General features: G+C 51.9%; 113 protein-coding genes (2 of these 113 only partly in view). 45 read left to right on the forward strand and 68 right to left on the reverse strand.

Translation table 11 applies throughout. The features are described 5' to 3' along the window. The 4 genes from ACR9FF_RS29645 to ACR9FF_RS29660 all read right to left on the reverse strand — a co-directional run. On the reverse strand, window positions 1–106 hold the start of the coding sequence (locus tag ACR9FF_RS29645) for a glycosyltransferase family 4 protein (protein WP_435167755.1). Its footprint begins 1133 nt before the window's first position; the window shows 106 of its 1239 coding nt (coding positions 1–106); the start codon lies at window positions 104–106; its stop codon lies off the left edge, out of view. A 161-nt stretch (window positions 107–267) separates the two neighbouring features. Then, complete coding sequence (locus ACR9FF_RS29650; protein ID WP_435167758.1) at window positions 268–2100, reverse strand: carbohydrate-binding domain-containing protein; 1833 nt, start codon at window positions 2098–2100, stop codon at window positions 268–270. A 33-nt stretch (window positions 2101–2133) separates the two neighbouring features. After that, on the reverse strand, window positions 2134–2814 hold the full coding sequence (locus tag ACR9FF_RS29655) for a DUF4956 domain-containing protein (protein ID WP_201002874.1): 681 nt from the start codon (window positions 2812–2814) through the stop codon (window positions 2134–2136). Next, window positions 2811–3551: a polyphosphate polymerase domain-containing protein gene (locus ACR9FF_RS29660; RefSeq protein WP_435167761.1), complete on the reverse strand. Its 741-nt coding sequence runs from the start codon at window positions 3549–3551 to the stop codon at window positions 2811–2813. Before ACR9FF_RS29660 ends, ACR9FF_RS29655 begins: the two co-directional genes overlap by 4 nt. A 196-nt stretch (window positions 3552–3747) precedes the next feature. Between ACR9FF_RS29660 and ACR9FF_RS29665 the strand changes: the two genes are divergently transcribed. The 4 genes from ACR9FF_RS29665 to ACR9FF_RS29680 all read left to right on the forward strand — a co-directional run bounded on the left by ACR9FF_RS29665 (window position 3748) and on the right by ACR9FF_RS29680 (window position 8874). Beyond that, window positions 3748–4425, forward strand: a complete 678-nt coding sequence (locus ACR9FF_RS29665; RefSeq protein ID WP_201002878.1) for a response regulator transcription factor — start codon at window positions 3748–3750, stop codon at window positions 4423–4425. Further along, window positions 4425–5723, forward strand: coding sequence for a sensor histidine kinase (locus ACR9FF_RS29670; protein WP_201002880.1), 1299 nt, complete (start codon window positions 4425–4427; stop codon window positions 5721–5723). Before ACR9FF_RS29665 ends, ACR9FF_RS29670 begins: the two co-directional genes overlap by 1 nt. 1090 nt (window positions 5724–6813) lie before the next feature. Further along, window positions 6814–7842 (forward strand): phosphodiester glycosidase family protein, encoded by a 1029-nt coding sequence (locus ACR9FF_RS29675; RefSeq protein ID WP_435167765.1) that lies wholly within the window; start codon window positions 6814–6816, stop codon window positions 7840–7842. A gap of 18 nt (window positions 7843–7860) precedes the next feature. Beyond that, entirely contained in the window at window positions 7861–8874 is a 1014-nt protein-coding gene (locus ACR9FF_RS29680) for a bifunctional glycosyltransferase family 2/GtrA family protein (protein WP_248756516.1), read from the forward strand. A gap of 389 nt (window positions 8875–9263) precedes the next feature. Here the strand turns inward: ACR9FF_RS29680 and ACR9FF_RS29685 are convergent, their stop codons facing one another. The 5 genes from ACR9FF_RS29685 to ACR9FF_RS29705 all read right to left on the reverse strand — a co-directional run bounded on the left by ACR9FF_RS29685 (window position 9264) and on the right by ACR9FF_RS29705 (window position 13973). Continuing rightward, the gene (locus ACR9FF_RS29685; RefSeq protein WP_435167769.1) at window positions 9264–9845 is read right to left on the reverse strand and encodes a TIGR00730 family Rossman fold protein; all 582 of its coding nucleotides are present in this window, start codon (window positions 9843–9845) and stop codon (window positions 9264–9266) included. A 13-nt stretch (window positions 9846–9858) separates the two neighbouring features. Beyond that, on the reverse strand, window positions 9859–10179 hold the full coding sequence (locus ACR9FF_RS29690) for a MazG nucleotide pyrophosphohydrolase domain-containing protein (RefSeq protein ID WP_127494906.1): 321 nt from the start codon (window positions 10177–10179) through the stop codon (window positions 9859–9861). 91 nt (window positions 10180–10270) lie between these two features. Next, window positions 10271–11068, reverse strand: coding sequence for a lipase family protein (locus tag ACR9FF_RS29695; protein ID WP_435167772.1), 798 nt, complete (start codon window positions 11066–11068; stop codon window positions 10271–10273). A 122-nt stretch (window positions 11069–11190) separates the two neighbouring features. Beyond that, window positions 11191–12693, reverse strand: coding sequence for a lytic polysaccharide monooxygenase (locus ACR9FF_RS29700; protein WP_435167775.1), 1503 nt, complete (start codon window positions 12691–12693; stop codon window positions 11191–11193). Window positions 12694–13028: 335 nt separating this feature from the next. After that, the gene (locus tag ACR9FF_RS29705; protein ID WP_435167778.1) at window positions 13029–13973 is read right to left on the reverse strand and encodes a helix-turn-helix transcriptional regulator; all 945 of its coding nucleotides are present in this window, start codon (window positions 13971–13973) and stop codon (window positions 13029–13031) included. 99 nt (window positions 13974–14072) lie between these two features. Between ACR9FF_RS29705 and ACR9FF_RS29710 the strand changes: the two genes are divergently transcribed. Both ACR9FF_RS29710 and ACR9FF_RS29715 read left to right on the forward strand, forming a co-directional pair. Beyond that, entirely contained in the window at window positions 14073–15251 is a 1179-nt protein-coding gene (locus ACR9FF_RS29710) for an MFS transporter (protein WP_435167781.1), read from the forward strand. A 78-nt stretch (window positions 15252–15329) separates the two neighbouring features. Continuing rightward, window positions 15330–16370: a serine hydrolase domain-containing protein gene (locus ACR9FF_RS29715; RefSeq protein ID WP_435167784.1), complete on the forward strand. Its 1041-nt coding sequence runs from the start codon at window positions 15330–15332 to the stop codon at window positions 16368–16370. Between the two features lie 5 nt (window positions 16371–16375). On the opposite strand, the gene ACR9FF_RS29720 is transcribed toward ACR9FF_RS29715, so the two are convergent. Beyond that, window positions 16376–16690, reverse strand: a complete 315-nt coding sequence (locus tag ACR9FF_RS29720; RefSeq protein ID WP_435167787.1) for a hypothetical protein — start codon at window positions 16688–16690, stop codon at window positions 16376–16378. A gap of 176 nt (window positions 16691–16866) precedes the next feature. Here ACR9FF_RS29720 and ACR9FF_RS29725 point away from each other — a divergent pair, with 176 nt between their 5' ends. The 3 genes from ACR9FF_RS29725 (at window position 16867) to ACR9FF_RS29735 (ending at window position 19581) form a co-directional block, all read left to right on the forward strand. After that, window positions 16867–17757 carry a hypothetical protein gene (locus tag ACR9FF_RS29725; RefSeq protein ID WP_435167790.1) on the forward strand — a complete coding sequence of 297 codons (891 nt, stop codon included), beginning with the start codon at window positions 16867–16869 and terminating at the stop codon, window positions 17755–17757. 127 nt (window positions 17758–17884) lie between these two features. Next, complete coding sequence (locus ACR9FF_RS29730) at window positions 17885–18523, forward strand: DUF2306 domain-containing protein (protein WP_435167793.1); 639 nt, start codon at window positions 17885–17887, stop codon at window positions 18521–18523. 71 nt (window positions 18524–18594) lie between these two features. Further along, on the forward strand, window positions 18595–19581 hold the full coding sequence (locus ACR9FF_RS29735; RefSeq protein ID WP_435167796.1) for a GNAT family N-acetyltransferase: 987 nt from the start codon (window positions 18595–18597) through the stop codon (window positions 19579–19581). Window positions 19582–19639: 58 nt separating this feature from the next. Here ACR9FF_RS29735 and ACR9FF_RS29740 read toward each other — a convergent pair whose 3' ends face one another. Then, window positions 19640–20566, reverse strand: a complete 927-nt coding sequence (locus ACR9FF_RS29740; RefSeq protein WP_435167799.1) for a methyl-accepting chemotaxis protein — start codon at window positions 20564–20566, stop codon at window positions 19640–19642. Window positions 20567–20726: 160 nt separating this feature from the next. On the opposite strand from ACR9FF_RS29740, the gene ACR9FF_RS29745 reads away from it, so the two are divergent. After that, window positions 20727–21608: a MerR family transcriptional regulator gene (locus tag ACR9FF_RS29745; protein WP_435167802.1), complete on the forward strand. Its 882-nt coding sequence runs from the start codon at window positions 20727–20729 to the stop codon at window positions 21606–21608. A gap of 35 nt (window positions 21609–21643) precedes the next feature. On the opposite strand, the gene ACR9FF_RS29750 is transcribed toward ACR9FF_RS29745, so the two are convergent. From ACR9FF_RS29750 to ACR9FF_RS29760, 3 genes are all read right to left on the reverse strand, one after another. Next, window positions 21644–22594: an SDR family NAD(P)-dependent oxidoreductase gene (locus tag ACR9FF_RS29750; protein ID WP_435167805.1), complete on the reverse strand. Its 951-nt coding sequence runs from the start codon at window positions 22592–22594 to the stop codon at window positions 21644–21646. A gap of 113 nt (window positions 22595–22707) precedes the next feature. Further along, window positions 22708–23229, reverse strand: coding sequence for a TetR/AcrR family transcriptional regulator (locus tag ACR9FF_RS29755; protein WP_127494887.1), 522 nt, complete (start codon window positions 23227–23229; stop codon window positions 22708–22710). Between the two features lie 160 nt (window positions 23230–23389). Next, the gene (locus tag ACR9FF_RS29760) at window positions 23390–24220 is read right to left on the reverse strand and encodes an SDR family oxidoreductase (protein WP_435167808.1); all 831 of its coding nucleotides are present in this window, start codon (window positions 24218–24220) and stop codon (window positions 23390–23392) included. A 120-nt stretch (window positions 24221–24340) separates the two neighbouring features. On the opposite strand from ACR9FF_RS29760, the gene ACR9FF_RS29765 reads away from it, so the two are divergent. Further along, window positions 24341–24754, forward strand: coding sequence for a MerR family transcriptional regulator (locus ACR9FF_RS29765; RefSeq protein WP_317978906.1), 414 nt, complete (start codon window positions 24341–24343; stop codon window positions 24752–24754). 44 nt (window positions 24755–24798) lie between these two features. Here the strand turns inward: ACR9FF_RS29765 and ACR9FF_RS29770 are convergent, their stop codons facing one another. From ACR9FF_RS29770 to ACR9FF_RS29820, 11 genes are all read right to left on the reverse strand, one after another. Further along, on the reverse strand, window positions 24799–26754 hold the full coding sequence (locus tag ACR9FF_RS29770) for a GTP-binding protein (RefSeq protein ID WP_435167811.1): 1956 nt from the start codon (window positions 26752–26754) through the stop codon (window positions 24799–24801). 35 nt (window positions 26755–26789) lie between these two features. Then, window positions 26790–28085 carry an MFS transporter gene (locus ACR9FF_RS29775; RefSeq protein WP_435167814.1) on the reverse strand — a complete coding sequence of 432 codons (1296 nt, stop codon included), beginning with the start codon at window positions 28083–28085 and terminating at the stop codon, window positions 26790–26792. Between the two features lie 123 nt (window positions 28086–28208). Continuing rightward, window positions 28209–29201: a hypothetical protein gene (locus ACR9FF_RS29780; protein WP_435167817.1), complete on the reverse strand. Its 993-nt coding sequence runs from the start codon at window positions 29199–29201 to the stop codon at window positions 28209–28211. Window positions 29202–29293: 92 nt separating this feature from the next. Then, the gene (locus ACR9FF_RS29785; RefSeq protein ID WP_244935571.1) at window positions 29294–30607 is read right to left on the reverse strand and encodes an amidohydrolase family protein; all 1314 of its coding nucleotides are present in this window, start codon (window positions 30605–30607) and stop codon (window positions 29294–29296) included. Window positions 30608–30621: 14 nt separating this feature from the next. Next, window positions 30622–31317, reverse strand: coding sequence for an NAD(P)H-dependent oxidoreductase (locus tag ACR9FF_RS29790; RefSeq protein ID WP_435167821.1), 696 nt, complete (start codon window positions 31315–31317; stop codon window positions 30622–30624). 69 nt (window positions 31318–31386) lie between these two features. Beyond that, window positions 31387–32391 (reverse strand): ABC transporter substrate-binding protein, encoded by a 1005-nt coding sequence (locus ACR9FF_RS29795; RefSeq protein ID WP_435167824.1) that lies wholly within the window; start codon window positions 32389–32391, stop codon window positions 31387–31389. A gap of 121 nt (window positions 32392–32512) precedes the next feature. Next, window positions 32513–33838 (reverse strand): amidohydrolase family protein, encoded by a 1326-nt coding sequence (locus ACR9FF_RS29800; RefSeq protein ID WP_435167827.1) that lies wholly within the window; start codon window positions 33836–33838, stop codon window positions 32513–32515. Window positions 33839–33850: 12 nt separating this feature from the next. Next, window positions 33851–34723 (reverse strand): ABC transporter permease, encoded by an 873-nt coding sequence (locus ACR9FF_RS29805; protein ID WP_201002933.1) that lies wholly within the window; start codon window positions 34721–34723, stop codon window positions 33851–33853. Window positions 34724–34726: 3 nt separating this feature from the next. Continuing rightward, window positions 34727–36079, reverse strand: coding sequence for an FAD-binding oxidoreductase (locus tag ACR9FF_RS29810; protein ID WP_435167831.1), 1353 nt, complete (start codon window positions 36077–36079; stop codon window positions 34727–34729). A 15-nt stretch (window positions 36080–36094) separates the two neighbouring features. Further along, window positions 36095–36868, reverse strand: a complete 774-nt coding sequence (locus ACR9FF_RS29815; RefSeq protein WP_015847676.1) for an ABC transporter ATP-binding protein — start codon at window positions 36866–36868, stop codon at window positions 36095–36097. 12 nt (window positions 36869–36880) lie between these two features. Then, the gene (locus ACR9FF_RS29820; RefSeq protein WP_435167835.1) at window positions 36881–37687 is read right to left on the reverse strand and encodes a creatininase family protein; all 807 of its coding nucleotides are present in this window, start codon (window positions 37685–37687) and stop codon (window positions 36881–36883) included. A 255-nt stretch (window positions 37688–37942) separates the two neighbouring features. Here ACR9FF_RS29820 and ACR9FF_RS29825 point away from each other — a divergent pair, with 255 nt between their 5' ends. Continuing rightward, on the forward strand, window positions 37943–38728 hold the full coding sequence (locus tag ACR9FF_RS29825; protein WP_435167838.1) for a DeoR/GlpR family DNA-binding transcription regulator: 786 nt from the start codon (window positions 37943–37945) through the stop codon (window positions 38726–38728). Between the two features lie 50 nt (window positions 38729–38778). Here ACR9FF_RS29825 and ACR9FF_RS29830 read toward each other — a convergent pair whose 3' ends face one another. From ACR9FF_RS29830 to ACR9FF_RS29855, 6 genes are all read right to left on the reverse strand, one after another. After that, on the reverse strand, window positions 38779–39261 hold the full coding sequence (locus tag ACR9FF_RS29830; RefSeq protein ID WP_201002941.1) for a GyrI-like domain-containing protein: 483 nt from the start codon (window positions 39259–39261) through the stop codon (window positions 38779–38781). A gap of 114 nt (window positions 39262–39375) precedes the next feature. Then, window positions 39376–40035, reverse strand: coding sequence for a hypothetical protein (locus ACR9FF_RS29835; RefSeq protein ID WP_435167842.1), 660 nt, complete (start codon window positions 40033–40035; stop codon window positions 39376–39378). Window positions 40036–40056: 21 nt separating this feature from the next. After that, window positions 40057–40863, reverse strand: coding sequence for an aminoglycoside N(3)-acetyltransferase (locus ACR9FF_RS29840; protein WP_435167844.1), 807 nt, complete (start codon window positions 40861–40863; stop codon window positions 40057–40059). After that, window positions 40863–41705 carry a TIGR02452 family protein gene (locus ACR9FF_RS29845; RefSeq protein ID WP_435167847.1) on the reverse strand — a complete coding sequence of 281 codons (843 nt, stop codon included), beginning with the start codon at window positions 41703–41705 and terminating at the stop codon, window positions 40863–40865. Before ACR9FF_RS29845 ends, ACR9FF_RS29840 begins: the two co-directional genes overlap by 1 nt. Continuing rightward, window positions 41695–42267, reverse strand: coding sequence for an NADAR family protein (locus ACR9FF_RS29850; protein ID WP_435167850.1), 573 nt, complete (start codon window positions 42265–42267; stop codon window positions 41695–41697). Before ACR9FF_RS29850 ends, ACR9FF_RS29845 begins: the two co-directional genes overlap by 11 nt. After that, the gene (locus tag ACR9FF_RS29855) at window positions 42264–43157 is read right to left on the reverse strand and encodes an NUDIX hydrolase (RefSeq protein WP_435167853.1); all 894 of its coding nucleotides are present in this window, start codon (window positions 43155–43157) and stop codon (window positions 42264–42266) included. The genes ACR9FF_RS29850 and ACR9FF_RS29855 overlap by 4 nt, the downstream gene beginning before the upstream one ends. A 184-nt stretch (window positions 43158–43341) precedes the next feature. Here ACR9FF_RS29855 and ACR9FF_RS29860 point away from each other — a divergent pair, with 184 nt between their 5' ends. Together ACR9FF_RS29860 and serS are read left to right on the forward strand one after the other, a co-directional pair. Continuing rightward, window positions 43342–43836 (forward strand): 8-oxo-dGTP diphosphatase, encoded by a 495-nt coding sequence (locus tag ACR9FF_RS29860; protein ID WP_127494854.1) that lies wholly within the window; start codon window positions 43342–43344, stop codon window positions 43834–43836. Window positions 43837–44132: 296 nt separating this feature from the next. Next, window positions 44133–45410, forward strand: a complete 1278-nt coding sequence (gene serS / locus ACR9FF_RS29865; protein ID WP_201002954.1) for a serine--tRNA ligase — start codon at window positions 44133–44135, stop codon at window positions 45408–45410. 368 nt (window positions 45411–45778) lie between these two features. Here the strand turns inward: serS and ACR9FF_RS29870 are convergent, their stop codons facing one another. From ACR9FF_RS29870 to ACR9FF_RS29885, 4 genes are read right to left on the reverse strand one after another with little or no spacing between them, the layout of a single operon-like run. Next, window positions 45779–46435 (reverse strand): ATP-binding protein, encoded by a 657-nt coding sequence (locus ACR9FF_RS29870; protein WP_435167858.1) that lies wholly within the window; start codon window positions 46433–46435, stop codon window positions 45779–45781. Continuing rightward, window positions 46348–47550 carry a PAS domain S-box protein gene (locus ACR9FF_RS29875; protein ID WP_435167861.1) on the reverse strand — a complete coding sequence of 401 codons (1203 nt, stop codon included), beginning with the start codon at window positions 47548–47550 and terminating at the stop codon, window positions 46348–46350. Before ACR9FF_RS29875 ends, ACR9FF_RS29870 begins: the two co-directional genes overlap by 88 nt. Then, window positions 47522–48364: a CheR family methyltransferase gene (locus tag ACR9FF_RS29880; protein WP_201002958.1), complete on the reverse strand. Its 843-nt coding sequence runs from the start codon at window positions 48362–48364 to the stop codon at window positions 47522–47524. The genes ACR9FF_RS29875 and ACR9FF_RS29880 overlap by 29 nt, the downstream gene beginning before the upstream one ends. A 13-nt stretch (window positions 48365–48377) precedes the next feature. Then, window positions 48378–51053 (reverse strand): ATP-binding protein, encoded by a 2676-nt coding sequence (locus tag ACR9FF_RS29885; RefSeq protein ID WP_435167864.1) that lies wholly within the window; start codon window positions 51051–51053, stop codon window positions 48378–48380. Between the two features lie 238 nt (window positions 51054–51291). Here ACR9FF_RS29885 and ACR9FF_RS29890 point away from each other — a divergent pair, with 238 nt between their 5' ends. Together ACR9FF_RS29890 and ACR9FF_RS29895 are read left to right on the forward strand one after the other, a co-directional pair. Continuing rightward, a complete protein-coding gene (locus ACR9FF_RS29890) occupies window positions 51292–52767 on the forward strand; it encodes a circularly permuted type 2 ATP-grasp protein (RefSeq protein WP_127494844.1) in 1476 nt (491 codons plus the stop codon). Window positions 52768–52797: 30 nt separating this feature from the next. Next, window positions 52798–53760, forward strand: a complete 963-nt coding sequence (locus tag ACR9FF_RS29895; RefSeq protein ID WP_317978921.1) for an alpha-E domain-containing protein — start codon at window positions 52798–52800, stop codon at window positions 53758–53760. 62 nt (window positions 53761–53822) lie between these two features. Here ACR9FF_RS29895 and ACR9FF_RS29900 read toward each other — a convergent pair whose 3' ends face one another. After that, window positions 53823–55145, reverse strand: coding sequence for an alpha-L-fucosidase (locus ACR9FF_RS29900; RefSeq protein ID WP_435167869.1), 1323 nt, complete (start codon window positions 55143–55145; stop codon window positions 53823–53825). Window positions 55146–55266: 121 nt separating this feature from the next. Between ACR9FF_RS29900 and ACR9FF_RS29905 the strand changes: the two genes are divergently transcribed. The 3 genes from ACR9FF_RS29905 to ACR9FF_RS29915 all read left to right on the forward strand — a co-directional run bounded on the left by ACR9FF_RS29905 (window position 55267) and on the right by ACR9FF_RS29915 (window position 57785). Beyond that, window positions 55267–56112: an AraC family transcriptional regulator gene (locus ACR9FF_RS29905; RefSeq protein WP_435167872.1), complete on the forward strand. Its 846-nt coding sequence runs from the start codon at window positions 55267–55269 to the stop codon at window positions 56110–56112. A gap of 47 nt (window positions 56113–56159) precedes the next feature. Continuing rightward, window positions 56160–56702 (forward strand): SgcJ/EcaC family oxidoreductase, encoded by a 543-nt coding sequence (locus ACR9FF_RS29910; RefSeq protein WP_435167875.1) that lies wholly within the window; start codon window positions 56160–56162, stop codon window positions 56700–56702. Window positions 56703–56879: 177 nt separating this feature from the next. Next, window positions 56880–57785 (forward strand): phosphotransferase, encoded by a 906-nt coding sequence (locus tag ACR9FF_RS29915; RefSeq protein WP_435167878.1) that lies wholly within the window; start codon window positions 56880–56882, stop codon window positions 57783–57785. Window positions 57786–57843: 58 nt separating this feature from the next. Here the strand turns inward: ACR9FF_RS29915 and ACR9FF_RS29920 are convergent, their stop codons facing one another. From ACR9FF_RS29920 to ACR9FF_RS29930, 3 genes are all read right to left on the reverse strand, one after another. Then, a complete protein-coding gene (locus ACR9FF_RS29920; RefSeq protein WP_435167880.1) occupies window positions 57844–59418 on the reverse strand; it encodes a malate:quinone oxidoreductase in 1575 nt (524 codons plus the stop codon). 209 nt (window positions 59419–59627) lie between these two features. Continuing rightward, window positions 59628–60023, reverse strand: coding sequence for a hypothetical protein (locus ACR9FF_RS29925; RefSeq protein WP_435167883.1), 396 nt, complete (start codon window positions 60021–60023; stop codon window positions 59628–59630). Between the two features lie 60 nt (window positions 60024–60083). Further along, on the reverse strand, window positions 60084–60434 hold the full coding sequence (locus ACR9FF_RS29930) for a winged helix-turn-helix transcriptional regulator (RefSeq protein WP_127494822.1): 351 nt from the start codon (window positions 60432–60434) through the stop codon (window positions 60084–60086). A 142-nt stretch (window positions 60435–60576) separates the two neighbouring features. Between ACR9FF_RS29930 and ACR9FF_RS29935 the strand changes: the two genes are divergently transcribed. Together ACR9FF_RS29935 and ACR9FF_RS29940 are read left to right on the forward strand one after the other, a co-directional pair. Then, complete coding sequence (locus ACR9FF_RS29935; protein ID WP_435172247.1) at window positions 60577–61218, forward strand: NAD(P)-dependent oxidoreductase; 642 nt, start codon at window positions 60577–60579, stop codon at window positions 61216–61218. A 294-nt stretch (window positions 61219–61512) separates the two neighbouring features. After that, complete coding sequence (locus ACR9FF_RS29940) at window positions 61513–61878, forward strand: hypothetical protein (RefSeq protein ID WP_435167886.1); 366 nt, start codon at window positions 61513–61515, stop codon at window positions 61876–61878. Here the strand turns inward: ACR9FF_RS29940 and ACR9FF_RS29945 are convergent. The 4 genes from ACR9FF_RS29945 to ACR9FF_RS29960 form a co-directional block, all read right to left on the reverse strand. Further along, window positions 61860–62663: a GNAT family N-acetyltransferase gene (locus ACR9FF_RS29945; protein ID WP_435167889.1), complete on the reverse strand. Its 804-nt coding sequence runs from the start codon at window positions 62661–62663 to the stop codon at window positions 61860–61862. The two genes, ACR9FF_RS29940 and ACR9FF_RS29945, sit on opposite strands and share 19 nt — an antisense overlap. 4 nt (window positions 62664–62667) lie before the next feature. Next, entirely contained in the window at window positions 62668–63042 is a 375-nt protein-coding gene (locus tag ACR9FF_RS29950) for a YciI family protein (protein WP_435167892.1), read from the reverse strand. A gap of 227 nt (window positions 63043–63269) precedes the next feature. Beyond that, window positions 63270–64571: a polysaccharide deacetylase family protein gene (locus ACR9FF_RS29955; protein ID WP_435167895.1), complete on the reverse strand. Its 1302-nt coding sequence runs from the start codon at window positions 64569–64571 to the stop codon at window positions 63270–63272. 29 nt (window positions 64572–64600) lie between these two features. After that, window positions 64601–65317 (reverse strand): hypothetical protein, encoded by a 717-nt coding sequence (locus ACR9FF_RS29960; RefSeq protein WP_127494812.1) that lies wholly within the window; start codon window positions 65315–65317, stop codon window positions 64601–64603. 253 nt (window positions 65318–65570) lie between these two features. Between ACR9FF_RS29960 and ACR9FF_RS29965 the strand changes: the two genes are divergently transcribed. Next, window positions 65571–68012 (forward strand): DUF7507 domain-containing protein, encoded by a 2442-nt coding sequence (locus ACR9FF_RS29965; RefSeq protein ID WP_435167899.1) that lies wholly within the window; start codon window positions 65571–65573, stop codon window positions 68010–68012. A gap of 87 nt (window positions 68013–68099) precedes the next feature. On the opposite strand, the gene ACR9FF_RS29970 is transcribed toward ACR9FF_RS29965, so the two are convergent. From ACR9FF_RS29970 to ACR9FF_RS29990, 5 genes are all read right to left on the reverse strand, one after another. Continuing rightward, a complete protein-coding gene (locus ACR9FF_RS29970; protein ID WP_435167902.1) occupies window positions 68100–69671 on the reverse strand; it encodes a helix-turn-helix domain-containing protein in 1572 nt (523 codons plus the stop codon). A 76-nt stretch (window positions 69672–69747) separates the two neighbouring features. Then, window positions 69748–70776, reverse strand: a complete 1029-nt coding sequence (locus ACR9FF_RS29975; RefSeq protein WP_435167905.1) for an ABC transporter substrate-binding protein — start codon at window positions 70774–70776, stop codon at window positions 69748–69750. 193 nt (window positions 70777–70969) lie between these two features. After that, window positions 70970–71824 (reverse strand): hypothetical protein, encoded by an 855-nt coding sequence (locus ACR9FF_RS29980; protein ID WP_435167908.1) that lies wholly within the window; start codon window positions 71822–71824, stop codon window positions 70970–70972. Beyond that, the gene (locus ACR9FF_RS29985; protein ID WP_127494802.1) at window positions 71805–72302 is read right to left on the reverse strand and encodes an RNA polymerase sigma factor; all 498 of its coding nucleotides are present in this window, start codon (window positions 72300–72302) and stop codon (window positions 71805–71807) included. Before ACR9FF_RS29985 ends, ACR9FF_RS29980 begins: the two co-directional genes overlap by 20 nt. A gap of 194 nt (window positions 72303–72496) precedes the next feature. Then, entirely contained in the window at window positions 72497–73363 is an 867-nt protein-coding gene (locus tag ACR9FF_RS29990; protein ID WP_435167911.1) for an SDR family oxidoreductase, read from the reverse strand. A 193-nt stretch (window positions 73364–73556) separates the two neighbouring features. Between ACR9FF_RS29990 and ACR9FF_RS29995 the strand changes: the two genes are divergently transcribed. Next, window positions 73557–74135 (forward strand): TetR family transcriptional regulator, encoded by a 579-nt coding sequence (locus ACR9FF_RS29995; protein ID WP_435167914.1) that lies wholly within the window; start codon window positions 73557–73559, stop codon window positions 74133–74135. 43 nt (window positions 74136–74178) lie between these two features. Here the strand turns inward: ACR9FF_RS29995 and ACR9FF_RS30000 are convergent, their stop codons facing one another. The 4 genes from ACR9FF_RS30000 to ACR9FF_RS30015 form a co-directional block, all read right to left on the reverse strand. Further along, window positions 74179–75009 carry a sugar phosphate isomerase/epimerase family protein gene (locus ACR9FF_RS30000; RefSeq protein ID WP_435167917.1) on the reverse strand — a complete coding sequence of 277 codons (831 nt, stop codon included), beginning with the start codon at window positions 75007–75009 and terminating at the stop codon, window positions 74179–74181. Between the two features lie 126 nt (window positions 75010–75135). After that, on the reverse strand, window positions 75136–75576 hold the full coding sequence (locus tag ACR9FF_RS30005) for an SRPBCC family protein (protein WP_435167920.1): 441 nt from the start codon (window positions 75574–75576) through the stop codon (window positions 75136–75138). Window positions 75577–75684: 108 nt separating this feature from the next. After that, on the reverse strand, window positions 75685–77241 hold the full coding sequence (locus ACR9FF_RS30010; protein ID WP_435167923.1) for an SAM-dependent methyltransferase: 1557 nt from the start codon (window positions 77239–77241) through the stop codon (window positions 75685–75687). 91 nt (window positions 77242–77332) lie between these two features. Then, window positions 77333–78103 carry a TerC family protein gene (locus ACR9FF_RS30015; protein ID WP_435167926.1) on the reverse strand — a complete coding sequence of 257 codons (771 nt, stop codon included), beginning with the start codon at window positions 78101–78103 and terminating at the stop codon, window positions 77333–77335. Between the two features lie 178 nt (window positions 78104–78281). On the opposite strand from ACR9FF_RS30015, the gene ACR9FF_RS30020 reads away from it, so the two are divergent. Further along, the gene (locus tag ACR9FF_RS30020; RefSeq protein WP_435167929.1) at window positions 78282–78800 is read left to right on the forward strand and encodes a cupin domain-containing protein; all 519 of its coding nucleotides are present in this window, start codon (window positions 78282–78284) and stop codon (window positions 78798–78800) included. Here ACR9FF_RS30020 and ACR9FF_RS30025 read toward each other — a convergent pair. Beyond that, window positions 78797–79411 carry a histidine phosphatase family protein gene (locus ACR9FF_RS30025; protein ID WP_435167932.1) on the reverse strand — a complete coding sequence of 205 codons (615 nt, stop codon included), beginning with the start codon at window positions 79409–79411 and terminating at the stop codon, window positions 78797–78799. The genes ACR9FF_RS30020 and ACR9FF_RS30025 overlap by 4 nt on opposite strands. Before the next feature lie 106 nt (window positions 79412–79517). Beyond that, on the reverse strand, window positions 79518–80225 hold the full coding sequence (locus ACR9FF_RS30030) for a DNA alkylation repair protein (protein WP_317978943.1): 708 nt from the start codon (window positions 80223–80225) through the stop codon (window positions 79518–79520). Between the two features lie 219 nt (window positions 80226–80444). On the opposite strand from ACR9FF_RS30030, the gene ACR9FF_RS30035 reads away from it, so the two are divergent. Beyond that, the gene (locus tag ACR9FF_RS30035; RefSeq protein WP_435167937.1) at window positions 80445–81509 is read left to right on the forward strand and encodes an SDR family oxidoreductase; all 1065 of its coding nucleotides are present in this window, start codon (window positions 80445–80447) and stop codon (window positions 81507–81509) included. Here the strand turns inward: ACR9FF_RS30035 and ACR9FF_RS30040 are convergent. The 3 genes from ACR9FF_RS30040 to ACR9FF_RS30050 form a co-directional block, all read right to left on the reverse strand. Then, window positions 81499–81882, reverse strand: a complete 384-nt coding sequence (locus tag ACR9FF_RS30040) for a winged helix-turn-helix transcriptional regulator (RefSeq protein WP_201003011.1) — start codon at window positions 81880–81882, stop codon at window positions 81499–81501. The two genes, ACR9FF_RS30035 and ACR9FF_RS30040, sit on opposite strands and share 11 nt — an antisense overlap. A gap of 108 nt (window positions 81883–81990) precedes the next feature. After that, window positions 81991–82617: a nitroreductase family protein gene (locus ACR9FF_RS30045; RefSeq protein ID WP_317978947.1), complete on the reverse strand. Its 627-nt coding sequence runs from the start codon at window positions 82615–82617 to the stop codon at window positions 81991–81993. 98 nt (window positions 82618–82715) lie between these two features. Continuing rightward, window positions 82716–83063, reverse strand: a complete 348-nt coding sequence (locus tag ACR9FF_RS30050; RefSeq protein WP_127494760.1) for a winged helix-turn-helix transcriptional regulator — start codon at window positions 83061–83063, stop codon at window positions 82716–82718. Window positions 83064–83204: 141 nt separating this feature from the next. On the opposite strand from ACR9FF_RS30050, the gene ACR9FF_RS30055 reads away from it, so the two are divergent. Both ACR9FF_RS30055 and ACR9FF_RS30060 read left to right on the forward strand, forming a co-directional pair. Next, a complete protein-coding gene (locus ACR9FF_RS30055; protein ID WP_201003015.1) occupies window positions 83205–84095 on the forward strand; it encodes an alpha/beta fold hydrolase in 891 nt (296 codons plus the stop codon). Beyond that, window positions 84092–84601 (forward strand): dihydrofolate reductase family protein, encoded by a 510-nt coding sequence (locus ACR9FF_RS30060; protein WP_201003017.1) that lies wholly within the window; start codon window positions 84092–84094, stop codon window positions 84599–84601. The genes ACR9FF_RS30055 and ACR9FF_RS30060 overlap by 4 nt, the downstream gene beginning before the upstream one ends. Before the next feature lie 18 nt (window positions 84602–84619). Here ACR9FF_RS30060 and ACR9FF_RS30065 read toward each other — a convergent pair whose 3' ends face one another. After that, window positions 84620–84973 (reverse strand): winged helix-turn-helix transcriptional regulator, encoded by a 354-nt coding sequence (locus tag ACR9FF_RS30065; protein WP_435167944.1) that lies wholly within the window; start codon window positions 84971–84973, stop codon window positions 84620–84622. Between the two features lie 141 nt (window positions 84974–85114). On the opposite strand from ACR9FF_RS30065, the gene ACR9FF_RS30070 reads away from it, so the two are divergent. Next, a complete protein-coding gene (locus tag ACR9FF_RS30070) occupies window positions 85115–85468 on the forward strand; it encodes a DoxX family protein (protein WP_435172249.1) in 354 nt (117 codons plus the stop codon). 90 nt (window positions 85469–85558) lie between these two features. On the opposite strand, the gene ACR9FF_RS30075 is transcribed toward ACR9FF_RS30070, so the two are convergent. Beyond that, complete coding sequence (locus tag ACR9FF_RS30075; protein WP_435167947.1) at window positions 85559–86401, reverse strand: SDR family oxidoreductase; 843 nt, start codon at window positions 86399–86401, stop codon at window positions 85559–85561. Window positions 86402–86538: 137 nt separating this feature from the next. Between ACR9FF_RS30075 and ACR9FF_RS30080 the strand changes: the two genes are divergently transcribed. The 3 genes from ACR9FF_RS30080 to ACR9FF_RS30090 all read left to right on the forward strand — a co-directional run bounded on the left by ACR9FF_RS30080 (window position 86539) and on the right by ACR9FF_RS30090 (window position 89901). Beyond that, window positions 86539–87108, forward strand: a complete 570-nt coding sequence (locus ACR9FF_RS30080) for a TetR family transcriptional regulator (protein ID WP_435167950.1) — start codon at window positions 86539–86541, stop codon at window positions 87106–87108. A 151-nt stretch (window positions 87109–87259) separates the two neighbouring features. Next, window positions 87260–88135: an aminoglycoside phosphotransferase family protein gene (locus ACR9FF_RS30085; RefSeq protein WP_435172251.1), complete on the forward strand. Its 876-nt coding sequence runs from the start codon at window positions 87260–87262 to the stop codon at window positions 88133–88135. Window positions 88136–88266: 131 nt separating this feature from the next. Beyond that, window positions 88267–89901 (forward strand): response regulator transcription factor, encoded by a 1635-nt coding sequence (locus tag ACR9FF_RS30090; protein ID WP_435167953.1) that lies wholly within the window; start codon window positions 88267–88269, stop codon window positions 89899–89901. A 41-nt stretch (window positions 89902–89942) separates the two neighbouring features. Here ACR9FF_RS30090 and ACR9FF_RS30095 read toward each other — a convergent pair whose 3' ends face one another. From ACR9FF_RS30095 to ACR9FF_RS30105, 3 genes are all read right to left on the reverse strand, one after another. Next, the gene (locus ACR9FF_RS30095) at window positions 89943–90779 is read right to left on the reverse strand and encodes a carbohydrate ABC transporter permease (protein ID WP_201003029.1); all 837 of its coding nucleotides are present in this window, start codon (window positions 90777–90779) and stop codon (window positions 89943–89945) included. Between the two features lie 11 nt (window positions 90780–90790). Next, a complete protein-coding gene (locus ACR9FF_RS30100; protein ID WP_435167957.1) occupies window positions 90791–91687 on the reverse strand; it encodes a carbohydrate ABC transporter permease in 897 nt (298 codons plus the stop codon). Between the two features lie 115 nt (window positions 91688–91802). Further along, window positions 91803–93194 (reverse strand): ABC transporter substrate-binding protein, encoded by a 1392-nt coding sequence (locus tag ACR9FF_RS30105; RefSeq protein ID WP_435167960.1) that lies wholly within the window; start codon window positions 93192–93194, stop codon window positions 91803–91805. 207 nt (window positions 93195–93401) lie between these two features. Between ACR9FF_RS30105 and ACR9FF_RS30110 the strand changes: the two genes are divergently transcribed. The 9 genes from ACR9FF_RS30110 (at window position 93402) to ACR9FF_RS30150 (ending at window position 102633) form a co-directional block, all read left to right on the forward strand. After that, entirely contained in the window at window positions 93402–95210 is a 1809-nt protein-coding gene (locus ACR9FF_RS30110) for a cache domain-containing sensor histidine kinase (RefSeq protein WP_435167963.1), read from the forward strand. 307 nt (window positions 95211–95517) lie between these two features. Further along, window positions 95518–96429 carry a dihydrodipicolinate synthase family protein gene (locus tag ACR9FF_RS30115; protein WP_435167966.1) on the forward strand — a complete coding sequence of 304 codons (912 nt, stop codon included), beginning with the start codon at window positions 95518–95520 and terminating at the stop codon, window positions 96427–96429. A gap of 50 nt (window positions 96430–96479) precedes the next feature. Further along, the gene (locus ACR9FF_RS30120; RefSeq protein ID WP_435167969.1) at window positions 96480–97880 is read left to right on the forward strand and encodes an ABC transporter substrate-binding protein; all 1401 of its coding nucleotides are present in this window, start codon (window positions 96480–96482) and stop codon (window positions 97878–97880) included. An 82-nt stretch (window positions 97881–97962) separates the two neighbouring features. Next, window positions 97963–98838, forward strand: a complete 876-nt coding sequence (locus ACR9FF_RS30125; RefSeq protein WP_435167971.1) for a carbohydrate ABC transporter permease — start codon at window positions 97963–97965, stop codon at window positions 98836–98838. A 21-nt stretch (window positions 98839–98859) separates the two neighbouring features. Then, window positions 98860–99702: a carbohydrate ABC transporter permease gene (locus ACR9FF_RS30130; RefSeq protein ID WP_116394582.1), complete on the forward strand. Its 843-nt coding sequence runs from the start codon at window positions 98860–98862 to the stop codon at window positions 99700–99702. A 32-nt stretch (window positions 99703–99734) separates the two neighbouring features. Further along, entirely contained in the window at window positions 99735–100415 is a 681-nt protein-coding gene (locus tag ACR9FF_RS30135) for an N-acetylmannosamine-6-phosphate 2-epimerase (protein WP_435167974.1), read from the forward strand. Window positions 100416–100420: 5 nt separating this feature from the next. Further along, entirely contained in the window at window positions 100421–101272 is an 852-nt protein-coding gene (locus ACR9FF_RS30140) for an ROK family protein (RefSeq protein WP_435167977.1), read from the forward strand. Window positions 101273–101282: 10 nt separating this feature from the next. Next, a complete protein-coding gene (locus ACR9FF_RS30145) occupies window positions 101283–102137 on the forward strand; it encodes a MurR/RpiR family transcriptional regulator (protein ID WP_116394579.1) in 855 nt (284 codons plus the stop codon). Between the two features lie 25 nt (window positions 102138–102162). Further along, window positions 102163–102633, forward strand: coding sequence for a YhcH/YjgK/YiaL family protein (locus ACR9FF_RS30150; protein ID WP_435167980.1), 471 nt, complete (start codon window positions 102163–102165; stop codon window positions 102631–102633). A gap of 14 nt (window positions 102634–102647) precedes the next feature. On the opposite strand, the gene ACR9FF_RS30155 is transcribed toward ACR9FF_RS30150, so the two are convergent. Both ACR9FF_RS30155 and ACR9FF_RS30160 read right to left on the reverse strand, forming a co-directional pair. After that, window positions 102648–103178: an SRPBCC family protein gene (locus tag ACR9FF_RS30155; protein WP_435167983.1), complete on the reverse strand. Its 531-nt coding sequence runs from the start codon at window positions 103176–103178 to the stop codon at window positions 102648–102650. Then, window positions 103175–103507, reverse strand: coding sequence for an ArsR/SmtB family transcription factor (locus ACR9FF_RS30160; protein WP_116394576.1), 333 nt, complete (start codon window positions 103505–103507; stop codon window positions 103175–103177). The genes ACR9FF_RS30155 and ACR9FF_RS30160 overlap by 4 nt, the downstream gene beginning before the upstream one ends. 205 nt (window positions 103508–103712) lie before the next feature. Between ACR9FF_RS30160 and ACR9FF_RS30165 the strand changes: the two genes are divergently transcribed. From ACR9FF_RS30165 to ACR9FF_RS30175, 3 genes are read left to right on the forward strand one after another with little or no spacing between them, the layout of a single operon-like run. Further along, window positions 103713–105227: an MDR family MFS transporter gene (locus ACR9FF_RS30165; RefSeq protein ID WP_201003053.1), complete on the forward strand. Its 1515-nt coding sequence runs from the start codon at window positions 103713–103715 to the stop codon at window positions 105225–105227. A gap of 45 nt (window positions 105228–105272) precedes the next feature. Continuing rightward, the gene (locus ACR9FF_RS30170; protein ID WP_435167988.1) at window positions 105273–106235 is read left to right on the forward strand and encodes a helix-turn-helix transcriptional regulator; all 963 of its coding nucleotides are present in this window, start codon (window positions 105273–105275) and stop codon (window positions 106233–106235) included. 26 nt (window positions 106236–106261) lie between these two features. After that, window positions 106262–107005: an SDR family NAD(P)-dependent oxidoreductase gene (locus tag ACR9FF_RS30175; protein WP_435167991.1), complete on the forward strand. Its 744-nt coding sequence runs from the start codon at window positions 106262–106264 to the stop codon at window positions 107003–107005. A 97-nt stretch (window positions 107006–107102) separates the two neighbouring features. Here ACR9FF_RS30175 and ACR9FF_RS30180 read toward each other — a convergent pair whose 3' ends face one another. Together ACR9FF_RS30180 and ACR9FF_RS30185 are read right to left on the reverse strand one after the other, a co-directional pair. Continuing rightward, the gene (locus ACR9FF_RS30180) at window positions 107103–107444 is read right to left on the reverse strand and encodes a zinc ribbon domain-containing protein YjdM (protein WP_201003195.1); all 342 of its coding nucleotides are present in this window, start codon (window positions 107442–107444) and stop codon (window positions 107103–107105) included. Further along, window positions 107444–108049: a hypothetical protein gene (locus tag ACR9FF_RS30185; RefSeq protein WP_435167994.1), complete on the reverse strand. Its 606-nt coding sequence runs from the start codon at window positions 108047–108049 to the stop codon at window positions 107444–107446. Before ACR9FF_RS30185 ends, ACR9FF_RS30180 begins: the two co-directional genes overlap by 1 nt. Before the next feature lie 174 nt (window positions 108050–108223). Here ACR9FF_RS30185 and ACR9FF_RS30190 point away from each other — a divergent pair, with 174 nt between their 5' ends. Both ACR9FF_RS30190 and ACR9FF_RS30195 read left to right on the forward strand, forming a co-directional pair. Further along, window positions 108224–108559, forward strand: coding sequence for an ArsR/SmtB family transcription factor (locus ACR9FF_RS30190; protein WP_127494716.1), 336 nt, complete (start codon window positions 108224–108226; stop codon window positions 108557–108559). Window positions 108560–108732: 173 nt separating this feature from the next. Then, a complete protein-coding gene (locus ACR9FF_RS30195) occupies window positions 108733–110487 on the forward strand; it encodes a SulP family inorganic anion transporter (protein WP_435167998.1) in 1755 nt (584 codons plus the stop codon). Window positions 110488–110538: 51 nt separating this feature from the next. Here ACR9FF_RS30195 and ACR9FF_RS30200 read toward each other — a convergent pair whose 3' ends face one another. Continuing rightward, on the reverse strand, window positions 110539–110802 hold the full coding sequence (locus ACR9FF_RS30200) for an HPr family phosphocarrier protein (protein ID WP_435168001.1): 264 nt from the start codon (window positions 110800–110802) through the stop codon (window positions 110539–110541). After that, window positions 110802–112268: the 3' portion of a phosphoenolpyruvate--protein phosphotransferase gene (gene ptsP, locus ACR9FF_RS30205; RefSeq protein WP_201003065.1), read on the reverse strand. Its footprint extends 252 nt past the window's final position; 1467 of the gene's 1719 nt are visible here — the last part of the coding sequence; its start codon lies beyond the right edge, outside the window; it ends in the stop codon at window positions 110802–110804. Before ptsP ends, ACR9FF_RS30200 begins: the two co-directional genes overlap by 1 nt.

A 112268-nucleotide genomic window follows, 5' to 3' on the forward strand; every position in this document is an offset into this window, starting at 1 on the left:
AGCCTCTGTATTTCTGCATCAGGTAAGGAAGGATGCCGATATCCTTCGTAAGCAGCGAATCCGTCAGGCATGGCGCCAGCAAATAAAAGCTTTTCCGTTCTTGCATATTTGCACCCCGATATTCCCGTCTTATAATCGGTTAAATATATGTTAATAATTCCGCCTCTAAAACCTGGTCCGAAGCATATGAACAGGCCGAAATCAAAGGAAACACGGCAGATTTCGGTCAAAAACGAAGAGGCGCCCGGTGGGCGCCCCTTATAATCGTTATTGTGCGGTTGTTGTTGCTGCGGGAGCATCCTGAGGGGCTGTGCCGTCCGGTGCTGTGCCGTCCGGTGGAGCGGCGCCGTCCTGAGGCATTTGACCGCCCATGCCCCGGGCTCCGCCGCCGCCCATGCCTCCATGACCGCCGCGTCCGCCGCCCATACCGCCGCCAAATCCGCTTTGAGCCTCCGTAACGCCTGATTCATTGACCCACGTGATGAGGGAGGAAGCCGTGAAGGATACCACTTTGGTTCCGCCGCTGTATTCACCGTCCGCGTAAAGACCATTGGTTGGCGTCCCCGTCGACTTGCCGCCCGAGTAGATGGTGTAGGAAGCGTCTTTAACCAGATCCGGCGTACTGATGTAGACCGCCTGATAGTTTTTCGTCGGTGCATAAGTAGCAATCGTTTTGCCCGACTCGTCTTCCAGGTGAACTAGCGTACCCGCTTGCTGAGTCTGAGGGAACAGCATCAGAATGCCGGCTTGCGTCGAGCTGTCCGATGCGGCCTGCACCATGCCGGAGCTGCCGGCCGCAACAAGCGTGCCGCCTGTCATGTTGAAGATGCCGTCATAGTCCAGCGCGCCGTTGTTGTTCTCGGTCGGCCCGTTCACCATAACGGTGCCGCCCGTCATGACAATCGAACCATTTGCGTCAAGACCATCGCCGTTCGCGTCCACATACAGGCTGCCGCCGCTGATGGTGAGAAGGCCTTCCGAAGCCCCGCTTGCCTGTTGACCGCCGCCTGGAGCTGCGCCTTCGCCGCCGGAGCTGTCCGCGCCCGTTGCCGCATTCACGCCATCGTCGCTCGCCGCCAGCTTGATGTCGCCGCCTGCAATGGTAATATCGGTTGCTTCGAGACCCTCGTAGCTCTTCGTAATATCGATATTGCCGCCCGCAATCTCTAAAGCCGTCTCGGCATGGATGCCGTCATCGCCGGCTGCTATGGTCAAATCTCCTTCGGAGATGGACAATCCGCCCGTGCTGTGCAAGCCATCCTTGCCGGACTGGATGTTATACGTGCCTCCCTGCAGCACAATGATTCCTTCTTCGCCTTCCGTATCATTCGTTGTCTTGATACCGTGGCCGGCAGCATTCAGCGTGAAGTTTCCATCCTTCACCGCCACAAGGTCGCGTCCCATTACGGCATCGTCCGCCGCTTGAATGTCAAACGTTCCTCCGGTAATTTTCAGCTTATCCTTGCTCGCAATCCCGTTGTTGTAGTTGCCTTGCACGGTCAGCTTGCCCGTGCCGTTAATCGTCATATCGTCCTTGCTGAAGATAGCCGCATTAGGCTCATCCGTTTCCGAATCCGGGAAGACATAGTCCGTTCCGTCGGATACGATATTATTGGTGCCTTCCGGCAGGGACAGGATCAGCTTGCCCGCTTCCTCCACATAAATCGGGGCGCTCTTGCTGTAATGGATCTCCGCCCCGTTCAGGACCAGACGAACTACGCCTTTATCCGCTACATTCACGACAATCTGGCCTTCGTCCAGCTTGCCGCTGGCTACATAGGTTCCTGCAGCCGTAATCGTAATGATGCCATCCTTCGCTTCCGCGCCGGAGCCATCAATGGTAGCGCTTGTTCCGCTCAAAGTGATGTTTGTAGCATCCGTCGCGCTCCAATCGGTATACGCATCATCCTCGTCATATTCAACGGTGTCATCTAATTGATAGGTTGCCGTCTGGACGGCTGCCGCCGCTTCGCCAGTATTGGCTGAACCCGTGCTGCCCGTCGTATTGGTTCCCGCGTTCGTCTGGCTATTGCATGCCGACAAAGCCGCCGCGCATAATAAAATAAAAGCCAATTTGCTTAATCTCTTTTTATTGTTCATCGTTTCTCTTCCTCTCTAAGTAAATGGATGGATTTAAGCTTCTGCTCCGGTTGGAGCCATCGTTAAGGAAATATCGAGGTTGCCGTTCCGGCAGCGGATGGCGTCCAGCAGCTCCTTCTGATTCAGGGAAGGCTCCAGCGTGACGGCATAGACAAGCTCGTACAAGCTGCCAAGCTCGGTTGTTCTTACTTTTTTCAGCTCGTATTGCACGTTGTAGATGTTGAAGACTTCGGCAAAAGCTTCTTCATAGCTCAGATTTTCCGGAATCGTTACCTTAAGCAGCTTCTGCGCGGAAGACTTCGAGCCGAACTTCACGGCTTTCAGCAGGAACATCAGGAGACACAGCACAATCGTAAACAGCACCGCGTAGCCGTAAGCCCCAACGCCGCAGGCAAGGCCGGAAGCCATCGTGAACAGGACAAAAGCGATATCCTTCGGATCGCCGGGCGCGCTTCGGAACCGGATAATGGAGAATGCGCCGGCCAAGCTGAACGCGCGGGCGATATTGCTGCCAATCAGCAGGATAATAATCGCGACAATCGTCGGCAGGACGATCATCGTTAGGGCAAAGTTCTGGGTATAGACGGACTGTGTTTTCATATAGGTAAAGCTGATCATCGCGCCAAGCGCAAAGGATAATAACAGCGTCAGCATCGCTTGGCCGAAGGTTAGCTCGGTCACGGATGCCGTTGTGGAGAACAGGGAATCGATCATAATAAAAGGCGCTCCTTTATTCGTTCTTCGTGTCGGATATTCATGCGGTATTCGTTGCCGTATTTCGAAAAGCCCGTCCGGAACATGCCAAGCTCGGACAGCAGCTGGGCGAGCCAGACCGGCACGGTCTTCTCGGCTTTTACTTCCATCAGCCATTGGCCCTTCGCCATCAGCAATTCCCCGTGATCGCCGGCTTCCAGCTTCAGATCGTAACGTCTAGAGCGGATATTCGTATCGAAGGTGATTCGCAGATCCCGGTTGTTTTTGCAAAACATCGCAATCCGATCGTAAGCCAGATACACCTTGGGCTGCAGCTCATACCTCCCGAGAAAATATTTGATCTCCTGAATCACCTGCTTGTTCATATAAGGCTTTGGTTCAGGCTCAATTCCCGTGCGTACGAATTCATACGCCTCATCCAGCGTTAATCCCGTTCTACGCTTGTTCACCAGGCCGCATACTTTTTTCTTCAGCTCTAAGTACACCTTGGCATCCGGCTTCGGAACCCCGTAAGCCCTCAGTCTGAGCTTTTCCCTGTATTTCGGCTTCGCCAGACTGTTGCGGATAATGGAATGCTGGTCGGTATCGAAATACAGATTGCTTATGGAGTAGAATTGATCGTTCTTGTTGTATTCGTCGAGCTCCATATAATCAAGCAGCCGGCTATAAATCTCGTCAAAGGACAGGCTGTCCATTAAATACTTGCTTTCGTAACGGTTAAACACCTCAATAGCCATAGGTTCAGGCTCCTTTCCGTTTTGGCATGCCGCGTGTTCATGTCTGTATCTTAGAAGGGCAACCTTTAATGAATCTTAAATGTTTGTAAATGTAAATTCAGCTGGAATCGGGGCTTGCGCAAAGTTAAGATTGATTAAAGGTTGCCTACTTATAATAAGTTTACAAAGATAGCGCTAACGAAAAGAGGAATGCTTCATGCGAATACTGATTGTGGAAGACGAGGTCAACCTAGCCGACGCTTTATCTCAGATTTTGAAAAAGAATAATTACTCCGTGGACGTCGCGCATGACGGTCAATCGGGATTGGATAACGCTTTATGCGGCATCTATGATCTGCTGCTCCTGGATATCATGCTTCCGGAAATGGACGGAATTACGGTGCTGAAGAAGCTTCGGGAGGAAGGAATCGCAGCCCCGGTGATCATGCTTACCGCCAAGGGAGAAATAAACGATAAGATTACCGGGCTGGATTACGGAGCGGACGATTACGTAGCCAAGCCATTCTCGACCGGCGAGCTGCTGGCGCGAATCAGGGCCGCACTGCGAAGAAGGGGCGAGGTTGTTCCGGAGGACGGCTTGAAGTACGGAGATATCGAGCTCAATACCTCCAACCTGAAGCTGATGTGCAAAGGGAAGGAGCTGAAGCTGATTCTGAAGGAAAGCGAATTGATGGAGCTTCTTATCGTAAGGAAGTCCGCGGTTACTTCCAAAGAGCAGATTATCGAGAAGCTATGGGGATTCGATTCGGACGTGGAGCACAACAACGTGGAGGTCTATATTTCTTTCTTAAGGAAGAAGCTTGTGTTCCTGCAATCCGCCGTGAAAATTAACACGATACGGGGCGTTGGTTACGTACTGGAGGCGACCTCCTGATGTTTAATCGGCTGCGCAACCGGTTTCTAATCGTTAATATGGTGATCATCAGCTTTATTATGATTCTGGCCTTTTCTTCCATTTATACGATTACCTATCAGAATAACCGCAAGACGATGAACGAGGATCTTATTCAAATATCGGAGTTTTACCGCAAGCAGGAAGGTCCCGAGGGCGGCAAGTACAGCGGCGGCGGTGGCCGTGACGGCCATGGACGCGGGGATATGATGGTTCCCGATGGCAAAATGAAGGCCGGTCCGCCGCCGGAGCGTTCGGTATCTTTTGCGCTAACGACGGATGCCGACTGGAATATAACGAATACGGATTCCCGCTTCGATATGGACAGCGATTTCTACACGCTTGCCATTAAAGCCGCCTCATCGGGCGATTCGGACCGCGGCGAGTTTAATCTCGACGGCAACCGCTGGGCTTATGACGTGCAGCAGGTTATGGACGGTTATTCGGTCGTCTTCCTGGATGTCACGAATCAGCATCAGTTCTTGATGACGCTTCTGTACACGTTCCTTGCCGTAGGCTTCATTATGCTTATCGTCATCTATTTCACGAGCCGTTACTTCGCGAACCGTTCGATTGCTCCCGTCAAAGAAGCCTTCGATAAGCAGAAGCGCTTCATCGCGGACGCTTCCCATGAGCTGCGGACGCCGCTCGCCGTTATTAATACGAATGCGGATGTGCTGCTGTCCAACAACGATGACCTCATCCGCAATCAGGAGAAGTGGCTGCATCATATCAAGTCGGAGACGGAGCGCATGCGGACGCTGACAAGCGATCTGCTGTACCTGACCCAGATGGACGATGCGCGCGAAAATGTGATTTTCGCTCCGTTCAACTTAAGCGAGGCGGTGGAAAGCGTTATTCTAACGCTCGAAGCGGTCATCTTCGAGAAGGACATTGCGCTCAGCTACGATATCTCGCCGGAGCTGTCCATCAACGGCAACGTGGAGCAAATGAAGCAGGTAACGCTGATTCTGCTGGATAACGCCATCAAGTATACCAATGCAAAGGGCAAGATCGACCTTACGCTGAAAAAACACGGCAGCGAAGTGGTCCTGAACGTCACCAACTCCGGTGAAGGGATCCCGCCCGAGCATCTGGGCAAAATCTTCGACCGCTTTTACCGTGCCGACGCCTCCCGCTCCCGCAAACACGGGGGCTACGGCCTTGGCCTCGCCATCGCCAAAGCGATCGTCGAGCAGCACAAAGGAAAAATTCACGCGAGAAGCGTGCCGGGCGAGACCACCTCGTTCTCCGTTCAGCTCCCGGTTGAACGTCACTAGATTGAAGCGGCCGTGCAGAGTTCAACTGCGCGGCTGTTTTTTGGCGTTTGGAGGCCTGACAAGCGGACACTCACCATCACTCGAGTTACCCTTGGCAGGCACCCTTACCAACCTCTCTCCATTAACCTAGTCCTCCACCAGTTCCCCTTAACCATTCTTTCACCGGCTCCACCAGTCTGTCTTCTCTCCGCAGACCATCCCGCCAGTAACCTCGGCTGCCCGCCAGTGACGTCACCATGGATTCGCTCCCCCTTAGATCTACTTAGAAACTCCGCATCAGCATGATCGTTCTGCCACCAATATACACGCAGCCCCTCTTCAGTCACTCCAAAATGCAAAAGTACATGACAACTCCCTGCTAGTCCGGCCTAACAATCAACGTACTGCAAAAGTACAGGTAAATCCGCTGTGTCCCCACCTATGAGGCCTATACGAGACTATTTACCTGCACTTTTGCATCAGAATGATCAAACTGCGCCACTTCCCCCTCAATAACCTGCACATTTGCAGCTTATTTTTTAACTAACCTCTACTTCCCGTCCCTGCCCTCATTATCGCCGTACTCCGCAACTACTCCGAGCAGGTCCGTGCCGCTAACGAAACTACATATTCTTATTTGCCCCAAATGGGCTACCCAGAATTTCTAATGAAACTACGTATCGCTATTCCCTGCTTCGACCCACTTCTGTGCCCCTAATCTGTCAAATAGAGATATGACGTTTCGTTAGATCCGCAAAACTCTCGTTTTTGATCAAATAGCGATACGACGTTTCGTTAGAATATGTCCTGTCACTCCTGTCCCCCCTCCCTAATATGAGGGAGGATCTTTGAGCAGCAGGCGGAGTAAAGGGGCTGGGGTATTCCCTGAGGAGCGCAGCGTTCGCCTTTGCCGGCGGGAAATATCAGCTAAAGCGGATTCCAATCCAAATTTCCTGCCGGCAACAGCGACCGAAGGGGATACCCCTGCTCCCTCTCCGCCTTGCAAAGAAGTAATCCTCCCTCATATCCCCCTCCTCCTTATTTAAGTTTGACTAAAGGTTGCCGCTCTAAGATAACTCCATAACGTTCAGGCAAGATGCCTGCTAAGGAGTTGGTTACTATTTTCCGCACGCGCAAATCCAAAATTCTTACCACTATAGCGGTTATTCTGCTTATCGTAGCAGCCATTCTGTACAAGCTTGCCGACCGTTATCTGATCGAGCATGTCGAGGTGAAGGTGACGTCTAACACATCCATCACGCAGGGGACCGACACCGGCATCAGCTCTGGCTCTGGCTCTGGCTCCGGAACCAGCTCTAACTCGACCCCGGACTCCGGCACAAGCAGCGGCACCACTGCCTCCGCAACGACGTCCTCGGATGCCGAATACGACGACTGGAATTACAAGGATGACAACGAGACGATCAGCATCAAGAAGGTGGAGACCGGCTCCGGTTCGGACATGATCACTTACTATGTCGCCGACGTCACGTTTAACAGCAAAACGAACCTGCTTGCCGCTTTTGCCAAGGATTCCTTCGGCACCAACATCACACAGAACACCTCGACCATTGCTGCCAACAACAATGCGGTGTTCGCCATTAACGGCGATTACTACGGCTTCCGCAGCGACGGGGTTGTTATCCGCAACGGCACCGTTTACCGGGACGAACCGGCTCGTATTGGCCTGGCCATGTTTAACGACGGCACGATGAAGTCTTACGACGAAGAAGAAACCTCAACCGACGACCTGCTCGCGCAAGGAGTGACAAACGCCTTTTCCTTTGGCCCGGCCCTCGTTACAGACGGCGAAATCGCCGGCGACTTCAGCCATGTGGAGATCGATAAAAACTTCGGCAACCGCTCGATTCAGAACTCGAACCCGCGGACCGGCATCGGAATGATCTCCGCGAACCATTACGTATTTGTTGTCGTTGACGGACGAAGCACCGGCTACAGCCGCGGCATGACGCTGACGGAATTCGCAGACCTGTTCAAGGAGCTTGGGGCGACGGAAGCCTACAACCTCGACGGCGGCGGCTCGTCCACGATATATTTCATGGGACGCGTCGTGAACAACCCGCTTGGCAAAGGCAATGAACGCGGCGTAAGCGACATTATCTATATTCCGCAATCTTAAGAATGGAGGCCATAACCAATGACTATACTGATCCCCTCATACGAGCCGGACGAAAGACTGCTCACGCTTATTCATCATCTGAAAGAAGAGACCGAAGGCGCCTCCATCCTGATTGTCGATGACGGGAGCGGCGAGCAATACAAGCCGATCTTTGATTCAGCCGCCGAGGCAGGCTGCACGGTACTCCGGCATCCCGTTAACCAGGGCAAGGGCTGCGCGCTCAAGACCGGCTTCGATTATGTTCGGCAGCATGGCGGCACGGACGGTGTAATCTGCGCCGACAGCGACGGGCAGCATCTTCCGGAGGATATCCTTAGAATTACCGATGCCGTGCGCAAAAACCGGAATCACATCGTACTCGGAAGCCGGCAGTTTACCGGCAAAGTGCCGCTGCGCAGCCGCTTTGGCAATTCGGCGACCCGGATGGTCTATGCTCTAGCAACGGGGAAGCCGATTCAAGATACGCAGACCGGCCTGCGCGGCTACTCCTCCGAGATGCTCGACTGGCTGTGCCAAGTGCCGGGCGAACGGTTCGAGTACGAGATGAATATGCTGCTGGAGGCGCCTAAAGCCGGCTATGATTTTGTAGAGGTGCCCATCGAGACGGTTTATCTGGAGAACAACAAATCCTCCCACTTCCGACCGCTTGCGGATTCGGCCAAAATCTATTTCCCGTTCCTGAAGTTCGTCACCTCATCGGGCTTCTCAGCGGTTGTCGATTTCGTGCTGCTGTTCCTCCTGCAGTGGATGACGGGAAGCCTGCTCGCATCGGTTATCGGAGCAAGGGTTATCAGTTCAATCTTCAACTTTACGATGAACCGCCGCTATGTGTTTAACGATGGACAAGGGATATCGGTGCAAAAGTCGCTTCCCCGGTATTTCTCTCTTGTGGTCGTCATACTGGTAGCCAACTACGCCCTCCTGTATCTGTTCCACGAGAGCATCGGAATCCCGCTGTTTATTGCCAAGCTGATGACGGAGGTCTTCTTGTTCGCCTTCAGCTATCTCGTCCAAAGGAAGTTCGTATATTGAGCTACATTGGATTCCGTACAGCGTAACGGAGCATTATTACCGACATCTCAATCTACATTGGATTATCTGCAGCATAATTAATGCAATTGGTGTAATAGCGGCTTATTCTAGACCTTTTTACTGGAATGAATCCAACATAGATCAGGAATCCTTTACTTTTATCCGGATTTTACTGTAGGCAATCCAACGTACGGTAAAAAATAATAAGGCTGTCCCAAAGTCTCCATCAAAGTGGACTTGGGACAGCCTTATTCTAGTTCTTCGCCTTGCGCTGCGACAAAATCGATATCCAATGTAGCTCTACTTTGATAGGAATAGAAGCTCCTCGCCCCTTCGGGGTACCGGCTCCTTGCTGGGTCCGAGGCCTGTCTACAAACGGCAAATCTCGTTTATTTCGGAAGCTCCGCCCATTTATTCGCCTGTTCCGGAGCCGTGTATGCGGCCATGCGGTCCAGCAGAACGGACGGACTTTCTTCAAAGAGCATAAGCTCCAGATTCGTATCCCGCATAAAGCCCGCCGAGACCGTCTGCTTCAGCATTTCGGCGATCGGCTGGTAGAAGCCCTTCACGTTCAGAATGCCAACCGGCTTCTTATGGATGCCAAGCTGCGCCCAGCTTGCCACCTCGAACAATTCCTCGAAGGTTCCAAGCCCGCCAGGCAGCGCAATATAGCCGTCGGACAGCTCGGACATCAGGGCTTTCCGCTCATGCATGTTCCCTACTTCAATAAACTCCGTCAGACCTTTATGCGCCATCTCGCCGATGAACAAGCCGCGCGGCATCACTCCGGTTACATGGCCACCGTTAGCCAGCACCGCATCGGCTACAAGCCCCATCAGGCCGATTCGGGAGCCGCCATAGACCAATTCCATTCCTTTGGCAGCCATCAGTTGCCCCAATTGAGTTGCCGCTTGTCCGTACTCCGGACTTACTCCGGCATTGGAGCCGGCAAATACACAAATTTTGTTCATGATAATCCCCCTGCTATTCTTTGCTGTAGCGCTTGCTTAGCTTGTCTTTATGTGCTCTCAGAACTTCCTCTATGGAAAGATCGTAGATCCCCGCAAGAATATAGACATTCGCCAATACGTCCCCAAGCTCCTCGATCAATTCCTGCTTCAGCACTTCGGCGGGCTGGGCAGCTTCATCCGGGCGGTCCCGTCCAATCTCGATCGTCCTTACCACTCTGGCCGTCTCGCCAACTTCCTCCGTCAGGAAAGCCATCCGCTCAAACGGACCGTAACCCGACCAGCCGCGCTCTTTGTAAAAGTCTTGAATCCACTGTTGAAATTCCTGTTCCTTCATGACGACTATTCTCCCCTGCTCCTGTTGTTCAATCTATTATAAACAAAAAAGGGACACCTCTTAAAGTAAGGTGTTCCTTCTTTTCTGCTCCTTACGGAGTGGTTTTGCATTTCGAAATATTAGCTTCCGTATCTCCCATTACGTACAGGTAGGTGCTTAACGCATGATAACAAGGGATGGAATGCTTAATTGGGTATAAGGCGGAGTTAATCTCGAGTCCCGGCTCGAGATGACGGTAACCGGCGATCTCCACCGGTACCTGCGGCACGATATCCGGCTTATTGAAAATGCGGGTATTCGGAATGTTCATCCGTTGGAAGGCTTCGACAAAGCTCTTGTCGCCAACGCGAGGGGAAGCGAAGGTTATGAGCTCGACATCCACGTTTTTGCTTCCGGCGAGAAAGGCATGGAGCGTAGCTAGCGAGCTGCCTAGACTATGTCCGGTTACAAGAAGCCTTGTACCTTGCGGCAGCGCATCGATGGACGCCATCAGCGTCTCGGAAGGAATACTCGCGTCCGCGTATTCCACCATCATGCTGCGGTATAGATTCGTAAATCCTTGCTCCGTCTTGCCGCCATCCGTCACTTCATGGAACGTCTCGAGTATGAACTCGAAATCCGACAGCCAGTCGAGCGGACTTTCCGTTCCGCGAATTACCACCGCCTGCTGCAGCGGATTGTCCGCGGATCTCGCAATAAAGCCTCCGAATTCCCTTTCCTGCATCTTTTCGAGATGCGGCGTCATCGTCAGATTGGCCACCAGCTCCCAGCCCGCCGGAAAGTCCGCAGGCTTTACCGGCGACAGATGATTCTGCGCGTACATCTCGTAAGCAACCTTAACAAAATGCCCCCAGTCTATCAGCTTCTCCATACTAATCGTATTGCTCATTCGGTCAGCTCCCTATACCTGCGAATATGGTCATTTCGTCCTTTAATTCGACAAATAATGGGAAAAACCTCTAGCGATGGTTCTCTAATGAAAAAGGCTGTCCTCGCGGACAGCCCCTTCTGCTATTTAACCAATACCCATACCCCGGCCTGACCGGGAATTTCGCCTTTAGTCCACCATTTTGCCTTGTACGTATGTCCTTCGTAGACCACCTGTTCGCCGCCGTTATAAGCCTTAGCGTTATTCCAAGCCTGCACGGCAGCCGCCGATACCGGCTTCCATACATCCGAGCTGTCCGGCAGCTCGCCTTGCGTCCACCAGCCCGCTTTATATTCAATGCCGTTGTAGGTCACGATATCGCCGGCCACATAAACTTTCGCGCTGTCCCATGTGCCGGTTCCCGTCGGCGGCGTAACGACGGCCACCTTGGTCGCAATCGTCAAGGCCGCGCTTGCTGCCGAGCGGTTACCTGCCGCATCCACTGCAATAACCGTATACGCGTATGCGGTGGAAGGCTTTAATCCGCTGTCCGAATAGGAGGTGGATGCCGTCGTGCCGATCAACAGATCACCTCTATACACCTCGTATTTCACAACACCGGTATTGTCGGTGGCCGCCGTCCAGCTGAAGGCCGCTGTAGTGTCCGTTACATTGCCGGCTGTAAGTCCCGCCGGTCTTGTTGGAGCCTGCGTATCCGGCGCCGGCGTTGCGGCAGGCAGCGTACTTGCCGATACCGGCACGCTGGCCGCCGAGCGGTTACCCTTGTTGTCTACTGCCGCAATCGTATACGAATAAGACGAATCCGCCGGCAATCCGCTATCCGTATAGCTGGTTCCTGCGGAGGTGCCTACCACTTTGCCGTCACGGCTTATTTCGTAATTTTTAATTCCCGCAGAAGCCGTCGATGCCGACCAGGACATCGTAATGCTGCTGTCCGTATGGCCGGAACACCATACGCTGTCCGGGAAGTTAGGCAGCACAACCGGGTCCGGATCCGGTGTCGTTGCTCCGCCGCCTTGCGTCAGATTGACGTCAATCGCCTGATAGAAGGCATTAACGGTGTCGCCGATTTCCCATACGCCAAGAATAATGTAGTAGCCTGTCCGGTCCGTCGGTACCTTGCATTTATGCGTAACCGTCATCTCCGGCTTCTTCATTCCGCCGTCTACCGTACAGAAGGGCTTTGCTTCCAACTGGTCGCGCGTGAGCGGCTTGTTCGGATCCCAGCCGATCTTCGTAATGTAATAGTCCCATTTCTCCGTCATATGATTGGCCGTGAAATTCCAGGTAAACGTATTATCGCCACCCTTCATGTCGACCTTCTTCCAGCGGTCGGCCGACTGGGCATCCAGCTCGGTATATTTGCCCGCTCCGGCAATCTTGCCGTCAGCCGGGCCTTCTGCGGGGAATCCGCCAATGCCCTCTACGCTTTGCGGCTCATACTGAATCGCTCCGCAATCCTTGTTAGTGCCTTGGCTGCAGAGCAGTGTCCGGCTGGCAGGCGAAGAAATGTAGCCGTGGGCCGATGCTTTGTCCGCGATGGCCAGCATGCAGAGCAGCCCGAGCAGTACAAAGCTGAACAGAATGGCCAGCCTGCCCCCTACCGATTGTCTCGTTATCGTCATGTCGATTTTCCTCGTTTCATGGAATGAAATAACCGGTTCCAATAATAAACAATTGTCTAATTATCAGCCAGATTCCAAAGACCCGGAGGATTATTCTTTGCGATCCGCAGGTTGGAATGCTCCTGACAGAGAGTGAATACGCCAAGAGTCTCACCTTTCGAATCGATTTCGCGATAGCCAACCATTAATGGATATTTAAGGAAAATAAAATGCGACTATACAATAGTCCCAGCTCATCTGTTGGCTCCGCTCTTCATGCGTCAGTCATCCCATTTTGATTCGCGTACCCATGTCAAAGATCCCTCCTGCCGGCAGGCAGAGGGACCTTGTTCGAGTTACCGGTAGTGGTCCAGCAGCCCGGCTAACCGGTCCCGGACCGCTTCCCGCAATTCTTCGGGGCCTTTCAGTGCTGCTTCATATCCTAGTCCAATCAGAAATTCGGTATAGAAAGGCATGTCCCCGCGGGATACATCCGCATCAATGCTGCCGCTCCCGTCTTCCCGAACCTGCAGCATCGGGGCTAGCCATAGCTCCGCTTCGCAGCGCTGGACTCCAGCCCGGCTTAGCTCTACTTGCAGACGGACCGGGTCCTCGGGCATAGCGGCCTCTTTGCGGCTTAGCGGAATGTCGCCAAGGTCGCGCTTTTCCGTACCGGATGTATCCTCCGAAGCGGTGCGGATCCGATCGCAGCGGAAGACGCGGAAGCCCTCGCGCAGGTAGCAATACGCCGTGCAGTACCATAGGCCGTTATGAGCGTAGATGCATACCGGCTGGATTTTGCGGCAGCCCGCCTCGCTGTCCTTCGTCTCGTATTCGATATCGAGCACCTTCTGGTGTACCGCCGCATCCAGCAGCATGGACAAGCAAGGCGCATCGCCGCGCCTGGTTGGCGTAATGAAATCCACACGGTGCTTCATGCTGTCGATCCGGTCCCGAACGTCGCCGGGCATATGAAGATAAAATTTGTTCAGCGCCGAGACGGATTCCGCCTCAAACGGCAGCGAGGAGTAATGCCTAAGCGCATGCACGGCGAAGAACATGGCCACGGCTTCCTCTTCCGTAAAGGCGATGGGCGGCAGCACCCGCTCCCTTAATACCTGGTAACCTCCATGCGGCCCAACCTCCGAATATAAAGGCACGCCCAGCTCGCTGAGTTCCTGCAGATCCCTTAGAATCGTCCGCTTCGAGACGCCAAATTCATCGGCGAGCTCCTGTACCTTGAACCGGCGCTTGCGGTTGACCGTCATCATCAGCTCCATGAGCCGTTTGGATTTGGGCATCCTTTTTGCCTCCTCATTTCATATCCATGACAGAATGTGTCACTATTATCCGTTACGATAAGGGCATCAGGCAATACCACCGCTAAAGGAGCGAAAAAAATGCTTAAATACTCCATTCTGTTTTTCCTTGTTATGTTTATGATCGGCACCGACACGTTTCTTATTTCTCCGCTGCTCCCGACGCTACAGGCGGAATACGGCGTATCAACCGGCATTGCCGGCTGGATGATTGGCGCCTACACCTTGGGCTCGGCTTTGTTCGCGCTAATCTCCGGCCCTTTGTCAGACGGCTGGAACCGCAGAACGGTCATGATCTGCGGGCTGGCCGCCTTTTCCGTTTCAACCGCCTTATGCGGTTTCGCGGACAGCTACTGGATGATGCTTCTGTTCCGTTTCCTCGCCGGAGTCAGCGCTGCCTTCACCGCTCCGCAGGTATGGGCCTCCATTCCCGCCGTTATGCCCCCGCAGCGGATTGCGAAGACGATGGGCATCGCCTTTGGCGGACTGGCTGCGGCCCAAGCGCTTGGCGTTCCGATCGGCAGCTGGCTGGCCGCGGCCGATTGGCCCGTCCCGTTCTGGAGCATCGGCGCATTTTCCTTGCTTCTAGCGGTTGCCGCCTTCCTGCTCCTCCCCGATATGAAGCCTAGCGGCCAGTCGCGCGCTTCCATCTTCAGCCGATATATGCCGTTAATAACGAACGGAAGAGCAAGAGGCGGCTTCCTCGCTTACCTGCTGCTCCATTTGGGAAGCGGTACGGCGATGGCTTTTATCGGCAAATGGATGGCTGATCATTTCGAGCTGTCCATAGGCGGAATCGGCAACGTCATGATGGGACTTGGATGCGGCACCTTGCTCGGAAGCATCATCAGCTCCGCGGTTATTCGCAAGCTTGGCAGCACGCGGACCGTAACCGCCGGTATGCTCTTGCTAGCCCTGCTGTATATTGTTGGCCCGCATGCCGACCTATCGCCTGCGGTGATGATCTATTTCGTTATCTTTACCGTTCTCGGCGTTATTTTCCCTCTTGTTATGGGCCTGCTAACTGCCCTGAACGCTTCCATCCGGGGAACCATTTCCAGCCTCGCCAACTCGACCATGAACGGTGCGAATACGCTTGGCGCCTGGCTGGCCGGACTATTGTACGTTCATTTTGCCGGTTATGCGTCCATCGGTATTTTTTCCGCGGCATGCATCGTTCTCTCTCTTGTCACGTTCCGGCTCGGCGGTCTTGTAACGGGCGCAGGCTCGGAGGCAAAACAGCAATCGAAGCCTGCCTGAGAACAGGAAAAAACATTGTTTATTTCCATTTTTATACTTAATATGGAGTGGTGATGAAGATCAGAGGGAGAGATGATCGTGGCTAATGTAAAAGAGCAGATTCATGCATTGCTGGAACCCCTTGTCCCCGAGCGAAGGTTTAACGGAGCCGTACTCGTCTCGCAACGCGGCAGTATCCTGTATTCGGAAGCATGGGGACAAGCAAATATGGAGCTTGCGGTGGATAATACGACTAAAACCAAGTTCCGGATCGGTTCGATAACCAAAACCTTTACGGGGGTATCCATCCTCCAGCTGGTGGAAAAAGGCATGCTCCGGCTGGAGGATCCGGTCAGCCGTTTCTTTCCGCAGCAGACGGGCAGCAACTCCATAACCATCCAACATCTACTGACGCATACATCTGGAATTCCCAATTATACGGATGATCCTTCTATGTTCGACTGGGCTGCGAACACTTCGACACCGGAAATTCTTATTGGGCGATTCGCCCATAAAGAGCTAGAGGCCGCTCCAGGCGAGCAGTACAAATACTCCAACTCCGGTTATGTCCTGCTTGGAGCCATCCTAGAGCAAATAACCGGACAATCTTACGCGGACTATTTGCAGGAGCACATCTTCCTTCCGCTTGGCATGAACCAAACGCAGATGGATCAGCCAAGCCAGATTCTGCTCAACCGTGCTGCGGGTTATCATTCGGACGAAGAGGGGCAATTAACTAATGCACCCACCTTCGATCCTTCCAATGCTTATGCAGCGGGAGCTATTATTTCAACAATCGGGGACTTGCATTTATGGGATCAGGCGCTCTATACGGAGCAGCTTCTGACCAAGCCTTCTCTCGATCTCATGTTTACTCCGTTCAAGGGAGAACGGGATTTTCAATACGGCTACGGCTGGATCATTCAAGATACGCCTTTTGGAAAGCTTGTTTGCCATAGCGGCGGCATTCCCGGCTTCTCCTCCGTTCTGCTCCGTTTCATTGAACAGCAGACCTCGGTCATCGTGCTCAGCAATATCCTGCAGGATGTCAGCACACTTGGCAAACAGCTGGCCGAGCTTGCCATTGCAGCCCGCCAACAGCATCGGTTAAAAATAAATGGAGAGTCAGCCCGCAGCTGACTCTCCTAATCTTTTAAAGGAGTTATCGCGGAGAAAGAGTAAGTTCCGTCTTCCTGCCTGATATAACGAACGGTGTATTTGTGATCGATTTGAACGGTATCCCACACGCTCTCCTCCAAAATAATTTTATCCACGCTTTTCAACCTTTTCTTGTCGGGGTAAGCGATCATAATCCAGTACTGCCCGTCATCCCCCTCGCCTTTATCGATGACCTTTACGTTTACGGCGAACGTACCCCTTCCTTGCTCCTTAGAAGAACAAGCTCCCAGCATCAAACCGGCCAGAAGAAGAATTGCGGCGCATAAACCTGCCTTTCTCATGCTCCACCTCATCCCTATTCTCCTTTATGCATACGAATAGACGTATACTCTAAGACCTCCGCCCGAGAAAAGAACCTTCTTCAGGCCTCGCGAAATCTAGCCGCGGGTCCATTAATGCCTGTAAGTCCTTTCCAGTAAATTAAAGGTATACATTTACGGGAAGGGACGAGGATAAAATGCAAAGCTATGTAAATCAAGCAACGACGCAGAAGCCGAGGCTGTTCGAGGGGGAAAAATGGCTTGTTCTGACTGGTCTTCTCGGATTTCTTCTAGCGGCAATTTGCGAGGTATGGGTGCTTGCGAACGGAGGGGAGGTCTCGCCCGGAGGCGATGTTTCAAAAGCTTTTTCCTTTGATGCGGCCCTTGGCGCTTTTATTCTATCCACCGCGGCAATTGCGCCATTATCGGGATTGAAGGCGCGAAGCCGGGCGCTGTTCCGGAGGGTGTACATCGGGCTTGCTCTTTACTCCTATGGGGCGGAGACGATTCAAAACTTCCGCGGCGTTAATCCGAGATTTGTTGACAGCAATTCGTTTTTCGACCAAACGGTCGGCAATGTCTTCACGTTTGTTGCCCTGTTTCTCGTTTTGTTTTATTTGTACCTTGGCGTTCAATTCTTCCGTTCGAAGGCTTATAAGCTTCGGCCCGGGATGACGCTGGGCGTGCGTTACGCCATGATCGCCGTCACCGTATCGTTTGCCGCCGGCATTTGGATCTCCATGAACCAGGGCAGGTTTATCGGCGCGGACGGCAATATTATATGGCTGCACGGGCTTGGCTTCCATGCGCTTCAGGCCGTGCCGATTGTCGCTTGGCTAGTCGAGCGTTCCCGCGCCAAAGCCTCTAACCTGATTCATATTACCGGCATTACTTATCTGCTTGGCCTAATCGCGATCGGATGGCAGACGTTAAACGGTCACGCTCTAATGGAGTGGTCTACCCTACCGATCGTTGCGGGCATCTGCTTTATTCTTTCGCTCGCGGCCGGCGTGGCTGCGCTGCGCAAGATGCTTCTTTCCGGTTCGCGTCCAAACAGCGGCAACCGGAACAGAGCTGCACGCTTTTGAACAAATGAGGGAGATGCCCGGCGGGCAGCTCCCTCTTCTTATGTTTTATCGTTTTTTTAGAAAGTTTTTAGAGCCCCTAAACATCCTCCGGCTATACTGGGGTCATCAACCCCTAAGGAGAGTTCCGATGAAAAAAAGCTGCTGGGTTCTGCTGTTGCTGTCTGTCGCCATAATGCTGCCGTTTGTTATCCCGTACCTTACTTTAAATCCCGCAAGCAGCCGTATTGAAGTTTCCTCAAGGACAATTCAATATCCTGCTCTGGTTAGCCATATCATTCTAGCCTTTATAGCCATGCTAGCGGGATTTCTGCAATTCCACCGCACGCTGCGGCGGAACAAGCCGTCCCTGCATATCCTTCTTGGCAAAGTATACGCAGGCTCGGTATTCCTAAGCGGCGGGCTTGCCCTTATCGTGTCCTGCTACGAACCCGACTTCGGCCGTACGTTATCCTTCCTCTTCCTCGATCTGCTGTGGCTGATCACGACGGCAATGGGTTACCGTTCTGCAAGGAAAAGGGACTGGCAGTCGCATAAGCAATGGATGATCCGCAGCTTTGCCATGACTTTAACGGCCGTCAGCGCTAGAGCCTTGGTGCCTCTATTAATTCTTCTGTACCTGCTTCTGCACCGGTTCGCTCTGCCGGGCGGCCGTACGGGAATGATTGAAGAGGTGCTGGACAATAACATCTGGGCTGCCCTTATTCTAAACTTCGTTATCGTAGAGTGGTTCATCCGCCGGCCGAAGCGCGAGCAAGTTTCATTATAATCAATTATTTCCAACCACTGGAATAAAAGGTATGCCATACTGGGATTATCCCAATAACGGTGGTGGTCAATATGAACTTTACAATCCGCAAATTAAAACAGCCGGAAGACTTTCAGGCCGTAGCGCCTCTCGTCAATCTGGTGTGGTCGGAACCAACAACGGCAGAACGGCTGCAGGAGGACGAGGACAAAATCCCTCCTGGCCAGCTGCATTATAACGAGCAAGGCGAGCTGATGGGCTGGGACCGTCCCAAGTGGGTAGCCGAAGACGAGAACGGACATATCATCGCTTACGCCATAGCCTGGCGTGCGCCTTGGACGGAGCCCGGCGCACTCATCCATACGTTAATCGTCCACCCGGAATTCCGCGGCAAAGGCGTTGGCACTGCCATATACGGCGCCCTTCATGCCTGGGCGCAGGAGGTTAAAGCTTCACGCCTGATAAACTACAACATGAAGGAGACGGACGAGAGGTCTCTTGCTTTCGCGGAAAAGCATGGTTATTTCAAGGAACGGCTGTCCTTTGAGTCCGTGCTGGATTTACGAGAGTATACCGCGGGTGAACAGCTGGTTGCTTCCATTGGCGATGCGGAGCGAGCCGGCATACGCTTCGTTACGTTGGCGGAGGAACCGGGAGAGGACAATGAACGCAAACTGCATGAGCTTTATAAAATAACGCACCACGATATTCCCGGCTATACGGGTGATTACCCTTGGTTTGAGGAATGGAAAAAATGGACCCTCGAACTGCCCGGCGTTCGTCCGGAATGGGTTCATATCGCCAAGGACGGCGAACGCTACGTTGGCGTGGTAAGCCTGCAGCATAACGAACAGACCGGGGCCATGTACCACGAATACACGGGGGTGCTGCCGCAATACCGCGGCCGCCGGATAGCGCTTGCCCTGAAGCTGCTTGGCCTGCAATCCGCCAGGGCAGCCGGCGCTCCTTATCTCCGGACGCATAACGACTCGGCCAATATTCCCATGCTGCGCATAAACCGGGATCTGATGGGCTTCCGCGCGGAGCCGGGCAGCTACAAGATCGTTTGTACGCTGTGACAATGACAAAAAAGCGGTTGTGACCGGGGTTTCACCCCTGCACAACCGCTTTTCCATCCTAAATCGTATTTTTATAGTCCTGAGCCTTTTCCTCCAGCTGATAAGCGGATTCTCCAATCCGGGCAAACTCGCCCACCGCCCTCCGGGCGCGCTGCTGGCTTTCCAGGATCATCGACTGCGACCGGTGCATTCCCTTCGCGATATTTCCAACCTCGGCCGCAATCCCGGCCAGATTAGCCTGGACGGCCTTGGCCGCTTCATCCGCTTGCTTAGCCAGCTTGCGAACCTCTGCAGCAACCACGCTGAAGCCCCGGCCATGCTCGCCGGCATGCGCGGCTTCAATCGCCGCATTCAAGGCCAGCAGATTCGTATGCTTGGCCACTTCCCGGATAATATGAATCGTGCTTCGCACGGACTCGGTCTCATGCTCCAGCGCGCCAAGCACCTTCATGTTCCCGCTTGATTCCAAGGCCACGCTTTCTATGGTCTGCTCGATCTGTCTGCTTCCGGCAATCCCTTCCTCCGTCCGTTCCAGCAAATCCTGCGCCATCCGCTGCAGTTCATCCGTAAGCTTTGCCGCAGCGTTTTCCCTCTCGGTAATATCCGTCGCAACCTTAAGAATTCCTTCTACGCGTCCTTCGGCGTTAAACACCGGCATATAAGTAGCCTCGAACCATAATAACCGGCCGTCCTTGGATACACGCGAGATTTTTTCCTGGAAAATCCGTCCGCTCCGGAGATTGTTCCAGAGCTCCCGGTAACCGGGACTGTTCGCGAACTCGGGCGTACAAAACTGCCTGTGCATGAGGCCCTGCATTTCGTCCGCTTCGTACCCCATCGCCCGGGCGAAATTATCGTTCGCCCACAAAACTTTCCCGTCCGTACTTAGTTCAATCATAGCCAGCGACTTCTCCATTGCCGCCAGAACGAAATGCATATCCAATACTTGAGAACTGGAATGCCGATCTTGGGATACCGTAAGCATCGGATCACCTTCTACTTCCAATGTATAGTTTATGTATAGTATTTTCGTTAAAATTATACATAATTCATATTTCCATCGCAAGGAAGATCATAGGGAATGGAATGGAGTCCTCTATTTTTTTTGTACAACTTATGTATAATAAAACCTGAGGTGTAAGCGTATGTATAGTATTCGTAAAGTATCCCAGTTAGTTGGGATTCCCGCTGTAACCATTCGGGCATGGGAGAACCGATATCAGCTTACCGCGCCCGTCCGAAGCACTGGCGGTCACCGTCTATACCGGGACGCCGATATCGAAACCCTGCGCTGGATCAAGCAGCAGATGGAGACCTTCCACTTGAAGATCAGCGAAGCCGTCACCCTTTACCGGGACAAGCAGGCGAATAAGCCGTCCGAGGCGTTGTTAGACGAGCCAAGCCGGTTTAACCGTCTGACGGAGCAGCTCTACACGGAGCTCATTGACCTGAATACCGTTCAGTCGAATGAGGTCATTGATTTGAGCTTTTCCTTATTCCATCACGAAGAGGTATTCCACCATATTCTTACGCCTGTCATGAGACAAATCGGTACGGCGTGGGAAAATGGTGTTATTTCGGTTGCCCAGGAGCATTTCGCTTCTCAAATCATTACTCAGAGATGCACCCAGTTCATGCGAATTTTGCCGATGAATCCGCAGCTGCCAAGGGTTGTCGCGTTATGTCCGGAGGGAGAGCATCATCAGATGGGCCTTATGCTTTTCAGCTTGTTTCTGCGCAACAAAGGCCATGATGTCATCTATCTGGGTCCGGATACTCCGCTTAACGATATTACGGGTTTAATCCGGGCTAAAAATATAGGGATTATTGCCGTCTCGTTGAATAATCCCCTGCTTGCGGCTTCCGTAGAGAAATGGATAACCGATTGCCGCCAAGCCAATCCTCAGCTTACCGTTGTTGCCGGCGGGGCGGGCTTTCAAGGCTGCGGCGCCTCCCTGGCCCCGCTTGTATGTCCACCCGTTCCTTCGGAATGGGACAACTGGTACAGCCTTCTTTTATACCGATAACGAGCTCAGCGGTGACTCCCGTCACCGCTGCCTTGTTACTTCTTCAACTGGCTGATAGTCTCATAAATCCCTTGCTTGAAGCCGGTTGCCGGGATTGGCCCGATAAAGCGTTCATACTTCTCTCCGCTAAGGCGGAGCGGTTCCGTTGTCAGATACAGCATCTCCACGACCTCCTTCATAACGGGAACGAATAACCCGAGCAAGGACAAGCCGGCTTTTCCGAGCGGCAGAACAGCCTTCTTGCTGCCGCTCGCTTCGCGGGCGAGACGGACAATCTCATGGCCGGATATCGTATCGCCTCCGGGAATGTTCCATTCCTGGCCGTAAGCTTGATCGCGCAGCGAAATTTCAACAATCATTTTCGCCGCATCCGGCAAATAGACATATTCGCGCGGTACATTCATGTTCCCGATGAAGAAGGCCATCTTGCCGGCCGCAATAGCCTCCAGCGTGGAACCGAGATAAGAAGCTTCATTGGCGGTTGGTCCGTAATAGTCCGGCAGCCGGACAATAAGAGGACGGGCCTGGCGCCACCTGGCGTCAAACACCATTTCGGCAAATTTTAGACGCGTCCGCCCTTTGCGGGTATGCGGCTGCTTCGGATGCTCCTCGGTCACCCGCTCCATCTGCCTTTTTCCGTACGGATAAATACCGTCGATGACAACGACCTTGAGGCCAAGCCGGTCTGCCGCCTCCATAACCGCTTCCCCAAGGGGAATAAGCCGCTCCTTCATCTCGTGGTAAGGAACATTCGCGCAATGAAACATCACTTCGGCGCCGCGCGATGCCTTCTCGACATCATCTGCTTTGAAAGCATCTCCCACGGCCAGCGCCAGATTTGCCGGATGCCCTAATCTTGCCGCGAAACTCTCCAGCTTCGACCGCGATCGTCCAAACGCCACAACCGGAATTCCCCGGCTCACCAATTCCTCCGTAATCGCAGCACCCGTGCCGCCCGTCGCTCCAATAACAACCGCTTTTTTCATTTCAGCCACTCCTTTTTATTTAGTGATTGATCAATCACTATTTATCGATGAATTCACTATATCATTTAGTTAGTGATTGATCAATCACTATTTTTCAAGGCTTGGCAGCCCCTTTATTTATCCATTAACTCCGGAACGCCAAGTGCCATCGATATATTGCACAGCATGCCGCGCGCGAGGAACAGCATCGTTCTTTCCTCCGGATTCGCAAGCTTGCTGGCAGTAAACGCCTCCAGCACAATGCGGCGCACTTCCCTCAATCCCGTCTGCATAGCGGCGCGAATAGGCTCCTCCTGCATCGTCTGGGCCTGCATCTGCAGCAGCGTCTCCTGCCGGTGGGCGGCCAAAATTTCTTCGTATGTTTCAATAAGCTCCCGCTCCAGCTGATCCGGTGCCGCCGTATCTACCACCCGGTTGAACGCTTCCGCGATTCTTTCCCAGGACACCTCAAGCGCTGCCAGCATTAATGCCTCCTTCGTTGCAAAAAACTTGAATACGTAGGGCTGCGAAATTCCCGCCCGCTGTGCCACCTGCGCTGTAGTTGTCCGGTAATAGCCGCACTCCGCGAATACGTCGATTGCCGCCGAAATAATTTCCGTCCTCCGGTTTACCGACGCTGTATCCTTTTTCGCCATCGTCTTAAGCTCCTGTTAATTGTATTTTATTTATTGATGAATCACTTATTAGTGTATCAAGCTTCGTATATGCCAAGCAATATACAAGCGTTTATGGGTACAAGACCCATAAAAAAGACCCCTCCTGCTCAAAAACAGGAAAGGTCCTCGATAGCGCCGATCATTTGCTGAAATAGTGCCCCTGCTCCAGATCCTCAATCAGTCCCGGATGAACGGGCTTCCAGCCGAGCAGCTTCTGCGTCTCTGCGCTGGATCTAGGAAAATCAAGACCTGCGAGCATGCCCAGGAAACCGAAGTGGCCGGCAGCCTCCTCGCGGGAAATGCTGCGTACCGGCACGTTCAGATGCCGTCCGATAACAGCGGCAATGTCGCGGAACGCGATCCCTTCGTCGCCAACGCCATCCAGCCTTGAGCCCGCCGGCGCCGCTTCCACGGCGAGCCGGAACAAGGATGCCGCATCGATGCGATGCACGGCCGGCCAGCGGTTTGCCCCGTCGCCAATGTAAGCGGAGAACCCTTTCTCACGGGCCGTCTGAATGAGCTGCGGTACAAAGCCTTTATCCCGCTCCCCATGCACCGAAGGCGCAAGCGACACAATAGAGGTCCGCACCCCGCGCTCGGCTAGTCCCAATACCGCCTCCTCCGATGCCATACCGTTCGCGTGAGCCGTAATGACAAAAGGTTTGCCGGAGCCTTCAAGCACGGCCCCCATCGCCTCAACGGCGCGAAGATCCATAGCAAGCGAGCCGTCAAAATCCGAAAAATCATGACGGAATGCCAAATGAATGACGCCGTCCGCGGCAGCCGCGCCGCGCTGAAGGCTGTCGAGATCTTCAAGGGTGCCAAGATGCGCCTCCGCACCGGCCGCTTCCAATAAGGCAACGCCTTTATCGGAACGGGTAAGCCCCACAACCTCATGACCGCCTTCGATCAGCTCTCGAACAACTTCCGTACCAATATAGCCGGTTGCCCCTGTTACGAAAATACGCATAGTGGATCACTCCTTATAGATAGAAAAGTAGTTGATGAATCGAACAACTACAGCATAAACTATAGAGTGAACTCTAAGGCAAGACCCCGATAATGGTATTTCTTTTTAGGAGAGAGAAGCATGAAAATTCAAGAGTTAGCGGAGAGAATGGGCTTATCCGTCCACGCGATCCGATTTTACGAAAAGGAAGGCCTGCTCGACAACCGCCACGTCCAGCGGGAGAAAAACAACTATCGCAGCTATACCGGAGAGGCGATCGAGCGTCTGCGGATGATCAAAAAATTTCAAGGCCTTGGCTGTTCGCTCGCCGAATTAAAGGAGGTCTTTCAGGATCAGGATACGAATACGAAGACGCATCAGCAGATCATCGAATGGATGGAACAAAAGAAAGACGAGATTGAGCGCAAAAAAGCCGAATACGATCAGATCCTCGAAACGCTCGACTGGATGATCGAATACAGGAAGGCGTTAATGCACAATCCCGAGAAGGCAGCAGCGATGCTCGAAGCTATAAAAGCCGTTTACCCTCACTAAGGGAAAACGGCTTTTCCTTTTATTTAACCATTCAATTGCAGCAGCTAGAGCAAATGCATTTTTGCCTCCGCCTCATCCCAAGGCACCGCATAACCGGCCCCTTTCGCACAAAAGATAGACGAAGACGTATATAAAGGATCCGCGTCCTTCCGGTAGCCTTTCCGCTCAATGACCTCCTGCTCGTTATGGCAGCGGTCGTATCCGGCGAAGACCAACTGAATGCTGCCCCGGCCATGCGTGAAAGCGGCCAGCTCCGTGCTGTAATCCATAAAAGTCGCGACTGGCACAAGGCCCGCAACCACCGCATGGGATTGCGTGGTCTGAGGCGGATCGAACTGGCCGGAAGCGCGCTGCAAATCCGACAACACCTTGCCCAGATGGTCCAGCTCAACCTTGATTTTATACTCGTAAAACGGTTCAAGCAGCAGATTATCCGCTTTCTCGAGCCCCTGCCGGAGTGCCCGGAAGGTTGCCTCGCGAAAATCGCCGCCATGCGTATGCTCGTTATGGGCGGCGCCCGTAAGTAAAGTAATCCGCACATCCGTTAGCGGACTGCCCGTCAATAGCCCATGATGCTCGCGTTCGAACAGATGCGTCTCGATCAGATTCTGATTGCCTATGCTCAGGTCATGCACATGGGCCGCATTGTTGAACGTGATGCCGCTCCCCCGTTCGCCCGGCTCCAAGAGCAGATGCACTTCGGCGTAATGCCGGAGCGGCTCGAAATGACCGTAACCTTTTACCGGACTCGAGATGGTCTCCTTGTACAGAATTTCCGGGCTGCCAAACACCACGTCAAAGCCGAAACGTTCCTTCACCAGCTGCTGCAGCACTTCGAGCTGAATAACGCCCATCACGTGAATATGAATCTCTTGCAGGCTCTCCTCCCAGACGACGTTCAAAGACGGATCCTCCGCATTCAGAATGCGGAACGCCTTCAGCACATCCTTCACGGGGAGGCCTTCGGAGAAAATGACTTTCGATGTCAGCGCCGGCACCAGATCATAGGACAGCTTGTCCGAATAAAGGCCTACGCCTTGTCCCGCATCCGCTTCGGACAGCCCGATAACGGCAAACAGATCCCCGGCCGATACCTGATCAACCGCCTGCATTTTACTGCCGTTCACAAGCATCAGCCTGGTTGCCTTCTCGCAGATTTGCCCGGCCCCGCCGCTGTAGCAGAGCTCCTCTCGCACCTTAAGGGTACCGCTTAATGCCTTGATATAAGTTAACCGGGTACCGCTCTTGTCATGACGGATTTTATAGACTCTTCCTCCAAAAGGAGCTTGTCCGTTATAATCGACCGTCGTAAGCAGATGAAGCTGCTCCAGAAACTCCTTTACGCCGGTATCCTGCAGGGCCGAACCGCTAACGCAGGGGTACAGCCTGCCGCTCTTTACCATGTCCCGCAAAGCTTGCAGCCAGAAGGCTTGATCGCCTTCGCCCGCGAGGAACGCATCGAGCAGCCGCTCATCCCTCTCTGCCAGGCTCTCCACTAACGACTCTCCCGCAACGCCGCCGGCAAAGCTGTCCGTGATCAGACAAGCATCCGGCGTTAGATGCTGCTGAATGTCCTCCATTACGCGGTTAACGTCAGCCCCGGTCCGGTCGATCTTGTTGATAAAAAAGAACGTCGGCACGCGGTGCTTCGAAAGCAGCTGCCAGACCGTTTCCGTATGTCCCTGCACGCCCTCCACGGCGCTCACGACCAGGACGGCATAATCCATCACCTGGACCGCGCGCTCCATCTCCGGCGAGAAATCGACGTGTCCCGGCGTATCGATCAAGTAATAAGTCGCGCCGTTATAGGTCATAACGGCCTGATCCGCAAACACCGTTATCCCTCTCGCCCGTTCAATATCGTGGCTGTCGAGGTAGGCATCCTTATGATCGACCCAGCCCCGCTCCCGTATGCTGTTCGTATGATAAAGAAGCTGTTCCGCCAGCGTGGTCTTGCCCGCATCCACATGCGCGAACATGCCAATCGTTACTTGCTTCATGCGATTCCCCTTGGTTTGATTTTGCCATTATCATATCACACCGGACGTTTCGATTGACCCGGCTCCTCTAAATTCTTCATGAACAAGGAAATGACAAAGGATACCGCAAGCAAAATAAGGGGAACCACGCAGATTAGCACCCGGAATACCGTCTCCGGCTGCGACCCCGGCTCGTCGCCGCTCTGGTAGCCGTACATAAGGCCAACAATCCAGAAGGCCACCGCCGCGATCAAGCCGCTGGACCGCGTAATAAACCCGGCTACCGCCGTATAAATTCCTTCTCTGCGCCTGCCGGTCCGCTCCGCGTCGAGATCGATAATCCGGCCGCTTAGCATTGCCGGCGTAACAAGGAACCCCGCCATCCCGAAGCCGACCAGAATGCCGGCGAGAATACCGCTGCCAAGATTGCCCGCGAACCATAGAGGAATGACGGAAAGCCCGTAAACGGCGAGCGCCAGCCGCCAGCTGAGTAGGCCGCCAAGCCTGCGGGAGATCAGATACCAGACCGCGACAAGCGGGATAATGGAGACAAAGACGGCGCCCATCAGGATGGACACCTCGCCCTCCGAGATATGCAGGTTGTATTTCGCATAGAAAGGAAGCAGGGCGGCAAGCAGGCCGTTCACCGTCTGGGCGAAGGAGCCCGCTATATTAAAGATCCAGAACGGCTTATTCGTCAGCGTCTCCCGGAAGGCGGCTATCAGCGGCAGAGGCGCTTCCTGATGAGTGCTCTCCTTCTCCCGGACGGACAAAGCGAACCAGGTCATGAAGATACCGAATACAAGCGAATAAACAACCGACATCCATCCAAAGCCGATCCATCCGTATAGAATCGGCGTCACTGCCGTTCCGATCAGAATAGCCACAATCTGAAAGCCTTGCTGGACGGCGGACGCCTTCGCCCGAAGCCGGTCTCCTTCGAACAGCTCCGGAAATAGCGCTCCGTAGTTCACCCACAGCAGTGTGGCAATTCCTTCAAACAGAATCAGCGACGTAAGCAGCCACGCGAACAGCTCCGTATTGCCAAGTCCCTTCGGGACGGAGAAGACCATGATGAAGACAAGCATAAACGCAGGCGTGGAGAAAAAGATCCAAGGCCTGCGCCTGCCGTATTTCGTGCGGGTCCGGTCGGAGAGATAGCCCGCCATCGGGTTATTGACCGCATCCCAGATCAGATAGATCGTGCGTGCTATCGTAGCCAGCCCAAGGCTAAGCCCTAGCTTTTCCACATAGTAGTAGTTGAAAAAAGACGCAAAGGCCTGGCTTGGGACCATCATCGCAAACATCCCAAGCGCATAGGCGGTCGGAGAATTCAGGAACCTTTTGCTCACCGCTTGTTCCCTCCCTATTGCCGAAGTAAAGCTACCTTACGTCTTATGCGGCGTGTCCTCCAGTTATGCAAACAGGGCCGCCACCGCAGCAGATTGCTTGCGGGGCAGCCCTGTTTGTATAACTTAATTAAATTTGCTTTCCGGCACGTAATACACCTTCTGCGTGTTTTTCTTGTTTTTTGGGTCCGTTACGATCGTGAAGTAAACCCTGCCGTTTTTCGTTTGCACGCCTTCAATCTCATGTTTCCCCACATTCGTGATCTTAACGAGGGACTTGTATGCGCCTGTTTGCGACATCAAGGCGATGCTCGGCGTCTGCCCTTCCGCCCCGCCCGACGTAAAGATCTTCGTGCTTCCTAGCATATCCATGCCCTGGAACGATCCGTTTGGCCTGACGATACGGCTTCCCGATTGGGTGAAGCTGGCTACGCAGGCTTTTTTAGCTGCAGCGCTGTCCATCCGAACTTGTTCGCTGCCGTCCAACAGCTTGTTTAAGGCTGCCGTATTATAGATGGACCATGTAACCGAGCCTTGGGACGTCTGTACGCGGAAAATCGTATAGTCGCTGTTCCCGCCGCCGTCCACGCGATAGGTATCGCCTAAACGCTTGCCGGTCTTATTCGCATAATTCAAGTAGGTGAACCGGCGAAGACCCGTATAATCGTACTTCTTGCCCGCCGAGTATTTCAGCCGCGCAACCTGAAGCGACCAGTCGTACGAGGTGGACGGGTCCGCTTTTGAACTAAAGTAGAAGTAATCGACATCCTTGTAGGTGTACATATCCAGCGTCTGGCCATGACCGGAATTGGTAATGGTCATTTCGTCCACGTAGGTGGCGGTGCTGCCCTTCATGAGCAGTCTCGACAGATACACTGTCCCTCCCGAGCGCTGGGTGACGTAAAGATACTTGGATGCGATGTAGGCCTTCTGGACGGCCAGGTTGTGCCTAAGCCCTTTCAGGCTATAGGCCAGAGTAGCGGACGCGTTGACGGTTTTCCCCGGACTGGCTGCAAAGGCCGGCACAACGGTTGTGCCGAACAGAAGCAAGGCAAGAAAAACGGAAATAACCATTTTAAATGGCCTGTTTACAAGACTAAGCCTCTGATTGCGAATCATTTGAATCCCTCCTCAATAACGATTACACCCGATTATCAAGGAGATAAACATCGTTTTGAATAGTCGCGTTGACCTAAAATTTGGTTAAAATTTTATAATCTTACTCCCGTTTCAATTCTTGAGTATGCCATTTCGCCACTCGCCGCGTGCAGCAGCTTTGTAATAGCAGGCGCCGTTTCCGCAACCAGAAGGCCTTGATGAAATACATATCGCGGAGCAGACCGGGTACGGATTAACTCAGCGGAATCGGGGGCATCAAACAGCAGGAAGGAAGCCGGATCGCCAACCTTCGGTCCCCCCTGCTCAAAGCCGTAGCCTGCGATCCCCATTGCTTTTGCCCCGCCGTACGTAATCATGCCGGCTATATCGTTAAGATCCCGACGGCCGCACATATGGGCAAGATGAGCTGCCATATGCGCCGCATCGAGCGGATTTCCCGTTCCAAGCGGATAAAAGGGGGTGCGGATATCGTCATGCGCCAAAGCGACATTAACTCCGGCCCGGTGAAAATCTTGAATCCGCGTAATGCCGCGCCCCTTCGGAGACGTATCATAGCGGCCTTGCATAACGCTGTTAATCAGCGGGCAGGCCACAATGGAAAGTCCGGACTGCTTCACCAGCCCAAGCAGCTTCTGAAAATACGGCTCATTGTAATAAGCCGCGGCATTGGCATGGGCTGCCGTCACCTTGCTGCCGAGACCGGTCTCTATTGCAAGCGCGGCGCATACTTCAAGGTACCGCGAGGCTTCATCGTCCGTCTCGTCGCAGAAGACGTGTACCAAGGCACCGTACCGCTCGGCAAGGGAAAAAGCCTTGCGGAGGCTTAATATCCCGTCCTCGCGGGTCCGTTCCAGATGAGGAACCGCCGAAACGCCGTCGGCCCCAAGCCGCAGCGCTTCCTCCAGCCTAGCTACATTTTCCGGGCAGGCCACAAGGCCGTCCTGCGGAAAAGCGATCACTTGCATATGCATGCGATCCCTGTATTTGTCCTTCAGCTCCAGCACCGCTCGCAGCGCCGTCAGCTTGGGATCGCCTATATCAACCATCGCGCGAAGATACAGCACGCCGTAGCCGATAAACAACTCTAACGTACGCTCCGCCCTCGCAAGGACATCTTCGCGGGTCAGCTGCTTTTTGCGGGAAGCCCATACCGAGATGCCTTCCGCCAGCGTTCCGCTCTCATTCCATACCGGATCGCCTGCCGTTAAGGTCGTATCCAGATGCACATGCGGTTCAACAAAGGGAGGCAGCAGCAGTCTGCCCCGCGCCTGAAAGACATTCCTGGCGGCTGCCCCGGCCAGCTTGCCGACCGCCGTTATTTTACCGCCTTTGATGCCCAGATCCGTTAATTCTCCGCTGCCGGGCAGCCTAACCTCGGAAACAAGCAAATCCAATGGTATTGTCATCGTATCCCCGCCATTCATTTTATGCCTTTGGTTGCTGCTGCGAATCTAGCCACTCTCGCGCCAAGCCTCCCGGCCATCCGGAGCTCGCGCTCGTCCGGCGTTCTCGAGCTGTCCGGGCCTGCCAGCGTCGAGGGGCCGTAAGGGGAACCGCCAATGGCGTCCGCGGTCAAATATTCCGGATTTTGCGAATACGGCAATCCGACGTATACCATCCCGAAATGCAGCAGCGGAATGATAGAAGTCAAGATTGTCGCTTCGTGGCCGGTATGGATGGATCCGGCGCTTGTCATCACGCCGGTCGGCTTCCCTTCCAGCTCCCCGCTTGCGCACAGGCTGCCCGACAGATCAAGGAAGGATTTGACCTGTGCCGGCATGGAGCCGTAATAGGTTGGGAAGCCCCAGACAATGCCGTCCGCCCAGCGAAGATCGTCAGCCGCCGCTTCGCGTACCGACTGCTGAAGAGCTTGGGCGGCTTCGTATTTCTCCCAGCGGGCTCCAACCCGGAAGGTACCGGATAGCCGGCTGTCTGCCGCTGGCCGTCTTCGGTCCGGATGATCGAGCAGCGCAGTTACATTGTCCGGATGGCGGAACTCCGGGATACGGACCAGCCTTGCCGTATGCCCTTCGCTTTCAGCGCCTTGCGCGGCGGCTTCCGCCATCCGGTGAATATGCCCGTATGCGCTGAAATAAATGACAAGCACGTTAGCCATGGCGATCTCTCCCTAGAAAAGCCGGAGCCGCGCATGCCCGCATGCAGCGGCTCCGTTGCCTGATTTTCATTACTTGCCCGTGCCCGGCAAATATTCGTTCGTAAACACGTCTTCAATCGGCTCCGCATCCTTGAGGAGTCCCATCTCCACCAGCTGCGCCTGCAAGCCGGACCAGATGTCCTTGCTCATGTAGCCAACGCCGTGGGTCTCCGCATCGCCGCCGTACACAAGCGGCTCCTGTGCTTTAGCGCCATATGCCATCGCTTCAAGCTTCAGATCCGGGTTCTTCTCCTGCATCACCTTGTTGATCTCTTCGGAATGATCCTTGTAGTAGTCCCAGCCTTTAATGGATGCTTCTACGTAAGCTTTTACCGTATCCGGATGCTTCTTCAGGAAATCCTCGGTTGTATAAAGAACGTTGCCGTACTGCTTATAGCCAAGGTCGTAGTTCAGGAAGTAGTCGACGTCGACGCCCTCCTGCTGCATGGAGAAAGGCTCGGAGGTAATATAAATTTGCGTGGCCGCCTTCGGATCCGCTACAAAGTTAGCCAGCGAGCCGGTATACTTCATCTCCGTCACCTTATCGAGATTATAGGCTTTTTTTAAGTACTCCCAGAACACCACGCCGCTGCCGACGAAAATTTTGTTGCCGTTCAGCTCCTTAATGTCCTTGAACTGGCCCTTATGGAACATGATGCCCTGCGGATTCTTCTGGAAGGTCGCCGCGATCGCCACAAGCGGAATGCCGTTCTGACGCGCCAGCAGGATTTCGTCCGCCTGACCCATGCCGAACTCCGCTTTGCCGCCGGCTACGATCTGGGTGGAAGAGATGCCGGGGCCGCCGGATTGAATGGTCATGTCAAGACCCGCATCCTTGTAAAAGTTTTTGTCCAGAGCGGCATACTGCCCGCCATGCTCCGGCTCCGCGAACCAGTTGGTCACCTGGCTGACCTTGGTCAGCTCCTTCGAATCCCCCGATGATTTGCTGTCCCCGCAAGCGGACAACGTAAGCGCCGCGGCAAGAAGCACCGTCATTCCGCCCAATGTTTTCTTTGATCCCGTCTTTGTCAGCATGTTTCTCTTCCCCCTAAAATAAATTGATTTTTACTTCGAAAGCTAAGCCTATCCTCTTCTTCTCTATATGTGCATCCCTCTGGCAGCGGACAAACACCGGACTTTATGGAAAAATCAAGAGTTAAACGAGTGAGCCGGAGACACTAGGCTCCAGGCCGAACCGGGTCAGCATGGAAGCAAACGTCCACTTCGACTTGTTGTACACCCACCGCGATGACGGAAGCTCTTGGAACAGCTCTTCCTCCGAGCAGGCGTCCAGCACGACAAAGCTGGCCGGATTGCCCGGGGCAATTCCGTATTGGGTAAGGCCGGCAAGCTTGGCGGGATTGGTCGTCAGCAGGCGGAGCACGGTGACGATATCTTCCTCCTTGGCCAAATGGGCCGCATAGGCGGTCATTAAGCCAATCTGCAGCAGATCCCCTCTGCCAAACGGATGGAACGGGTCCTGAATATTGTCCGAGGCTGCGGCAATGGTCACTCCCGCTTCCTCAAGCTCCCTGACGCGGGTGACGCCGCGCCGCACGTTGCCCCGGTCGCCGCGTCCCTGCAGGTAGAGATTAACCGCGGGCAAGGTAACCGCCGCTATGCCCGCATCCGCCATTTTCGCAATCAGCCGTTCCGCTTCGTTATGCTCCATCGCCGACAAGGAGCAGAGATGGCCTGCTGTTGCCCGGCCGCCGTAACCGCCTGCTTTCACGTAATCGCAGTAAATATCGATCGTTTTCATGTCGGGATTATCCGATTCATCGGTATGAAGGTCGATTGGCTTATCGAACAGCTGAGCCAGCCGGAATGCCCAGCCCACATTGGTCTCCGGATTAGGCGACAGATGCGGGGCGCCGCCGATTCCGTCTATGCCCATGCGGAGCGTTTCGGAAGCAAACTCCGTCAGCTCCCGTTCATAGGCAGGGTCATAGAAGAACATCGGAAAATACTGAATGTCAACGATTCCGCTAACCTTTTCCCGGGCCTCCAGCGCCGCTTCAATCGTCCGCATCGCCATCTCGCGGCCCATATGCACAGGCACGTCGAGATGGCTGCGGAGCACCGCCGAGCCGAAGGAAGCCGAGCTCAGCGCGGCTTTCACAATGCGGTCGCGGATCATCTCTTTCGTGAAGGCCGGCGCAGCCGCCCGGTAATTCTCGATGGCCTCGAGCAGCGTGCCGGACCGGTTGCGCACCCACGGCAGGGAGTACGCTTTGTCGAGATGCATATGGGCATCTACAAAGCCCGGCAGCATCACTTTTCCCTCCAGATCGAGCAATGCCGTTGTCTTCAATTCGTCGAAGGAGAGCCCTTGGATCGGCAAATGCTCCGAGGAGACGACAACTCCCTCCTGTCGCTCGACCGCCGTCCACCGGCCTCCCCGCGCTTTAACCGTGTACAGTTCTTCGCTTTGCTGCAGCGGCAGCTTGACGTTAATGGCTTCCAGTGTTTCTGTGTGCAAGAGAATTCACCCCTAACCTTCGGAAGATTTCATCTCGGATTCATGCCAGGAGCTCAGCATCCACTTGGAGAAGGCGTTCACGAGCAGGAAGAACGCAATGCCGAGTAAGGATGCGGATAAGCCGCAGGCGAACAGATAAGCCGTCTGCAGGCGGGATGACGCAACGGTAATGGCGTAACCAAGTCCGCCATTACCCCCGCCGATGCCGGCAATGTATTCGCCGACAATCGCGCCGATTACGGCAAGCGTACAAGAGATTTTGAGGCCCGCCACGATATAGGGAAGCGCCGCGGGAATGCGAAGCCGGATCATGGTCTGCAAGGGAGAAGCGTTATAGAGATAGAAGAGGTTCTTCATGTTGTGGTCGGTTGAGTTCAGACCGATAAGGGTGTTGGACAGCATCGGGAAAAATCCGATGAGAAAAGCGATAATAATGATGGCGTTCATGCCGGCTCCAAACCAGATGACGATAATAGGGGCAATAGCGACGATCGGAATCGTCTGCATAATGATGGCGTAAGGGTAGATGCTTCGTTCAATCAGCTTGGAGCTGGCGAGCAGAATGGCAAAACCAACGCCCAGAAGAATACTGAGCAAGAATCCGAGCACCGCTTCGGTAATGGTTGTATATACGGATACCCACAAATTCGAGGCGTTCTCGGAGGCGGCCAGTACAATATCCGAAGGCTTGGGAAGCAAATACGGCTTCAGGCCGGATAACCGGCAGAACAGCTCCCATGCGCCGATAAACAGAATAAAGGCGATCGACGGCGGGCCTATTCTTTTCCATACTTTTTTTAGTGACGAGGTACGCAGCTTTGTTGTATTCGTGCCTGCCGACGTCCCGAACGATAATTCAGGGGTAGTCATTGTCTCCTCTCGCATCGCTTATCCCTCCTGATTCGAAATACTCTCAACCGGCGTTTGCAGCTTGCCCGGATTCAACAGTCCGCGGGGGTCGTTGGCACGCTTGGCGTTTACCATCGCATCCCACTCCCCGCGTCCTCCCATCTCCAGAATCCAGGTATGGGGGTCATTAATCCGGACGCCAATGGACCGGAAGAAGGCAATAATCTCATACAGACGTTCATGCGTCGTATAGCGGACAATCGGCAGCGCCGCGGGGACAACAACGCCAGCCGTTCGGATAAATTCGAGATGCATCAGCACTTCGTCGCCGAACTGCTCTTTAATAAGCGTTATCTGGTCAATGAACCGCTCCTTATCGAAGCCTGCCTGTAAATAAGTCAGCTTCGGGTCCGTTTTAAGCGCCCATAACGTCGTATGGTTCCATGTAAAATCGGACAGCCCGATCACCTTGCGGTACTGCTCCGGCGGAATGGTGTAGCCGATTCGGCCTCCAAACTCTCCGGCATGCGCCGCAAGCCGCTCTTCGCTGCCATGCGCGGTCTCCAGCAGACAAGCGCTGCAGCCGGCTTCCAGCTTCGAGGCGATTGGCTTGAAAAAGGTTGGGATCGGCCATTCGACCGGAGCAACCAGCCGTTTGCGAATGGAATCATCCAGCGCAACCGCATGAGAGAACCGTGCCGCCGATTCGAAATCTTCGAACTGGACAACCGTTTGCGTCCATTCCACCTTTGCCGCAATCGGAATAACGACCTCGACAAGCACGCCCGTCGTTCCGTAATTATGGATATAAGCGATCAGATCGTCTCCCTTGACGGTCAGCCTGCGTGGCGTTTCTTCCACCGTCAGGATGACTGCCTCCAGCACGTTGCCGTCCCACAGGTTGCCCCAGGTTATCGATCCAATCCCGCCCGAGCCGCCGCTTACGAAGCCGCCAACCGTTGCTTTCACGTAGGTGCTCGGGTAAATCCGGAGCTCTTTCCCCTCGGAACGGAGAAGCTTCTCGAGTCCGCCAAGCCGAACTCCGGCCTGCACGCGCGCATAAGTATCGGTTACTTCAATGACCTTGTCGAGCTTGCTCAGATCAAGAACAATGCCGCCTTCGAGCGGAACCGCCTGACCGTAGTTGCCGGTACCCGCGCCGCGGGTTGTCACCGGAACCCGGTGCTTCCAGGCGTAAGCGAGCACGCTCGCCGTCTCCTCCACGGAATGCGGGACGGCAATCGCCTCCGCCCTTTTATCCTGAAGCAGCGGGATCAGTACCGGGGAATACCAGTAATAATCCTTGGATAATTTCTCCACCTGCCCCGGTTCCGACAGCAGCCTCTCCTCCCCGACCGCTTCCCGCATTTCTACCATCCAATCCTTCAACATGGTTTCTCCTCCTCTCTAATGCTTAAGGGCTTGTGACACGGAACGGACAATCTGCCCAAATTCCGGCGTTGTACGGAATGACTCGTCGCGCGGGAACGGTACCGGCACGTCAATTAGATCAGATACCTTACCCGGACGAGGGGTCATAACCGCGATGCGAGTCGACAGAAATACAGCTTCAAATACGTTATGGGTAACAAAGAGTACGGTCATTTCCGGATCCTGCCGCCATAGCTCGAGCAGCTCGATCTGCAGCGTCTGGCGCGTAATTTCATCAAGCGCGCCAAAAGGTTCATCCATCAGCAGCAGCTTAGGTCTCGCCACCAAGGCACGAGCAATCGAAGCCCGCATCTTCATCCCGCCGGACAGCTCGCGCGGCATGGAGCGCATATGGTCCTTCAGGCCAACCATCTCGAGCACGCGTTCCGCCTCACGCTGTCTTTCCTTGCGCGGTACTCCGCGAAGCGCCAGCGGCAGCGTCACGTTATCAATAACCGAGTTCCAGGGCAGAAGCGTATGATCCTGAAAAACAAAAGCCGTATCGGACCGCTTGCGGGCAACGCTTGCCGATGCTCCCATGACCTGCAGGGTTCCGCTGCTTGGATTGGACAACCCGGTAATCATCTTGAAGATCGTCGATTTCCCGCAGCCGGACGGACCGACGAAACAAAGGAATTCTCCCTCGTGGATCGTCAGATCAACCTCTTTGACCGCTACCGTTCCGTTCGGATATACCTTGGACAACCGCTCCATCCTTACCCATTCCTTGGCTCCCGTCATTGTTGTCATGGTAATCCCCCCCTATTCGCTCTTCAGTGATGCCATACCAAACGATGCAATATGCAGCAGTGCCTCCGCCAGGAGCGGCCCGGCCGTCTCCAGCATCGCTGCCCCTCTATCCGGCGTAGCTTTGGTGGCGTCTCCCGCTACTCCGCTGCCCGAAATATCGTCCATTACCCAAGCAAAGGACCGCGACCGGAACGAAAAATAGCGGGAATCCGGGAACCACGGCATCTCGCGGGGCGCAAGCTCCGCGTGAACCCAGCCCGGGCATGTCGCCATAACAAGAGACGTTTCCACGTCGCCGGCATGAATGCCGCATGCTTTTTCCGCTTCATCCGTAAAGGAATCGCTGTAACCGACTGCGCCGGGATCCAGCCGGTAGACCTCAAGCCCCGTCGCTATCCGGATTTCCCTCGCCATCATTCCAAGCAGATCCGCATTGCCGCCATGCGTATTAAAGAGCAGCAGCTTGCGGAAGCCGCTTCGGGCGAGTGAAGAAGAGATATCCTCCAGTACCGCCATTAATGTCTTGGCCGACAGGGTAATGGTCCCCGGATGGCCGGCATGCTCGGTGCTTTTTCCGTAACTCACTGATGGCAGCAGCCAGATGGACGAATCTTCGGGCAAATGCTCGAAAGCCTTAGCCAGCATCGCTTCGCCAAGCAGCGTATCCGTAAACACCGGCATATGCGGACCATGCTGCTCCACCGCGCCAACGGGCAACACAAGCAGTACATCGTCTTTGTTCATGGCCGCAATCTCTTTGGTCGTCAATCTTGGCAGGAAACGGCGGTCATAAGCTTCTCCCTGATAACGAAAGAACATGAAACGCTCACCTCTTCATAAAATATAATGTGAAGTTAAATGACACATAAACGACGGACGGCAACGATTTTCATGAGGGTCTAGCAAATTTTCTGAATTTTAAGTAAACTAAAGTCACACTTAAGTAACACGAAATAACCTCATATTCACCTTATATCACACAAACGAAAGTTTGTATACAGAATTTTCACACAATTGAACAAATACATAACATGTTGAGTTAGAATTGAGGCAGCTAATAGGAGGAGATCATTTATGCTCATCGGAACACGTCGTCACGAAATTATGATACTACTGGATTCAAAGCCGCAGTTAACGATCCTCGAGCTTGCCGAGCAGTTTAACGTCTCCAAGATGACGATTCGCCGCGACCTCGATCTTCTGCAATCGGAAGGTAAAATTCAGCGCTTCCATGGAGGCGCCGTCAAGGTAAAACGGTTCATGGGCGCCAAATACGAGCAGCGGGCAAACGAGCATAAGGCGGAGAAGCTGGCTATTGCCAAGGAAGCCGCCAAGCATATTCAGGATGGCATGAGCATTATTCTGGATGCAGGGACAACCGTGGCTTCCATGGTGGATGAACTGGAGAGGTTCAAAGGGCTTAAGATCATAACCCGTGATCTGCATACGGCTCTGATGCTGTCCAATGAGGAGAGATTCGGCAGCTTCGACGTGTATTGCACGGGAGGAAGAATAAGCAAATGGGCGTATAGCCTGGACGGCTTTTATGCGGAGAAAATGCTGCAGTCGCTGACTGTCGATGCCGCATTCCTGACTTGCGAGGCCGTCTCTTTGACGAAAGGCGCCATGGCTTGGTCTCCGAACCTTGTCGGCGTCCGGCAGACCACCATGGAGACTGCGGGCAAAACGATTCTGCTGGCCGATTCCACCAAGTTCAGCTACAATTCGCTTGCGATTTTCGCATCCCTGGATGAGTTTGACGAGATTATTACCGACAGCCGTCTGGATGAGTATGAAGTAGCATCGTATCGCAAATCCGGCCTGCCGTTAACGATAGTATCCGCCATTGCCAGGGGATAAAATTAAAAGCCTCCGCAGACAAGATCTGCGGAGGCTCCGTAACCATAGCGTTATGCTTTTGGATCAACCGGTATCATAATCGTGAACTCCGGGTTTTTGGCGTAAGGATCCTGTGCCATCGGGTATTTCTCAAAATGAGTAACATCCCCTTTATGCAACGGATAACCCTGCTTCTCAATCCAGGCGAAAATGTTCGTATAAGAGGAGTCGATATTGTCTTCCTTCTTGTGCTCGGTCATGGCATAAGTCAGAGCCGGAACGGTTACGCTGTCCATACCTTCAGGAACATCCTCCACCCGTTCGACTTCGAGAGCCGCATAATGAATAAAGCTGTCGCCTTCATGATGATAGGATAAGCCGAGTAAAATGTCCGGGTGAACAACATGCCTGATTTCCGCTAACCTTCGAATCACTTCCGTCTGAACGGCACGGATGCCTCCCTCTCCCGCTTCCTCAAACGTTCCTTCCCACCTGATTCCGACCGCTTGGAAAGAGGGCTTGCTAACCAGGATGGCTTCAAAGACCTGATCCATTCCATCAACCTCCACAATAGAGTTACCCTTTTATTTTACAGGATATGGATTATAAAATCTGTATATTTAAAAAAGGCCGATCAACAGGGCTGAACGGCTTTTTTACATTATTTTCTATACGGTAATATCGCCTATGTAATACGCATAAATCCGTTCAATCGGTTTGAAATACAGATGCCCGTCTTCCCACGGTTGGAAATGCAGGTCCATTCTCGAGTCGCTCCAATTCTCCGGCGTTCCCTTTGTCTGGAGACGGCCGGGCACAACAGGCACCTCCGTCACATTCGGGAATTCCTGATAGCCGAACAGGAGATTCTCGTGGATTCCGATAATCTCGTACTTGGGACCAAAGAACGCCCGCTCCTCCTGAAGCTGGTAATGGTAATACACGTAGCTGCCAATCATCTCCGGCTTCAGATGGGCAACGCGCCCCACTCTCTTCTCCACCGGATTCTTGCGAAACCAATGCTCCCGATCGGCAGGTTCGTTAAAGTGAAAGACATCCATCATCCGAATCCATTTGCGGGGCTCAACCAGTCCCGGCCAATCCTTCAAATAAGGCTCCGCCGCACCGGCAACTTCCTCTGGGGCCAGCTTGCCGTCCATGCATTCATAGTAAAGAAAGAGATTATGATTCCAATAAAAAGCCGATGCCGTCATCAAACGCCCCTGCTTCACGAGGCGGATAACCTGCTCATCCTGCTGCAGGGCCGCTATGCCTTCCTCCTGAAGTCCGTCCTTCCATGCTGCCCTGAACATCAATCTTTCGATCATATCGCCAGCCCCGTTCTCCCTTTAAGTGATTTGCCGATGCTTAGGCAGCCACTGAACCGCGGCATCAACCGCTGTCGTCATCTCAAACAGCTTGCAGTCGGCTTGGCCTACCTTGCCATGCTGAACTTCGCTATGGAATTGCGCGCCAAACTCGTCGAAATCACCCGAGTCATACGCGTAATCCGTGAACCACTGCCAAGAACGTTCCCCATCGACCAGCATGGCCGTTCCCATCTTTTTCGTTGGCATGCGGTCAATCCTTGTCTCGGCAAGATGCAGGCTTGTACAGGAGTCGAAGCCTGCCCCAAGCAGCAGCACCTTTGCCCCTGCCGCATACAGCTTGCCAAGCGGGGACGCCTCCCCGAACTGGGGCGTTAGCGGATGGCCGGACACGATATATTCGGCATACTTGCCGTTCGCGCAAAAGGATACCTGAGGGTGCTCCGACCTTAACGTGCCCGGATAAGTCCGGAACAGCTCGGCAATACGCCCCATCCCCCGGGTTGGCGTTACAGCCGGATCAAAAGCAGGCATTTCGTTGTAAATCATCTCTAGCCATTCCTGCGGAACAGGGGGATTCCCCCACTCGGCAGGATCGCTCCAGTCTCCGCACTGCGCCGGCATGACCAGCGTGCCTTCAGCCCCAACGGCTTGCAGCAGAGCCTGCACAACCGCCTGCGGGCCGCCGCATACCCAGCCTAAGCTGGACATGGAGGAATGAACGAGAAGATGGTCCCCCTCCCGTATGCCTAGCTTACGCAGATTACGCACCATGCCGCTTACCGTTACCGGCAGCCGCGTTTGTTTTATAATGTCGTGTTCGCTCATTATGATCTTTGCTCCTTTACTCGAAACACCCGCTCAAAGGTGTTATAGCATTTACGGTCCTTTGACGTATCAAGTACGGCAAAGGTAATCGTCGAGAACCATGTGCCGTAACCTTCGGCTTCCAAAAGATCATGCCACCAATTTGCTACTTTTACCGGATCATTCCCGAATACGCCGCATCCATAAGCACCCAGAATGAGATTGGTATCCCCCTGATGGGCAAAAACAGCTAACGCCAGCCGCATGCGGTCTTTCATAACGCGTTCCGCTTGCAGCTTATTCTCGCCTTTCTGCACAACCTGCCCGTAGTTTACTGCCGGAAGAGTCAACACCGAGGCCCGTATAGGCTGACGAATAAGGTTAAATCGGGTATCCCTGAAAAATACAACATCAGGGGAATAAATCGCATGATCGGTGTACATCATGGATCGGCAAGCCCGGTTGGCAGAATAAAAGCGCTCATGACGCAGTTGCGTCCCGTATAATCCGCTTGATGCAGCCAAACTCTCCTCTTGTGCCATTGCACCGTTCAAAAATCCGCCGCCGGGATTCTTGGCGCTTGCAAAGTTAAGCACCCCGACCCGTTCGGCACCTGTTTCGGCATAGCGGATTATTGCTTGAACAGTAGCCTCATTCGTGACGTAAACAGATGGTTGGGACGCCCCCTTTACCGGCACCCGCAAATTACCGATTATGCTTACGCCCTCTTCCGGCGTAAAAAGCCGGCTTTTGTCCTCCGATAACTTCTGCGCTTCCCCTATGTTAACTCGAATGCCATTATAGTTGTAATAGCCTTGCTGCTGGATAAGTAGGGTCTCCTGTGCAATTTCTCTACGGTTCATGATTATCCCTTCTTTCGTTAAACAGTTCATCTCTGACTTCCATTAATGCAAATCCAAGCCAATTCTTTCCGCGCCATTCTAACGGATTTGCTGCATTGGAATCCGACTGCCCCATACCTATACCCCAAATCCTGTCGTGCGGGCTAGCTTCAACCAGGATGGAGTTATCCGTTGACTTTAGAAATAGTCCAAGCAAAGCATTTTGCGAGAATTTAGCAAGGTTCCCTTTCTTCACAATCGCGAAGCAGCGGCTTTCCCACACGGATTTATCAAAGTTTTTCACTGCCCGGCCAAAAGCCTTCATCTCTTTCGGGCCACTTGCTTGCAGGATTGCGGCCAACATCTCCCCATCCTGAAACAGCCGCGCTTTTTCCGCCATCATATATTGCTCGGAGCATGAATACGGAACCCCATCGATAACGAATGGGCTTATCCACCATTGGCTTAAGCAGCTTTTGTCAATCTTTCCGGGTTCGCAAGGCGTGTGCCCCCAGAAGAACAGAAACGTGCCCCTTTTGCCAGCAGCATGTTCCTTCTGCAATTGTTCCACGCTGTATTTCATTGGAATCCCTCCATCTTTCTTCGATAGAGGCGGGATGGGCGATGACCGGAGTTTTCCGTATAGTGATCGGTTTCCGTCACGATATCCGCAATCTTGCGCCGAAACGCCGCCTTTAGAAGCTCTTTATCCAAAATAACCTCATACACCTGCTGCAGCTCCGTTAGCGTAAACAGCTTAGGCATGAGATGAAGGGCTATATCGGTATAATTCACCTTGCCTCTCAAACGTTCGATGGCATAGGCAATGATCTTGGCATGATCGAAAGCTAATCCGTCGTTGCTCACTATGCTGTAAGCGGTTTTTGTTGCTGCCTCCGTAACGGTATCCGTACGCTCCACCATTGCCGTCAGCTCTGCATAATCGGAACTCAGAAGGAGTTCATACTGCAGCGTCCTTGCATATCCGCCCTCAAAAAACTCCTTTTGCTCCCTGATCAGCCGGTACGATACTTTAAACCATGCAGCGTTCGCCGCATCGTCTCCTGCCTTCAGCTCTAACTTTTCGCTATTCACCAGTGCCATGTAAGAGCAGCTCATGACCCAAGTTCGTGGATCCCGGCCGATATCGCTAAACGTATATAATTGCTCCAAATAAACGTTATCGACTCCCGTCTCCTCGCGGAGCTCCCTGACCGCAGCCTCTTCCGTTGATTCGTGTGGCCGTACAAAACCGCCAGGCAATGCCCATTGCCCCAGAAACGGATGACCGCCCCGCTGAATAAGCAGCAACCTAAGCTCCTTCTCGGGCAGTTTGCGGTAATTGCCTTCCTCCGTTTGGGTTACCGTAAAAATAACCATGTCCGCAGCAACCGAAGGGCGCTCATAATCCCCCGGCTTATACTGCTCCATAAATTCGCGCTCGGTTAATCCATTTGAATCGAGCCTTTCCAAGCTGCTCACACCCTTATTTATTCTTATGTATATTTTGATAATAACAATTTGTTACTAACAAATATAGCAGAGCGGATTCCTGTCCGGCAAGGGTAAACTTATTTATAACTAAAATAGGAGTACCGCATAGGCACTGTGGTACAATAAATCTATCAATCCTAGATAGAATAGGCGGCGGCACAGCATGTCCATTACCTATAAAATGTATACGATGTGTATGGTTCAAGATAAGGATAAGGTACTTTTAATCAATAGGCCAGACCAAAAGGGTTTTCCCGGTTATATCGCCCCCGGCGGCAAGGTGGATTTCCCGGAAAGCCTCGTGAATGGCGCCATCCGCGAAGTACGGGAAGAAACCGGCTTAATCGTAAAGGACATCATCTATAAAGGCCTCGAGGAATTTTGCGATCCCACCACGAACCTGAGATATATGGTCTTCAACTACCTGGCGACTTCGTTTGAAGGCACGCTGCTCGAGAGCCCTCCCGAAGGCGAGCTGCTCTGGGTGAACAAGGATGAAGCCTTAAAGCTTCCGATGCAAAGCTGGTTTGCCCGCCGGTTCCCGCTTTTCTTCCAGGAGGGGACGTTTGAACTGAGTTACGTGTGGGATGAGAAGGTAAGAGAAACGTTGGATAAAACCGAGCGCTTCTACTCTCTTGCCCCTGTTCAGCAGCATTAACCCGCAGGTTTTTAAATTCGCACTTGAATAAAAATAGCAGCATAAGCTATACTAGTAAAAATTCAAACGAAATTAGGCCGATGAAGAGAATCCAACTCGGAGGCGTTCTCGTCAAGGGGAATTACCGTTCTCCCTAAGTAAACCGGACCCGCCCGTTACCGCGGAACTAAGTGGATTAAACCGTGGTAAAGCGGTTTAATCAATTTGGGTGGCACCGCGAGAATACAAGCGCTCTTCGTCCCAATCGGATGATTAGAGCGCTTTTTTGTATTCTTATTGAAGAGGAGCGAGTTGCCATGCTAGACATCAAGTGGATCAGAAACAACCGGGAAGAGGTTCAAACGGTCGCAGACCGGAAAGGGATCGCAATCTCCATTTCGCAGCTTGTGGAGGTGGACGATGCGCGGCGGAGACTGCAGCAGGACATTGAGGAGCTGCGTCAGGAACGGAATCAGACCATTCAAGAGATTAACCTATCCATTTATAGCAGCGAAGAGAAGGATGTGGAGCAGAAAAAGCTTCACATGAAAGAAATTAACCAACGCATCGCCAGCCTGGAGACAGAGCAGAGAGCCGTTCAAGCCGAGTACGCGGACCTTATGCAGGTTGTTCCGAACATCGTATCGCCGGACACGCCGATCGGAAAGTCGGATCAGGATAATGTCGAGGTAAGAAGAGTTGGCGAGCCGCCGGGCTTTGGCTTTGAAATCAAGGATCACGTAAAGCTTGGCGAGCTTCACCAAATGATTAACATCCCCCGCGGGGTCAAAACGGCCGGGAGCCGCAACTATTATTTGACCGGAGCCGGAGCTGCCCTGCACCGTGCCGTACAGCAGCTTGCGCTCGATTTGCTTATGGCCAGAGGCTTCACCCTGCTGGAGGTACCGCTGATGGTGCGCAAGGAAGCCCTGTTTAATACCGGCTTCTTCCCGCTTGGAGAGGAGCAGACCTACCGGATCGATGGCGGCGACAAATACCTGGTTGGCACGTCGGAGGTTCCCCTTATCTCGTTCTACGATAATGAAATCGTGGATGTCAGCAAGCCGATTCGACTGGCAGCCGCCTCGACCTGCTTCCGCAGCGAGGTGGGCTCGGCGGGCAAGGATGTGCATGGTTTATACCGGGTTCATCAGTTCTCGAAGGTCGAGCAAGTCATTATTTGCGAGGATAGCATAGAGGCATCGGAGCGGATGCTGCAAGAGATTACGCAAAATGCGGAGGATCTTCTGCAGCAGCTTGAGCTTCCTTATCGCGTTATGGCGGTATGCACGGGAGATATGTCGCAAAAAACCTATAAGCAATTCGACATCGAGACCTGGATGCCAAGCCGCCAAGCTTACGGCGAGACCCATTCGTCGTCGAACCTGCTCGACTTCCAGGCGCGCCGCTCGAACATCCGCTACCGGGATGCCCACGGCAAGCTAAGATTTTGCCATACTCTTAATAACACGGCTGTTGCTTCGCCGCGGATCCTCATCCCTCTGCTGGAAACTCATCAGGAGGAGGATGGATCGATCCGTATTCCGGAGGCCTTGCGCAAGTACATGAACGGGATGAAGAAGCTTCAGCTGTAGGGGAGGTCAAGCAGGCTGCAGGCTAGCTGGGGGACGTTGCACGAAATACAATATATTTGCCTGTTTTGCTTTGAGCGACTAAATTATGCTGTACGGAATGCATGATATTTCGCCGATTTGAGCCTAGCCAGGCTAACTTTCTCTAATATCCTGCAGTCCGAGCAGGATATTTCCTTTTACCAGACTAATTCGCCCCATTATGCTGCACTTTGTACAACGTTGGCGAATTGCTTCACTTCAAGCAACTAGTCATATAGCGTTCCCCGAGGATAACCGTTGACGATAACGCAGGCGGCGTGCTGCCGCACAAGCGCAAAAAAGACCATACCTCCCTGCCACGCAGGAGGTATGGTCTTTTCCCCATAAGATTACAAACTAAAATGCACAAAAAACGTCGTGCCCTGCTCGCCGGTCTGCACCTTAATGACGGCGTCATGCCGGGCGGCAATGCCGTAGCAGACAGATAAGCCAAGGCCAGTGCCGCTAGCCTTGGTGCTGAAGAACGGCGTTCCCAGCTTCGCAAGAAACTCTTCCTTAATGCCGCCGCCTTGATCCTTGACCTCCATAACGACCTGCTTGCTGTCCGAGTAAGTCCTGATTTTCAAACGACCGCCCAAAGGCATCGCATCCAGACCGTTTAATACCAGATTAAGCACCAGCTGGCGAATCTCCTTCTCATCGAGCTGAATCGGCGGGCATTCTCCCAGATCGAGGGAAATATCATGATTGCCGGTTAACGCTTTCGACTGAATGAGCGGGTACAGCGTCTCGATTACCGTATTAATGTGCTTCGAGCTGCGTCTGGTTGGAGCCTGTGCGCCCACGGATAGAAACTCCGTCACAATATTATGTACCCGGTCCAGCTCTTCAATCATAATGTCGGTGTATTCCTTCGACGGATTGTTTCTCGACAGCTGAAGGAAGCCCCGGACGGTCGTCATCGGGTTGCGGATTTCATGCACGATACCCGCAGCCATCTCCCCTGTAATATTAAGCCGGTCGAGACGGGTAATCTCCTTTTCCAAAACACGCGTTCCGAAATATCCGTTACCACGCTGAGCAGGCAGTCCTCGCCATGAACCTGCATAACTTCGCTCGAAAGTAATCCATCCCGCAGGTCCCCCGTCTTCGTCATGTACCGAATCCGAATATTACGCGCCGGCTGCCATGGATCATGACGTTCAGCCCCCTTATCGTCCGAGTCTACAATATATTGAAGCATGTCCGCCGATTGATTAATGACTTCATTCCCTTCATAGCCCATCGCTTGCAGCAGGCTCTCGTTCACATTGATATAACGCTTATCCTTTAATGATCTCAAGGCGATTAAGCAAGGAGTCGTGTCAAAAATTTTGCGAAACCGCTCCTCCTCCATCATCTTGCGGTCGGTCACATCGCGGATCGAGCAGACGAAAAGCTGCTTCCCCACAATACTTGTCTTTCCGATCTGAACATCCACGGGGAAAGGGATCGTATCTTTGCGCAGCGCCGTTGTCTCGATTAATCTTGCGCCATGGTTCGTCTCGGCATGAAGGAAGGAGGACAGAGCCGGGACGATATCGTCGATTGGACGGCCCGTCAGCTTGTCCGGAGCATAACCAAACATTCTGGCTGCCGTGGGATTCAAGGTTTGCATAATGCCGGCTTCATCAACGGTGACAATGGTATCGTTCGAGGTTTCGCCAATGACCTTCAACAGTTCATTCTGCAGCTTGATATGCTCCTGGTATTGATACAGCTGAACGAAGGCTTCGATTTTCATTTTTAACGTTTCGGCATGGTAAGGCTTGAAAATATAATCGATCGCCCCCACCGAATAGCCATGCTTAACATGCTCGGCCGCCTGACTAATCGCCGTAATAAAGATAATGGGCACATGCTTCGAGCGTTCTCTCATCTTGATCAGGCTGGCGGTTTCGAAGCCGTTCATCCCTGGCATCTGGACATCAAGCAAAATAACGGCGAAGTCGGTCGTCAGCACATGCCGCAGCGCTTCCTCGCCGGAATGTGCGGAGTACAGACTATAGTTGGGGGAAGCCAGAATCGCTTCAAGAGCAATCAAATTTTCCGGACGGTCGTCGACCATCAGAATATTCACCTTGGATACGGCGCTATTTAACTTTGCGGTAAAGTTTCTCATTTGCTTCCATCTCCTTGTAACAGTCTGTGAAGCTGGTAAAGGTTATGCTCTCCTTATGCCCCAGACCAAGGAAACCGGAAGGGGACAAGCTCTCGTAAAACAATTCATGCACGCGGTTCTGCAAATAAGAGTTAAAGTAAATCATGACATTGCGGCAAATAATGACATGGAATTCGTTAAAGGACTCGTCTACCGCCAGATTATGCTGGGCGAACGTAATCTTCTCCCCTAGAAAAGGACGGAATTCCGCGCGGCCGCTCGTAACCGATACGTATTCCTTGATCGATTTCCTGCCGCCTGACTGCGCGTAATTATGGGAATACGAGGCCAAGCGGTCGAGAGGAAAGGACCCCAGCTTGGCTTCCTCAATAACCGCTTCGTTCATATCGGTCGCGTAAATTCTTGTCTTCTCCAGCAGTCCTTCCTCATGCAGCAGCATCGCCATGGAGTAGGCTTCTTCTCCGGTCGAACAACCCGCATGCCAGATGCGGATGCGGGGATAATCCTTCAGCTGCGGAACTACCTTGTCCCGGAATGTCTTGAAGAAGCTGGGGTCGCGGAACATCTCGGTAACATTGATGGAAAAGTCATTAGCTAGCCGATTGAACGCCTGCCGGTCATGCAGCACCTTTTCCTGCAGGCCGGAAATCGTCCTCAGACGTTCCGTCCGAATCCGATTCCATACTCTTCGGCGGATCGTCGGCATTACATAGTTCCGGAAATCAACCCCGTAATACCGATACAACGCCTCCAGCAGCAGTTCAATCTCGAGCTGCTCAAGTTCATCCATTGGTTCCTTCTCATTCGTACACATGACGCCTTACCACCTATCTGCTCAGCCAAGAATGGATGCGGGCAAACAGCTGCTCCAGCTTGACGGGCTTGCTCATGTAATCGGATGCGCCTGCTTCCAGGCATTTGTCCTTATCGTCCTTCATCGCTTTGGCCGTTAAGGCAATAATCGGAAGATCGCCAAAGCCCGGCATTTGCCGCAGCGTGCGCATAGTCTCGTAGCCATCCATTTCAGGCAGCATAATATCCATCAGGATAAGATCCACGTCCGGATGTTCCTTCAACACTTTTAAGCACGAAAGTCCATTCTCGGCAAAAAGCACTTCTACTTGCTTGCTCTCAAGGGCGATGGTAGTGGCATAAATGTTCCTCATATCGTCGTCCACAATCAATACTTTTTTGCCTATCCAGACCGCATCGTCCAAGCCGGCGTCAGCGCTTTCCGGCCCTCTAGCTCTTTCCGGCTCCATGAGCTCGGCGATGGCCGCGGCGGATTCCTGCTGAACGATGGATGAGCCGCCCACGCTCTCGGACGCCTCTTCACTCGGAAGAGTCAGCGTGAATACACTTCCTTTACCCGGCACGCTGGTTACATGAATGGTGCCGCCCAGCAGCTGCGCCATATTGATGCTGATCGAGAGACCAAGCCCCGTGCCGCCGTACTTCCGGTTGGTCGTTCCGTCCGCCTGCTGGAAAGCCTGAAAGATCAGCTCTTGCTTCTCCCTCGGGATGCCGATACCGGTATCGATGATTGAGAAGCCGATGCTTCCTTTTGCACGCGATCCCGACTGCGCATAGTGAATATGCAGCTTTACCTCGCCCCGTTCGGTAAATTTAAAAGCGTTCGAGAGCAGGTTTTTAATAATTTGCATTAACCGCTGCTCATCCGTGTATAGCGACTGCGGCAGATCGGCATCGACTACCGTCTTAAACGAAAGTCCCTTCTGATGGGCTACGGGAAGGAATTGCTGCTCGGCGAACTCACTAATCTCATGAAGACAAACTTTGCCGTGCACGAGATCGATTTTGCCCGCTTCCACCTTCGCCAAATCGAGAATGTCGTTAATCAGCTGCAGCAGGTCATTGCCTGATTGATGAATGGTATGGGCGTACTTCACTTGATGATCGTTTAGGTTGCCTTCGGTATTGGTCGCCAGAATGTTGGACAAGATCAACAAACTGTTCAGCGGAGTCCGAAGCTCATGAGACATATTCGCCAGAAACTCAGATTTGTACTGCGAGCTGAGCGACAGCTGCCTGGCCTTCTCCTCCAGCTGGGTCTTCGTCTTCTCCAGCTCTTTTGTCTTCTGCTCGGAATTCTTGTTCTGTTCCTCCAGCTTCTCGTTAATGCCTCTCAGCTCTTCCGACTGGGTCTGCAGTTCTTCCGTCAGCACCTGCGATTCCGCCAGCAGCTGCTCGACCTGCATGCGTCCCTGCAGACTGCTAAGCACGCTTCCCAAGTGAGTGGATACCTGCTGCAGCAGCGATTGCTGGATTGGAGTAAAGGTGCCGAACGACGCCAGTTCCATGACGGCGATAACCTGCCCTTCGAACTGAACCGGCATAATGAGCAGGCTTGCAGGCGACGCCTTCCCTAATCCGGATGTGATTTGAATGTAATTGTCGGGTACATTGGTCAGCAGAATGGTGCGGCTCTCCAAGGCAGCTTGTCCGACAAGCCCTTCTCCGTTCCGGAAGAAGTCTACACCGATAGCCGAATGCTGGTACGCATAAGATGCCAATCTATTCAGCTGGTGGCGCCGGCCCGTGCCGTCTTTCAGATAAAACACGCCATAGCTGGCATCAACCAGCGGGGTAATCGCCGTAATAAACAGCTGAGCCAGAGACTCCAGGTTATTAACGCCTTGGAACCGGGTCGCCATATCGGCAACATTCGTCTCAAGCCAGCGCTGCTCCTGCTCCAGAATGGAGTACTTATTCAGCGTAATCGCCATTTCATTAAAGGACCGGGCGATATCTCCGATCTCGTCTTGGGATCGAACTTCAATATGCGGGATATTTGAGGATGTTTTGGAATCATGATTAAATCCGGTAATAACGCTCGTAATTCTGAAGAGATTGCTCGTGATGCGGTGTGATAGCAGGAGTCCGATAAGCAGGGTTAACAGAAAGGTAATAACCGTAAGAATAGCCGTCAAGGTGTTAACGAAATTAACCATGGAGGCGTTCTTTTTCCGGTCCTCTTCCAGCAGCTGCTGCTGGTATTTCACAAACTTTTGGGAGAGCGGCCCTAACTGCTCGCCTAACGGGAGTGTCGTTGTTTTGAAATAAGCCAAAGCGGCCGCCTCATCATGATTCTTCTCCAGGTTGGCCAGCAGCTCTTCAGAGCTTCTTACAAAAGAAGCATCGTTATTCGCCAGCTCCTGAAAGGATTCCTTCCCCTCCGGCCGGACGATTAGATCCTCCACCTCGCCGATAAGTCCGGTCATTGCGGTATTCGACGTCCGCAGCTCCTCCATAAACTCGGGATCCTGCGTCAGCAGATAACCTCTTAAACTGTTGGTCTGCTGCACGGCCAAGTACTGAATCTCCGTTGCTTTATTCAGGACGGCTACCCGCTGGTCTATGAGATTATCGAAGGAATGATTCAGTTTGTCGTTGTAAATGTACGCGGTTATGTTCACCGCAGCCACAAAAAAAGCAACGGATAAGAAGCTGATCAGCAGCTTGCTTCGAATCGTAAACCTCATGCATGCACCTCACTTTTTATTTCCTATATCTTACTATCCCAGCAAAGAAGTGAATATAGCAAAAATTAGAAGTAAACATGCAAAATCAAATTGTCACAAAATAGACACATTTAAGCAAGGGGTTTCGACATACATCCAGTGACCCTCTGCTCTATACTTGCTGTGTTATCCAAATGTTAGTTAAAGTGACACTCTAATAGATGGACCAAGGAATAAAAACAATGGAGGGATATGAATCATGGCCATGCTAATGATGAAGGATAACATGAACCAGCTCTTCGCTGATTACGAGCATCCGGCTTTTTACGATGAGATGTTCGAGGGGCGGGGAAAAGGCAGGATTCACTATGGGACAATGCTGCAACGGCTGGCCAAAATGGGGCTGGAAGAGTTAAAGTCCCGCGACGCTTTGATGCAGGAGGAAATGGTTACGCAAGGAATTACCTTTACTTTATATAGCAACAATCCCGAGGATTCCTCCCGGGAAAGAACGATTCCTTTCGACCTGCTGCCGAGAATGATTACTTCCGAGGATTGGGCTCATCTAAGCCAAGGAATCCAGCAGAGGGTTAAAGCGTTAAACCTTTTTATATGGGATATCTATCATGAGCAGAGCATCCTGTCAGACGGGCTCATTCCAAGCGACATGATTCTGAACAACCCTTATTATGTGCCCGAGATGGTTGGCGTCGATGTTCCGGGCGGCGTGTACATTCCTTTATCCGGCATCGATATTATCCGCGGTAAATCCGGCGAGTATTACGTACTCGAAGATAACCTGAGAACACCGTCCGGCCTGTCTTATGTCTATAAGAACCGGGCTTTAATGACAAGCTTGTTCCCGGAATTATTTTTCGATTATCGGGTCCGCAGCATTGATCGCGGCATGAATGCCCTGCTTGGCAGTCTCCGCAGCCTGGCTCCCCATTCCAAGCCAGACCCTCTTGTTGTCCTGCTGACCCCCGGTATTTATAACTCCGCCTATTATGATCACTGCTTCCTGGCGCAGGAAATGGGGATCGGGCTGGTTCAAGGCAATGACCTGATCGTGAAGGACCGAATCGTATATATGAAAAGCCGCCAGGGACTGCGGCAAGTAGATGTCATTTACCGGCGTATCGATGACGAATTTCTCGATCCGCAGGTATTCCGCAAAGACTCCTTGCTTGGCGTACCGGGACTAATGGACGCGTACCTTGCCGGCAATGTCGCGCTGGCCAATGCTCCGGGAACCGGAATTGCCGACGATAAAGCGGTATATGCCTTCGTGCCGGATATGATCCGCTATTACCTGAAGGAAGAGCCCATACTGAATAACGTGCCAACCTATATCCTGACACGGCCCCATGAAAGAGAATATGTCCTTTCCCGCCTCTCCGATATGGTTGTCAAAGAGCGGTCTTTGTCGGGCGGGTACGGCATGCTGATCGGCCCTACGGCTACGGAAGAAGAGATTAAAGCCTTCGCGGAGAAAATCGCCCGGCATCCGGAGCGCTATATCGCCCAACCTACGATAAAGCTGTCCTGCTGCCCTTCGCTGACTGACGGCCGCGTTGCTCCTCGGCACATCGATTTGCGTGCCTTTACGTTTATGGGCTCCGATTCGTCTTATGTGGTGCCCGGAGGCTTGACCCGCGTTGCCCTTCAGGAAGGCTCTCTTGTCGTGAATTCCTCGCAGGGCGGCGGAACGAAGGATACATGGGTGCTTGGATAATAACACCAACTAATGATGAGGTGATTTGAGATGATAAACCGCTATGCGGAATTATTGTTCCTGATCGGACGCTGCCTGGAACGGGCCGACAATTATGCCCGGATCATCAATATTTACTACAGCATGCGCCATGAGCTGATGGAAACCGACGAGGGCTACGCCTGGGAACGGCTTGCTTCCGCCGTCGGCCATACCCATGAGCTGAGCACTCCGGCCAATGAGTGGGTTGTCCTTCATGATCTGACCTTTGACCGGACGAATCCGGACAGCATCTTCTCCAGCATTCAGCAGGTTCGAAACCATATCCGCACTCTCCGCCCTTTGCTTCCGGGGGAGCTGTGGGATATCATAAACACCTTCTACTTATGGCTGAAGGAGCAGGACGTCAGCAAGCTGATGCTGCAATCTCCTTATCTGTTTTATAAACATATTAGCGAACAGCTGGCTCTGTTTAACGGCACTGCCGATGCCGCGATGGTCCGGGGACAGCATTGGAACTTCATTCAGACCGGCAAATTTGTGGAGCGGATGAACGGCACGGTCCGGATCATTCATTCCACCTACCGGAACATGAAGCAGGACGAGAAACTGCTGGATGAAGAGCTCCTCTATAACCGCTTCCTGGTTCTGCTGAAATCATGCGGCGGTTACGATGCCTTCCGCAAGTTTCATGCCCATCATGTTCGATTGACGGAGGTAACCGAGTTTCTTCTGCTCAATGCCGAATTCCCCCGTTCGATCCGGTTCGGCATTAATTCGCTTGCCAGCTATATTGAGAGAAATCCGCTGCTGCATCATTCGATAAAGAATTTGTCTATTCAGACCAGCGACGTGTTGTCGAGCATCCGGGCGGGCAGGCAGCGCCACGGCGAGAATATTACGGAAGAAGTATTGCTCCTCCTTCAGCAATTGCAGCTTACCGTTAGCGATCTTGGCCTGTTATTCGCCGATATCTGCTATCAGGAGGAAGCGCCGGTTACGGTAGAGGTTTGAAAGGGCTGCCAATAAGGATGGAAAGGAAATAGGAGCAGCTGTGCGAACAGCTGCTCCTTGTTCTATTCCTCGTCGATCAGCGTAAGCTCCACAACGGTATTCCGCTCATCCGGAAGCGGATAAGTAGCTGTCTCCGGTCTTGCGAAGTTGAAGAAGGCATCCTTCTCGAACAGATGGACATTCCAAGGACGAGTGACAAATACTTCGGAGCCGTCGGACAGCAATCTTGCCTGCTTCACGCGACCGGCCAGACCCACGAGGCCGATTGGTCCGATGCTTTGCTCAAGCAAATGCGCGTATAGCTTATTCCCCTTGCGCGTGTACCTGCCCCACTCCGGCTTAGGAAGACCGGCTTCCACGCAGCCGTAAATGCTGTCGCCGTTTTTGCCGAGCCATTCGCCTACTTCCTCCAAAATGTCCAATGACTCGCGCGGAATCTCGCCCTTGGCGTTAGGCCCTACATTGAGGAGCAGGTTGCCGTTCTTGCTGACGCACTCAACCAGCTTGCGGATAACCGTCTTGGCTGACTTGTACGTATGGTCGGCCGCGCTGTAGCCCCAGTTATTATTCAAAGTAATGCAGGCTTCCCACGGGATGGAGTTGCCTTCGTTATCGGTAACGCCGCTTGGCGGAATGATCTGCTCCGGAGAGGCAAAGTCTCCCGCATACAGGTTCGGATTATTCGTATAGATCGATCCTCCCCCTTCTCCTCCCGCATCCAGACGGTTGTCGACGATGATATGCGGCTGAATGGAACGGATCATCTCCATCAGCTCGGTAGCGCGCCAAGCTTCACCCTTCATCTCGTCATAGGAGAAATCGAACCACATAATATCCAGCTTGCCATAGCCGGTAAGCAGCTCGCGCACCTGGCCGTGCATATAGTCGAGATAGCTCGCGAACCGTTCCGGATCACGCTTATATTCCTCATTGTCGCGCATCGGATGATGACGGTCGCCATATGCCTGATAATCCGGATGATGCCAGTCCAGCAGCGAGTAGTATAGTCCTACCTTAAGCCCTTCCGCGCGGAAAGCGTCCAGGAACTCTCTGACCAGATCTCTTCCGCATGTCGTATTGGTAGACTTATACTCGGTCAGCTGGCTGTCGAACAGGCAGAAGCCGTCATGATGCTTGGCTGTCAGTACCGCGTATTTCATCCCCGCCGCTTTGGCCGCTTTGGCCCACTCTTTCGGATCATAACGCTCGGGATTAAACTCGTCGAAGTAGACTTGATAATCCTCGACGCTGATCCGTTCCCCGTTCCTTATCCACTCCCCGCGCGCAGGAATCACATATAATCCCCAATGAATAAACATGCCGAACCGGTCCTGCAGGAACCACTTAGTCCGTTCCGTACGCTGCTCAATAATGGATTGACTCATACCACTGATCGCCTCCAAAAGCTTAGGTTATACCCTTAGTCTAGCGGTCATTTGTGATATGATATAGGCAGCAAATTAGCTTGTATGGGGATTAGATTAACCTAATTCGAGGTGTCGCTTCATGTCGCTCAATCCTAACCACGAGTTTCTTAACGAAATGCTTCAGCAGCTGCAGGTTCATCTCGAGGAAGCTTATTACACGCAATGCTCGCCGCAATGGCGCGAGCTCGATTATATCCCGTCCTACAATAAATTTTATCTGATCTGCGAAGGCGAAGGCTGGCTGAGGATCGGCGATGAGGAATACCGCCCCGTTCCCGGACAGCTCGTCCATATGCCAGCACACGTTCTGCAATCCTACTCCGCCGTCAGTGACCGTCCTTATTCAAAATATTGGTGCCACTTCACCGCGACGATGGGCGAAATGGATCTGTTTCAGTGGCTGGAAATTCCTCCTATCCTCGACATCTCTCCCGACTGTATGGATAGCTTAATGAAGCTGTTCCGGGAGCTGGTAGAGCTGTATCAGAATCGCTCTTACCTGGCGAGAATACGGGAAAAAGCCATTCTGCTCGAAATTATCGCCTTGTTTCTCTCGCAGTCCGATACGCATCTGAAATTCGTGCCGGGGCGGCTTGGCGAAATCGAGAGGCTGAAGCAGATAGAAGCTTTTATCGAATCCCATCTATCCGAGGCTCTGACGCTGGAGCAGCTAGCGAAGCATGTCCATCTTCACCCCAACTATCTTGTCCGCTATTTCAACAAGCATTTCGCGGTCTCGCCGCTCAAATATTTGAACCGCAAACGGATGCAGAAGGCTAAATCCCTGCTCGGCACAACGGACCTTGCGATTAAGGAAATTGCCGAGCTTGTCGGCTTCCCCGATACGAACCATTTCGCCAAAGCATTCCGCAAGGAAGCCAGCTGCTCCCCGACGGAATACCGTTTGCGCGCAGAGCGCAGCTAATCAGGCCAGCTCCTGTTACGACCAAAGTCTGAGGCGGCATCCTTCCCATGGGCGATTATCTGGCTGCAGGATTATTTTATAATCAGTGCAAAGAGAAAGGTCTGGAAGGGAAGGATGGATGCAAGATGCCGGGTCAACAAGAGGATATTCAAGCCATTTATAATGTATTTCGAGCTCTGTACAGGGCATGGGACCAGGGCGACGGCAAGGCTTATAGCGAGTTTTTCACGCCGGATGCCGACTATGTCACCTTCTTTGGTGAGCACCTGAAGGGACGCAGCGAGATTGACAGCGCTCATCAGGCTTTATGGGACGGTCCGCTGCGCGGATCCAAGATGATTGCGGATTTGCGGGAAATGAAGCTGCGTTTCATTTCTCCGGATATGGCTATTGCCCATGCAACCGGAGCCGTTATGATGAGGTGGCAGAAGAAAGCGCCGGCGAGCCGCGACTCCATTAACACCAACGTGCTGGTAAGACAAAACGGTGAATGGAAGATCGCTGCCTTCCACAACTGCCGCATCAAAAAGTTCAATTGGCTCACTCGGATGCTGTTTCAGCCCAAGAGCAATACGTCAGTAAAGGCATAAAAATAAGGCCATCCAAGTGGATGGCCTTTGTTTGTATGAAATCATAAAAAAAGAGTCCCGATTTTTTTCAAGACCTTATTCAACATCATAGCAGACGGGAAAACATAAGTCTATATCTTTTTCCCTAAATATGTAAGAATAAGTCTCGTTAAATCCAACGATCGGGAGGAAAACATTATGATTCCAACATGCTTCTCTGCTTATTACAGCTTCATTCCACTGCTTGATGAAGTTAGACAATGGACCTTGCTAAGAAAATGGGCATTATCGGAGGTTTATAGGGTTAGGCTTGCAACTGGGGAATCGCGGATTATGAAGTGGGGCGGGAAAGAAATGTCCGGCGAAGCAAGCCTATACCAACAGCTTGTCTATCCTCTTCAAATTAAAGCTCCAACGATCTTTCAATATGCGCAGCTTGAAGACAGCGGAGTAATGGTCATGGAAGACGCCGGTGATCACAATTTAGAGGAGCAGCCGCTGCCTGCTTATTTTCTTGAAGCGGCAAGAGAGTTAGCGACACTGCGTCTGAAAGCAGCCAGCCACGCCGAGCGGGTGCTGTCTGATGAGGTCCTGGCCGCCCACACCGTATCGAAAGAAGATTTTCTATGTCTGCTGGAGGATTTGTTACGGTCAGACAGGTTAGCAAACTCGGAATGTTTATTGAAACTACGAGAAGTACTCCCCCATCATTTGGATAGACTTGCCCGCTCCGTACCCATCACCATCGTGCATCATGATTACTTCGCTAAAAACCTGCTGATTCAGAAGGATGACACCATTATGCCGATTGACTGGTCCAATAGTTATTTGAGCCCTCATCTTGGAGACTTATATTGCCTGATGAAAGAAGCCGAAGGATTGAGCGGTCTTTCCGGAAAGGACATCCTTCTTGCTTATCAGGAAGCAACGGACATAGACTCCGGGGAACTGGAGTGGCAAGTCTCGATTGGCGGATTATGCTGGCTGATCAAAACTTTGAAATGGCTGGTTTATGGCGGCACGGAAATCATTCCCGGTTCCGACTCATGGATACCCGATCTGATGAACGATGTCGGGAGATTAACCGAAGAAGTCTACGGGTAAAATAAAAAAATCCTTCAATTGACCAAAGGGCAATTGAAGGATTTCTATATAGCAAGCGTTATGCCAACGCCGAGCTCGTTTGTTTTTTGCCTGCGAGTCCAAGAGCCGCATTTGTTGTTGCATTGATCTGCTGGATCAGCTCAGGGTTTTTCAGAAGCTTCGTTCCGTAAGACGGAATCATTTCCTTGATCTTAGGCTCCCACTCTTTGATATGCTGCGGGAAGCATTTGCCGATTACTTCGAGCATAACCGAAACGGCTGTCGATGCGCCCGGCGAAGCGCCAAGAAGGGCAGCGATCGAGCCGTCAGCCGCGCTGATAACCTCCGTACCGAATTGCAGAGTGCCTTTGCCTGCATTTGTTTCTTTAATAATCTGTACGCGTTGGCCAGCTACGAGCAGCTCCCAATCTTCGCTCTTTGCATTCGGGATGAACTCGCGCAAGGCTTCCATGCGCTGTTCTTTGGACAGCATCAGCTGTTTGATCAGGTACGTGGTCAGGGACATATTTTTCGCGCCTGCCGCGAGCATGTTCGTTAAGTTATGCGGTTTGACGGATGTAATCAGGTCCATGTTGGAACCGAATTTCAGGAACTTTGGCGTAAAGCCCGCAAACGGACCGAAGAACAACGACTCTTTATTGTCGATAACGCGCGTATCCAGATGCGGTACGGACATTGGAGGAGCGCCCACCGGTGCTTGGCCGTATACCTTCGCACGGTGCTGAGCCACCACTTCCGGCTTCTTGCAGACCATGAACAGACCGCTTACCGGGAAGCCGCCGATGCCTTTGCCTTCCTTAATGCCGGATTTCTGCAGCAGGTGCAGGCTTCCGCCGCCGCCGCCGATAAAGACGAACTTCGCATTAATGCGCTCCGAGCTGCCGCTGTTCAGGTTGCGCACTTTCAGCTCCCAAGAGCCGTCGTTCGCACGTTTAATATCATCTACATTATGGTTGTAGTTTATGTCGACGTTTTGCTGCTTCAATTGATTGAACAAAATACGTGTCAAAGAACCAAAGTTGACATCCGTCCCGGACTCAATTCTGGTTGCTGCAATTGGCGTATTTACCTTGCGGTCCTTCATCATAAGCGGAATCCATTCTGCCAGCTTCGCAGGGTCTTCGGAGAATTCCATGCCTTCAAACAATGGATTGCCGGACAATGCCGCAAAACGCTTCTTCAGGAACGTAACGTCTTTTTCCCCTTGCACAAAGCTCATATGAGGAACGGGTACAACAAAGTCCCGCGGATTACGGATCAGATTGCTGTTTACGAGATAAGACCAGAACTGCTTCGACACCTGGAACTCTTCGTTTACCTTGACCGCTTTGCTAATGTCGATGGAGCCGTCCGGCTTCTCCGTTGTGTAGTTCAGCTCGCAGAGGGAGGAGTGTCCTGTCCCCGCATTGTTCCATTCGTTGGAGCTTTCTTCGCCCGCCGTTGCGCGCCGCTCGAACACGGTAATTTCCCACTCCGGCTTCAGTTCCTTCAGCAAAGAACCTAAAGTCGCGCTCATAATGCCGGCACCAATCAAAATTACGTCTGTTTTCGTTTGTTTGCTCATGTTAACCGTCCTTAACCTTTCGATTTGCAGAAAGGATGTTTCACGCTCGTGAAATTTCTCACACATCATTTCTGATCAAAAAAATGAACTGCTTCTATGCTACAGGTTGATAAATAGATAAAATGTCTAGTTCTATTATACGACAGTTTGAAGCTATAATCGACGCTATTTCCACATGATTTTTTAACCATTCCCTGAACTATTCTCCACTTTCCCGATCCGGGACCACCCGAAAAACAACAAAACCACCCCAAACTTTGGCGTGGTTTCTTATAACTTCAGCTTATCACTTCATTTGGAATATCCCAGAGATAGTAATGCTTCGAATAGAGTCTTGTCTCTATGACCGAGGATTGTCCGTTTCTTTTAAAAATCAGGCCGGAGCCCATTTGCTCCTTGAACGACCAGCCATACTGCTTCATATAGGCCTTAACCGGTTCATACCGGTCCTGTCCGGAATTGGCAGAGACATATCTGCTGCCTTTATCCGTAGCGCCAAACCGCATATGACTCTCATCCGAATACTCCAGCTTTGCTATAGCAGACAGGATGGGCGCCGGGTTACCTTCCTGCGACAACGCGCCGCCAAACCGCAAGACAATAAATCCGATCAACATGGCAGCAAGCAAACCTCCGCTGACTAAAGCTATTTTCCCTAACCGCATGTACCGCATGTCCAGAGCTCCTTCCGTCCCGCTTCTATCTATTCAGACGAATAGTAAGGCTGGCAGGTTTCAGGATTTGCGCCTCGCCGCATACTTTTTGCCCCATACGCCCATACTCTCGAGAATCGGAATAAACTGCTCCCCCGCTTCCGTAAGGGAGTATTCGACTTTGGGCGGAACCTCCTGATACACCACTCTGTTTACCATCTGATCCTTCTCCAGCTCTCTAAGCTGGCTGGTTAGTATCGCCTTCGAGATGCCGGGCACCAAGCGCTGGAGCTCTCCGAACCGCCGCGTCTCCCGCAAATGCCACAAAATAATGATCTTCCATTTGCCTGCTATTACATTTTGTGTTTCCGTAACGGGACAGACTTCAATCTGCTCTTCCGGAATTTCGCCTTCAAACGAGCTGCGAGCCATTCCAATCCCTCGTTTCCCTCATGGTATTGTTTTTATGACTATGTAATAAAATAGTGACTACTTTAAAAAATCGAACCAAAGAAATAAGATTAGTTTATACGAAATCACTAAACAAATCCATCAAATCCGGAGGGAATAAATGATGAAAATCGGTATTATCGGCGCTAACGGACAGGTAGGCAGCCTGATTATGAAGGAAGCCCAAGAGAGAGGCCACGAGGTAGCGGCAATCGTTAGAAACGCATCCAAAATCAGCGATTCGAATGTCAGCATTCTGGAGAAGGATATTTTTCACCTGACCGGTGCGGACTTGAAGCCTTTTGACGTGGTAGTGAATACGTTTAAAGCCCCTGAAGGCGAAGAGCATCTTTATGTGGATGCCGGAAGAGCGCTGACCGCTGCGCTGCAGGATGCTCCCGGAACGAAGCTTATCGTCGTTGGCGGCGCAGGAAGCCTCTATGTCGACGAGCAAAAGACAACCAAGCTGATGGACACTCCCGAATTCCCGGCTTTCGTCTATCCGACAGCATCCAACGCCGGCAAACAGCTGGATGAGCTTAAGAACACCAGCTCCATTACCTGGACGTACATCAGCCCCGCTGCCTTTTTTGATCCAACAGGAAAAAGAACCGGCGCGTATACGAAAGGTCTCGATCATGTCATCGTCAACAGCCAAGGCCAAAGCTACGTGAGTTATGCCGATTATGCCATCGCCGTGCTGGACGAAATCGAGAATCCGAAGCATGCGAACGAGCGGTTTACGCTTGTTGGCGAAGCGGAATAAGAATAAGCGAGGAAGACTCCCTGCAGCAGGGAGTCTTTTTTCTAGCTGCAAACCCGATTGAACGAAAATTCTCGAACGCTCCTTCTTTCCTTCAAAAAGTGAAAAGCGTTATTTTAGCAAGAATCCTCGCTATAAAATGATTAGCCATTTCGGTTTACTTGCTCTAATCCTGCCAGATTCGGCTAATTGACCGGATTTGACACGAATCTATCCCTGTCTTATTTTACAGCGCGCCCTATTAGGAGTAAGATTCTATTAATTTCACACGCTCAAATAAAGAAAGGATAGTTACCCATGAACACAGACATCATTTCGGGCATTCAGCTTTATCATCTATGCAGAGACAACAGCCATTACGGGCTGCTCAGCATGTCCTGCGGTTCGGAAACCGGCTGGGGCGAATGCGTCATAACAACCGATGCCCGGCACTTTGACATCATTGCCTGGGGCGATTTTCTGTGCAAGCTAAACCGGCAGTCTCTTGCCGACGCCCGGAACATGGCTCTCCTGAACCGTGAAGTATGGGGCGATGCCAAGACTGAGCTTGTGCTGATGGCTTTATCGAATTTGGACCATTCGGCGGCGGCTGCCAGAGAAGAGGAAACACCTGACTCCTCCATCCTGTTCGAGGAATCCATGAGTTACTTCTCTGTCCTGTAGGTTTCATTTTCAGCTTTTAAAGATACTTCTATATTTAACAGCCTGGTCATCGTCACCATGCCTGCTCTCTCCAAGGTGCGCTTGGACGCCTCGTTATAATACCAACAGCCGCAGATCGCGGTTATGCCGCGAGTCCTGCACCAATTGCGCATCTGGACGATTAGCGCTGTCCCATAGCCCTGCTTCCTGTAAGCTTCATTCGTAAACATTCCGATACTGGCAAATCCGTCAAGCAGCTTGGAGCGCTCCACAACTCCAATGCCCAGCAAGTTCTTGCCTTTGTAATAAACGAACAGCCCTCCAGCATGCAGCCACTGATCATAATTATTTAAAAAATCTCCGCACACCTGCTGAACTACAGGAAGATCTTGCGGTACAGCAGGACGGAATACTTCATCGCTCTCCATGTTGATCGGAATCTCTACTCCGCTATCCTGAAAAAAGTAAGCCTGCTTGTTGATCTTAAAATCCTGATCAATAGAGAGGCTTACAAACAGCTCATCGTAGGTGGGTACAAATAAATTTTTTACCGCATGTCGTTCCAGCGCTTCGAGAAACAAGGTCTGCGCTTTCTTCAAATAAGACCTCCGGATGTAAAACTGCGTCATCAGCTCTCCGTTATGCAAGGCATAATAACCAATGTCCTCCTGACCATCTTGAATCCGATAAAAGGCGGATGTAACGATATGATCCTCCAAAAAAGAATCAAACGGCGAGGATAAGCCTTGTAAATATTCGGCTACGAGCGGTTTGATCTCATCCATTGTACAAGCTTTTATAATCATTCGATTAACCTTCCCCTTTGAAATAATGAATCGGCCGGATCTCGATTGCCCATTCGAACGGCTCACCGTCATTTACCTGCACGGCCGGATGCAGGGACGCAACCCGTACCGCTTCTTCCATATTCTCCGCTTCTATAATAAACACGCTGCCAATCATCTCTTTCGTCTCGGTAAAAGGACCGTCCAGCACCTTCACCTTCCCGCCTGCCCGCCGCAGGCTTCTGGCTTCCGTCCCGAGACCCGCATCGATAAGAACCTGATCCGTGCCATACAGCTCCTCAAGATGAGGCGTGCATTGACTCATGACCTCGGCGATCGTCTCCTTAGGAAGCGCATCCATTCTTTCCGCATTCAAATAACCTAAACAAAGGAATTTCATAGCGATATTCTCCTTTACCCATAGATTATGGTTAGCCGCTGGTACTCGGCCCTATAGGATCAACGAACGGCAGACCGCTAAATCGACCGATGCTTAAGATTAAATTTTTCTGCACTCCAAGGGCCGAAACCTGCCGCTTCGATTCAGCCGAAATATTTTTTGCAAAAAGGATAAAAAAAGCACCCAAAACGGGTGCTTCGCTGCGAAACATATAAGTAAGGTTATGATTACTTAAAGGCAACAAACGTTAAATCCTTGCCTTTTAAATATTTTATAATAGCGGGAAGCGCTTGTACCGTGTATTTGTCTTCATGCAGGACATAGATGCCGCCAGCGGATTCGACATGATGGAAGTACGCGGTGATATCCTCCGGCGTCTTAGCATTCCAGTCCTCCGGGTCCCGGTTCCACAGTAAAGTCTTCATATTATGCTGATCGGCCGCGGAGACGAGCTCGTCATTAACCGCGCCATACGGCGGGCGGAATAACGTAACCGGCTTATCGGTCAGCTCTTCAATCGCTTTGCTTGCTTTGGACAAGTTCTCGCTTTGTTCTTGCACGGTCGATTTGGTGAGCACGCTATGATCCCAGGAATGATTGCCGATGGACATGCCATGCCCGGCTGCGTAAGTGACGGCTTCTTTATGATGGGCCACATTTTGCCCGATAAACAGGAAGGTCGCCGGTACGTTCTGCTCCGTCAGGATATCAACGATATTCTTTGTCAGCTTGGACGGCCCGTCGTCAAAAGTTAAAGCCACATACTGCTTCGGCAATCCGAAAAACTTCTTGTCTTTATCGATATCAATGATTTTGAAAGCCGGCTTCTCTACCTTGGACTCGGACAGTACCGTATTCTGAGCAGCGGCAGTGACAGGCTGTTCAGCCGTCACTACAGCGGCGTCCTGAGTCGCAGCCGTGTCGCTCTCCGTGGATGAAGCATAGACAACCGGCAGGGCGGAATTACCTTTTGTCACCTCGGCCTTCGCCACTTGACCGCCAAGCAAACGCGCGGAGTCCACCTTGCCTCCGGTAGCGATCGAAAGGATGGCCAGCAGGCCAATCATTATAAGAATAGCAACCGCAACCTTCGGCAGACGCGAAGCGAAGCCGCTTCTAGAATCGGGCCGGTTGGAAACAGGCATCAAGACCGCTTGGATCACTTGCTCTTCTTTTGCCGGCGATTCAGGCGGAAGCTCCCCTTGACGGATTTGTCTAATCAATGCCATATAGGCTTCGCTGCAAGCAAAATATAACGGAACGCGGGTACTGCCCGTCGTTCGAATAAAAGAACTGTAATGCGAATTGCGGTAAGGATCCCACTTCGAGTAAGGAGAGATTCGAATCCTGTCTCCATGCAATGGCCCCAGTGCTTCAAGTTCAAGAAACGTAAACTCGTCAATTTCGATTACGTAGGTTGCGTACTTGTCGTCTTGGGTGACGCCGATCTTCATCTGGCTAATACCGCTTGAGGTCCTCCCAAGAGACAGCAGCTCCAACACCTGCGTGCTGTATGTCTCCATCCCCATATCGTTCTTCTCCCGTTCCCGGCATGACTTTAATCGGATGAACCACCATCAATAGAGCTTGTGTTTGGCGCAAACGGAGACGTCAGCCGGTTCGTAAAGTCGTTTACAATGTTAAGAAGATGCGTCTTCTCCTGACGGAGGGCATCAAATTTCTGCTTCATCTGGGAGAGCTCGGCTTCCAGCCGTGTATTCTTCTCCTCGAGCTCGTTAATCTTCTTGTTCTTTTCCGCGGTTGTTTCATTGTGCTTCTGCAGCAGGCCGGCATAGTTCTGGCGCTCGAGCTCGATCACGCTCTTAAGCTCCTCTATCTCCCCGGATAAAGTGGCGTGAAGCTCGCGGTAGTCATCCATCATCTGATCAACCTTCAGATTCTTGTCGCTAAGCCGCTTTTCCAGATCCAAAATGCTTTTTTCCCGTTCCTCGATAACCTTGCCGAGGTTCTTCAAATCCCTGTTCAGCCGGTCAATCTGACCATTCGCATGCCCAAGCCGGTCCTGCAGATCGTTATGGCTCATTTCGACATGCTGCTTGGCTTTAATCATCTGCTCAACGGCGAATACGAGATCAAGCGACCGCTTGTCCAAGTGGCCCTTATTAATCAGAACCGAGCCTGAAGACTCATCGCTCTGTTCAGCTTTGGCCGAACTAGCCGACACTTCCTCCTGAGGCTCCTCCACGTCCCTCCTTATCCCAAGATCCTCTCGCGATTGCTGCTGCTCTTTCTTCTTCTGGAAAGGAGAAAACATAGATCAACTCACCTTTTCTGAGAAAATATGTCGATTAATATCGAAAAATGTTTCCTTCATTATAGATTAATTTTCCAAGTTTATATGCGGGGCTAAAGTACCTAATTACGCTCGTGTAACTAGGCTTAAAGGAGTGGTCATGCAGGAGGATATGCCGATTTTTCCGCGGTCTACCGGTCTTCCGAAATATGACACTATAGGCGGCTGGAGTGCATATATTGGCTTATCTATTTATGGGATAGGCGGTGATGACATGCCATTTATTCTTCGTTTCAGCGGCAACGATACCGGGGCGATTACCTTTACAGGCAATACGCTGGGATTAAGCAGATCCTCGACTGAAGGGGTTCCCGGCACCCGCGATTATATCGGAGATTTTATTACTGTAAATACAACCCTGCAGTTCGGAAGCTATCCGCCCGGATCAACCTCTGACTTTAATCTGGACAGTTCCATGGCAATGCTTCGATTGCCGGAAGACAGTACGGTTCTTTACGCAGAGCTGGTGTGGGCAGGTACTTACCGGGTTAGCGGCGGGACAAACAATTATTTGCCTTTCATCGATAAATCCGTTTCCATTACAACGCCGCAGGGCACGACCTTATCCGTGGCGCCCGATCCCGCTACGGCGCAGGTATCATTCCGTAACGCGACTTACAATTATTTTCGCTCTGCCAATGTGACCTCTATCGTGCAAGCCGGAGGTGCCGGCCCCTATATCGTGGGTGGCGTTGTCGGCAATATCGATTTCGGCAACAGCACGGCCAACAACTGCGGCTGGACGCTCTGCGTCGTTTATGAAGATACGAATATGCCGTTCCGCAACCTGAGCCTAAATGTCGGCATCGTAGAGATTGCCGCCGGCAGCGATCCCTCCGTAACGACGGTCCTGACCGGATTCGCAACACCGGTCTCGGGGCCGGTGAGCGGCCGTATGGCGCTTTGCGCCCAGGACGGCGATGCCAACAAGGTTGGCGATCAGGTGTTATTCGGCCCCAATGAAGCCAGCCTGACCATTTTGTCCGGTCCTAACAACTTCCCGAACAACTTTTTTGCCTCGCAGATTAACGATGACAGCGGTCAGCTGGACACCTCCGGCACCTTTGGCGACCGGAACCAGATTAGCGGCGAGCCCGGAACCCAAATCGTCGGCGGCCGGCAAAGCTGGGATATTACAAACGTCGATATTTCGGAAACGTTAACGAATAATCAAACAACGGCCGCCTTCCAGCTCCGGACGTCCAATGACGGCTACTCTGTCATCGCCGCAGGAATCTATATCGATATCAATTCCCCTCGGATTACGGTTCAGAAGAGCGTTAATGCCGAAACGGCGGAGTTAGGCCAAACGCTTACCTATACAGTGATCGTTAGCAACTCGGGCACGGCAGCGGCAGACGCGGTATTCCTGCTCGACACCCTGCCGAACGACACCTCGTTTGTGCCCGGCAGCGTTACCGTTGACGGAGCGCAGACGGAAGGCAATCCGCTGACCGGAATCAGCCTGGGCATTCTGGAGCCGGGCGGAACCATTATCGTCACTTTTCAGGCGGTAGTCGGTTCTTACCCGGAGGACGGTCTTATTCGCAATCAGGCCCTTGTGGAATTCCAATACGAGAGTATAATCGGCGGTCCGATTCTAGCAGGCGATATTCCATCCAACGAAGTCATTACGACGATTATCCCTCCCGACTACGAGCTAGCCCTTGTCAAATCCGTCGACCGTGAGATTGCGCTGCCGGGCGAAACGGTCCAGTATACGATAACGGTAACGAACCTGTCGAACGCTCCGCTGACGAATGTCCGTGTGACCGATCCTACTCTGTCGCTGGATCAGACGATCCCAATTCTTCCGGCCGGCGAATCTCGGAGCTTTCCAGTCGCATATGTTGTTCCTGCGGAGACAAGAGGCAACACCGCAATTGTCAATATCGCCTCTGCCGTCTCCGATCAGACCGGTCCCGTCCTGGGATCGGCAACGGTACTTATTCCCGCCCTGCCGGGTCTTGTCGTGGACAAAACCGCAAACCGTTCAACCGCGGCGCCAGGCGATACAATCATCTACTCCATTAAGGTAACGAATACGGGCAATATTCCGTTAACGAATGTTCAAGTTTCGGATCCGCTGCTTGGCCTTGTGGAAACGACCGGCATTCTGGAACCGGGTCAATCCATTACGATTCAGCGGTCTTTCGTTGTACCGCTAAACGCCGCGAACGGCAGCATTATTGCGAATGCGGTAACGGTCGTATCCGTCGAGACTCCTCCCGTAACCGATCAAGAAGAGACAACGGTTGTTCCCCCTCCCGTCGATTTGACCAAATCCGCTTCACCAGACGAGGTGACAGTAGGGGAACAGATTACCTACTCGGTTACGATTGTAAACCGCGGCCAGACCCCTTTGGTCGATTTGCGCCTGTCGGATATACTCCAGGAGCCTCTGGAGTTTGTGCCTGGAAGCGTCAGGGTAAACGGCCAGCAGCGCCCCGGCGTTCAGCCGGATCAGATTGCGCTTGGCACTTTGCCCCCGGGAGCCGAGATAGAAGTAACCTTCCGCGCGGTTGCCAATCAGGTCAGCGCGGACGAGAAGATCATGAACCAGGCGGTCGCCACCTTCCGCGTCGAAGTCGCAGGTCCTACCTTCCAGGTGCCGTCCAATCCCGTTGAAATCGAAGTGAAGGAAGAAGAGGAGTAAGCACGTCCATACAGGCGAAGCCCGGCAGCAGAACTGCCGGGCTTCGGTCTATTTACACGATGAAATGTTTCACGTGAAAAACACAGTTCACGCATTAGCCCTCATCAGACGTACGGCGCCCTCCAGAATGCGCATGCTGGACAAGGGATCCTCGCGTACCCAGTCGACGTCCATCAGATAGACGCGGCCTTGCCGGACGGCTTCCAGCCGTTTCCACTGCGGGCTTTCGGTCAGCTTAAGAAACTCCCTCTTTGCGTCCGCATCAGAGGTTAGGACAACAAACAGATGATCTCCCGCATAAGAGGACAACTGATCAAGCGGGACTTGTACCTTAAACGGATGCCCCGGCAATCGCCGCGCCTCCTCAATGGCCGGAGGTCCTTTTAACCCAAGATCCCGGTAAAGCACGCCAACGTCCAGATAAGCATCGAACTGGACGGGAAGCTCCCTCATCCATAACTGGGATACCGTCTGTCCTTTCGCCAGAACGGGAGCCAGCTTTTCCTGCGCTCTGATAACCTCCCTCCCATATTGCTCCATCCACCGCTCCGCCAATTCCAATCTGCCTACCTGATTGGCGATATGGCGGAACCGATCGAAGAACGGCATCCTCCACGCGACATCCAGCGTGTGCGCGATTTTGGAATAACGCTGCAAATGGTGGCCGTCAAAGGTAATGATCAGATCCGGCCGCAGCTCCGACAACACGTCCATATACGGAGTGACCACGCTGTCGCCCACGGCTTGTATGCCCTCGGTGTAGCCGTCATAGAAGCGGCAGTCCAACAGCTGCTTCGGCGCCCCTACCGGACGAATATCAAGGGCTAGCATTTCGCCCAGAAATTGATGCGAGACCAGCCGCACCGTCTGTTTGCTCAGCTGCGTGTATAGCCGCGGTGAGATACCGGTATGCCGCTTGAAGCTGCGGCTGAAATGGAACGGATCGCGGAAACCCGCTTCATGGGCAACCTGATGAATAGACTGCCCGGATCCGGTGAGCAGCGATTTGGCATGCTCCATTCGGCGTTCGATTTGATAATCAATCGGGCTTTGTCCGGTCAACTGTCTGAATATCCGCGAATATTGCCTTGCGGACAGTCCCGTCTCCTCTGCCAGCTCTTGAAGGGTGAAGCCTGCCGCCTTCTGCCGCTGCATGAGTTCAATCGTCCGCTCCACGGCTGCGAGGGATGCCCGCTCCTCGCCCGCTTGGCCCTCCGACAGGACAAGATAGATCAGCTCCTGGAACCAGGCATGATTGCCGTAAGCGGCTAATCCCTGCTTGTTCCCGCGGTTGTCGTATAGCATAACGGACAGCTCTTCGATACGAATAAAGGATTTGGGTGACAGCTCTCCTGCAGGCAGCTCCCAGGCCGCTTCACTCTCCGCAACAGCTTTCGTGAGAGAGACGCAGTCAAATAACAGTTCCTGTATAACTAGAACCGATGATGGCAAATGGGCCAGCCTAAGCGTAATGCCAGGCCCGAACACCAGACATTTTCCGCGCGACAGAGCGTATTCTCTGCCATTGGCCCATAACTTCCCCTTTCCTTCGGACACGACAAAAAGCGTGTATCCGGCCGACATCCAGCTGCTTTGGAAGCTTGCTCCCTCGCATACCATCCGCCTCGAATCCGACCATGCATAAATGAGCGGCAGCATGTCCTTCAACCTCCTTTATAGAGACAAAGAGGTCCGCCGGGAGCCCCATCGGGATGTACCAGCGAACCATCGAATATTATTGACTCAAAATTTGAACGGCGTCATCCAGTTGGGCATGAAAGGACATCACATCGTAAGAGAACCACAGATCCGGATTTACGGTATAGACCTTGCCGTTTTTTACGGCCGGGAGGTTTTTCCACAAGCTGCTTTCATTCACTTGCTTCGCGAAATCGGGATCATTGTCGAAGGTTACGAGGAACAGCCGGTCCGCGGAAGCAAAGTCTGACAGCTTTTCGAGCGAGATAGTAAGACCATTCTCGTTATTGCCCTTCGCCCACTCCGTCTTTACCGTATCGGTCATCGGGAATTGCAAAGAATTGAACAAGGTGAAGCCTACGTTTGAATCGCCGTACACGCGCAGCTGGTTCATTTCATAACCGCCGATCGCCACAACGCCAAACGTCTCGCCCGGCTTCACGGTGGAAGCAAGCTTAGCGCGTGCGTCTTCGGCTTTCTGGTTATAAGCCGTTATCCAGGCATCCGCCTTGTCGCTCAGCCCCAGAACCGCGGCAGTCTCTTTAAAATGCTCAAAGGCATCGTGATCCGCCCATTGAATGACGATCGTTGGCGCGATCTTGCTCAAGTTCTCAAGCTGATCCTTGTTCCATTCGGCAACGATAATAAGATCGGGCTTCAGCGTGAGGATTTTCTCCAAGCTGGGATTATTCGCTGCGCCAATATCTTCGATTCCGTCGATCTGATCCTTGATAGCAACAAAGTTCGTCAGCAAGTGCGAAGCTGCGCCAACCGGCTTCACCCCTACCGCAATCATCTCCGGCAGGTATTGCGTCGCGATGATCCGCTGCGGATGAGTCGGAATGACGACCTCACGGCCAAGCGCGTCCTTATAGGTATAGGTTGCCGGTTCTTCGCTTGCAGCAGGCGTGGCCGACGGCGTTTCCTCAGCGGCCGAATTGGCGGAAGGAGATGCCCCATTCGAATTTGAATTGGAGTTCGAGTTGCCGCATGCGGCTAGTAAAACCATCATTAGAATAAAAGCACCAAGAAGCGCTGAACGGCTTCGGACAGACTGAATGAGCATAACCGACTTCCCCTTTAATATAATAATGATATTCATTATCAATTATTATAGAGAGCAGCTATTCTTTAGGCAATGTCGGATATGGACATTTACCGTCCGAACCATGTCCAGATTGTACATTTTCTCCGAATGCCGAACCGTTGCGACAAAAAGAAAAGCGCCTGCAGTCAGGCGCCTCTCCCGGGTATGGCTATTATTTTTGCGGAGCGAAGTTATTGTAGATACGTGTTGCGTTTACCTTGCCGGAGCTCAGGTCATCCGTTGTAAAGCCGGATACCGCGTTGCCCACTTTGAATTCTTTTTGCAGCAGCTCGTCGGATTGTTCGCCGGCGGTTGGCTCCGTGATTCCCATGATCGTGTCCGGAGTAACCGTTACCCATACGTCGTTCACTTTGAAGCTTTTGCCGTCGGCGCTTACTTCGGAGATAAAGCCGTCGATGTTAACGGCCATTTTACCCGTCGTAGCAGGCTTTCCTGCGTCTTCTTTCTCAGGCGCGATCAGGTTGTAGATCACGTCAGCCGTAACTTTGCCGGTGCTTACATCCTGGGAAGTATAACCGGATACGATGTCCCCAACTTTAAACTCTTTATTAAGAAGCTCTTGGGACGGCGCTGCCGCTGTTGGCTCGCTGCTTCCCAGCTGCGTTTTATCCGTTACTTCCACCCACAGATCGCCTACTTTAAAACTTTTGCCGTCCTCGCTTACTTCGGAAATAACGCCGTCGATGTTAACCGCAACTTTGCCCATAATAGGAGGCTTGGAAGTCGCTTCAGCTGTTTGCCCTTGATTCGTTGGCGTGGAAGCCGGGCTGTTGTGATTCTGGTTTACGCTAATGACGCCAACCGCCAAAATCGCCGCTGCTGCAATACCTACTGTCCAACCTGTCAATTTCTTTTTGCTTTTTTCCATTTCAATCGGCTCCTTTTGATTTGTAGGATTATGTGAAGTCTTCTCTAATTCCAGCATCAACTTCTGATAGGTTGCCTCTTTGAAGTCGTCGCTGGTTCGCAATTGAGACATCGCGGACTTATAGACAGATTTCTTCATTCTCCAGGCCTCCAATCTTATCTTTTAAGAGTGCGCGTCCTCTGGCCAGCCAGGTTCCTACCGTTGCGGCCTTCGCCTGCATAATAACGGCAATCTCCTGGATCGAATATCCTTCGTAATAATGAAGATGGATCGGAATCCGATACTTCTTGTCCAAGGAGAGCACCGCCTGCAGAACGTCGTTTTCTTCCTTGGGGAGGTAGCTCAGGTCTTCGGGAACAGGGTTTCTGCTTTTGAACCAGCCGGTCTTCAGCATATTTTTGCTTTTATTGATGGTTGTTCGAATCAACCAAGCTTTTTCGTGTTCGCTGTTCTCGAAGACAGGACGCTTCTGCAGATACGTCAGGAAAACCTCCTGCGTCACTTCTTCCGCATCAGCTATATTTTTCAAATAAGCGAAAGCAATCTTGATCATGCTTTGCGAATATAGATCCAAGGCCCGTCGCACAGATTCATTGAGCTCATATGAATTGTACACCTCAGCACCTCCTTTCACTTGTAATACAACTGAGTGCCCCATTATTTTTCATTCATGCGTTATTTTTTTTAGTAGACGTAATGAGAGGCGGAAATGACTGCAAAGATTCGGCTAGTAAAATAGCCCAAACGCCAAAAAGGCACATTCCCCTGCCTGCCGGGCAGGTTGAGGAATGTGCCTTTCTATAAGATAAATTATAAAGAGCGGCCTGCAAGTGAAGCCCTTAGAACTTCCTTCATGCCAATAGGCTCCCTGCCAAGCAGCCGGGCCAGCGTATCGTCCGTACGCGCGAATTCGCCGTTGCGCATTGCCTGGAAGAGCCCGACGAACATATCCGCCCGCTCTTCGGGAAGTCCATGCGCGATAAGTCCTGTTCTATACGCTTCATCGGATATGACAACCCGCTTAATCGGACAGCCGGTTACTTCCGAGGCAAGCGCCGCAATACCGGCGAGGTCAAAGGTTTCCGAAGCTGTAAGGATGGGCGTAATCCCCTCCAGAGTTCCCTCGGTCATCGCGATAGCCGCAGCCTCGGCCAAGTCGGAATGGGCTGTCCAAGCTACCGGCCCGTCTTCCGGTGCCGCCAATATCCCCGTCTGAATGGCATCTCCAAGCATCATAATCGCCGAGCCCGCATAAAAGCCATTGCGCAGCGAGGTAAACGCCCTGCCCGATGCTTGCAGCAGCATCTCCGTAGCCGCATGGTCTACCATGGGAGGGAAGGAGGATTCTCCCGAGGATCCCATCTGGCTCGTATAGTAAATGTGTTGAACGCCGGATTTGATGGCTGTCTCTATCGCCGTTCGATGATGCTGGAATGCCTCCTCCCCGAGATTGTTGGAGGAAACGATAAGCACCTGGGATGCCCCTTCAAAAGCATACGCCAGACTCTCCGCGTCGTTATAATCCCCCTTGCGGACGCGGACGCCCCGTTCTTGAAGCTCCTTCACCTTGTTCGCATCCCGGACGCTAACGCCAAGCTGTCCGGCCGGAACACGCTCAAGCAGCTGATTTACCACCATTCGGCCAAGCTGGCCGCTTGCTCCCGTAACAATAATCATAATAAACATCCCCTATCCCATAAAAGTTTAATGCTACAATGTTGTTTAAATAACACCGTTGTGTATACTACATGTAACAATTATATTAGGCGGTCCGGGCAGCCCTAACAATCAGCAATGAAGCCCTTTGGTTGCTTACGCAACACGGAGCTGTTTTTGTTGGTTTCCCCCTAATGAAGGAGAGAAACGCAAGATGCCTGTCAACGCGAACGATCCCCGCGTCAAACGGACGCGTCAGCTTCTAATGCAGTCTTTTATGCAAATTCTCGAGGAAAAGAAAAATATATACTCGATATCGGTACAGGATATTGCAACGCGGGCTACAGTAAACCGTGCCACCTTTTACGCCCACTTCCAGGATAAGTACGCGTTTCTCGAAAGCTGGATGAGCGAAAAGTTCCTGAAAAAACTGGAGAACGAGCTGCCAAACGGCGCTCTATCCGACATGCTAAGCTTAAAAGCGCTTATTGCATCCGTGTTTGACTTCCTTTCCCGCACCCGGCAATATATGACCCCCGGGGACAGTCAATTTGAGCCGCTGTTCGAGATTGCCATGCAAAAAGAGCTAAACCGGCTTCTTCTCGATTGGCTGAACAAAGAGGATTCCTCCGCCCCTCGGACAATCGTGGAGGCCACCGCGCTTCTTGTCAGCTGGGGAATCTTCGGATCCGCCGTACAGTGGAGCCGCAGCCCTCAAAACCGTCAAATGGATACGATGGTGCAGGATGTATTGGTCGTGGCAGCGGCAAGCCTCTCGCCTGTTATGGAATAAAAAAACACTCCCGGCAATGGGAGTGTTCCTCTGATTTAGAATGTTAACGCTGCCTTGCAGCCATCCGGCCTTCCCGCACAAACCTTGCGGCTTCCGCCATCTGCGCTTCGCTTACGGCCTCCATTGTCGCAAAGCCGTATGGCTTATGCTGCTCAAGCAGCTCGAAGAATAACGGATAGTTCAGCTCGCCAAGACCGGCTGCCGTTTCTATTAAGGTACCGTCTGCCGCGCGGTTCAAATCCTTCACGTGGGCGCTTACGATGCGCGGGCCAAGCAAACGGAAAGCTTCGTGGATTGTATGATCCTGATTCTCGAACCGAGCCGGATTCATTAAATTGCAAGGGTCCATTACGACGCCCACGCAAGAGGATGGAAACCGTTCAATCGTCTCGGCCAAGGTTTCAGCCGTATCGATCATATGTCCCTGGGCCGCCTCCAGCCCAATCGTTACGCCCCAGCGCTCCGCCTCTTCAACAAGCTCATCAAGCGCTCGGTTTAACCGGTCTATGTGCTCCCCGCGGCGCTCCGGATCCGTTACTCCGCCAACCTCCGTCGCCACAATCGGCGCGCCGAAATGCCGTGCATTCCGAAGATGCTCTTTAAAGCGGTCTACATTATGGCGGTAAACCTCATCATCGAGATCGACCAGACTCGCATAACAGCCCAGCACCGCAATACGGACGCCATTTTCCGCAAATGCGCCGCCGACCTCCTGTGCAAGCCCGGGGCTTAGCTTGCCAAGTCGCGAGTCTACATCGGAGAACGCTTTCCCCAGCGCTAATTGAACATATGGAAATCCGTTAGCGGCTATCTTGGCCGCCAATTCTTTATAAGGCAAAGTTCCAAGCAAATGAGCTAAAATTCCGACTGACATGATAACCATCCTCTCACGTTTCATCTGAAATCTACTTGTCTCTCATTATACGTTGTAATGCCCGGATGGCAAGGCGCAACAAACGTAAAGAAACCCGCGCTTCGCCCGAAGCAACGGGTTTCCTAACTAGCCTTCCTGCAAAACAAGGTTTAACCGATCAAAGTTCTGCTCATTGCCGTCGGCCGCATAAGCCTTAACCGCTTCAAAGGTCTTCTTGTCCATGAACAGCTGACGGAACGTTAATCTCGCGCGGCCGTCCAAATCCTCGAATATAGCCGTCACCCGGAACTCGGGATTGGACATATGCTTAAGGACAATCCGCTCCAAGGGTACAATCTCCTCGAAGACATTATGATTCTCATAATCCACGCCGTTTGGGCCATGCATCGTAAACCGCCAATTACCGCCCGGCCTGATCTCGAACTCATGGAAGGTATTCGTGAAGCCGTTAGGTCCCCACCAGCGCTTAAGCAGCTCCGGATTTACCCATGCTTCAAACACCCGTTCACGTGAAAATTCGAACTCGCGCGTCGAAACAATCTCATTCTCGCCAAGAATTGCAGCCATAATTAATTCACTCCACCTTCCGTGTATTCATTCATTAGAGATTAGCGCTAACTGTTTACCGGTAGCCTAAGCATAATAGATGACGTTACGTAAGGTTCAAGCGTTTTTTTAGGCGAGCTCAAAATTTTTCATCAATGCCCTTGCTTCCTCGTGGTCAGGTTCAAGCCTCAGCAGTTCCCCTAAGTAATGCAAAGCCTGTTCTTCCAGCTCCAGCTCGAAACAGCATATGGCCAGACAATAAAAGACGGTAGATACAATCTCCTCTTCGTCTTCCTCAACGGAAATCTCCAGGAACCGCTTGGACTCGCCGTACATGTCCATTTCGAACAGCAGCAGGCCCGCTTCAAGCGCCAGATCGTACTTCTGCTCCATCACGTAATACGACGACCACATCCGCTCGATTCCGAGCAGAATATCTTCCTTCTCCTCATCGAGGGCTTCCGCCATCAGACTCGAAATCCGCTTCGTGCTCTGGATAAAGAATTCCGCGTCGTAGCCGCCAAGACGCCAGAAGCTCAGGATTTGCCGAAGCCCCATATCGTCGATATAGCGGTCTAACCACCACTTCAAACTGTAAAAATCATCCGGTCCGAAACGCTCCACGGAGCGGCGGTACGCCAGCCTGGTCTGGTAATAGTCCTGCGGCGAATTCACGCTGATCATACAGCCGATATTGATATTGTCATAGTGATGCGAAGGGAACATGACCAGAGCGCCGCTGCGTTCCAACACTTCCCCCATCGCATGATAGTTCGCCGTCAGAGAAAAGCTGCCATGAAAGACAAGCTCCGGCGGTTCCGCAAACTTCCAGTGCTCGAGCAGGTGATCCCCTTTATCCGCCGTCAGCAGCACGATTCCCGCCTGAGATAACTGATTCAGCCGGTCCAGGCAAGCCAGTGAGGCCTCCGGGAATAAAATATGCGAGTCCTCCAGCTGCTCTTGATAGACGGCAATAACGTCGCGGTAAGGATAAGACGCATCCTCGTACTGCGGCGCGCGCCGGAGCTCGTAGCTTAAAGCGATTTGCGACAGCAGCTCCGACGGTTTAAGCGAATCTTTGTCTTCAGGGTACTTTACCAACACATCGGCCTCATATACCTGACCTTCGCCTATATAGAGCAGCTCCTGCGGAATACTGTCAAAAAAGTAGTTCGCCACAATGACGAGAGGCTGCCGCAAGTCTCCCCTGCGGATCGTTTCTCCCGATGCGGCCAGTGCTAATTCCGAATCTTGGACAGCATCAAACCGGGCAAAATCAAGCATTCCCCGCTCGATAAAAGACTGAAGGGCAGGATGCTTCCGCCAAGCCTCCACATTGTTTACAGCAAGGTCGGTCATGATATACCGGAACGGCGGAACCGCGATTCCCGCAAAGTCTATTAACCGGCTTAACTCATGCAGCACATGGAAAGCGAACCGGCCAGCCCCTGCTCCAAGCTCCACAATCTGAACAGGCTCCAGGTTTTGTCCTTGATTCGCTCTGTCCTGAAGAAATCCGAACAGCATATCGGCATAAGCCGCCGCAATCATCGGATTACTCGTAATATATTGAGGAACCTGATCGTTATTCCAAGCCCTCAAGCCTTCTTCTTCGTAATATTGCCTGTTTATTTCCCAGATTGGCGCTTCGCTAAAGCGGTAGCGCTGCGTATTTGAAATCGTCATCTATTCTTAACCCTGCTTTCTGTACTTCGAACAATACTTCCTATATTACCTTAATAGAAGGCATTTTACGAAATTTAGGGTCAAATCCCGCTTAAGAGGCTTCTGCCTTCTGCGTTTTCTTCCCTGGAGCGAACCAGCCAAGAAGCGCAATGGCGACCAACACGCCATAGAACACAATCGTCCAACCCGTGCTATGAGGGAAATCATGATTCAGGACGCCGATGTCCTCATGGGCTAGCGTAATGACGGCCAGCTTTACCCCAACCCAAGCTACGATGGCATATGCCGTAGTCTCGAGTGCCGGGCGATCGGCAAGCAGCTTCACAAACCAGGTAGCGGCGAATTTAATTAGGACTAGGCCCGCAATGCCGCCAAGCAATACGACCGCGAATTTGCCTCCATCCATACCGCCAAACTCGCCAAGCGGAGAATCCGGCAAACCAAGCGCAAGAGCTACCGCAGCCAGAATGGAATCAATTGCAAACGCGAGATCCGCGATAGCGATTTTGCTTACTGTAGGCCAGAAGCCGGAACCCGCTTTTTGTTTCTCGTCTTTGTGAACATCCTCGTTCTTTTTGCCAAAACGCGCCTGAATAATGTGCTTTAAACCCAGGTATAGCAGATACGCTGCGCCAACCGCCTGTACCTGCCAGACATTCGCAATGAAAGAGATTGCGAATAGAGCGCCAAAACGAAAAACAAACGCCATAATAATACCGTAGTTAATCGCTCTTTTCTTCTGATCGTCCGGTAAATTCTTGGCTATTACCGCAAGCACCAGTGCGTTATCGGCGGATAACAAGCCCTCCAATCCTATCAGGATTAGCAATGCCCACGCATACTCCAGCCAAATCGATTCCAACGTGGATTCCCCTCTCTTCGAACATAATCGGTATGAGTAAGTTTCTCTTGTCCGTTAATGCATATACGTAAGAAATGCTCAAAGGAGTTCACTTTTTTCCCGCAATTTGATTTCCTTTGGTTAGGCACACGCATAGGATAAAGAAAACGACATGCTCTCGGGAGGAGAAAAAGGGAAAATGCACAGCTATCCTTACTATCACAATCAATGGCACAGCTTAATGCCTAACGGCTACAATGGAACTCCGCATTATTATAACTGGGCCAACAGCCATCCAGCTTTTTATTACAGGAATATGATTTTGCAGGATTACGGGAAGAAACCGCTTGTCGTAAATATAGATCAGGCGGCAAAGCAAAACGATAATTATCGTACAGCCCTCTGGACAGGGGATCATTTTCAAGTCACTTTAATGAGTATTAATCCCGGTGAAGATATCGGCCTTGAGGTTCATCCCCATACGGACCAATTTATTCGGATCGAACAAGGCCAGGGGCTGGTTCAAATGGGAAACAGCAAAGAACAGCTGGACTTTCAGACCATGGCCTACGAGGATTATGCCATACTTATCCCCGCAGGCACATGGCATAATGTCACAAACACGGGCAATGTGCCGCTTAAGGTTTACGTGATCTATGCCCCTCCTCAGCATCCATTCGGCACTATTCAGCCAACAAGACCGGCCGAACATGCTTAAGGCGAGTTCAGCTCATTCAAATCAAAGCGCCCGGCGATGTCGTAGCCATTACCTTGGCCTTTTGGTTTAATAACAACCGTTCCTAATGATTTTATCTCTCCTAATCCAATGCCCGGCGGGAAGCTATGAGCAATGATAACCTTGTTAGTCCCTGGCGACGGGGGGATTTCCAACTGGGACGATAATGCTTTCAGAGCAGCTTCCTGCTGGGCAGGAGGAACGGAACCGCCTAATTGATAGATCTGGACCCAAAACGGGTCCGTGCGGACATTGCCTGCTCCAAAAGCCAGTTCGGCCGTTTCTTTCGTCCTGCAAAACGGGCTTGCTACAACCGGCATCTGAACGGGGATATGCAGTTGGCGGAGCGCGTTTCCATAGCTTATAGCCTGACTCCTGCCAGTCTCCGAAAGATTTCTTTGGGTTGAACAATCATTGAAGTTGATTCTTGGCGAGTCGGCGCCAACCGTTGCGTCTCCATGCCTGACATACAGGATGTAGCCTCCTTGTTGAAGGGACTTTAGCAAGGAGGGGTCTGCGGGCATAGCTTCAGCCGGGGTCACTTGCAACAGGCTGAATATGAACAAAATACTGAAAACCCAAGCCTTTTTCACGTTTTTCCTCCTCTGGATATAAGCGTTCCGTGAACTAGTATCCGCAAGGAGAAGAAAATAAAACCAATAAATAAAAGCACCCGGAATCCGGGTGCTTTTATTTATCCTAACATCTTACATACTTGCGTTTGAAGCCAACCTGCCCTCTACCTAAAAACTTCTCGATATTAACGGCAGCGTTGATGTGCTTGCTTTTCTTCGTGTCTTGACCGACCTCAACCGGACCTACTTCCTTCGCGATCTCAACCGCCTTATCATGAAGCGGCTTGTACGATATGGCCACCGTGTACAAGAAATTGTTCATCGAATATTTCGTCCGCTCGGGAGCATCGTGGATCGTATTTTTCACCAGCTCCAGCATGCCGGCGATTTTCTCCTCGGAGAACTCGCTGTCCTTGCGATTGCCAAGCAGCCAGCAGTAGCAGCTCCAGCCCGCCGACATCTTCAGCTCTTCGCCGCTTGCAATCCATTTATCCGACACCTCTTGGGCGATGTCCGTCTCGGATAAGGTGACCGCCACCACATAGTCGGAGATCATATAGAAATACGCGCTGTCGATCCAACGCTCGAAATCCGCCTCGGTCATCGCCTTTGGTTCGGCAATGATCCCGGCGAAATACATGGCATCATAATTGCCTGTTGCATACAGCTGATCGGCCAGCGGCTGATTATGTTTGATTTTGCGGAAAATAGGCTTCATCTCGCCTGTCGCCACGCCAAACAGCGGTTCGTGCGCGCCATTGCCCATATAAATCTTCTTGGTTCTTTCCTTGCCAAGCCCTTCAAGCTCCTGCATGACCTCTTCTAGAATCATTGTTCGCACATCCTTCGGAATGGATTGTTGTCAGGGCTATCGCCTTCTTCCTTGAATATACCATAAAAACGCCTACCCTCTCATTAGGACAAAAAAGACACCTTCTTCAAGTAACTGCCCATGGTTACCTGAAGGTTCGTATAGGAGTTGAAAGTGCGTACTTCACGGCTTCCCTTTTCTGTTTCACAATAGTCTTCAGAAGCAGAGGAGGAATGTTAGATGAGAACAACAGACACATCCCAAACAGCCCTGGTCGTAGGTGCAAACGGCGTAATCGGACGGAATCTTATTGATTATTTGAGGACGCTTCCCGAGTGGGATATTATCGGCGTGTCGCGCCGCGGCGGAGAGGCTTCCGATCGGGTGCGGTATATCGCGGTTGATCTTCTGGACGAAGCGGATACCCGGGAGAAGTTAAGCGGCCTGACCGCCGTCACGCATATCTTTTACGCTGCCTATCAGGATCGGCCGACGTGGGCTGAGCTTGTGGCCCCCAACCTTGCCATGCTCGTCAATGTAGTCAATGCCATTGAACCGATTGCGCGGGATCTGCAGCATATCAGCCTCATGCAAGGCTATAAAGTATACGGGGCGCATCTTGGTCCCTTCAAGACGCCGGCGCGCGAGACGGATGCCTATCATATGCCGCCTGAATTTAATATCGATCAACAGCAATTTCTTGAGCGTCGGCAACCGGAAAGCAGCTGGACATGGTCGGCCCTCCGTCCATCGGTTGTTGCCGGTTTTGGGCTAGGAAACCCAATGAACCTGGCGATGGTTATCGCCGTCTATGCTTCCATGTCCAAGGAGCTTGGGCTGCCGCTTCGTTTCCCGGGAAAACCCGGGGCTTATCACAGCCTGCTGGAGATGACCGATGCGAATCTGCTTGCCCGCGCAACCGTATGGGCGGCTACCGACGAACGCTGCGCCAATCAGGCTTTTAACATTACCAACGGCGACCTCTTCAGGTGGAATGAGCTCTGGCCGAAGATCGCCGCCTATTTCGGCCTGGAGACCGCCCCTCCGTTACCGATGTCGCTTGAGGTCGTTATGGCGGACAAGGAACCTCTCTGGAATGCCATGGTCGATAAATATGATTTGCAGAGAATCAACTATAAGGAAGTCTCCTCCTGGCGGTTCGGAGATTTCGTGTTTTCCTGGGATTACGACTTCTTTGCCGACGGCTCAAAAGCCCGCCGCTTCGGGTTCCATGACTATATCGACACGGAGAAAATGTTTATGGACATCTTCGAGGACTTCCGCCGGCGGAAGGTCATTCCGTAATTTCATCGGCAGATACTGGAGGCTGGAACAGAACCTTTCCTTTGCCGCCGTACTTTTTGTCAATATACCCATCGCCCCACCGGCACATCGCATGCAGGATATCCTTCAGACTCCACCCGTAATCCGTTAACTCATATTCGACCTTCGGAGGTATCTGATTATAGGAAATGCGGTTGATGATTCCATCCCTCATGAGTTCATTTAGTTGCTGCGTCAGTACTTTTTGCGAGATCTCGGGGATTAGGCGCAGGAATTCGCCATTACGCTTCTTGCCGAATGTAAGATGGAACAATAGGACCGGCTTCCACTTGCCTCCGATCGCTTCGAGAGTGGCTTCGACCGCGGTATTGAAAATTTTCTCTTCATTTTGCATAACCTGGAATCGCCTCCTATGCTCAACTTTATCATTTTACCTCTAACAGGAGTACCATTCCGAAGCAAAATAAAGGGCGTCCATACGATGGACGCCCTTCCCTTTTATTTAGAAACGCTCAAAGCTGACGAACTCGCCAACCGGCTTGCGGTAGCCGCGTACCCGGCGGTTCGATGTATCTTCTTTCCCGATGCCAATGAGCAGAGCGGGAACATAACGGTCCGGCACGTCCAGCGTCTTCATCATCGCCTCCGGATCAAAGCCGATCATCGGGCTCGTGTCCCAGCCTTTCTCTTTCGCGGCGAGCATGAACAGCATGGCGGATAGATTCGCGTTGCGGATAGCCTCGTCCCGCTTGAAAGCTTCGCCGCGCTCTTCGTAAAATTGCTGCACGGACTCGACGGTATGATCAAACTCTTGTTTATTAATAACGCCGAGATGCAGCAGCCCTTCATTAAGCTCAGCCGTGTTCTGATGCGCATCCAGGTGGCCGAGTACAAGAATAACAGCCGAGGCGGTTTTTACTTTATACTGCTTGTTTGCCGCTTCATATACTTTCTGCTTCATCTCCTCATCCCTAACGACAACATAATGGGCATGCTGCAGATTGAAGGACGACGGCGCGTATTTCACAAGATCAAAAATCTCGTTCAGCTCTTTATCTTCAATGGAAACCCCTTTAATAAATTTGTTTGCGGATCTTCTCTCTGTAACTACGGATACGAAATCGTTCATTTCGTCCGCCTCCTCTATGTATAATTTGTATGCGTGTGTTATCTTTAATTTAATTATCTTAACTTTAAGACATTTGAAATGGAAAGGCAAGCCTTTTTTTAAGCCTGCCTGCTCTCCTTCTTCTCTTGTGCCAGATAGGCGCCATACTGCTGGGTCCACGTCCACATTGCTTCAAAAATCGGCTTCAGGCCCTGGCCGCTCTCCGTCAGTTCATATTCGACATGCAGGGGTACGCCCGGATAAATCGTGCGGGTGACAATTCCCTTCTCCTCTAACAACCGCAGGCGGTCCGTTAAGGTTTTGGGGCTGATCGGCTCCAGCTTACGGCGCAATTCTCCAAATCGCCGGGTCCCGTTAAACAGTTCGAATAAAAGAAGAAGCATCCATTTGCCATCTAAAATCTCCAGAATCGGTTCTACCGTGCCCGGACAGGATTGGTCCATCATCCTGCTTCCCTCCCATAGTTCATTTTTTGAAACTATTGCACATTAATGTAACTACTTTTCAAATGTACCATACCTCCCTTATGATGTGAATCAAGCAAGAAAGAAAAAGTTAATAAATGGATTCGAAGAGGAGGCTGAACGTTGAATAGACCCTTTAAGTTAGATCCTGCAGAGTATCCGTTTACCGATCATTGGCTGCCCTACCGTGACGGTCGCATTCATTACCTGGATGAAGGGCAAGGACCAACGGTTCTTCTGCTGCACGGCAATCCGACTTGGTCATACCTGTACAGGAATGTGATCAAAGAGCTTCGCGGGGAATGTCGTCTCGTTGCTCCGGATTACCCGGGGTTTGGCATGTCAACGGCTCCCGAAGGCTATCGGTTTACGCCGCAAGAGCAATCGGAAGCCATTCAATATCTCATTCGTCATTTGGAACTACGGGACTTTGTTCTTGTCGTTCAGGATTGGGGAGGTCCGATCGGGTTGAACTACGCCGTACAGCACCGCGAGAACCTTCGCGGGATTCTCGTGATGAATACATGGGCCTGGCCGGCGACCATTTTACCGATGAAACTGTTCTCGCTCGTTATGGGGGGATGGCCAATCGGGTATTGGCTTCAGACACGCCGCAATTTTTTCGCCAAAGCGATTGTGCCACACGGGATTTACCAGACCGGCAAAGTGACGGACAGCTTGCGAAAGGCTTACACGGACCCGTTCCCTACCCCGAAATCCAGAATACCTACCTGGGTCTTTCCGGGACAAATCCGCAAGGCGCGGGAGTGGCTCGCCGGTATCGAATCGAAACTGTCGAACTTGGCCGATCTGCCCGCCCATATTCTATGGGGAACAAAGGACAGCGCGGGCTTCCCGCTTGGGCAAATGGTCAAATGGCAGCGCTATTTGCCTTTTAATGAAACCGAAATACTGGAGGATGCCTCGCATTATGTACAGGAGGACCGGCCGGACCGGGTAGCGGCATCCATTCGGGAACTTATGAACAGAACCAGAGGAGGAGTATTACGATGAAAACGATTTTATGGGCAACATTAAGCGCCAACGGTAATTACGCGCAATCGGGTCCCGAAAACCCGCCAACCAAGGAAGCCTTGCAAGACTTCGCAGCGCAGGCTGGAGCAGCAGGGAACTTTATTGTAGGACGCCGGACCTTCGAAGGAATGCGGGGCAGCGGCAATCCCGGCCCATTCGGCGGAATCGACATCGTGGTTATCTCCAGGAACACAGCGGAAATCCCCGGGGTAAAGGTTGCGAAATCGCCGCAAGATGCCTTGGAATACCTGCAGGAGCGAGGGCATCAGACTGCTCTCATTAGCGGTGGAGCGGATATCCATAATTCGTTTCTGGCTTCGGGTCTGGTAGACGAATTGATCTTTAACGTGGCGCCTGTATTAGAGGGTAAAGGGTTAAATCTTGTCACGGAGAAAGATCGGTACCAATTCAAACATGTAGAACTGTTGGACTGCAAGCCGCTAGGCGGCGGTGTCGTTCAACTGCGTTATGGCATCGACAGATAAGTTGCAGTTGCATGCGGATCAATCGGACTTTTTCTCTAAACGATCTGCCCCGTGCAGCGATTCCATATGCTCGATATGCTCCTCGCCCCAATCGTTCATTACCTGCAGCACTTTGCTTAATCCTTGGCCGTATTCCGAAATCGAGTATTCGACTTTGGGAGGGACCTGATTATACACCTCGCGGTGAACGATATCGTTGTACTCAAGCTCCCTTAATTGCTGAGTAAGCATTTTTTTGTTAATGTCCGGTATGGCTTTAAGTAGCTCGCTGAACCGCATCGTCCCGTTGGCGATAAGCTGGAGCAGAATAACGGGCTTCCACTTGCCGATCAATATATCGAGCGCCGATTCGAATTTGCAATATTGTTTCATGATCCTTTCCCCCCCTTATGCTGCGCCTAGGTAACTTTTTATTTCCTTTGTTTAGATAAAGTGCCTACTTCCTTCTATGGATAACTCGGGTCTATTATACCTTACAGGAGCTAAACAAAGAGAAGGAGGAAGGCATTTTTGATGAATATCACGTTATGGATTATTCAAGGGCTTACGACTCTAGGCTTTATTTACTCGGGGTGGTTGAAGGCTTTTCAATATGAGAAAGCTAAAGCTTCTTGGGGTTGGATAAAGGACCTTCCGAAGGGACTTGTCCTTTTTATCGGGCTGGCGGAGCTGCTTGGAGCTATTGGAGTTATTCTTCCCGAAGCGCTTGATATTGCGCCAATCCTGACGCCCGTAGCCGCTGCCGCGCTTGCCGTTATTATCTTGCTTGGTGCGGCGCTTCATGTTAGTCGAAAAGAATACCGGGAACTTGTCGTAAACCTTGTCTTTATCCTATTGGCTTTATTTGTTGCGATAGGTCGGTTTTAAGCCGCGCAACGCGGCGCGAAAAAAAACAGCCCTCCGCCTGGCCAGCAGCCGGGTAGAGGGCGATTAGATTCCAAGCATAAGCTCCTTAGCTTAACCTTCCTTCGGAAAATCCGTTGAGTAGGCGAGCTCCTTCTGTGCCTCCAGCTCCTGAAGACGGCCGGTCAGCGCCTGATGAAGAACCTGATAGCAATCGCTGCCAAGGGCAATTCTTTTGGGTGCGGGATGCTGGTCAACGCTGTCGATCATAATGGCGGCCATCTTGGCCGGATCCCCGATGGAGACGGCTGTTTTATCCTCTACGATCTTTCTTGCCTGAGCTGCCGGAGAGATATCGTAAGCTTCCATTCTGGAAGCAAGCTTTATGCTGTGATGCCTGAAGTTCGTACGCGCTCCGCCTGGCTCCACGATGGTAACGCCGATATGGAAAGGAGCCACTTCCTGCCTTACGGCCTCGATAAAGCCCTCGATTCCCCACTTCGTCGCATGATAGAGCGACCCGCCCGCGAACGCGGCTTGTCCGCCTACGGTTGAGAGCTGTATGATTCGCCCTCCGCCCTGCGCGCGCAAGTGTGGCAAGGAAGCCCGTACCAGTTGGATGGAACCAACAAGGTTGGTGTTGATCTGATGGGTAATCTGTTCATCCGTCAGTTCCTCCGCCGCGCCAATAAGGCCGTAGCCTGCATTGCTGACAACAACGTCGATGGTGCCCAATTGATCGAAGGCCCGGTTAACAACCGTATAGATTGCCGGGGTGTCGGTCACGTCAAGATGAGCCACCCACAGAAGATCGCCGTACTTTTCCTTAAGATCATCCACCACGTCCAGATTACGCACCGTACCGACCACGCGGTCGCCCCGCAGCAGAAGTTGCTCCGTCATATGCCGGCCAAAGCCGCTGCTAATCCCCGTAATAAACCAAGTCCGTTGTGCCATCGTTCATTCCTTCTTTCTTGGAGGTTCTGATCAGCATTTTATAACTTATAACTAACCAGTTAGTTAACTATAGTTCTTTCTAGCCGGTTAGTCAAGTATGATATACTAGGTCAAAAATGAACGAAGGATGATTACGAATGAGAAATGCCGAAGCGACGCGCGAACGGATTCTGGAAGCCGCTATGGACGAGTTCTCCACTTTCGGCATTGCCGGGGCACGGGTCGACCGCATTGCCAAAACCGCCGGCTGCAATAAAAATCTAATCTATATTTATTTTGAAAATAAAGAAACGCTTTTCACTACGGTTCTGCAAAAGCATCTCGACCAGGCGTTCGAAGGCATTCCCTTCTCGCTTGACGATATTTCGGGCTTTGCCGTCAACGTCTTTAATTTCGCTATGGCCAATCCAAAGATTATGCGGCTGCTTATGTGGTTCACGCTGGAGCAGAATACGGTCAGCAGTCTTCCCGTACGCGATGTCGCCCATGGACAGAAGATAGACAAAATAAGCGAAGCGCAAGCAAGCGGCAAGATAAGCTCGACCCTTCCCCCCGCTTTTCTTCTAACGTCCATCATGACGATTGCGACCTCTTGGGCGGCAACCAATCCTTTTGGTCCCGGACTGAATCCGGAAGCGGCGAAGAATCACGATGCACTGCGTGAATCCGTCGTCAAAGCGGTCGAGCTGCTGCTTCAAGCCAAATAAATAAACGCCCGATGAATGGCTGTGCATTTCGCGACATTCATTTAGGCGTTTTTTGTGTTATAGCCGTTTTCTCCTTTGATATGCCGAAGACGGGTTGTTATGATCGAGGTACCGATACGAGCAGCGCTAATTTAAGAAAAGAGGCGAGATGATGATTGATATTACCACCGAACTGGTGCATGGATTAATTAGCCGTCAATTTCCGGAATGGAAGGACTTAGAGATCAAGCCCGTGGAAAAAAGCGGCCACGATAACCGTACCTACCGGTTAGGCAACGAAATGACCGTACGCCTGCCGAGCCATGAACGTTACGCCTCCGCCGTTGCGAAGGAGCTGCTCTGGCTTCCCGTGTTTAAGCCTCTCCTATCTCTGCCGATACCCGCTCCCGTTGCTCAGGGCAAGCCTGCCGCGGAATATCCTCTTCCTTGGTCCGTTAACCGCTGGCTCGAAGGCGACACCGTTACATATGCCAACATCCGCGATCTCAACGAATTTGCCGAAGACCTCGCCGCCTTTCTGAAGGAATTGGAGGCGATCGATGCGAAGGATGGCATTCCGGCAGGCATACAAAACTTCCATCGCGGGGGAAACTTAGCCGTATACGATTCCGACTCCAGAACGGTTATCGAGAAGCTGGGGGGCAAGTACGACCGGAAGCTTCTAACTGAGATTTGGGAGCTTGCCCTGGCGACGAAATATGAAGCGGCTCCGCTATGGCTTCACGGCGACGTTGCCGTAGGCAATCTGCTTGCGCGGAATGGCCGGCTATCCGGCGTCATCGACTTCGGAACCATGGGTGTCGGCGACCCCTCCAGCGATCTGGTCATGGCATGGAACTTTTTCGACGAGGACAGCCGCAAAGTATTTTTGAGCGCCATGAATGCCAATCGGGATACCATAGATCGCGCCCGAGGCTGGGCCCTATGGAAGGCGCTTATCACTTACGCCTGGAATGAGCCGGGCTCGGAAGCTTCGGATTGGGGCAAGCGTGTTATCGATGTTATTGTTCAGGACTACGGCAGCTAACCGAATATCCCTCAAAATTGACATAACGGGTCCATTCTTTACGCTTATCCCGCAGCCCGATTCAAGCCAATCCGCCTTTCCGGTATAATTAGTTTTAATATTTCGTAAAAATTCGAATCCGGGTGAGCGCCATGCTAAAAGTAATGATTGTCGAGGACGAACCGCTTATTCGCGCTGGCTTAAAGCATTATTTCCCTTGGGAGCAGCTCGGCGTTGGCGGAATTGTGGAGGCCGAGAATGGCAAGGCCGGCGTAGACGTGGCTCTGCGGGAAAAGCCGGATTTAATCGTGACCGATATACGAATGCCCGAGATGAACGGGCTCGAAATGATCGAGCAGTTAAAGCCGCTGCTTCCGAATGCCAGCTTTATCATTCTTACCGGCTACAACGAATTCAAGTATGCGCAGGAGGCTATTCGTCTCGGCGTTGTTCAGGAGTATTTGCTTAAGCCGCTGGAGTATGACGTCAGCATGAAGGCGATAACGGCCTGCATCAACCGGCTGGAGCAAAAGCGGGAAGAACGGCGGAAGAAGCAGGACTTCGAGGCAAAAGCCGCAGAGCTGACGAAATGGCAATACGGCCAGGCTGTGAAGCAGCTCATGGACGGAAGCTTATCCGATCTGCCGGGCTGGAGACAGCTGCTTGGACTTAACGAGCAGTCAGAGCCGACTTACGTGGCGTTAGCGGCAAGCTGCTTTGGCCGCGGCGGACTGCAGCAGGAGCGCAAATGGCGTCAGACGGCGGAGCAGCTTATCGGCAAAGCGGCTGCCGACATTTCCCCGGTGCATCGGCTTATGGGCTATATGAGCAGAGGCAGGCTTTACGTTCTGTTGGTACTGGCAGGACTATCCGATCCGGCAGAGGCAGGCTTGCTTCTGAGCAAGCGGCTAGCCTCTTCTTTAAATCCTTTGCCTCCCGATACTCAGCTTTATCTCTCCGTAGGGGCAGCAACGTCCGATCCGGCACAAGCCGGCGTTGCACTCAAGTCCGCCGGACAAAGCCTGCTTCAACGTTTTGCCTCACCCGAACAATGGTTGATATCGGCGGATCAAGGGCCGGTTGACGAATCCCCCGCAGGCGGCGACCGCTTCGTCTCGCTTCACCCGGATGACCGCAAGAAGCTGCAAGCCTGCCTGGAGCAAGGGGATTCCGCTGCTGCCGGCGAGCTGATGGACAGGTTGCGCGAGCAATCTGAGAAAGCTCTGCCCCATATTGAAGCGGAACAATGGCTCGTATTCCTGCAGGAGATCATTAACGTCACCCTGCGCTTTGCCCACAAGGAGGGCATACCGACTCAGGGAGTATCCAGCGAGAAGCTGCTTGATTTGTCTTTTGTCCATGACTACGGAACCCTTAAGAGCTTATTTGATTATTTGGCGTTATGGGTCGTGCACCTGAACGATGTCTATTCCAAGCAGACTCATTCCGCTTCCCAGGAGAATGCGGTGTTCAGCCAGATTAAAGGGTTTATCGAGAAAAATATTGATCAGGAGCTTAGCCTGCAGATGGTAGCCGATCATTTCTTCTATAACCCCTCGTATTTAAGCCGGCTGTTCAAGTCGAAGCTGAATCAGAACTATTTAAGCTTTGTCACCGAGATTCGCATTGACTACGCCAAAAAGCTGCTTCGCGACCCTAACCGGCTTGTGACCGACGTATGCGCGATGTGCGGTTACAAGAGCTACAAGCATTTCGTGAAAATGTTTCGGCTTGTGGCGGGCGCAACGCCAACCGACTATCGCAGGCAGCTGGGCATTATGCATTAATAGAAAATGGCGATGCAGGGTTATCCTGACATCGCCATTTTTCAGCCTTTCACAGCCCCCATCGTAATGCCCTGCGTGAAGGCTTTCTGAAATAATAGGAAGATCACAATCATCGGGAGCGAAGCGAAGGCCGCGCCAGCCATCAACACGCCGTACGGCGTCGTATATTCTCCCTTCAGCGTTGCGACGCCGAGCGGCAGCGTCATCATAGGGGTAGAGCGGATCATAATGAGCTGGCTGAAATAATCATTCCAGGCGTTGATGAAGGTAAAGATCGCAAGCGCCCCCAGCGCGGGCTTGAGCAGCGGAAGCACGATGCTGTAATAAAGCCTCAGCTCGGAGCAGCCGTCCACCTTGGCCGCCTCGAGCAGCTCTCCGGGCAAGGTCTGCGCGAACTGTTTAACGAGAAATATGCCAAAGGGCCAGCCGATCGCGGGAAGAATTAACGCTTTATAATGGTCGATCCAGCCGAAGTCGGCAATCATCGTGAATAGCGGGACCAGAATAACCTGCTTAGGCAAAGCCATGGCTGCAACAAATAACGTAAAAATGATTTTTCGTCCGGGAAACTGCTTTTTTGCCAGCACATAACCCGCCATAGAGGCTACGAGGCATACGCCCGCCATCTCTGCCGCGGCAACAAAGAAGCTGTTGAAGGTCCAGCGCCAGACGGGATTTTTGAACAGAACCGTGAAATTCTCGAGCGTTGGAGCGTGCGGGAACCATTCCGGCGGGATAGCCACTGCCACATTTTGCACCTTGAAGGCGCCGGTTACGATCCAATAAAAGGGAAAGATAAAAAACAAGGCCACCGCGAGAAGCATGATATTCGAAATCAGCTTTTTTGGTTTTTTTCGAAACGGCATGGATGCATGCATAAGCTCTCCTCCTAGTACTCGACGTCGCTGCCCAGAAATTTGAACTGAATGAGCGAAATGATGCCAATGACAACCGCCAGAATCATGCCCATCGCGGCTGCTACGCCAAACGACCCCAGCATAAACGCTTTCTCGTACACGCCGTACATGACGGTCGAAGTGGCGTTAAGCGGCCCCCCAGCGGTAAGGAGCTGGACAATCGCAAAGGTCTGGAACGTATTAATCGTCGTGATAACGATAATGTACAGATTGGTTGGCATCAGCATCGGCCATATGATCTTCCGGAAAATTTGTCCCGGGGTGGCCCGGTCAATTTGAGCGGCTTCGATATAAGAGGTTGGAATATTCCCCAAAGCGGCTACGTACAGAATAATCGGCTGGCCGACGGAGGTCGTCACAAGCACCGCGATAATCGCGAATAACGCCGTTCGCAGATCGCCCAGCCAGGCAATGGGCTCCGCGCCAAACAGGCTGGTTACATAGTTCAGAATGCCGTAATTCGGGTCATAGATAGAGGCCCATACGACGGTGATGCTGACAACCGAGGATACCGCCGGCAAGTAGAACACACCCCGGAAAAAGGATCTCGCGAGCTCGCTTTTCCGGTAAATCGTGTTGGATACAAAGATTGAAAAGGCAATAACCGCCGGAACGGTAACAAGAACGATAAGAATCGTGTTCTTCATCGATTTCAGAAACGTCTTATCCCGGAACAGATCGGCATAATTGCGGAGGCCAATGAATTCGAATCGGTTCAGACTGTAGTCGAACAAGCTGATATAAGCGCCTCTGAGCATCGGATAAGCGACGAACAGCAGGAAGAAGGCAAGAGCGGGAAGCAAGAATAAATAACTGGCCAGCCATTCGCGCCATAATAAGCGTTTGGATTTTAGAGCCGTCAGAAGCATAATGCGTCTCTCCTTTCTTTCTGAAAAAAAGAGCAGCGCAGAGGCGCATATAAGCCGGTGCAAGCTTGGCTTCTATGTCGTTCAGCCTATGCGCTGCTCAGTGTAGTACGCTTTCCTATTTCAGCTGGGCTTTGGCCTTCGCAATCGCTTCGTCGGCGCTTTTCGCAAAGCTGTCCAATGCCTCTTTGCCGGTCTGCTGGCCTAGCAGAACGCTTTGCAGCGCCGGGAACCAGTACGTGCGGATTTCCGCATAGCCGTCCGCAATGGTCGGAGGTGCCGTAATGAACTGGCGGGCAAGCTCCGAGTAAGCATATTCCTCGTCGTCGTACAGGCCCGTAACCGAATTGCGAACGGACAAGCCGCCGGTCTGGATCAGATTTTTCTTGCCGTATACTTCGTCATTGGCTACAAAATCGATAAACGTTTTTGCGGCCGCAATCTTCGCATCGTCGCCGTTGTTGAAGATCGCCATGCCTCCCAAATAGGGCTCCAGCTTAGGCGCTGATCCGTCCAGCGTTGGGAACGGCAGCAGCGCTTCTTCAAACTCCGCTTTTTTGAGCGTCGAGTTCTGCGCTTTCAATACGGCCGAGTAGTTGATGGAGAAGGCCACTTTACCTTGCAGGAACAAATCGTTGACATCGGAGGCCGCGAGAGCAGCCGAGCCCGAAATGACCAGCTTATCCTTCTGGGCTTGGGCAATCCAGTCCAGCGCCGCGCCGGCTTGATCGGTATTAATCGCAATGGCGGAGAGATCATCCTTCAGGAAAGACGACAACCCAAGATTCGCAATATACGCCCGCGTGCCTTGATCGCCCGCTTGGCTCTTGGCGAAGAAGACGGATGGAATAACGTCCGGTGCCTTCTCTTTCACCGCTTGCAGCGCAGCCTTATACTCGTCAAAGCTCCATACGCGGTCCTTGCGGTCCAGCGGAAGTAGATCGAGGGCGCCTATTTTCTCGAATACCGTTTTGTTTACGGCCATCATGAACGGAGCCGTGTTAATCGGGTACATAACCGTTTTGTCGCCTACCATGGACTGCTTCCAGAACGCATCCGGAATATCGCTGCGCACCTCCTGCGGGATCATGTCGTCGAGCGGTGCGAGCAGTCCTTTTTTGCCCCAGTCGATGATACGTCCGGGAGCGTCATAGATGACATCGGGAGCCGAGTTGGAGGCAATCGCCACGTTCAGCTTCTCCGGCCCTCCGTCGAATGTAATCATCTCGAGATTCACTTTAATTTCCGGGTGTTTCTGGTTGAATGCGGCAATCATTTCTTTCTCGTACTTGCCAACCTCACCGTCTAAAGCCTGGAAGTTGGGAAAGTTCCACCATGTAATCTCAACGGGCTTTGCTGCCGGTGTTGCTTCACTGCCGCCCGATGCGGTATTCTGCGGTTCGCTGGTTGTCTTGTTGCCTGGCGCATTGTTGTTGGAACTGCAGGCTGCCGTAAGCATAACTAACAAGATGGTCATCAGCATTGCTGCCTTCTTGGTCCGTGCTGCCATTTCTATTCCCCCTGCTCCTGATTGAAGACAAGCAGCTGCAGCTTGCTCGTCTCCTGCCGTTTAAGCATAATTTATTTGAAAAAGGGGGAGAATCCCCCGGTTTTTACCTGACATTCCCCTTTTTTTACGTCATCTCGTCTATATTATCATTGCAGTAGCAAATCTTATAAACAGTGCTATATTTAGGTCGTAAAGGCGGTGAGAAGCTTGGGCAGGTTCAGACAATTGCGCGTCAATCATCAAATTTTCATCCTTATGATTTGCATTATTACCCTTCCGCTGACGATCATGTCGGGCATCGTGTACCTGTTCTCGCTTCAAACGGTAAAAAACGAATACCAGAACAGCGCCAACCTTATCCTGAACAATCTGTCCTTCAATATCGACCAGTACCTGCAAAGCATCGAGACCGGCACGCTTACCGCCCAGCTCGACAGCCAGCTGCAAAGCTCGCTTGTCCATTGGTCGGAGAACAAGGATACGGATCCAAGCGATATCAGCATCAAATACGGCGGCGTCATCGAACAATTTATTAGCCGGATTGAGCTTACGGTTAAGAACGTCGATAGCGTGCAGGTATTTGCCGGAGGTCGGATCTTCTATTCGGCGGACTTTAATCAATCCGACTATAACACGGATGATGTCTTCAACCAGGAATGGTATAAGAAAACGCTCCATTCGCAAGGCAAGGCGGTTTTATTTGGCGCGCATACCCCTTTTCTGCGGACGAATTCTTCCGAATCGGTCATTTCGATCGCCCGGGTCATCAACAAGACGGGAACCCGAACCAATCTTGCCGTCATCCTTGTCGATATCCGGCTTGATTCCCTTCGCGAGATCTTAAGCTTGTCCGAGAATACGAACCGTAATTTTCTTATTCTCGATGACGAGGGCGGCATCGTCTATTCCTCTGACCCTAATCAGGAGCAGCTGCTGAAGGATCTTGGACAGCCGGGCAGTCAAGCGAAGCTGCAGGCGCACGCGGGGAACTATTACTCCACCATGAACGGCGTCCCTTCTTACCTGAACTTTATTACCTCGCCTTTCTCCGGCTGGAAGGTTATTCAGTACATGGATGAGCAAAACATGACGAAGGATGCGGCCATGTTCCGCAAAATCTTGCTGTGGGGCGCTTTATGCTCCCTCGTTACCGCGCTGCTGTTCATGATTATGCTCTCGAAGCGCGTCACCAAGCCGATTATTCAGCTCAGCAAGCAGGTCAGGGCGGTTGGCCTTGGCAAGTTCGACGTCGATCTCAGCACGCAGCGGCAGGATGAGTTCGGCGTTCTCTATAAAGGTATTCGCAAAATGGTCGAGGATCTGCAGGAGCATATCGAACGGTCTTCCATGACGCTGGCCCAGCAGAAGGTTGCGCAATACGGAGCGCTAAAAAGCCAGATCAACCCGCATTTCCTGGCCAATGCGCTTGAGTCGATCCAGATGAAAGCCATCATTGCGGGGCAGCGGGATATTGCGGATATGGTGGGTCTGCTTGGCCGGCTGTTCCGCATTCATATTCAGACCGGCAAGGATATCGTAAGCCTGCGGGAGGAGCTGGAGCATACCCGGCTGTACGTGAAGGTGCAGCAAATGCGTTTTGGCGACAAAATCAGCTATTCGGAAAAAATCGAGCCCGGCGCCGAAATGCTTCCGGTTCTGCATTTCTCGCTGCAGCCGATTGTGGAGAACGCCATCGTTCACGGCCTGGAGCGTAAAAGCGGCCAGGGCAGCCTTGAAATAGCCGCTTTTGTCTCCGGGCAAGCCCTGCATATCGAAGTCGCGGATAACGGTGCCGGCATGACGGAGGAGGATTTCGCAAAGCTCCGTCAACGCTTGAACGAAGCCGCCGAGGACACGCTTGGCAGCACGCATATCGGCGTTAAAAACGTGCAGGACCGCATCCGCTATTATTACGGCGACGGATACGGAATCGCGATTGAAAGCCAGCCCGGAGAAGGCACAAAGGTAATCCTTCGGTTCCCTGCCGCCAAAGCGATTTCCGACTCCCCGCGTTAACCAACAACCTCTGAAAGTCTCGTCCAAACGGCGGGGCTTTTTTCTTTTCAACCATTTTGGAAGCGCTTCCCACAGAGATACCTCTCTTTTTACACCCCAAGGTTCATTTTTTACCTCATCGCCCGAAACCGCAGGCAAAGCTGATTTTTTGTGTTAAAACGTTAGCTAAGGACAGCCGGCAGTCCTTACCGCAGTTCAAACCAACGATCGGAACGCTGTGTTCCAAAAGGGAGAAAATTATTTTCAGTCCTCCACCGGGCGAGAAAATAATCCTCCAATTACTTCTAGAACAATAGGGGGACTAACCGTGAGCCTGCAAAAATTTCATGGGATCATTCCGGCTTTTTACGCCTGCTATGACAATGACGGAAACATCTCGAAAGACCGTACCGGACAACTTGCTTCCTATCTGTCAGCCAAGAAGGTACAAGGCGTGTACGTAGGGGGAAGCTCGGGCGAGTGCATTTACCAAAGTATCGAAGAGAGGAAAGCGGTACTCTCCTATGCAGCGGAAAGCCTGAACGGCAAGATGACGCTTATCGCTCACGTTGGAGCTCCGTCGACCAGAGACAGCATCGAGCTGGCGAAACATGCCGCAGAGCTGGGTTACGACGCTCTTTCCGCTATACCGCCGATTTATTTCAAACTGCCGGACAGCGCGGTCATTCGTTATTGGAACGACATTATCGATGCAACCCCGCTTCCGTTCATTATTTATAACATTCCGCAGACGACCGGCTACCAGTTAACGCCTGCCGTATTCCGCAAGCTGCTTGCAAGCGACAAGGTTATTGGAGTAAAGAACTCGTCTATGCCGGCCCTCGACATCGAGCGTTTCAAATCCGCCGGTGGCGACCGCGTCATCGTCTTTAACGGTCCGGACGAGCAATTCGTGGCTGGCCGCATCATGGGAGCGCAAGGCGGAATCGGCGGCACTTATGCCGCTATGCCGGAGCTGTTCCTGGAAGCCAACGTTCTGCTGCGGGAAGGCAAGCTGGAAGAAGCAACGCGTCTTCAAAGCGCGATCAACGACATCATCATTGCGCTTTGTTCCTTAAACGGCTCGATGTATGCCGGCATCAAGGAAGTGCTTCGCGCAAGAGGGGTAGACATTGGCGGCGTTCGTGCCCCGCTCGAGAACCTCAGCGGCAATGACGGAGAGAAGATCCAGCTGATTGTCGCGAGTATCGATAAGGCCATTGCCGATTTTGTTCGCTAGAAAAGTCCACTGCCAGATCAGATCCTAACACGAAAAGGGAGCGGTTAAAGATGAAGAAATGGTCCATGGGCATTACCGCAGTAACGATTATGGCTTTACTCGCCGGATGCTCCGGCAATGCCAATAACGAAGGTTCAAGCGCAAACGGCGGCGGTAATTCGAAAGGCAAAGAAAAGGTCGCGATTAACGTATGGCTGACCCCGCAATGGAAAGGCGTGCTGGATGCAACCGAGCAAGGCGCAGATTACGACAGCTTCCTGAAATACGCAGCCAAGAAATTTACCGAGCAATACGACAAATATGACGCTGACATTAAAGTGGAAGTCGTCGCCGGCGATCAGCGGGACCAGCTGCTGAATGTCAACCTGAACGGCGGAACTGCTCCAAACGTCTTCTTCGAAAGCACCTTCGCCATGGGCGACTACGTGCATCGCGGCGCGCTTGAGCCGCTTACCGACATCATCGACGACAATGCGAAGAGCGATATCGCCCAGAACTACTGGGACATGGTGACGTTTGGCGACGATATTTACTTCTACCCGTTCCAGAACAACCCGGGAACGCTCGTCTACAACGCGGATATGTTCAAGGCAGCCGGACTCGAGCAGTACGTCGGCGGAGAGAACGAGATCAAGACCTGGACGCTTGCCGAATACGAGCAAATTCTTGAGGGTCTCAAAACCAAGCTTCCTAAAGACAAATACTCCAACGCTTACCCGATGGCACTGTTTGCCGTCAACAACCAGGGGGATACCTGGAACCTGTCTTACCTGAGAATGTTTGGCTTGGACTTCTTCGATAAAGACGGCAATATCGTGCTTGGCGAGAACGGCGTTAAATCGGCAGCTTGGCTAAAGAAAATCTACGACGCCAAATATACGAATCCGGGCGCAGAATCCGTCTCCTCCAATGACGCAAACGCCATGTTCCAAAACCAGCAGCTCGCCATCAGCTTTACGAATCCGGTTCTGTTCAACGGCATTAAAGCCAATATGGCAAGCGGCACTTCTCCTAAGTTCGATATCAGACTGGCGAATATCCCTTCGGAAAGCGGCGACCCGCTGACCTTCACTTACGTCGTTGGCGCAAGCGTATTCCAATCCAAGGATCCGAAGAAAACCGAAGTGGCCAAAGACTTCGTGAAGTTCTTCTCCAGCGATCCGGAGCTCGTGAAATCGTCGAAAAACGGCATTCCGGTGCGCGCATCGGTTATTAAAGAGCTGAGCGGCGAGAATCCGTTCTTTGCGGCCTACGATGCGAACTCCAAATACATTTTCAACTTCAGCGGCAACGTTCCGGGCTACAGCCAACTGCGCGAGGCGCTTTATCCGGAGCTGCAGGCTTTGTACATGGGAGCAAAAACGCCTGAGCAAGCCATTAAAGATTATGTAACAAACGGCAATAAGGTTATTCAGTCCAACAAAGAAAACTCGGTCATCTATAAGAAATAGCTAGGTTAGACAAATAAACAGGATCAGCGGCTCTTCGTCTTCGGGGAAGCAGGAAGAGCCGCTAATCGGAAAGGCAGCCACCATGCGCATTCGGAACAGTTTTGTGAAAGAGAACCTTACCGGCTATTTGTTTATTTTACCGCAAATGCTCATATTCCTTGCTTTTCTCGTGTATCCGATACTGGAAGGCATCCGGCTCAGCTTTTATAAAATCAATTACCAGAATGAAACCTTTGTAGGCTTCGACAATTACGCAGCGTTGTTTCATGATCCCGTCTTTTTCAAAGCGCTCGTGAATACGGTCGTGTTTGTTGTATTTATCGTTCTGTTAACCTTAGGCTTTGCCCTGTTTGTGGCATCCGCCATCTTCGATAAAAATGCCAAGTACGTTTCCTTCATCCGGGGAAGTTACTATATACCGGTCATGGTCTCCATGGTCGTCATGAGTATGGTGTGGAGTTTCCTGCTTAATCCGGCTAATGGCCTTATCTCCTATTTCGCTAGAGAAGCAGGGCTGGGCACGGTTAATCTGCTCGGCAATACGCAAACGGTCATGCCCGTTATTATCTTCGTGACGTTCGCCGGCAACGTCGGTCAGTCGATTATTCTTTATATCGCTTCCATGATCGGGGTATCGAAGGACCTCTTCGAAGCCGCCGAGGTGGACGGGGCCAGCAGATGGCAGGTCATTACGAAAATCCTGATCCCTTCGGTTCAGCCGACCACGATCTACATTACGATCATCAACATTATTGCCGTGCTGAAGATTTTTGTGGTTATTCAGCTTCTCACAGGCGGCGGGCCAAATAACGGTTCCGTTACCCTCATGTATTACTTGTACAATAACGCGTTCAAATACAACCAGCTTGGCATAGCTTCCGCAGTTGGCGTTATCATGTTCGCCATCACCTTGCTGCTGTCGATCCCTCAATTAAAGGCCATGCTCAAACAGAAGTAGAAGCGAGGAGTTGAAATCACGATGTCGCAACCAAAGAAAGCAAATAAACTGCAGCCCTTTGATCTGGTGTCGAATATTCTGGTTACCTTCTTTGCGGTAATCAGCTTGTTCCCTCTGTATTGGCTGTTCACCAGCTCCTTGAAAAACAGCTCCGATGTGGTGAAAATGCCGCCGGACTGGTGGCCCGCTTCCATTACCTTCGCCAACTACGTCGATATTTTCCGGAACCAGCCCGCTTTAAGATGGACGTTCAACAGTATCTTTGTCGCCGGAGCTACGACGATTCTGGTCATTGCCGTTGGCTCTATGGCGGCTTACGCGTTCTCGAAGATCCACTTCAAAGGCCGGCAGATCATCTTTATCGTGTTTATTTCGAGCCTGATGATTCCAAAAGAAATTATGATTGTCCCTTTATTCCGCATTGTGCAGGATTTCGGCATGGTCAACAGCTTCCACGGCATGATCTGGCCTAACGTAGCCGGCGCATTTGGGGTGTTCCTGCTCAAGGGCTTTTTCGACAGTACGCCGGATGCGCTTAGGGAAGCAGCGAAAATCGACGGCGCCGGGGAGTGGCGGGTATTCCTGCAAATCATGCTGCCTATCGTCAAGCCGGGCATCGGAGCTCTGTTTATTTTGAACTTCGTGCAGATTTGGAACGATTACCTGTGGCAGCTTGTGATCGGTCAGGAGAAGACCATGAAGACTCTGATGGTTGGCACCGCAACCCTGATGCAGGACCTCAATCCGAACTTTGCCTACAAAATGGCGGGAGCTACCGTTGCCGCGGTTCCCATGCTGATTATCTTTATTTTGTTCCAGCGCTATTTCACTTCCGGGGCTACGGCCGGTGCCATTAAGGAATAGCTTCACACATTGAGAGAAGAGAGGTCATTGGCATGAATAACTTGTTTGAGCGAATACATGGAAAGCTGGTCGTCTCCTGCCAGGCGCTTCCCGAAGAGCCGCTGCACAGCCCGTTTATTATGGGGAAAATGGCCTATGCCGCTTCGCTTGGCGGAGCGGCCGGCATCCGGGCGAACAGCGTGGAGGACATCTGCGAGATTAAGACGCGCGTTAACCTGCCGATTATCGGCATTATTAAGCAGGTATACGGGGATTGCCCCGTATTCATTACGCCAACGATGACAGAGGTGGATGCGCTTTGCGAGGAGGGCGTTGAGCTTATCGCCATGGACGCTACGGACCGCGTAAGACCGGATGGCTCGACGATCGCCGAGCTGTTCCCGCAAATCCGCGCGAAGTATCCGAACCAGCTGTTTATGGCGGACTGCTCGACCTACGAGGAAGCGCTGCAGGCCGCCGAGCTTGGCTTCGATTGCGTGGGCACAACGTTAAGCGGTTACACGGAAGCAACAAAAGGCCAAGTGCTCCCTGACTTCGGACTGATTACCAAGCTGGTGCAAACCTTGGATGTGCCCGTTATTGCCGAAGGCGGCATTTCATCGCCGGAGGAGCTGCGCAGGATGTTTGACCTTGGCGCGTATTCCGCTGTTGTTGGCTCGGCTATTACAAGGCCGATGGACATTACGAAACGTTTTCTGAAAGCGCTGGAGTAGATCCCATGCGGATTCTAGCGGCGGATATCGGCGGCACCCATACAAAGCTTGGTCTTTGCGATGAGCACGGGAACATTGAGCGGTTCACGGAGTATGCCACGGAGAGCGCCCGGGGCGGCCCGCATGTTGTTAAGCGGCTGATGGAGCAGCTGTCTTCCTTCACCGGTTATGACCGCATCGCAATCAGTACGGCCGGACAAGTAAACGCCGAGGAAGGCTCTATCGTGTACGCCAACGCCAACATTCCGGACTATACCGGCATGCAGCTAAGCAAGATCGTTGGCGAGCGGTTTGAAGTGCCGGTGAAGGTGGAGAACGACGTAAACGCGGCGGCGCTTGGCGAAGCCCGCTACGGCGCGGGCAAAGACCTTGCAAATTTTTTATGTCTTACCTTTGGAACCGGCATAGGCGGCGCTATTGTCATCAACAACCGGCTTTATAAAGGAGCGAATGGAGTCGCGGCGGAGTTCGGCCATATGTTCACGCATCCGTCGTCCTACTATGAAAGCTTCGCTTCCACAACCGCTCTGGTAAACAAGGCGCGGCAGGCCGACCCGGCCTGCGTCAACGGCAGAATGTTATTCGAGTTCATTCAACAGGGCAATGAGCAGCTGGACGGAATCTTGAATAGATGGATTGACGAGGTCAGTCTTGGCCTCGCTTCCTTGATTCATATCTTCAATCCGGCGGCTATCGTTGTTGGCGGCGGCGTAATGGAGCAGCTTCCTTTAGTAGAACGCGTAGAAGCAAGAACCAAAACGTTGATTATGAGCAGCTTCGCGGGCGTTGCCATCCGTCCGGCTGCGCTGGGCAATAAAGCCGGCCTGCTTGGGGCGGCATCCTTGTTTCTAAGCTAGGGGGGACCATTTGCGGGAGATCAGCATTACCTCAACGATTCATTCTCACTATAACCGGTTTACGGCCACGGAGAAAAAAACAGCCGATTATATTTTGGAGCATGCGGATGCCGTCGTCTATATGTCGATTACGGATCTGGCCGAGGGCTGCGGCGTAGGGGAGGCCAGCATCTTTCGGTTTTGCAAAGCCTTGGGCTTTAAAGGCTATCAGCAATTCAAAATTGCGCTTGCCCACAGCATATCCGCGGATAATGAAATTCCGCAGCTCTCCGGCCAGGTAAGAATACAGGATACGCTGGAGGACGCCGTCTCCAAGACGCTTCAGAGCAACATTAATGCTTTAAATGAAACGTTCAAGCTTATTCAGCTGGACAGCATCAACCGGGCGATTGATCTGCTTATCCGGTCCGACCGGTTTATTTTCTACGGAGTGGGCTCGTCCTTGATGACCGCAATGGAAGCGAACAACAAGTTCATGCGCATTACGAACAAGACCGGCTGCTCCGTTGATTCGCATCAGCAGGCGATGTCGGCTGCTCTAATGAGCGAGAAGGATGTCGCGATTATTATTTCCTACTCCGGTTCAACCAAGGATTCTATTGAGGTTGCGAAAAAAGCCAAAGAGCGGGGAGCCGCGATTATCGTCATTACCCGCTTCGTCAAATCGCCGTTGACCTCCTATTCGGACATTACTTTGTTGTGCGGAGCCAACGAAGGTCCGCTGCAAGGTGGGTCCTTATCGGCCAAGATCGCGCAGCTCTATTTGCTTGACGTGCTGTACGTCGAATATTTTAAACGCACCTATGAAGCATCCATCGTAAACAAGGAGAACACGTCGGCGGCGGTTGCCGTCAAGCTGTTCTGATAAGGAGAAAGGGGAGCAGGCTATTATGATACTTGGTTTATTATCCGGGGCGAATAATCCTCATTCCGGCGGCTATGCCGTCATTGAAGAAGCCCTGCAGGCTTTGCGTCAATGGAATGAGAAGAAGGAATGGCCGGAGGGCAGGCTGGAGCTGCGAGGTGACCAGCTTTATATCAACTTCATGTCCTTTGATACAAAGAGCCAGGAGGAGCAGATTGCGGAGAAGCATGAACAATACCTCGACATTCACTATTTAATCGAAGGCTCCGAGCAGATCGGATGGTCGCCGCTGCGAGAGAGTATGATTCCATCCCAGCCTTATGACGAAGAGGACGACTATGCGTTATACGCTCCTCAAGCCGACGAGCACTTGCTGGCAATAAAGCCGGGCATGTATGCCGTCTTTTTCCCCGATGACGTTCACCGGCCCGGCATGGGCGATGGTTCGATGATTAAAAAAGCCGTCGTTAAAATTCACAAGGCGCTACTGATGTAGCGCCTTTTCGGTCTTCATTCGCTTATTTCCTGCTCCATGCCCAATAGCTTCGCATACTGCGCGTACAACTCTTTGTAACCAAAGTTATAAGCCTTATGCCCAACCATGGATGGCATGTCCTTTCCTTCCAACCGTCCCGCAAGTCCGGCTAAGCATAAATGCCAGCCTGCCGCATAAGACGGAGCTTGCTTATGCTCCATGAATCTATGCTTGAGGACAAGAATTGTCCGCTCCTTATCGCCGCTTAACTCCCAACGCAGAATATCATCGCCCCATTGCAATACAAGAAGCTCCGGCGCTGTTACCTCCAGGACCGTACCCTGCATGGTCTCTGCCTCAGGCATATCGATATGCTCCAGCTGCACGGCTCCGACGGAAACAAGATCTCTTTCCGGTTTAAACGGACCCCATGAAGCAAGCTGCTCCGCCTCGGTAAGCGTCGCCCATACTTCATCAATCGGATGCTCCAATGTGCGTACAAGCACGAGCACCCATTTGTCTCCGTCTCTATTCAGCCTTGGATATTCTTTATCCGTAATGATCATGACTCTTCCTCCTCCTTGCGTAATTGCTTCTTTTTCTTGAGATATTCATCCATGGCGTCAACATGGCGGTTCCATTTGGACCGATAAGCACTGAGCCACATGTCGATCTCCGCAAGCGGTCCCGGTTCAAGCGAGTAAATGCGCTGCTGGGCTACGATTCTTACTCTCACCAGTCCGGTCTCCCGGAGCGCCCGCAAATGCTTGGAGACGAGGGGCTGCGACATATCCAAAGCCTCTACTAGCTGAGAGACGCTTGCGTCTCCCCGAAGCAGCATATCCATGATGCGTCGGCGCGAGGGCTCGGCGACTATTGCGAATGTGCTTAACACAACCTTCAACCTCCTCTACATCGTTTATTATAACCTTAAGGTTATATAACCACAAGTTCATATAAAAACTTGCTGTTTAAACATTTTAAATAATTTCCCAACGGATCAATCTTCCCTGACACACTGTTGTCAACAAGGGTAGCTTATGATGATCTCAGATGATTGTTCAGCAATCAATTCGGGAAGAAGAAGGGAATGGTATGGAATGAAGAATAAATTAGGTGCCATCATTGGAGGACTGCTGCTGGCCATTCTAATGGCATCCATGGACAACACGGTTGTGTCCACGGCGATTGGCACAATCGTGGGAGAGATGGGGGGACTCGATAAGTTCGTCTGGGTCACCACCGCTTATATGGTCGCGGAAATGGCGTGTATGCCGATCTTCGGCAAGCTCTCCGATATGTACGGCCGCAAGCGGTTTTTTATCTTTGGGATTATTGTGTTTATGATCGGCTCGGCGCTCTGCGGAATGGCCCATTCGATTATCGAGTTAAGCATTTACCGGGCTGTTCAAGGGGTTGGAGCCGGTGCGATGGTATCCATTGCGTTTACGATTTTGTTCGACGTGGTGTCCCCGAAGGACCGCGGCAAAATGATGGGAGCGTTTGGTGCGGTATTTGGCCTCTCCAGCGTAGTTGGTCCTTTGCTTGGCGGCTATATTACGGATCACCTCAACTGGTCGTGGATCTTCTACATGAACCTTCCGCTTGGCTTCATTGCCCTGCTGATTATTGCTCTGTTCTACAAGGAATCGGCGGCCCACTCGAAGCAGCGTATCGACTGGGCGGGCTCCATTCTTCTCGTAGGAGCTGTTGTCTGCTTTATCTTCGCGCTGGAGCTCGGCGGCAAAACCTATGCCTGGGATTCTCCGCAAATTATCGGTCTGTTTGCCGGATTTGCCGTTCTTGCCTTCCTGCTTGTCCTGGTCGAGAGAAAAGCGGCCGAACCTATCATCTCGTTTGGCTTATTCCGCAGCAGACTGTACACCACAAGCAATCTGGTTGCTATGCTTAGCGGCGCGGCTTATATGACGGCAGCGATTTTTATTCCGATCTATGTGCAGGGCGTCATTGGCGGATCGGCCTCTAACTCCGGTCTGACCCTATTGCCCATGATGGTTGGTTCGGTTATCACCGCAACGCTAGGCGGATTCCTCATGACGAAGCTGCAATACCGGACGATTATGATTGGAACGCTTGCCATTCTGCTCATAGGCCTTGCTCTTCTCTCGCAAATTACGGTAGAATCTTCTCGACTTTTCATCACGGGAATTATGATTCTGATTGGTCTCGGAATCGGCGCTTCCTTCTCGGTATTAAGCAGCTCGGTGCTTCATTCGTTCCCTGCCGCGCAGCGAGGAGCGGCAAGCTCGACCTTGAACTTCAACCGTTCGCTTGGCATGTCGCTTGGCATTACGGTCTTCGGTATTATTCAAAGCCACAGCATGCTCTCGAAGCTTACCGAATCGCTTGGCAACGGCACGGTTCCCCCTGGCTTGAATTTAAACGATCCGCATTCCTTGCTAAATCCGGCATTCCGGCAGACCGTCGATCCTCAGCTTCTGGATACGATAACGGCGGGGCTGTCGAGCTCTATTGGCGCGACCTTTGCCTGGAGCCTGATTCCTGCGGCATTAGCCTTAGTTGCGGCATTTCTGATGTCGAAGGACAAAATGGAGGCGCCCGCCGAAGGCGAAGAATACGCGGCCGCACACTAATCATATTACGGCAGGCTGGAGCATGCCGGTTTAGGAGAGATAACGATGAAGCTGGAACGGTTAATGGCCATTACGATTTTGCTGCTTAATCGAAAGCGGGTACAGGCGCAGGAGCTGGCGGAGCAGCTGGAGGTTTCCTTGCGCACCATCTATCGCGATCTCGATTCGCTTGGTCAGGCTGGCATTCCCATTGTCTCCTACACCGGCATGGAGGGCGGCTATGAGATCATGGACAGCTTCCGGCTGGACCGGCAGCTCTTGTCCTTCGATGAGCTGACCGCTCTCTTCACGGCGCTTCGCGGTCTGGAATCAACAAACGCTTACGACCGCTCGAATATGGATCTCCTCCTTAGCAAGGTTGGCGCCATGGTGGCGCAGGCCGAGCAAGGCCGGACAGGTGAAGGAAACCGTATTCAGGTCGATTTCACCCCTTGGAAGAACAGCGAAGAGGATCAAGCGCGGTACGACCAGCTCCGTCAGGCAGTTAATGACCATAAGCTGATCCGATTCCACTATACGAGCAGAACCGGCGGCGAGCAGGAGCGCGAGATCGAGCCTATGGCCCTTGTTCTGAAGAACTACTCCTGGTATCTTCACGGCTATTGCCGCTTGCGCGAGGATTACCGCATCTTCAAGCTGACGCGTATCCGGCAACTGAGTATTCAGGCCGGCACCTTTACTAGACGGACAGATTCGCTGGAACAGCTGAACGACAGGTGGAATACACCCGAGAGAAGAGGCGCAAGCGAGAGAATTCCTGCCGTCCTGCAGTTTAAAGCGGCGGCTGCCCTATCCGTCATGGACCATTTCGACGAAAAAAATATCGAACGGCTGCCTGACGGACAGCTTATCGTGCGAGTGACGTACTCGAGCGAGCACTGGCTGATCCGTAACGTGCTTCATTATATGACCGATGTTATGGTGCTCGAGCCCGCCTCGATCGCGGCAAAGATCAAACAGACCGCTCTGGAAATCGCGCGTCAGTACGGCGGGCTGGAGCAGGAATAAGTCACTCTTAAGGAGGCTTGCCCATCATGTCCTTGCAAGGAAAAGTAGCGATTGTTACAGGCGGTGCCCAGGGGATCGGGAGAGCGGCTTGCATGCGGCTCGCCAAACAAGGGGCTAAGATTGCAGTAAGTGATTTCGAAAGAGATTTAACCGAGGTGGTCTCCGAGATCAGGGCAAACGGCGGCGAGGCCATAGCCATTCCGGCCGATGCACGCAGCAAGGAGCAAATGGAACAGCTTGCCCGGACCGTCATTCATACCTTTGGACAAATCGATATACTCATATGCGGCTTAAGTCAATCAGCCGAGGCGACCAGCTTTGCCGAGCTCTCCTGGGCATCCTTCGAAAGGCAATTGACCGGCGAATTGAAAGCCGTCTTTGAGCCAACGAAGGCAGTATTAAAAGTAATGATGGAGCAGCAAGCCGGCCGAATCATCTATCTGTCCAGCACGGAAGGGAAGGATCCTACCCCGCATTATATCGCTTTCGGTACGGCAAAAGGGGGCCTTGATACCTTCGCCCGGTATATCGCGCAAGAGTATGGCTCCTACGGAATCACCGCCAATGTTGTGGCACCCGGATTGGTCAGGTCGGATGAGACTTTCATGATATCGGAAGAGGAGAGCCGCGTCATAGGCAGCTTTACCCCGCTTGGCCGGATCGCCGAGCCGGAGGATGTAGCGGGTGTGATTGCTTTTCTCGCCGGAGATGGCGCGGGGTTCCTAACAGGCACCTACACGCCCGTTACCGGCGGTCTTGTCATGGAGTGATGCCCACAACATGAAGTGGTTTTAAATTGCGAAAGGCATCCCGTTGGGATGCCTTTCGCAGTTTAAGATAAATAGGTTGGAATAATTGCTTTAAAACTTAAACTTTTTTTACAAATTCCGATTTTAATTTCATCGCGCCAAAACCGTCAATTTTGCAATCAATATCATGATCGCCTTCAACGAGGCGAATATTTTTTACTTTTGTGCCTATTTTTATAACCGATGAACTTCCTTTCACTTTCAGGTCTTTAATGACAGTAACAGTATCGCCATCGTTTAGTACATTTCCGTTAGAATCTTTGATCATCTTATGATCTTCACTTATTTCAGCTTCAGATTCTTTCGACCACTCATGGCTGCACTCCGGACAAATAAATAATCCACCGTCTTCGTACGTATACTCCGAATTACATTGAGGACAATTTGGAAAATCCGCCATCATTTACGCTCTCCTTTTTCGATGCTCGGGTTATTGAGATGATAATCACGCAGTTCCTTTTGGAAACGATGAAAAGGACTTGATAAAACTTTTATATTTCTTTCAATTTTGATTTGCTTTTTGGGATCATTCTTGCATTGATTCAATCGGTCAATGTTCTTATCTATTTTCTCCCTGAGCGTTATAATGAATCCAATTGCAATATGTGCTGCTGCCAGCTCCTCCAGATCGATTGCCAAAGCTTGTCCTAGCTTCCGAATACCCTCGATGTGCAACGACTTTTTCACGAAAAAAACTTCTGGAGTAAAATCCTCGCGAAAGTCTTGCCCGGGTACCTGTCTCCAAAAATCATTCCATTCCTTTAAAAGCCCTGTTGCGTACAACAGGTATTTTAAAAACCCGCATAACCACGCCGTACAACTTGTATTACGCTGTGTACATCCAATTCCATTTGCAAGGTGCCGACAGCCATTACAGCAGGAGCCCCCATTTGTTATACAGACCTTGCAAATCAAATCGGAGCCGGTTTCATACAAAGCATTAACGCCAATCTTGATGACTGTCTGTCTACTCATTTTCTTTTCATTAGCATTAAAGCTTGGCATTCGCCCTTCTCCCTTTATTAAAATCAAATATTCAAAAATTTGAATATAGTAATTATAATGCAGTTAGGTCCAAATAACAATTGATGGTCCCTTGTACCTTTCTCCATTAAGCATGATTTGAAATGTGATATTATATTCATATATTCAAAAGTAAGCTATTAAGGAGTAAATTCCATGAACCAGAATCAGAATATTCAACAATTTAAAGCTGATTTTTTTAAAGCGTTAGCCCATCCCATGAGAATTCGAATACTCGAGGTTCTTAGCGAAGGCGATCGGAACGTCAACGAATTGCAGAGCATCTTAGGTTCGGAAGGTTCTGCCGTTTCTCAGCAATTGTCCGTTTTGCGAAATAAAAATGTGGTTAGTGGCATAAAGGATGGGACATCGGTGATCTATTCGTTAAGAGACCCGCTGATTAAAGAATTACTGGTTGTCGCAAAGCGCATATTTGATAATCATCTTGTAGATGCCATTTCACTGCTTGAGGTCATTCGAAATGAACAATAATCAAAAAAACAAGGGCTTTCATGAGAAACATCAAGAAGCACCTTGTTTTTTCCTTTTTTCAAGTGCCTATTCGAAGAATTAGCGCCGATTTTACAGTTTGACATAAGGCAGTCCGCAAGAGTAATATCCCTATATATTCAAATAATCAAATATATAGGAATAGAGGCGTGGAAATGAAATGGACGGGGAGATATAAAGGATATCATCTACCTGATTTTCGCAAAGATCTCATTTCAGGTTTGATTGTTGGGATTATTGCCATTCCGTTAGGGATGGCGTTTGCCATAGCCTCCGGGACAAAACCGGAGTACGGAATTTATACAACTATCTTCGCCGGAATTCTCATCGCTTTATTCGGAGGCTCCAAATATCAAATTGGAGGTCCGACCGGCGCTTTTATCCCCGTTCTTTTCGCGATTGTCTTGCAATACGGGTACGAGAATTTATTGATTGCCGGTTTTCTGGCTGGAATTATTCTTGTTTGCATGGGTTTATTCAGGCTGGGCGCATTGATTAAATTTATCCCTCGTCCTGTTACCATCGGATTCACAGCAGGAATCGCCGTAATTATCTTCAGTGGTCAAATCGGGAATTTATTAGGTCTTACCGGCCTCGAAAAACATGAAAATTTCCTTCCAAACATGAAAGAAATTGCAGTGCACCTGACAACCATTAATCTCTATAGTGTCACTACCGCAGCCATTTGTTTGATGGCTATCCTGCTGTCGACGAAATTCTTGCCCAAGCTTCCCGGTTCATTAGTAGGACTTGTCTTATCAAGCGTTGTGGCTTCCTTGTTCTTCAAAGGCCATTTAACAACCATTGGATCTTCATTCGGAGCAATTCCGAGCACACTGCCTCATTTCCATTTCCCGCATATAACATGGGATCGAATAAATACGATGATTTATCCCGCGCTTACAATTGCTATGCTTGGCGGTATAGAGTCCTTATTATCGGCTGTTGTAGCTGATGGAATGACCGGCACTCGTCATAACAGCAATCGTGAGTTAATTGGACAGGGCATCGCGAATATGGTAACTCCGCTTTTTGGAGGAATCCCGGCGACCGGAGCCATTGCGCGGACAGCAGCCAACATTAAAAATGGGGCTGTATCTCCGATTTCCGGTATCATACATGGAATTGTTGTTTTTCTTATACTCATTTTGTTTGCTCCTTACGCTTCTAATATCCCTCTTGCAAGCATGGCTCCCATTCTGATGCTCGTTGCGTGGAATATGAGTGAGCGAAAAGAATTTGCATCTGTCCTAAAAACGAAAACAAGCGATTCTTTTATTCTGCTGATTACCTTTTTACTAACCGTATTCACAAATTTAACGACGGCTGTCGAAGCAGGCTTAATCATTTCCGTTATTTTGTTTGTAAAACGAATGAGTGGATTGTTGAAGGTGACCAAAGTTCTGCCCGACTCATCCGTCAAAAACAATAAAGTTAAAGCGTACATGGTTAGCGAAGGCCATGATTGTCCTCAAATCAATATTTATACCCTCGATGGTCCGCTATTCTTCGGTACCGCCAATATTCTGGAAAAAAGCATCATGGACTCTACTCATTTAAAACCAAAAATTTTGCTGCTTCGCATGTCAAAAGTACCCTATGTAGATACGACAGGTGAGTTCAGGCTTGCCCGATTGGTGAAAGACTTCAAGAAATCAGGCGGGACCGTCCTTATTTCGGGCATTCAACCACAATCAATGGAAGTATTCGAGAAAACAGGATTGTATATGCTCGTAGGAGAGAACTGTTTTTTTAATCATACAGGCGAAGCGATTGATTATGCTTTAATCCATCTGGATCACAATAAGTGCATAGGCTGTAAACATTTCGCATTCCGTGAATGCAAGAAGCTGTCGGACACTTCACCATGTTCCGAAACGCCGTTTCCTGCAACAAGTAAGGTTTTTTGAGTCAAAAGACAAGGCCCGCTGCAGCATTTGCAGAGGGCCTTCTTCATTGCTCTATTCTTCGTAAATCTTGGTCAACATGGCGCCCAGCGTTTGAAGCGCCTCTTCCTCACGCTCGCCGTCTACTTCGAGCGTGACCTCGTCGCCTTTTGCCAGACCTAGGGTTAACAGGCCAAGCGAGCTTTTGCCGTTTATTTTTTTTGTTCCTTTGATCAGCTTCACACTGCAAGGGAACTCCGATGCCGCTTGAACAAATAGCTTCGAAGGACGGGCATGGAACCCGGATGGATGGATAACGGTATACGTTTGTGATAGCATTATTGTGGTCTCCTTTGCTTAACGAATTGTTGGACTTCTTCCTGCGTGCTCATGGCAAGAGCTTCTTCCGCCAGAGCCGCCCATTCCGGCTTGGACAGCTGCCCCACCAGCTCGCGGGCAGGCAATATGGAACCCGCGCTCATGCTGAACTCGTCTAACCCCATTCCGAGAAGGAGAGGAATAGCCGTCTGGTCGCCCGCCATTTCGCCGCACATGCCGGCCCAAATGCCAGCCCGTTCAGCCGCCTTAATGACCATGTTCACGAGTCTCAGGATCGAAGGATGATACGGCTGATACAGATAAGCCACCGATTCGTTCATCCGGTCGGCTGCCATTGTATATTGAATCAGATCGTTTGTACCGATACTGAAGAAATCGACTTCCTTCGCGAAAATATCAGCCCCAATCGCGGCAGCCGGAATTTCGATCATCATGCCCACTTCAATCGAGCCCGACACCTGAATCCCTTCCTGCTCCAGCTTCGCTCGTTCTTCCTCGAGAATACGCTTCGCTTCGCGAAGCTCGCTCAGCACCGCAATCATCGGAAACATGATGTTCAGCTTGCCATGCACGCTTGCCCGGAGCAAGGCCCGGAGCTGGGTACGGAACAAGTCCTCCCGTTTGAGGCATAACCGAAGCGCGCGTAATCCCAGGAACGGGTTGCTTTCCTTCGGCAGCTCCAAATAAGGGAGCTCCTTGTCCCCGCCGATATCCAGCGTGCGAATAACGACGCGCTTGCCGTTTAATTTCTCAAGCACATGCTTGTAAATTTGGAACTGCTCTTCTTCCGTCGGGAACGAGCTGCGTCCCATATAGAGAAACTCCGTGCGGAACAGCCCCACGCCGTCGGCGCCGTTCTCCAGCACTTTGTCCAGGTCTTCGATGCTACCAATGTTGGCCGCGAGCTCGAGATGCTCGCCATCCGCCGTTACCGACGGCTGCTGTGCCAGACGCTTCAGCTGTACTCTGCGCTCATCGTATTGCTTCTTTTTCGCTTCATATTCGGCCAGCACTTCTTCCGAAGGATCCACAATTACTTTGCCTTCCGTCGCATCCATAATAACCAGAGCGCCATCCGCAACGGCTGCTGCCGAAGGGCCTGCCCCTACTATCGCGGGAATCTCAAGCGAGCGTGCCATAATAGCGGAATGCGATGTACGGCTGCCGATCTCCGTTACAAAGCCTCGGATATAATTCAGGTCCAGTTGCGCGGTATCCGACGGCGTCAAATCCTCCGCCAGAATGATGGTTTCCTCGGAAATGCCGGAGAGCGAAGCATACGGCTTGCCGATCAGGTGACTCATCACCCGACCGGAGACGTCTTTGACATCGGCTGCGCGCTCGCGGACCATCTCATTATCCAGTTCCAGTAGCATCTCGACAACGGCTGTCGTCACTTCATGCAAAGCGTATTCCGCATTAAGCTTCTCGTCTGCGATTTTGTCGAGCACCGAATCCACTAGGTC

The organism is Paenibacillus glycanilyticus, from assembly GCF_051200795.1.
In the GTDB taxonomy this organism is placed as follows: Bacteria; Bacillota; Bacilli; order Paenibacillales; family Paenibacillaceae; genus Pristimantibacillus; species Pristimantibacillus glycanilyticus.

Bases quoted from the DNA above. Each gene is read 5' to 3' on its own strand.
- ACR9FF_RS29670 (WP_201002880.1), top strand. From the start codon at position 4,425: ATGTTTAATCGGCTGCGCAACCGGTTTCTAATCGTTAATATGGTGATC.
- ACR9FF_RS29990 (WP_435167911.1), bottom strand. From the start codon at position 73,363: ATGATTATTGTTACGGGAGCAAGCGGCCAGCTTGGCCGAATGGTGGTA.
- ACR9FF_RS29695 (WP_435167772.1), bottom strand. From the start codon at position 11,068: ATGAGCAATACGATTAGTATGGAGAAGCTGATAGACTGGGGGCATTTT.
- ACR9FF_RS30035 (WP_435167937.1), top strand. From the start codon at position 80,445: ATGAGAACAACAGACACATCCCAAACAGCCCTGGTCGTAGGTGCAAAC.
- ACR9FF_RS29925 (WP_435167883.1), bottom strand. From the start codon at position 60,023: ATGCGGTACATGCGGTTAGGGAAAATAGCTTTAGTCAGCGGAGGTTTG.
- ACR9FF_RS30130 (WP_116394582.1), top strand. From the start codon at position 98,860: ATGTCGCAACCAAAGAAAGCAAATAAACTGCAGCCCTTTGATCTGGTG.
- ACR9FF_RS29805 (WP_201002933.1), bottom strand. From the start codon at position 34,723: ATGCGAGAGGAGACAATGACTACCCCTGAATTATCGTTCGGGACGTCG.
- ACR9FF_RS29895 (WP_317978921.1), top strand. From the start codon at position 52,798: ATGATAAACCGCTATGCGGAATTATTGTTCCTGATCGGACGCTGCCTG.
- ACR9FF_RS29760 (WP_435167808.1), bottom strand. From the start codon at position 24,220: ATGCGTATTTTCGTAACAGGGGCAACCGGCTATATTGGTACGGAAGTT.
- ACR9FF_RS29665 (WP_201002878.1), top strand. From the start codon at position 3,748: ATGCGAATACTGATTGTGGAAGACGAGGTCAACCTAGCCGACGCTTTA.
- ACR9FF_RS30105 (WP_435167960.1), bottom strand. From the start codon at position 93,194: ATGGCAGCACGGACCAAGAAGGCAGCAATGCTGATGACCATCTTGTTA.
- ACR9FF_RS29795 (WP_435167824.1), bottom strand. From the start codon at position 32,391: ATGCTGACAAAGACGGGATCAAAGAAAACATTGGGCGGAATGACGGTG.
- ACR9FF_RS29765 (WP_317978906.1), top strand. From the start codon at position 24,341: ATGAAAATTCAAGAGTTAGCGGAGAGAATGGGCTTATCCGTCCACGCG.
- ACR9FF_RS29945 (WP_435167889.1), bottom strand. From the start codon at position 62,663: ATGATTATAAAAGCTTGTACAATGGATGAGATCAAACCGCTCGTAGCC.
- ACR9FF_RS29770 (WP_435167811.1), bottom strand. From the start codon at position 26,754: ATGAAGCAAGTAACGATTGGCATGTTCGCGCATGTGGATGCGGGCAAG.
- ACR9FF_RS30050 (WP_127494760.1), bottom strand. From the start codon at position 83,063: ATGATGGACCAATCCTGTCCGGGCACGGTAGAACCGATTCTGGAGATT.
- ACR9FF_RS30005 (WP_435167920.1), bottom strand. From the start codon at position 75,576: ATGGCTGCAATTCTTGGCGAGAATGAGATTGTTTCGACGCGCGAGTTC.
- ACR9FF_RS29660 (WP_435167761.1), bottom strand. From the start codon at position 3,551: ATGGCTATTGAGGTGTTTAACCGTTACGAAAGCAAGTATTTAATGGAC.
- ACR9FF_RS29890 (WP_127494844.1), top strand. From the start codon at position 51,292: ATGGCCATGCTAATGATGAAGGATAACATGAACCAGCTCTTCGCTGAT.
- ACR9FF_RS30170 (WP_435167988.1), top strand. From the start codon at position 105,273: ATGAAGCTGGAACGGTTAATGGCCATTACGATTTTGCTGCTTAATCGA.
- ACR9FF_RS29930 (WP_127494822.1), bottom strand. From the start codon at position 60,434: ATGGCTCGCAGCTCGTTTGAAGGCGAAATTCCGGAAGAGCAGATTGAA.
- ACR9FF_RS30090 (WP_435167953.1), top strand. From the start codon at position 88,267: ATGCTAAAAGTAATGATTGTCGAGGACGAACCGCTTATTCGCGCTGGC.
- ACR9FF_RS30120 (WP_435167969.1), top strand. From the start codon at position 96,480: ATGAAGAAATGGTCCATGGGCATTACCGCAGTAACGATTATGGCTTTA.
- ACR9FF_RS30070 (WP_435172249.1), top strand. From the start codon at position 85,115: ATGAATATCACGTTATGGATTATTCAAGGGCTTACGACTCTAGGCTTT.
- ACR9FF_RS29970 (WP_435167902.1), bottom strand. From the start codon at position 69,671: ATGCTGCCGCTCATTTATGCATGGTCGGATTCGAGGCGGATGGTATGC.
- ACR9FF_RS29725 (WP_435167790.1), top strand. From the start codon at position 16,867: ATGCAAAGCTATGTAAATCAAGCAACGACGCAGAAGCCGAGGCTGTTC.
- ACR9FF_RS29910 (WP_435167875.1), top strand. From the start codon at position 56,160: ATGGGCGATTATCTGGCTGCAGGATTATTTTATAATCAGTGCAAAGAG.
- ACR9FF_RS29840 (WP_435167844.1), bottom strand. From the start codon at position 40,863: ATGAGCGAACACGACATTATAAAACAAACGCGGCTGCCGGTAACGGTA.
- ACR9FF_RS29980 (WP_435167908.1), bottom strand. From the start codon at position 71,824: ATGAAGAAATCTGTCTATAAGTCCGCGATGTCTCAATTGCGAACCAGC.
- ACR9FF_RS29680 (WP_248756516.1), top strand. From the start codon at position 7,861: ATGACTATACTGATCCCCTCATACGAGCCGGACGAAAGACTGCTCACG.
- ACR9FF_RS29915 (WP_435167878.1), top strand. From the start codon at position 56,880: ATGATTCCAACATGCTTCTCTGCTTATTACAGCTTCATTCCACTGCTT.
- ACR9FF_RS29820 (WP_435167835.1), bottom strand. From the start codon at position 37,687: ATGTTCTTTCGTTATCAGGGAGAAGCTTATGACCGCCGTTTCCTGCCA.
- ACR9FF_RS29995 (WP_435167914.1), top strand. From the start codon at position 73,557: ATGCCTGTCAACGCGAACGATCCCCGCGTCAAACGGACGCGTCAGCTT.
- ACR9FF_RS30175 (WP_435167991.1), top strand. From the start codon at position 106,262: ATGTCCTTGCAAGGAAAAGTAGCGATTGTTACAGGCGGTGCCCAGGGG.
- ACR9FF_RS30125 (WP_435167971.1), top strand. From the start codon at position 97,963: ATGCGCATTCGGAACAGTTTTGTGAAAGAGAACCTTACCGGCTATTTG.
- ACR9FF_RS29830 (WP_201002941.1), bottom strand. From the start codon at position 39,261: ATGGATCAGGTCTTTGAAGCCATCCTGGTTAGCAAGCCCTCTTTCCAA.
- ACR9FF_RS29950 (WP_435167892.1), bottom strand. From the start codon at position 63,042: ATGAAATTCCTTTGTTTAGGTTATTTGAATGCGGAAAGAATGGATGCG.
- ACR9FF_RS30140 (WP_435167977.1), top strand. From the start codon at position 100,421: ATGCGGATTCTAGCGGCGGATATCGGCGGCACCCATACAAAGCTTGGT.
- ACR9FF_RS29705 (WP_435167778.1), bottom strand. From the start codon at position 13,973: ATGCCCAAATCCAAACGGCTCATGGAGCTGATGATGACGGTCAACCGC.
- ACR9FF_RS29750 (WP_435167805.1), bottom strand. From the start codon at position 22,594: ATGAAAAAAGCGGTTGTTATTGGAGCGACGGGCGGCACGGGTGCTGCG.
- ACR9FF_RS30190 (WP_127494716.1), top strand. From the start codon at position 108,224: ATGAACCAGAATCAGAATATTCAACAATTTAAAGCTGATTTTTTTAAA.
- ACR9FF_RS29815 (WP_015847676.1), bottom strand. From the start codon at position 36,868: ATGACAACAATGACGGGAGCCAAGGAATGGGTAAGGATGGAGCGGTTG.
- ACR9FF_RS29940 (WP_435167886.1), top strand. From the start codon at position 61,513: ATGAACACAGACATCATTTCGGGCATTCAGCTTTATCATCTATGCAGA.
- ACR9FF_RS29860 (WP_127494854.1), top strand. From the start codon at position 43,342: ATGTCCATTACCTATAAAATGTATACGATGTGTATGGTTCAAGATAAG.
- ACR9FF_RS29825 (WP_435167838.1), top strand. From the start codon at position 37,943: ATGCTCATCGGAACACGTCGTCACGAAATTATGATACTACTGGATTCA.
- ACR9FF_RS29720 (WP_435167787.1), bottom strand. From the start codon at position 16,690: ATGAGAAAGGCAGGTTTATGCGCCGCAATTCTTCTTCTGGCCGGTTTG.
- ACR9FF_RS30075 (WP_435167947.1), bottom strand. From the start codon at position 86,401: ATGGCACAACGGACTTGGTTTATTACGGGGATTAGCAGCGGCTTTGGC.
- ACR9FF_RS29960 (WP_127494812.1), bottom strand. From the start codon at position 65,317: ATGTTTTCTCCTTTCCAGAAGAAGAAAGAGCAGCAGCAATCGCGAGAG.
- ACR9FF_RS30200 (WP_435168001.1), bottom strand. From the start codon at position 110,802: ATGCTATCACAAACGTATACCGTTATCCATCCATCCGGGTTCCATGCC.
- ACR9FF_RS30095 (WP_201003029.1), bottom strand. From the start codon at position 90,779: ATGCATGCATCCATGCCGTTTCGAAAAAAACCAAAAAAGCTGATTTCG.
- ACR9FF_RS29885 (WP_435167864.1), bottom strand. From the start codon at position 51,053: ATGAGGTTTACGATTCGAAGCAAGCTGCTGATCAGCTTCTTATCCGTT.
- ACR9FF_RS29650 (WP_435167758.1), bottom strand. From the start codon at position 2,100: ATGAACAATAAAAAGAGATTAAGCAAATTGGCTTTTATTTTATTATGC.
- ACR9FF_RS29735 (WP_435167796.1), top strand. From the start codon at position 18,595: ATGAACTTTACAATCCGCAAATTAAAACAGCCGGAAGACTTTCAGGCC.
- ACR9FF_RS29845 (WP_435167847.1), bottom strand. From the start codon at position 41,705: ATGAACCGTAGAGAAATTGCACAGGAGACCCTACTTATCCAGCAGCAA.
- ACR9FF_RS30195 (WP_435167998.1), top strand. From the start codon at position 108,733: ATGAAATGGACGGGGAGATATAAAGGATATCATCTACCTGATTTTCGC.
- ACR9FF_RS29740 (WP_435167799.1), bottom strand. From the start codon at position 20,566: ATGCTTACGGTATCCCAAGATCGGCATTCCAGTTCTCAAGTATTGGAT.
- ACR9FF_RS30165 (WP_201003053.1), top strand. From the start codon at position 103,713: ATGAAGAATAAATTAGGTGCCATCATTGGAGGACTGCTGCTGGCCATT.
- ACR9FF_RS29710 (WP_435167781.1), top strand. From the start codon at position 14,073: ATGCTTAAATACTCCATTCTGTTTTTCCTTGTTATGTTTATGATCGGC.
- ACR9FF_RS29780 (WP_435167817.1), bottom strand. From the start codon at position 29,201: ATGATTCGCAATCAGAGGCTTAGTCTTGTAAACAGGCCATTTAAAATG.
- ACR9FF_RS29875 (WP_435167861.1), bottom strand. From the start codon at position 47,550: ATGAGAAACTTTACCGCAAAGTTAAATAGCGCCGTATCCAAGGTGAAT.
- ACR9FF_RS29785 (WP_244935571.1), bottom strand. From the start codon at position 30,607: ATGACAATACCATTGGATTTGCTTGTTTCCGAGGTTAGGCTGCCCGGC.
- ACR9FF_RS30010 (WP_435167923.1), bottom strand. From the start codon at position 77,241: ATGACGATTTCAAATACGCAGCGCTACCGCTTTAGCGAAGCGCCAATC.
- ACR9FF_RS29755 (WP_127494887.1), bottom strand. From the start codon at position 23,229: ATGGCGAAAAAGGATACAGCGTCGGTAAACCGGAGGACGGAAATTATT.
- ACR9FF_RS30040 (WP_201003011.1), bottom strand. From the start codon at position 81,882: ATGCAAAATGAAGAGAAAATTTTCAATACCGCGGTCGAAGCCACTCTC.
- serS (WP_201002954.1), top strand. From the start codon at position 44,133: ATGCTAGACATCAAGTGGATCAGAAACAACCGGGAAGAGGTTCAAACG.
- ACR9FF_RS29880 (WP_201002958.1), bottom strand. From the start codon at position 48,364: ATGTGTACGAATGAGAAGGAACCAATGGATGAACTTGAGCAGCTCGAG.
- ACR9FF_RS29810 (WP_435167831.1), bottom strand. From the start codon at position 36,079: ATGTTGAAGGATTGGATGGTAGAAATGCGGGAAGCGGTCGGGGAGGAG.
- ACR9FF_RS29905 (WP_435167872.1), top strand. From the start codon at position 55,267: ATGTCGCTCAATCCTAACCACGAGTTTCTTAACGAAATGCTTCAGCAG.
- ACR9FF_RS29655 (WP_201002874.1), bottom strand. From the start codon at position 2,814: ATGATCGATTCCCTGTTCTCCACAACGGCATCCGTGACCGAGCTAACC.
- ACR9FF_RS30180 (WP_201003195.1), bottom strand. From the start codon at position 107,444: ATGGCGGATTTTCCAAATTGTCCTCAATGTAATTCGGAGTATACGTAC.
- ACR9FF_RS29920 (WP_435167880.1), bottom strand. From the start codon at position 59,418: ATGATGTGTGAGAAATTTCACGAGCGTGAAACATCCTTTCTGCAAATC.
- ACR9FF_RS29850 (WP_435167850.1), bottom strand. From the start codon at position 42,267: ATGAAATACAGCGTGGAACAATTGCAGAAGGAACATGCTGCTGGCAAA.
- ACR9FF_RS29745 (WP_435167802.1), top strand. From the start codon at position 20,727: ATGTATAGTATTCGTAAAGTATCCCAGTTAGTTGGGATTCCCGCTGTA.
- ACR9FF_RS29730 (WP_435167793.1), top strand. From the start codon at position 17,885: ATGAAAAAAAGCTGCTGGGTTCTGCTGTTGCTGTCTGTCGCCATAATG.
- ACR9FF_RS30080 (WP_435167950.1), top strand. From the start codon at position 86,539: ATGAGAAATGCCGAAGCGACGCGCGAACGGATTCTGGAAGCCGCTATG.
- ACR9FF_RS29900 (WP_435167869.1), bottom strand. From the start codon at position 55,145: ATGAGTCAATCCATTATTGAGCAGCGTACGGAACGGACTAAGTGGTTC.
- ACR9FF_RS29700 (WP_435167775.1), bottom strand. From the start codon at position 12,693: ATGACGATAACGAGACAATCGGTAGGGGGCAGGCTGGCCATTCTGTTC.
- ACR9FF_RS30030 (WP_317978943.1), bottom strand. From the start codon at position 80,225: ATGATTCTAGAAGAGGTCATGCAGGAGCTTGAAGGGCTTGGCAAGGAA.
- ACR9FF_RS30020 (WP_435167929.1), top strand. From the start codon at position 78,282: ATGCACAGCTATCCTTACTATCACAATCAATGGCACAGCTTAATGCCT.
- ACR9FF_RS30185 (WP_435167994.1), bottom strand. From the start codon at position 108,049: ATGCCAAGCTTTAATGCTAATGAAAAGAAAATGAGTAGACAGACAGTC.
- ACR9FF_RS29835 (WP_435167842.1), bottom strand. From the start codon at position 40,035: ATGATCGAAAGATTGATGTTCAGGGCAGCATGGAAGGACGGACTTCAG.
- ACR9FF_RS30135 (WP_435167974.1), top strand. From the start codon at position 99,735: ATGAATAACTTGTTTGAGCGAATACATGGAAAGCTGGTCGTCTCCTGC.
- ACR9FF_RS30060 (WP_201003017.1), top strand. From the start codon at position 84,092: ATGAAAACGATTTTATGGGCAACATTAAGCGCCAACGGTAATTACGCG.
- ACR9FF_RS29965 (WP_435167899.1), top strand. From the start codon at position 65,571: ATGCCATTTATTCTTCGTTTCAGCGGCAACGATACCGGGGCGATTACC.
- ACR9FF_RS30065 (WP_435167944.1), bottom strand. From the start codon at position 84,973: ATGAAACAATATTGCAAATTCGAATCGGCGCTCGATATATTGATCGGC.
- ACR9FF_RS29790 (WP_435167821.1), bottom strand. From the start codon at position 31,317: ATGGCTAACGTGCTTGTCATTTATTTCAGCGCATACGGGCATATTCAC.
- ACR9FF_RS30045 (WP_317978947.1), bottom strand. From the start codon at position 82,617: ATGAACGATTTCGTATCCGTAGTTACAGAGAGAAGATCCGCAAACAAA.
- ACR9FF_RS29690 (WP_127494906.1), bottom strand. From the start codon at position 10,179: ATGAAGGAACAGGAATTTCAACAGTGGATTCAAGACTTTTACAAAGAG.
- ACR9FF_RS29975 (WP_435167905.1), bottom strand. From the start codon at position 70,776: ATGCTCATTCAGTCTGTCCGAAGCCGTTCAGCGCTTCTTGGTGCTTTT.
- ACR9FF_RS29935 (WP_435172247.1), top strand. From the start codon at position 60,577: ATGAAAATCGGTATTATCGGCGCTAACGGACAGGTAGGCAGCCTGATT.
- ACR9FF_RS30000 (WP_435167917.1), bottom strand. From the start codon at position 75,009: ATGTCAGTCGGAATTTTAGCTCATTTGCTTGGAACTTTGCCTTATAAA.
- ACR9FF_RS30085 (WP_435172251.1), top strand. From the start codon at position 87,260: ATGATTGATATTACCACCGAACTGGTGCATGGATTAATTAGCCGTCAA.
- ACR9FF_RS29955 (WP_435167895.1), bottom strand. From the start codon at position 64,571: ATGGGGATGGAGACATACAGCACGCAGGTGTTGGAGCTGCTGTCTCTT.
- ACR9FF_RS30100 (WP_435167957.1), bottom strand. From the start codon at position 91,687: ATGCTTCTGACGGCTCTAAAATCCAAACGCTTATTATGGCGCGAATGG.
- ACR9FF_RS30150 (WP_435167980.1), top strand. From the start codon at position 102,163: ATGATACTTGGTTTATTATCCGGGGCGAATAATCCTCATTCCGGCGGC.
- ACR9FF_RS29685 (WP_435167769.1), bottom strand. From the start codon at position 9,845: ATGAACAAAATTTGTGTATTTGCCGGCTCCAATGCCGGAGTAAGTCCG.
- ACR9FF_RS30155 (WP_435167983.1), bottom strand. From the start codon at position 103,178: ATGATCATTACGGATAAAGAATATCCAAGGCTGAATAGAGACGGAGAC.